Consider the following 111554-nt stretch of genomic DNA (forward strand, 5'->3'; position numbering starts at 1 on the left):
CGAGCTGCCCTATGTGTTCCGCACGCGGGCGCTGGGGGAGAGCAAGCTCGATTATGTGGTGGCGATGGAATATCTCATCGCGCTCTACGATCGGATGTTCGGCCGGGTGGTGCCGGTGCGCTTCGTGATGTTCTCGGGCATCGGCGCGCTGGGCGCAGGCGTGCATTTCCTGGTGCTCGGCGTGCTGTTCCGCGGCCTGGCTTGGCCCTTTGTCGGGGCCACCATCCTCGCCACCGCGGCGGCGATGACGTTCAACTTCTTCCTCAACAACGCGCTCACCTATCGCGAGCAGCGGCTGCAGGGCGCGGGGCCGCTGCTGGCCGGCTGGTTCTCCTTCTGCCTGGTGTGCAGCGTGGGCGCGGCGGCGAATGTCGGGGTGGCGGCGTTCCTGCACAATGTCCAGCATGGCGACTGGCGCTTCGCGGCGCTGGCCGGCATCGCCGTCGCCGCCGTGTGGAACTTCGCCCTGTCCTCCCGCTTCGTCTGGGGACGGTACTGAACCGACGGGTCAGCGCCAGCTGCCGATCCACATCCAATGGGTGAAGCCCTGGCTGTCCGCCAGCGGGGCGGCCGAGAGGATCGGATAGAAATAGCCGAACACCAGCAGCGAGAGCGCGGCGAACCATTCTTCCCAACCGCGATTCCGGCCCCGGTCGAAATGCTGGAAGGCGATGGGCAGCGCCATGCACAGGAAGATGCTGCTCGGATGATAGTAATAATAGAAGCCGATCGACTTGGGGATCACGACATAGATCGCCAGCGATGCGGTCCATAGCAGCGCCACTGCCAGCGGCCGGATCGCCTTGTCCCGGAACCACGCCCAATAGCAGGCGGCTACCGCGACCAGCCCGCCCCACATGATCAGCGGGTTGCCGATCAGCAGCACGCCGCGCTGGGCGCCGCGATCCCATTCGTAGAAATACCAGATCGGCCGCAGCATCAGCGGCCAGCTCCACCAGCTCGACTGATAGGTGTGGTGCGGCAGGATCTGGGTCTGCATCTGCCACATGTGCAGCTGCTGGGCGAACAGGCCGGAGAGCGAGGTCAGCGGATCGGTGGTGTAGAAGAAGGCCGGCGCGAAGGTGACGAAATAGGTGGCCACGCTGACCACGCCCATCGCCAGGATCGCCGGGATCGCGGGCAGGCCGGGCCAGTGCGGCTGGTCCCTGCCCGAGAGCGCGGAGAGCAGCGGCCGCTTCGCCAGGCGCGCGTCGCGGGCGCGAATGACGAGGAAAGCCAGGGCGGCAAGCACGATATAGGGCACCCCCGCCCATTTGACTGCGGTGGTGAGCCCGAGCAGCACGCTCCCCGCGATCCAGCGCTGCCAGCTGGCGCCCCTGCCGGGGGCCTTCATCGCCCAGAGGAACGCCACCAGCGCCCAGATCAGGAAGGCGCCGAGGAATATGTCGAGCATGCCGGTGCGTGCCTGGACATAGACGGTCTGGTTGAGCGTGGTGAGCACCGCGCCGACCAGCGCGGTGCGCATGTTGCCGGCGAGCAGCCAGAGGAATGCGAAGACGCCGAGCACCGTGGCGGTGCCTGCCAGAGTCGAGGCGATGCGCCAGCCGAACGGATTGTCGCCGAACAGCGCCATGCCCGCCGCGATCAGCTCCTTGCCGAGCATCGGGTGCTCGACGTTGCGCGGGCCCGACAGGTCGAGCAGCGCCTGGGCGGCGGGCAGATAGTGGACCTCGTCGAACATGATCACGCTCGGCTGGTCGAGATGGACCAGGAACAGCGCCTGCACGGCGATGGCGAGGAGCAGGGCGACGAGCCAGGGGCGGTCCTGCAGGGCCTTGAGGCGATCGAGCATGGCGCGTTGATTAGCCGAGCGTTTGGTGGCCGTCATGCTGAACTTGGTTTCCGGATCCGCGGAGCGACGAAGCAGGACTTGTCGGCGCCCAAGTGACGAGCGGTGTTGACGCCCCGTCCCCTCAGCCGCAAAGCATCTCGCACTATGAAGCGTCGTACCGGCCAAGACCGCAGCGTAACCCGCAACTGGAAACCCGCCACCCAGGCCGTGCGCGGGGGCACCGCGCGTTCCGAATGGGGCGAGACGAGCGAGGCGATGTTCCTCACGTCCGGCTATGCCTATGATTGCGCGGGCGACGCCGCCGCGCGCTTCGCGGGCGAGCAGCAGGGCATGACCTATTCGCGCCTGCAGAACCCGACGGTGGAGATGCTCGAGGAGCGGATCGCCCTGCTCGAAGGCGCCGAGGCCTGCCGCACCATGTCGTCGGGCATGGCGGCGATGACGGCGGCGATCCTGTGCCAGGTGAGCGCGGGCGACCATATCGTCCAGGGCCGCGCCGCCTTCGGTTCCTGCCGCTGGCTGACCGACAGCCTGCTCCCGCGCTTCGGCGTGGAGACGACGGTGATCGACGCGCGCGATCCGCAGCAGTTCGCGGACGCGGTGCGCCCGAACACCAAGGTCTTCTTCTTCGAGACGCCGGCCAACCCGACGATGGACGTGGTCGACCTGGAAGCGGTGTGCGGCATTGCCCGGAAGCACGGCATCACCAGCGTGGTCGACAATGCCTTCGCCACGCCCGCGCTCCAGCGCCCGCTCGAATTCGGCGCGGACGTGGTGGCCTATTCGGCGACCAAGATGATGGACGGGCAGGGCCGCGTGCTCGCCGGCGCGGTCGCCGGCTCCGCCGCCTTCATCAACGACGTGCTGCTGCCCTTCACCCGCAACACCGGGCCGACCTTGTCGCCGTTCAACGCCTGGGTGGTGCTCAAGGGGCTGGAGACGCTCGACCTGCGTATCCGCCGGCAGAGCGAGAATGCGCTGAAGGTGGGCAGCTTCCTCGAGCAGCGGGTGCCCCGGATCAACTTCCCGGCGCTGCCGAGCCACCCGCAGCACAATCTGTTCAACCGCCAGATGGACGCGGCCGGCCCGATCTTCTCGTTCGAGGTCGATGGCGGCCGTGCACAGGCGCACGCGCTGCTCGATGCGCTCGAGCTGGTCGACATCTCGAACAATATCGGTGATTCGCGCTCGCTGATGACGCATCCGGCCTCCACCACCCATTCGAGCGTGGCCGAGGAGAAGCGCTTGGAGATGGGCGTGACCGAGGGCATGCTGCGGCTCAATGTCGGGCTGGAGGATTCCGAGGACGTGATCGCCGATCTGGACCAGGCGCTGAGGGCCGCCGGCTTGTGATGGACGCATTGTTCACCGATGCGGCGGAAACGCGCGGGATCACCGTGCGCGTGTCGGTGAGCTATCTGCCCGAGCAGAGCGAGCCCGATCGCGGCCGCTGGTTCTGGGCCTATCACATCCGCATCGAGAATAGCGGGCCGATGACGGTGCAGCTGCTGACGCGGCACTGGATCATCACCGACGGCCGGGGCGCGCGCCACACGGTGGAAGGCGAAGGCGTGGTCGGCGAGCAGCCGATGATCGCGCCGGGGGCGAGCTTCGACTATGTCTCGGGCTGCCCGCTGAGCACGCCGATGGGGAACATGCAGGGCAGCTATCACATGATCGGAGAGGACGGCTCGGCGTTCGACGTCGCCATCCCCAAATTCGCACTCACGGCGCCGGCGGTGGCGGAATGAAGCGGACGCATCTTCCCCTCAACGGCCTGCGCGTGCTCGACGCGGCGGCGCGGCATTTGAGCTTCACCCGCGCGGCGGACGAGCTGGCGGTGACGCCGGCGGCGGTCGGCCAGCAGATTCGCGCGCTCGAGGACACGCTGGGCGTCGTCCTGTTCCGCCGTACCACTAAGGGGCTGGAGCTGACGCCGGAGGCCGAGGCGGGGCTGGCGGCGCTGCGGGCGGGCTTCCTCCAGTTCGAGGAAAGCGTGCGCGCGATGCAGGCGGGGCAATCGTCCAAGTCGCTGACCATCGCCGCGCCGCGCGACCTGACCGCGAAATGGCTGATGCCGCGCCTGGCCGAGATCGCGCGCGAGGACAGCGACCTGCGCTTCATGCTCGTCCCCGCGGACGAGGCGATCGACTTCACCGAAGCCAATCTCGATCTCGCGATCCGCTGGGGCGAAGGGCCCGGCGAGCATGAGGGCGAGGCGCTGGAGAGCGACGGGATGGTCACGGTCGAGCGGCCGGGCGGCAGCATCGACGTGCGCATCTCGTGGCCCGGTTGCATGGCCGAGGATGCCGGCTCGCTGGTGCGGGTCGCCGATGCCGGGCTTGCGCTCGACGCGGCGGCCGAGGGGCTGGGCCGTGCCACCGTGCCCGAGCTGCTGGCCCGTAGCGACATCGAATCGGGCCGGGTCGTCGTCGTCGGCGAGCCTAAGAGTTCGAAGCTCGGCTATTGGCTGGTCGCGCCCTTGCCCCAGTGGCGGCAGAAGAAGGTGAAGACGCTGGTCGACGCGCTGGCGGCGTGAGCGCGCTCCGATCGCGGGCCGATGCGCATCGGCCTTCATCGGTGCGGCGAAGCCGGATAAGGAGGCGCAAAACCGCAGGAGCGAACACCCATGCCGCAAAGCCCTTGGAGCCATAGCCGCAGCGCCGGCATTGCCGACGACATCGATTTCGAGATCAAGGGACAGGAGCTTCAGTTCGTCGAGATCGAGCTCGATCCGGGCGAGAGCGCGGTGGCGGAGGCGGGCGCGCTGGTGTGGAAGGACGCCGCGGTGGGGATGACCACCGTGTTCGGCGACGGCAGCGGCGGGCAGGGCGGCGGCTTCATGGGCGCGCTGCTCGGCGCCGGCAAGCGGCTGGTCACCGGCGAGAGCCTGTTCACCACCGTCTTCACCCATAACGGTTCGGGCAAGGCGCGCGTCGCCTTCGCGGCGCCGGTGCCGGGCGCGATCGTGCCGCTGAAGCTCGATTCGGTCGGCGGCACGCTGATCTGCCAGAAGGACGCGTTCCTCTGTGCGGCCAAGGGCGTGTCGATGGGCATCGCGTTTCAGCGGCGGATCATGACCGGCCTGTTCGGCGGCGAGGGTTTCATCATGCAGAAGCTCGACGGCGATGGCTGGGTGTTCGTCCAGTTCGGCGGCATGGTCGTCGAGCGCGAGCTGGCGGCGGACGAGGAGCTCCACGTCGACACTGGCTGCGTCGCCGCCTTCACCCCTTCGGTGGAGTTCGACCTGGTCGGCGCCGGCGGGGTGCGCAGCGCGATCTTCGGCGGCGAGGGCTTGTTCTTCGCGCGGTTGCGCGGCCCGGGCAAGGTCTGGATCCAGTCGCTGCCCTTTTCCCGCCTAGCCGGGCGGATGATGGCGGCGGCGAGCAGCCATGGCGGGCAGAATCGCGGCGAAGGCTCGGTGCTGGGCGGGCTTGGCGACCTGATCGGAGGCAATCGTTGAGCCGGCCGATCCCCGATCTGCGCGATCCCGAGCAGCGCAGCGCCTATCGTCGCGAGCTGATGCAGGTGGCCAAGGGGCCGCGCCGCCTGGGCGTGGCGCTGGCGGTGATCGGGTCGGCGCTGATCCTGATCAACGCCTATTGGACGCCGATTCCGAACCTCGTCACGCTGGCGGCCATCGTCACGGGCTTCGCGTTGATGCTGATGGGGATCGGCATGCGCACCAAATATCACAAGCGGCGGATGCGCGGAGAGATTTAGGGTCCGGGGCAACCGGCATCTAGCTGCAGCAGCTCCCCGGCGAAGGGCGGGCCCCAGTATCGGGGCGGCTGTTTGGGCGGTCGAACCTCTCGAACGACGTGGCAACTGGGCCCCGGCCTTCGCCGGGGGTCAGCTTCCGCAAATTCGTCGCTTGACGTGCCATTAGCTAAGGCGCGGTCAGCTCCGCCGCCTTGCCGATCAGCGAGGCGAAGCGGCTCTCGTCGACGGCCTTCTGCATATCGTTCCAGCTGCCCGTGACGACGTACCAGTCGCCGTTCCGCGCCTGGAGCAGCAGGGTCATGTTCATCACGCCGGGTTCCGATCCGCCCTTGTAGCCGATCCATTGCCACTTGCCGCGCACATCGGGGCTGACGCCCGGATTGGTGGACAGGATCCTGCGTGCGTCGGTGCCGGCCATGCCCTCGGTGTTCCGCCGCAGCCAGTCCATCACCCGGACCAGATCGTTCGGGGTCTCGAACCATTCGAGCGTGTCGATGCGGTTGGGGATCTTCCGGGTGAAGCTGGTCGCGTCGATCAGGATCGGCGGGATGCCGGCTACTTCCCCTTCAAGCAGCTTGCGGCGCCCGGCCTCGTCCAGCGCCAGATAGCGGTCGCCCAGTCCGGCGACGCCCTTCAGCCGGAAGACGTCGAGCGTACCCAGAAAGGGCCGATTGCGCGCCGGATCGGCGATGCCGAGCACCGGCATCATCGCCTCGACCTTCGCGCGGCCGAGATGCTGGAGCAGGATGTCGGTCGCGCTGTTGTCGCTGATCGAGATCATCTGGGTGGCGAGCTCGCGCAGGGTCACCTGCGTGCCCTTGGGCTTCATGGTGTAGCCGCCACCGGGCAGCATGCCGCCGTCGAGCGTGACGAGATCGTCCCATTTGCGCTCGCCGGCATTGGTGGCGCGGACCAGCTCGGCGAGGATCACCAGCTTGAACGCCGATCCGATCGCATAGGGCTTGTCGGCATTGCGGCCGGCGAGCGGCTGCGGCGCACCGCTGCCCAGTTTCGCGATCGCATAGCCGACATCGCCGGGCAGGGTGGCAAGGGCGCTTTCGACTTGCGGCAGCGTCTTCTCGGCACTCTCGAATCCGCGGACGAGCAGCCCGCCCACCCGGTGCGGCGGCGCCGGGTCGGCCACGAGGAGGACGTTCGCCACCGCTTTCTCATACTGGACGCGGATATTGGCCCGCCACGGCGTCTCCTGCGTCACGCCGAGGATCGCGAGCGGCTTGCCATTGGCGGCGATCAGCTGCGCGGTGACGCTCTGGAGCATCGCCTGCGGCACTTTCTCCTGGAAGGCGGGCGTGAAATAGCCGGCATAGTCCCCGCCTCCGTTCAGGATCGCGATAAGCTCCCCGAGCCGCAGGGTGAAGGCGGGGTCGGCCCGAACCGGCTGCGGCGGCGCAGTCTGCGCGGAAGCGGGTGCGGCGAGCAGGAAAGCGGCGAGAAGCGGGAGCAGGCGCATCATTGCCTCGGCGGCTGTGGACGCGCTGCTTCTACGCGAGGTAAATCATGATATCAAGATTATTGCTGCACATTTCCCGCTCGGTCATCCCCGCGAAGGCGGGATGACGCGGGAGGGGAGCGCGAACCCTTTCAGGCGTCGATCACTTCCTCGTCGAGCCGTGCCGCGTTCTCCTGGATAAAGGCGAAACGATGGGCGGGATTGTTGCCCATGAGGCGATCCACCAGATCCTTCACCCCGGCACGCTCCTCATATTCCTGGGGCAGGGTGATGCGCAGCAGGCCCCGGGTCGCCGGGTCCATCGTGGTTTCCTTGAGCTGGTTCGGGTTCATTTCCCCCAGGCCCTTGAAGCGGCTGACCTCCACCTTCTTGCCCTTGAACGCCGTCGCCTCGATCTCGAGCCGGTGCGCGTCGTCGCGCGCATAGAGCGACTTGGAGCCCACCGTCAGGCGATAGAGCGGCGGCTGGGCGAGATAGAGATGCCCCTGGCGGACCAGGTCGGGCATCTCCTGGAAGAAGAAGGTCATCAGCAGCGTGGCGATATGGGCGCCGTCCACGTCCGCGTCGGTCATGATGATGATGCGCTCGTAGCGCAGGTTGCTGGGGTCGCAATCCTTGCGGGTGCCGCAGCCCATGGCGAGGATCAGGTCGGCGATCTCCTGGTTGGCCAGGATCTTCGCCGAGGTGGCGGAGGCGACGTTCAGGATCTTGCCGCGGATCGGCAGGATCGCCTGGGTCTTGCGGTCGCGCGCCTGCTTGGCGGAACCGCCGGCCGAATCGCCTTCGACGATGAACAGCTCGGTGCCCGCCGGATCGTCGGCCGAGCAATCGGTGAGCTTGCCGGGCAGGCGGAGCTTGCGCGCGCTGGTCGCGGTCTTGCGCTTGACCTCGCGTTCCTGCTTGCGGCGCAGGCGGTCGTCCATCCGCTCGAGCACATAGCCGAGCAGCGCCTTGCCGCGGTCCATATTGTCGGCGAGGAAATGGTCGAAATGGTCGCGCACCGCCTTTTCGACCAGGCCGGCGGCCTCGGGCGAGGTCAGCCGGTCCTTGGTCTGCGACTGGAATTGCGGATCGCGGATGAAGACCGACAACATCAGCTCGGAACCGGTCATCACGTCGTCCGCGGTGATGTCCTTGGCCTTCTTGTTGCCGATCAGTTCGCCAAAGGCACGGATGCCCTTGGTCAACGCGGCGCGCAGGCCCGCCTCATGGGTGCCGCCATCGGGCGTCGGGATGGTGTTGCAGTACCAGCTGTACGACCCGTCGGACCATAGCGGCCAGGCGACTGCCCATTCGACGCGGCCGTTATGCTCGCCCGGGAAATCCTGGCGCCCGGCGAAGAAATCGGCGGTGGCGCATTCGCGGGCGCCGAGCTGCTCCTTCAAATGGTCGGCCAGGCCGCCGGGGAACTGGAACACGGCTTCGGGCGGCGTCTCGTCGCCGATCAGCTCGGCGTCGCACTTCCAGCGGATCTCGACGCCGGCGAACAGATAGGCCTTGGAACGGACCAGCTTGTAGAGCCGGCCCGGCTTGAACAGCATCTCGCCGAAGATCTCGGTATCAGGTACGAAGCTGACGGAAGTGCCGCGCCGGTTGGGCGTGCCGCCGACATGCTCGAGCGGCCCCAGCGTCTTCCCCTGGCTGAAGCGCTGGCGATAGAGCTGCTTGTCGCGCGCGACCTCCACGGTGGTGTCGATCGACAGCGCGTTGACCACCGAGATGCCGACGCCGTGCAGGCCGCCGCTGGTGGCATAGGCCTTGCCGGAGAATTTGCCGCCCGAGTGGAGCATCGAGAGAATCACCTCGAGCGCCGACTTGTCGGGGAATTTCGGATGCGGATCGATCGGCATGCCGCGGCCATTGTCGACGATGGTGATGCGGTTGCCGGCCTCGAGCGTGACTTCGATGCGGTTGGCATGGCCGGCCACCGCCTCGTCCATCGCATTGTCGAGGATCTCGGCGGCGAGATGGTGCAGCGCGCGTTCGTCGGTGCCGCCGATATACATGCCCGGGCGGCGCCGTACCGGCTCCAGCCCTTCGAGGACTTCGATCGAGGAGGCGTCATAGGTGCCGGAGGGCACGCCCGGCGCGGCAAACAGGTCTTCAGCGGCCATGGAGAACGTATAGGGGGTGCGGGGTGAGGGGCGCAAGGGATGGAGCCGTCCAATTCCTCCTCCGGCTTGCCGGGGAGGAATTTGGGAATCACGCCGCCTTGAGCTGGGCGATGAACTTGTCGGTCGCCGCTTCCAGCGCCACTGCCGCCTCGGAAAGCCCGGTCGCGGCGCTGGAGACCCGGTCGGACAGCGCCTCGGTGTCGCTTGCCACGGTGGCGACGGCGCCGATCCGCTCGGCCATGCGGGTGGCGCCCATGGCCGTGTCGTGGGCAGTCGCTTCGATCATGCCCGCGGCCTGGCGCTGCCCGTCGACTTCGCTGCGGATCGCCTCCGCGGCCGCGGCAACCTCGGCGACGGTGGCGGCGATCTCGTCGAGCGCGCCGTGCGCCAGGGTGGCGCCGCCCTGGACGGTGCCGGCGAGGGTGCGAATCTCCTCGGTGGCGGAGCCGGTCTGGTTGGCGAGTGCCTTCACTTCGTGCGCAACCACCGCGAAGCCGCGGCCGATATCTCCGGCACGCGCCGCTTCGATCGTGGCGTTCAGCGCCAGCAGGTTGGTCCGGGCGGCGATCTCCTGGATCGATTCGGCGAAGCGGGTGATGGTGTTCGCGCGCTCGGCCAGTGCGCGCACCGCATTCTCGCCCGAACGCGAGACGCCGCGCGCCGCGCCGCTCAGATTCGCCTGCTGGTCGACGCTGGTGGCGATCGCCACGATCGAGGCGGTGAGCTGGCGCACGCCGCTGGCGAGCCCGCCCGCGGTGTCCGAAGCCTGGCTGGCGATATGCGCGGTCGCGGCGAGCTCCACGCTCGCCGTATGGGCCAGCGAATTGAGCGCATGGGCCGAGCGATCGAGGTCGCTCGCGGCCCGGGTGACGTCGCGCACGGTCTCGGCGACCGAGTCCTGAAAGGCGGTGGCGAGCGCCAGCATCTCGCGGCGGCGCTCGGCGGTCGCGTCGCGCTCGCTCGCTTCGCGGCGCGCGCGCTCGGCGCGCTCGCGCGATTCGGCGGCGCGCATCGCGGTGAGCGCCGCCTCGGCATCGTCGCGCCGCGCGGTGGCATCCGCGGCGAAGCGGTCGCTCTGGGCGCGGGCATCGGCCTGCGCCTCGATCAGGCGGACGAGCTGGGTGGTGAGATAGGCGAGCACCGCGAATTCGAGCAGCACCGCCACGGCATGGAAGACGACGCGTCCGAAGTTGCCGCCGCCCTCGAACACCCAGGCAGGCACCGCGAGCTGGAAGACGATGTGATGGACCGCGATCATCGCGCAGGCGAGCGCGATCGGCCGCCAGTCGTAGAGCAGCGTCAGGCCCGAGAGCGCGACGAAGAAATACATGTGCGAGTCCATCTGCCAGGGATGGCCGGTCAGCGCATAGACGGCGAGCGCGGGCTGGATCGCGGCGAGCGTGCCGACGATCAGCCGCGCGGCGGCATCGTAGCGGCGGCGCAGCGCGACGATCGTCGGGACGATGTTCGCCGCGGCACCCAGCAAAAGGGTCATCCACTCGCGCTGGCTGCCGAGCAGCAGGCCGAGCAGGAAGACCACGCCGACAGTCGCCCAGCTCGCCACGACCAGCGTCCGGACGCCGCGGCGCCGAAGGCGATCGATCTCGTTCATGCGGCCGCGCCTCCGCACAGGGCCGGCGGCGCCGCGAGGATCAGGATTGCCCGGCCCCGGAGCGCCGAGGCGATGGCGGGATGCGTGCCCGTGACGACGAAGCTGCCCGGCAGCGGCCCGTCGCCGAGCAGTTGCGCGCCGCTGTCGATTGCCTGGGCGAGCATGTGGTCCGCCGCACCCGGCAGCATGGGCACGAGCAGCATCCGCCCCTGGCTGGGAGGCCAGAAGGCTGCGCAGGCCACTGCCAGCCCGGCGAGCACGAGCTGCGCGGGCAGGGCGTGACGGGCGAGGATTGATCCGAAACGGTTCATTCCGCGCGTCTAGCGGGGATTAGGTTAGAAACACGTAAACCACAGTATTTGCGCAGATTACGATATTCGTCGCGCGTCTCCGATGGCCCTTGGCCCGGACCGGCGATGCATGCCGATCCAGATCACCGCCTCGGTCGCGATGCCGACGCCGACGTCGAGGACGCGCTGGAGGAGGCCGCCCCGCAGATGCGCCGCCGATCGATCGTGATGCTCCTGCTCCTCCTCGACGATGTCCAGGAGGATGGCGACCGCGGCGGGATCGCTGGATCCGAGCGCCGCGATCTGCGCGGCCATGTGGCGCAGCACGACTCGTTCGATCGCAACCGTGGTGGCGGCGATCGCGTGGCAGCCGAGCAGGCCCGTAATGGTGCCGAGCAGGGTGCCCAGCGCCGCGCACAGGGCATAGCTGGGGCAGCGCGCTTGTCCGCGGCGGGCGAGTTCGGCGGCGAACAGCGCGCGGTGGCGCATCTCGTGCGCGATGAACGCCTCGATCTCGGCCAGCAGGCCCGGCGCGGTCCAGCGGGCGAGCCGTCGCTGCGCCCGATAGACGCATACCGCGCCGTGCTCGCCGGCATGGTCGACGCGCAGCACGCGGTCACCCAGCGTCTCGCCAGGTGCCAGGCGTGCCGCGATCGGCATCGATGATTAGCGGACGCGCGGGCCGCCAAAGGGCAGGGGCGGCGGCGGACGGCGATCGCGGCGGGGCAGCTGCGCCTGATAGGCATGGCCGCAATGCTCGACGCAATAGGGGAAGCCCGGGTTCACCTTGTCGCCGCAGAAATGGAAGTCCGGCTCGCCCGGATGGCCGATCGGCCATTTGCAGATCTTGTCGTTGAGATCGAGCAGGCTCGTCTTGCCCGCGATCGCCTCGGACGGCTTGGCGGGGACAAGCCGGCGCGGCGGGGCCGGCGAGATCGGCGGGGTCTGCTCGCCGGGGTTCTGGCGGACGAAGCCACCCGGGCCGACCGAACGGAGCACCGGTCCGTCGGAAGCGGGCTTGGGCTCGGCCGGAGCGGAGGGCGTGGCGGCCGGCGCGGCGGCGCGCGGAGCCGGCGACTCGGCGGGAGTGGCGGTGGCGGCCGGCGTCGGGCGCGGCGCGGGCGCCGGCTTGGGCTCGGCCGCGGCCTTGGGCTCGTTGGGCTTCACGGGGGACGGACGCGCGGGCAGGCCCAGGCGGTGCGCCTTGCCGATCACGGCATTGCGGCTCACCCCGCCCAGCTCCTCGGCGATCTGGGTCGCGGTCAGCCCGCTGTCCCACATCTTCTTCAGCGTATCGATCCGCTCTTCGGTCCAGCTCAAAACTTCTCTTCCTTCACCTTGCAGGCGGCCCGCGCAGCGGTTACGCGAACGCGCGATGAGCAGCCAGCCTGAATTCGGTCAACAGCTCCCCGAGCCCGGCGTTCCGGTGATCCGCAACGTCAACTGGGGAGGTTTGCGCACCCTCTATATCAAGGAGGTGCGCCGTTTCTTCAAGGTGCAGCTCCAGACGGTATGGGCACCGGCGGTCACGACGCTGCTGTTTCTGGTGATCTTCACCGTCGCGCTGGGCGGCGGCGGGCGGATGGTGACGCTCCAGCACCGCGAGATTCACTTCGCCGAATTCATTGCGCCCGGCCTGATCGTGATGGGCATGCTGCAGAACGCCTTCGCCAATGCCAGCTTCTCGCTGCTGGTCGGCAAGATCCAGGGCACGATCGTCGACTATCTCATGCCCCCGCTCTCGACCACCGAGGTGCTCGCGGCCTTGTGCGGCGGTGCGGTGACGCGCGCCTTCTGCGTGGGCGGCACGGTGTGGCTGGCGATGGCGATCTGGGGCGTGAACCTGTGGCCGCAGCATCTCTGGGCGGTGCTGTGGTTCGGTTTCCTCGGCTCGCTCTTCCTCGCGCTGATGGGCGTGCTGACGTCGATCTGGGCGGAGAAGTTCGATCATGCCGCGGCGGTGACCAATTTCGTCGTCGCGCCGCTCGCCCTGCTCTCGGGCACCTTCTATTCGGTCGAGCGGCTGGCCCCGACCTTCCAGGCGATCAGCCACGCCAACCCGTTCTTCTACATCATCTCGGGCTTCCGCTACGGCTTCCTCGGAGTCGCCGATTCGCCGATCCTGGTCGGCAGCCTGGTGATCCTGGGGCTCGACGTGCTGCTGGGCTTCGTCTGCTACACGCTGCTGCGGCGTGGATGGAAGATCAAGAACTAGGCCGATTCCAGGTCGATAGCGTGGGCGCATGCGCCTCGCCGAAACGATTATTGCCTCTCCGGCTGGAGGCTCGTAAACACCCGCCTCGGGCGGTCCCGACAGGCCGCCCTTTTGCGTTTCTGGAGTCTCGTTTCGAGCTTTTCACGAAGGAGTATGTTCCCATGACCATCACCCCGCTCATGCCCGTCTATCCGCGGTGCGCTGTGCGGCCGGTGCGAGGCGAGGGCGTGTATCTCTATGGCGAGCGCGGCGAGCAGTATCTGGACTTCGCCGCGGGCATCGCGGTCAACGCGCTCGGCCATGGCCATCCCCACCTGACCAAGGTGCTGCAGGACCAGGTCGCCACGCTGATGCACGTGTCGAACCTCTATGGCAGCCCCCAGGGCGAGGCGCTGGCCCAGCGGATCGTCGACAACAGCTTCGCCGACACGGTGTTCTTCACCAATTCGGGCGTCGAGGCGATCGAGTGCGCGATCAAGACCGCCCGCCGCTATCACTATGTCAGCGGCAACCCCCAGCGCCACAAGCTGATCACCTTCAAGAACGCCTTTCACGGCCGTTCGATCGGCGCGATCTCGGCGACCGACCAGCCCAAGATGCGCGACGGCTTCGAGCCGCTGCTGCCGGGCTTCGACTATGTGAAGTTCAACGACCTCGAAGGCGCGCTGGCGAAGATCGACGACGAGACGGCGGGCTTCCTGGTCGAGACGGTGCAGGGCGAGGGCGGCATGACCGCGGGCACGCCCGAGTTCATCCAGGGCCTGCGCAAGGCGTGCGACGAGCATGGCCTGCTGCTCATCCTCGACGAGATCCAGTGCGGCTATGGCCGCACCGGCAAGATGTGGGCCTATGAGCATTACGGCATCACTCCGGACATCATGACCGCCGCCAAGGGCATCGGTGGCGGCTTCCCGCTCGGCGCCTGCCTGGCGACCGAGGAAGCGGCCAAGGGCATGGTGATCGGCACGCACGGCTCCACCTATGGCGGCAATCCGCTGGCCATGGCGGCGGGGCAGGCGGTGCTCGACGTGATGCTCGAGCCGGGCTTCCTCGATCACGTTACCAAGATGGGCGAGCGCCTCCGCCAGGCCTTCGAGCAGATGATCCCCAACCATGATCATTTGTTCGAGGAGATCCGCGGCAAGGGGCTGATGCTGGGCATCAAGATGAAGGAGCCGGCGGTGAGCCGCGACTTCGTGGCGCACCTGCGCGACAATCACGGGCTGCTGACTGTCGCGGCGGGCGAGAACGTGTTCCGCGTGCTGCCGCCGCTGGTGATCGACGAGGATCACATCGCCGAATGCATCGAGCGCCTCAGCGAGGGCGCCCGCAGCTTCGCGCCGCCGAGCGGTGGCTGAAACCAAGATCCTCCCCGGGACGGGGAGGGGGACCATGCCGAAGGCATGGCGGAGGGGGAGCGCCCCAAGCGATTCGCTGGTGGAGGGCCCCCTCCACCACCGCTTCGCGGCGGTCCCCCTCCCCGTGTCGGGGAGGATTTAAGATGCGCCACTTCCTTGATCTGTCCGACGCCGGCGCCGCCGGCATCCAGGCGATGCTCGACGATGCCATTGCCCGCAAGCAAGCCCGTGCCGGCTGGCCGAAGGGGAAGGTGGACGCCGATGCTCCGCTCGCCGGTCGCGTGCTGGCGATGGTGTTCGAGAAGAACTCCACGCGCACGCGGGTTTCGTTCGACATGGCGATCCGCCAGCTCGGCGGCACGTCGATCGTGATGGACGCGGGCTCGATGCAGCTCGGCCGCGGCGAGAGCATTGCCGATACCGCGCGCATCCTCTCGGGCTATGTCGACGCGATCATGATCCGCACCGACGATCACCAGAAGGTGGTCGACATGGCGCGATATGCCAGCGTGCCGGTGATCAACGGCCTTACCGACGCTTCGCACCCCTGCCAGATCATGGCGGACCTGGAGACGATCCTCGAGGCCGGCTTCGCGCTGCCGGGGCTGAAGGTCGCCTGGCTGGGCGACGGCAACAATGTCCTCGCCTCGATCATGGAGGCCGGCGGGCTGATGGGCTTCGATGTCGTCGCGGCCTGCCCCCAGGGCTATCAGCCGAGCGACGCGGACGTGGCGCGCGGCAAGGGCCGGGCGAAAGTGGTCGGCACGCCGCAGGAAGCGGTGGAGGGCGCCGACATCGTCGTCACCGATACCTGGATCTCGATGGGCCAGGCGCATGCCGAGACCAAGCTCGCCGCGATGATGCCCTTCCAGGTGACCGAGGCGCTGATGGGCGTCGCCAAGCCGGGCGCCAGGTTCCTCCACTGCCTGCCCGCGCATCGCGGCGAGGAAGTGGTCGACGAAGTGATCGACGGGCCGCAGTCGCTGATCTGGCAGGAGGCGGAAAATCGCCTCCACGCGCAGAAAGCTGTGCTACGGTGGTGCTTCGGGCAGATCTAGGAGGCGTGCCTTGCCGTCGGTTCGCATCGCAGCGTTGGTTGCCTTGGGCCTCGCGGTGCTGCTCTGGGTGCTCTGGCTCGTGCCTCGTGAAGCCGACTATGCCGATCGGTTGACCTGCCTGGCCGCGCTGTTCGTTGCCGCCGCGAACTCGGCAATGGTTGCCCATCTCGGGCGCATCCGCCGTGCAGAGTTGTCCGGTTCGGCGCTCTGGCTCGTGATGATCGGGGTCGGCATAGCGATCGCGCTCGGAAGCTTCGAAGACTGGGCCGGGCTTGTGCTTCCGAGTGACGGCAGCCTCACCGGCGCCCTTGCGGCCATCGCGGTGGCGCGTTGGATCGCCGTGGCACTCTTCCTTGCCGGCTTGTCCGCGCTGGCCGCGGGATGGGTGCTCTGGTTCGCATCGCGGCTCGCCGGGCGCGCTCGCGCGGCCTGAGTTGTCTCGGGCCCGCAAGGCCCTACATAGCGGGCAACTTCCGACAAACTGTGCCACAAGCGGCAACCCGGCTTCGGCCGGGCAGCGAGGAATTTCGACGTGACCAACACTGCCCCCACCACCGATCTCGATCGCGTGATCGGCTTCACCATTCCTGGCCGCCACACCCGTGGCCGCGTTGCGCGGCTGGGGCCGGTGCTCGACGAGATCCTGTCGGCCCATGCCTATCCCGAGCAGATCGAGCGGCTGCTGGCCGAGGCGCTGACGCTCACTGCCTTGCTCGGCTCCACGCTCAAGCAGGCCGAAGGGCAGATGACGCTCCAGGCGCAGACGCAGGGCGGCATCGTCAGCCTGCTGGTGTGCGACTACAAGAATGGCGAGCTGCGCGGCTATGTGCAGTTCGATGCCCTGCGCCTGTCGCAGCTCGGCAAGAACCCGTCGCTGTTCGCGCTGTTCCATAAGGGCCATCTGGCGATCACTTTCGACCAGGCGACCACCAAGGAGCGCTACCAGGGCATCGTGCCGCTCGACGCCGGCTCGCTGGCCGAGGCGGCGCAGAGCTATTTCCTCCAGTCGGAGCAGATCCCCAGCCTGGTGCGGCTGGGCGCGCGGCGCGACAGGGAAACCGGCAAGTGGATCGGCGGCGGCCTGTTCCTCCAGCATCTGCCGGAGGGCGAGGCGGGGCGCGAGCGGCTGCATGTGCGGCTCGACCATCCCGAATGGCAGCATGTCGAGGCGCTGGGCTCGACCATGGGCGTCGACGAGCTGGCCGATGCGGCAATCCCGCTCGAATCGCTGGTCTGGCGGCTGTTCAACGAAGAGGAAGAGGTGCGCGTTCTCAGCGGTGCGGATCTCGCGCGCGGCTGTCGGTGCGACCCCGGCTACATCACCGGGGTGCTTGCCAAGTTCCCGGAAGAGGAGCGGGCGGCGATGGCGGACGAAGCGGGGGTGATCGCCGTCGATTGCGTCTTTTGCTCGAAAAAATTCCCGGTGAAGCTCGCCGATTTCGTTCCGCCACCGTTGTAATCCGGCGGACTCGCGCCATATCGGCTGCAAAGGGCGCGGGCTCTCGAGCTCGCGACGGGAGGACGTTGCGCATGTTGTTCAAGCGTCTGGTGTGTGCGGCATTTGCCGGCGCATCGCTGTTTATCGTGGGCGATGGGCCGGCTGCGGCCCATCGTTCCTCCACCCAGGCAGTGCTTTCGCAGATCGAGCGCGGCCAATGGCTGCTCAAGGAGCGGCGCGGCGGCGAGCGCAAGGTCTGCTTCGCCGGGCCGAACAGCTTCATCCAGCTCGCCCATGGCACGGCATCCTGCGAGCAGTTCGTGGTCGCCCAGGACCAGCATGCGGCGACGGTGCGCTATACCTGCACCGGGCATGGCCAGGGCCGCACCACGATCACGGTGGAGACGCCGCGGCTGGTGCGGATCGAGACCCAGGGCGTGCTCGACGGCTCGCCGTTCGAGCAGGAATATGAGGCGCGCCGGGCCGGTGCCTGCGGCTGAACGGGATTTAACCCTTATTTCACTGCTGCCGGGCTATATTGCACCTCGCTCCTAGTGAGCACTTTCCTCTCTGGCATGGGTTATCCCAAGAAACTGGGCCGCTTACGGGCGGCCCATTTTGCGCTTGGCGACGCGTTTTGCCTCGCGGCGAAATCCGGAGTAGGGCGCGCCGATGACAGACAGCGTTGCAATTGTACTGGTTTCCGGCGGACTCGATTCGATGATCTCGGCCGCGCTTGCGCGCGAGGCGGGGTATCGGCTGTACGCGCTCTCCTTCGACTATAACCAGCGCCACCAGATCGAACTCGCCGCCGCCCGCCGCATCGCCGCGACGCTGGGCGCGGAACGCCATATCGTGATGCCGATGGACCTGCGCGCATTCGGCGGATCGGCGCTCACCGCCGATATCGACGTGCCCAAGGACGGTGTGGGCGACGATATCCCCGTCACCTATGTGCCGGCGCGCAACACCATCTTCCTCAGCCTCGCGCTCGGCTGGGCCGAGGCCTCGGGCGCGCGCGACATCTATATCGGCGTCAATGCGCTCGATTATTCGGGCTATCCGGATTGCCGCCCGGAGTTCATCGAAGGCTTCGAGAAGCTGGCGGAGCTGGCGACCAAGGCCGGGGTGGAAGGCGCGCCCTTCCGCATCCGCGCGCCGCTCCAGCACATGACCAAGGCGGATATCGCGCGCGAAGGCACGCGGCTCGGGCTCGACATGGGCCTCAGCTGGTCGTGCTACGATCCGGCGCCGGGCGGGCTGCATTGCGGCTTGTGCGACAGCTGCCGGCTGCGGGCGAAGGGCTTCGAGGAAGCCGGCATCCCCGACCCGACCCGGTACGCGACCCATCCATAGGGGGCCGGGGCCATGACCTATAGCGTCAAGGAAATGTTCCTCACCCTTCAGGGCGAAGGCGTGAATGCCGGCGCGCGGGCGGTGTTCGTGCGCTTCGCCGGGTGCAATCTGTGGACCGGGCGCGAGGCCGACCGGGCCGGCGCGGTCTGCCGGTTCTGCGACACCGATTTCGTCGGCACCGACGGGCTGGGTGGCGGCAAGTTCGCTGATGCCGCTGCGCTGGCCGACGCGGTGGCCGGGCATTGGGGCGAGGGGGCGGAGGCGCGCTTCGCCGTGCTCACCGGCGGCGAGCCGATGCTCCAGGTGGACGATGCGCTGGTCGATGCGCTCCACGGCCGCGGCTTCCGCATCGCGATCGAGAGCAACGGCACCCTGCCGGTGCATCCGGGAATCGACTGGGTGTGCATCAGCCCCAAGGCGGGCAGCGAAGTCGTCCAGCGCGCCGGCGACGAGCTCAAGCTGGTCTGGCCGCAGCCCGGCACCGATGTCGAGATGCTCGAGGGCTGGGATTTCGCCAACTTCCTCATCCAGCCGATGGACAGCGCGGCAGCGCAGGAGAATATCGAGGCCGCGATCGCCTTCGCGATGGACCGGCCGAAATGGCGGCTGACGCTCCAGACGCACAAGATGCTGGGGCTGCGCTAGGAGCGGCCTCGCTCGCCCAGCTGGGAGGGCGCGCGAACGCGGCGCGCCAGGCGGGGCGGTAGCCGAAAACGGAAAAGGCCGGGCATCGGGCCCGGCCTTTTCAAACGCGCCCCTGGCCCCTCCCTTTCAGGAGGGGGAGGCACCCGAACTCAATCGATCAGCAGCGGGCCGCACTTCTTGACCTGATACTGGCCCTTCTTCCAGCACTTGTCGTTGCCGAAGGGCGGCATCTTCACGCCGTACATGCCGGTGACGATATAGCCCGACGGACGATATTGCTCGCCCCAGGGCCCCAGGCTGGCACGGAGTTCCTTGATCCGGTCCTGTGCCAGGTCGCCGAACTTGCCCGGCTTCACGAAGACGGCATCATGGCCGATTGCGGCCGCCGTCTGGCAGAAAGAAAGCTGCCCCTGAACAGTCGAGAAGCCCGAGTAGATGCGGGTGCCGTACTTGTCGAGCTCTAGCTGGCCCTGCTTCTTGTTCTTGTATGCTCGTTCAAAATATTTCTCGAGCACAGCGTAGGAATCACGCAGTTCGATCGCGTGATCCTTGATCAGCGAATTGTAGTTGTCGACCGACAACAGCGTGGGCTCGAACTGGCACTGGAGCGCCGCGACGTTGAGCGCGGCGCGCAGGTTCCAGGCGAGCGCGGCGCGCAGCTCGGCGGCGGTGGCGCCCGGCAGCGCCGGGCCGGTCATGCCCGGCTCGGCGCCGGTGACTCGCCCGCTCTCGAGATTGGCGGGCTTGAGGAAGAATTGCGCCGAAGCCGGCGCGGATCCGAACAGGCCGATCCCCCCGGCCAGCATAAGTGCGATACGCGATGCGAACATGCTGCCTCGAAAACTACCAGTTGACCCCGTGCGCACGGGTTACGGCGTTCCGAGTCCGGGTTGAAGCCCTTTTTTACCATCCGGGCCGTGCCATGCCGGCATTTCATCGCAAATCGGCAAGCGAAAAGGGCCGCCCGGTCGCCCGGACGGCCCTTTCTTCAAACACCCTACCGGGCGCGCGATCAGTGCGCGTTGGTGGTGTTGGTCTCGACGGTGGTGGCGTTCTCGACCACGGCGCCGTTCTCGGTGGCGGCGGCGTCGATGTTGGTCACCATGGTGTCGGTGGTCACGTTCTCGGTCGGAACGACTTCGGTGGTGTTGGTCACGTTGGTCGACTCGTTGCTGGTGCACGCCGAGGCCAGGAGGGCCGCGCCGGCGATCATCGAGCCCGCAACGATCTTCGAAATGACTGCACGCATGTAGAAAGCTCCCTAGATAATGGATTTGGATTACGGTTACGCCGTTTAATACCCAAACCGGAGTGGACATTAGACGGTTCGGGCAAACCCCTCAAGACTCGATTTGACCTGCGCTCAGGTGAGAGCGTCCAAAAATGGCAAAAATGTGGCATGGAGCGCCGAATCGAATTGCCGGGATGTTACCGGCTTGCCGAGCGCGGCTGCGCTGGTGACGGGGAACTCGGCGATGCCGCACGGGACGATTCCGCCGAAATCGCTCAGGTTCGGCGAGAGATTCACTGCGAAGCCATGCATGGTCACCCATTGCCGGATGCGTACGCCGATCGCGCCGATCTTGGCTTCCCGGCCGGTCTGGTCGAGCGTCCAGATGCCGATCCGCCCCTCGGCGCGGAACGCTTCGATCCCCAGCTCGCCCAGCGCGGCGATCACCCAGCCTTCCACGGCATGGACATAGCCGCGCACGTCGCGCTTCCGCCGGCGCAGGTCGAGCATCAGATAGCCGATACGCTGGCCGGGCCCATGATAGGTATAGCGGCCGCCGCGCCCGGTGCGGAACACGGGGAAGCGCGGGTCGATCAGCTCGCCCGCATCGGTGGCGCTGGTGCCGGCGGTGTAGACGCTCGGATGCTCGAGCAGCCAGATGCGTTCGGGCGCGGTGCCGGCGGTCAGCGCCGCGACATGCGCCTCCATCTCGGCCAGCGCGGCGCCATATTCGATCGGCTCCGGCGCGACCCGCCATTCGATATCCTGGTCCATCGGCATGCGAATTGCGCATCCGAAAGCGATTGCGCAAGCATTGGCAACATAATGCGCGCCCGCTAACACCGGTTGGAGGGAGGACATCGGGCGCATGGCGAAGATGGGCACCGTCTGGGATCGGACGGCGGAGTTTCTGAGCGACAATCTGGGCGCGATCCTGCCCGTGGCGCTGCTCGCCTTCTTCGTGCCGGCCTCGATCGAGGGCAGCTTCCAGGCGGCCAAGACCGGGGGGAGCCCCGGGCTGGTGCTGTCGCTCTACCTTGTCCAGCTCGCCTTCGGCATCCTCTCGCTCTGGGGCTCGCTCACCATCTCGGCGATGGCGCTCGACATGGCGAGCGTGCGCGGCGCCGGCGTGATCGGGCGGGACCGGCTGCTGCCGGCGCTCGCGGTCTCGGTGCTGCTGTTCGCGGTGATGTTCGTGCTGGTGCTGCCGATCCCGCTGGCGCTGCAGCTGAACGGCTACGACCTGATGGAGATCGCGCGCGGCGCCAATGTCGGGCTCGGCCCGCAGATCGCCGGCGGCATCGCGCTCTACGGGCTGGTGCTGGTCGCATTGCTCCTGTGGGTCGGCGCGCGGCTGTTCGTCACCAATCCGGTGATCGTGCGCGAGAAGCGGATGTTCTCCGCGCTTCGCCAGTCGTGGAAGCTCACCCGTGGCATGACCTGGCGAATCATCGGCGTGATCCTGCTCTTCGCGCTCGTCTCCTGGGTTTCCATGCTCGCCGCCAACATGGTGTTCGGCAGCATCTTCGCGCTCGTCACCGGCGGCCCGGCCGAGGGGATCACGCTGGCCGGCGTGCTCACTTCGATCGTGGTCGCCGCGGTGCAGACCGGCTTCACCGTGCTGGTGCCCGCCTTCACCGCCAAGCTCTATCTCGCTCTGGCGGCCGATGCCGGGCTGCGCGAAGGCGCGTTCCGGGCATGAGCCTTACCAGCCGCGGCATCCTCGCCGATGCCGTCACCCTGTGGCGCGCCGAGCGCGAACTCCTCGTGGCGCTGGCGGGCATGTTCTTCGTCGTGCCGATGCTGGGTGCGGCGCTGCTCCTTGCGGGCCTCGCGCTGCCGGCCACCGAGGATCCCGAGAAGCTGCGCCAGGCGCTGACGGCCTTCTATACCGCCAACCTGCCGGCGATCCTGGCGATCAACATCGCCATCGATTTCGGCACCTTCGCGATATTCAACCTCTATCTCCAGGGCGGCGGGCGCACGCTCGGCGAAGTGCTGCTGATCACGCTGAAGCGCTTTGCCGCCTTCTTCGTGCTCAACCTGATCGCCGGGCTGCTCTTTTCCTTCGGCCTTTCGCTGTTCGTGATCCCCGGCCTGTTCGTGGTGGCGCGGACCTGGCTGGCGGGGCCCGCCCTGGCCGCCGATCCGGCCGCGGGCGTGCTGGGCGCCTTTCGCGAGGGATGGCGGCGCAGCGCCGGCCTCACGGGCTTCGCGCTGCTGGGCCTGGCATCGATGACGATGTTCCTGGCGTTCGGGCTGGTGATCCTCACCGGCGGGATATTGGGGACCATCGCCGCGCTCATTGGCGGCGCGCAGGCGGTTGCGCCCGTCTCCTATCTCGTCACCGCGCTGCTCGGCGGCGGCGCCTGGGTCGCGCTCGCGTTGATCCGCATCGCCGCCTATCGGCTGGCCGGGGCGCCCAGGCAGGGGATCTGAGGCGCGGCGCCGGGCGCCAGCACGCCCGCCAGCCGCGGATCGGCGAACGTCTCCACCGTGCGCTTGTAGGGCACGAAGCCATGCTTGCGGTAGAAGCCGAGCGCGCCCGGATGGTCGAGCGTGCAGGTGTGCACCCAGACGCGCGTCACGTCCGGCGTCCAGGCGAGCGTCAGTGCCTGCGCCATCAGCCAGCCGCCATGCCCCTTGCCCGCCAGCTCGGGCACCAGCCCGACAAAGCCCAGCTCGCAAGTCGCCTCGGTGCGGAAATCGAGCTCGAGCATGCCGACTTCGATCCCCGCGCGATCGACCACCGCGAAGACATGGACCCCGGGGTCGTGGAGGATCGCGGCCAGGCGCTCCGCGTCCATCACGAGCCGCGAGAACCAGAGCCAGGGCTCGCCGACGCGCCGGAACAGCGCGCGATACTTGGCCGGATCGGGCGTGGGCCAGCGCACCAGCCGCAGCGGCGAATCGGGCAGGGGCCGGGGCCGCGGGCGGGCCAGCATCTCGAGCGCGGTGACGATGGTGGCGACCTGGTCGTCGGCGACGGGAATCAGGCCCATGCTCAGCTCCACGCCGCCATCGGGGGCAGGCTCATCAGGATCGCGTCGATATTGCCGCCGGTCTTCAGCCCGAACAGGGTGCCCCGGTCGTAGATCAGGTTGAACTCGGCATAGCGGCCGCGCCATTCGAGCTGCTGCCGGCGTTCGGCCTCGCCAAAGGGCAGGCCCATCCGCCGCCGCACGATGCGGGGATAGACGTCCAGGAACGTCCGGCCGACATCCTGGGTGAAGGCGAAGTCCGCCTCCCAGTCCTTCTCCAGATGGTCGTAGAAGATCCCGCCCACGCCGCGATGCGCCTTGCGGTGCGGGATGTAGAAATATTCGTCCGCCCATTTCTTGAAGCGCGGATAATGTTCGGGATCGTGCGCATCGCAGGCGGCCGCGAGCGCGGCGTGGAATTCGCCGGTATCCTCTGCATAGGGGATGGGCGGGTTCAGGTCCGCCCCGCCGCCGAACCAGCGCCTGGTGGTGGTGAGGAAGCGCGTGTTCATATGCACTGCGGGCACGTGCGGATTGGCCATGTGCGCGACCAGGCTGATGCCGGTGGCGAAGAATTTGGGGTCGTCGCCGGCGCCGTGGATCGACTTGGCGAATTCCCCCTCGAACGTGCCGCCGACGGTGGAGACGTTGACGCCCACCTTCTCGAACACCTTGCCCTTCATCACGCCGCGCACGCCGCCGCCGCCGGGCTCGCCCGAGGGATCGGTGCGATCCCAGGGGATATATTCGAAGCGCGCGTCCGATCCGGCTTCCGCCTCGATCGCCTCGAATGCGGTGCAGATCGATGTGCGCAGGCTCTCGAACCAGGTGCGGGCGCGCTGCTGCTGTTCGTCGAGTCGGTTCATTCGGGATAGCCCTGGGTCTGGCGGAGCGCCTCGGAGAGCGCGATGCCCGCCGATACGGCGAGGTTCAGCGAGCGCAACCCCGCCCGGATCGGGATGCGCACGGCAAGATCGGCGCGGGCGTGGACGTGATCGGGAGCGCCGCGGCTCTCCGATCCGAACAGCAAGGTGTCGCCCGGCTGGAAGCGGGCGATGTCCAGCCGCTCGGCGCCGCGGGTGGTGAACAGCACCAGCCGGCCGGTCAGCCCGGCGGCGAAGGCATCGAAATCGACATGGCGGATCACATCGGCCTGGCCGCCATAGTCCATCGCGGCGCGGCGCAGCGCCGCATCGTTCCAGGCGAATCCCATCGGTTCGATCAGATCCACGGGTGCGCCGAAACAGGCGCCGAGGCGCAGCACGGCACCCACATTGCCGGCGATATCGGGCTCGAACAGGGCTAGTCGCATGGTGTCGCTCCTAGCGTCCCCGCGCCCGGCGCAGCAAGTCGTTCAAAATCCCTGTTGCCGAAGCGCTTGGGCGCCGTCTATCAGGCCAGCTGGCTTAGCCGGGAGACACCGGTGGGCCGCGAGGGGGGCCTTAGCGCCCGTGTCTGCGTCACGTCCTACCCGCGCGTCCGCCGCGGCAAGTTCGAAGTGCAAGGGGTAAACATGGCAATTGAAGGCGATCTCGCCGGTCTCGAAAATCCCCGCCGCCGCGATTATCTGCAATATGCCGCCGTTTCGGTGGCGGCTGTGGGTGCGGGCGTCGTGGTGCTGCCGCTCGTCAATTCGATGAACCCGTCGGCCGATGTGCTCGCACAGTCCACCACCGAGGTGGACGTGTCGAAGATCGAACCGGGCCAGGCGATCAAGACGAGCTTCCGCAAGCAGCCGCTGTTCGTGCGCAACCTGACGCCGAAGGAGATCGCCGAGGCGGACGCGGTGCCGCTCTCCAGCCTGCGCGATCCGCAGACGCTCGAGCAGCGCACGGCGAAGGGCCATACCAACTGGCTGATCACGCTGGGCGTCTGCACCCATCTCGGCTGCGTGCCGCTGGGCGCGGGCGAGGGCGAGAATCGCGGGCCGTTCGGCGGCTATTTCTGCCCCTGCCACGGCTCGGCCTATGATACCGCCGGCCGCATCCGCCAGGGGCCGGCGCCGAAGAACCTCGAGGTTCCGAAATATAATTTCACGTCCGACTCTGTCGTCGTGGTTGGGTGAGGATAGAGCGCGATGAGCTTTCCCTGGGCCAAGCATTATGAGCCGAAGCATCCGCTGATGCAGTGGGTGGACTCGCGTCTGCCCCTGCCGCGCTTCGTCTACAACGCCGTCGGCGCCGGTTATCCGGTGCCGCGCAACCTCAATTACTGGTGGAATTTCGGCGTGCTCGCCGGAGTGGCGCTGGTCTGCCAGCTGATCACCGGCATCGTGCTGGCGATGCACTTCCATTCGTCGGCCGCGGGCGCCTTCGATTCGGTGAATGTCGGCATCATGCGCGACGTGAACGCGGGCTGGTTCCTGCGCTTCGCCCACGCCAACGGCGCCTCGATGTTCTTCGTGGTGATCTATATCCACATGTTCCGCGGCCTCTATTACGGGTCGTACAAGGCGCCGCGCGAGATGGTGTGGCTGCTCGGCGTGGTGATCTTCCTGCTGCTGATGGCCACCGCCTTCATGGGCTATGTGCTCCCCTGGGGACAGATGAGCTTCTGGGGGGCGCAGGTGATCACCGGCTTCTTCTCGGCGATCCCGGTGGTCGGCGACTGGGTGCGCATCTGGCTGCTCGGCGGCTATGCGCCGGATGATGCGGCGCTGAACCGCTTCTTCTCGCTGCACTATCTGCTGCCCTTCGTGATCGCGGGCGCCGTGATCCTCCACATCTGGGCGCTGCACATCCCGGGTTCGTCGAACCCGACGGGCGTCGAGGTGAAGGGCGAGCAGGACACCGTGCCGTTCCATCCCTATTACACCGCGAAGGACGGCCTGGGCGTGGTGGTCTTCCTGATCGCCTTCTCGGCGCTGATCTTCTTCGCGCCGGACCTGCTGGGCCATCCGGACAACTACATCCCGGCCAACCCGCTCTCCACCCCGGCGCACATCGTCCCCGAATGGTATTTCTGGCCGTTCTACGCGATCCTGCGCGCCTTCACCGCGGACTTCATCCTGCCGGCGAAGCTGTGGGGCGTGCTGGCGATGTTCGGGTCGATCCTGCTCCTGTTCTTCCTGCCCTGGCTCGACAAGTCGCCGGTGCGCTCGGGCAGCTATCGCCCGATGTACCGGATCGCCTTCTGGGTGCTCGTGGCGGACGTGCTGGTGCTCGGCTATTGCGGCGGCTCGCCGGCAGAGCCGCTCTATGTGATCGTCAGCCAGATCGCGGCAGCCTATTATTTCGCGCACTTCCTGATCGTCGTGCCGATCATCTCGCACCTGGAAACGCCGAAGCCGCTGCCGGGCTCGATCACCGAGGCCGTGCTGGCCAAGACCGGCGCGTAAGGGGGACTGGGAACAATGACTTCGCTGTTCATCAAATCGATCAAGTTCCTGGTCGGCGGTGCTTTCATCCTCGTGCTGGCGATCGCGCTCTTCGGCTCGGTCAAGGGCGTGATCTACGAGCCGCCGGCGGAAACCGCCGAGCACATGATGCACAAGCATCCGGAGCCGCTGAAGCTCGCCTCGGACGGGCTGCTCGGCAAGTTCGACCGGCGGCAGCTGCAGCGCGGCTTCCTCGTCTACAAGGATGTCTGCTCGACCTGCCACTCGCTCAACCTGGTCTCGTTCCGCAATCTGAAGGACCTCGGCTATACCGATGCCGAGGTGAAGAAGATCGCCAAGGACTGGGGCACCAAGCAGCCGGTGTTCGACGAGAAGGGCGGGACCTGGGGCGAGCGCGACAATGTGCCGTCGGATCGCTTCCCCAAGGTCTATTATCCCGGCACCGGCACGCCGCCGGACCTGAGCCTGATCACCAAGGCGCGGCATAACGGCGCGGCCTATGTCCACTCGCTGCTGACCGGCTATAACGAGAAGCCGTCGGCGGAGGCGCTGAAGCACTTCCCGGAATTCGCCAAGACGCCCGACGGGATGCACTTCAACCCCTATTTCGCGAACCTCAACATCGCGATGCCGCCGCCGCTCACCCAGGACGGCCAGGTCAATTATTCGGACGGCACCCGTGCGACGATCCCGCAGATGTCGGAAGACGTGGCGGCGTTCCTGGTCTGGACGGCGGAACCCACGCTCGAGACGCGCCATGCGGCGGGCCTCGCCGTGCTGGGCTTCCTGATCTTCGCGGCGTTCCTGACCTATGGCGCCTATCGCTCGGTATGGGCGGGCGTTAAGCACTGATCCGCTTCGGCGGCAGTATTGGCCGTATCGAATCCCGCCCCGGCACCGCCAGGGCGGGATTCCTGTTTCGAGGGCTTCGATGGCTGAGAATGACGACATCCGGCAGCGCATCCGGACGATTCCCGACTTCCCCAAGCCGGGCATCATGTTCCGCGACATCACCACGCTGCTGCTCGATGCCGAGGGGCTGCGGCTCGCCGTCGAGCGGATGGCTGCGGCGGTGGACGGGCCCGTCGATCTCGTCGCCGGGATCGAGGCGCGCGGTTTCCTGTTCGGCGCGGCGCTGGCGGTGAAGCTCGGCGCGGGCATGCTGCTGGTCCGCAAGGACGGCAAGCTGCCGGGCGCGACGATCGCCGAGGATTATGCCCTGGAATATGGCACCGACCGGATCGCCATCCATGCCGACGCGCTGGCGCCGGGCGCCCGGGTGCTGCTGGTCGACGACCTGATCGCCACCGGCGGCACTGCCCGCGCCGCGGTGCGGCTGCTGCGCAAGGCCGGCGCGCACGTCACCCAGGCCTCGTTCGTGGTCGACCTGCCCGAGCTGGGCGGCGCGGATGCGCTGCGCGGCGACGGGATCGGAGTGCATGCGCTGGTGGCGTTCGACGGGCATTGAAGGGATGATGACGGGCGCGGAACCATCCGTCCCGCCGGTCATTTAGCTCGATACGGGGGCGCGAACGTGCGATCCCGCCTCCGTGCCGCGTCTCCCGCCAGGAGACCGGACATGCGCTTCGTCCTAAAATCCATGGTTTTCGCCGCCGGCATCGCCGGGGCGGCCGCGCTTGGCGGCTGCGTCGACGACGGTTACGGCTATGGCGGCCGCGTTGCGGTCGGCTATGATGCCGCCTGGGGCGATCCCTATTGGGGCTGGTACGGCGACTATTATTATCCCGGCACCGGCTATTACGTCTATGATCGCGCCCGGGTCCGCCACCCCTGGAACGACGTGCAGCGCGGCTATTGGGAGAATCGCCGCACCAACTGGCGCGGCAACCCGCATTGGCGGAACAACTGGCATGATTTCCGCGGGCCTGGCGGCGGCCACCGGCGGCGCTGAGCGGCGGCCCTAGCCGGCTGCCGGGCGCCGCCGCATCAGCGCCAGCGCGATGAAGCGCAGCACCGGTTCGCCATGCTGGTTGTAGGTGGTCGTCTGCGTCCGCATGCTGCCCATGTCGGGCCGGCTGCGCGAGGGCTTCACTTCGAGGATCTCGCTCTCGCAGCGGAGCACGTCGCCCGGATGGACGGGCTTGAGCCAGCGCAGCTCGTCCACGCCGGCGGCGCCCAGGCTGGCCTGGGGATGCACCGCCATCTCGGCGACGAACATCGACATGGTCATCGCGCAGGTGTGCCAGCCGCTGGCCGCGAGCCGGCCGAAATGCGTCTCGGCGGCGGCTTCGTCGGAGAGGTGGAAGGGCTGCGGGTCATATCGGCGCGCAAAGTCGAGCACTTCCTCGCGCGTGACCTCGTAACGGCCGAAGCTCCGCTTCGTGCCAACTTGCATGTCGTCCAGATAGAGCATGGGATCAGTTTCGGATGAAAACTCATCCATGGCAAGTCTTCTCTATTCGCCATCCCCGTCTTCTCTGCGCGTCATCCCCGCGAGGGCGGGGATGACGGGGTGAGCGGATTACTTGACCAGCGCGTCCCGGAACGGCGCGTCGGTGCCGTCCACCCCGGCCTTGGGCGGCAGGCCGATCAGGTCGCGCAGCAGCGGATAGACGTCGACATTGGTGAAGGCCGGCAGCGTCGCCGGGCGGAAGGCCGGGCCGTTGGCGATGAACAGCGCGGTCATTTCCGGGGACATGTTGTCGAAGCCGTGCGTGCCGTCGATCCGGTCGGGGTCGATATCCTTCTCGCCGATCTGCCAGCCGGTTTCCGCCAGGCAGAAGATCGGGGGGATCCGCGGATTGGTGCCATAGTGGAAGCGCGCCGGAATCTCCGCCTTGCGCCAGCACTCGAAATGCGCGTGCTTGCCGAGCAGTGCCTTTTCCACTGCCGCCTCGCGCCCCGGAGTGGGGATCAGGCTCAGATAGGGGCCGGATTCGACCAGATGATAGTCCTTGGCCTCGAGGAACTTGCCGATCGAGATGGCGCGCTTGCCGCTGGTCTGCGCCATGCCGTGATCGGCGACGATGACCAGGTTGGCGGGCTGGCCGAGCTCCGCCAGTCCGTCGAGCAGCCGGCCGATCGTCCGGTCGATGTCCGCCACCGCATCGGTGGTGCGCGCATCGTCCGGGCCATACATATGGCCGGCATTGTCGATCGTGTCGAAATAGACGGTCAGGAATTTCGGCCGAGTCGCGGCGGGGCGGCGCAGCCAGTCGATCACCGCGTCGACGCGCTGCTTTCCGGGGATCGCCTGGTTGAACTGCGCCCAGTCGCTCGGGCGCGTGCCCCCCTGGATCTGATAGGGCCATTTGTCCGCCTTCGCGCCGCCGATCGCCACGTTCGCGCCGGGCCAGAATTCGGTCGCGGTGCGGATGCCCGCCTTCTCGGCATCGACCCAGATCGGCGCCGCCGCGTTCCACCAGAACGGGTCGTCGCTCATCATGGTGAAGACTTCCTTCGGCCGGGCCGCGTCCTCCATCTTGTTGGCCGTGATGCCGTGATGGTCGGGATAGAGGCCGGTCACCAGCGTCCAGTGATTGGGGAAGGTCTTGGACGGGAAGCTCGGGTGCATCGGCGCGGTGACGCCGCCCGCGGCGAGGCGCGAGAGATTGGGCGTCACGCCGCGCGTCAGATAATCGGCGCGGAAGCCGTCGATCGAGACCAGGATCGTCACGGGCGGGCGCTGCTCCGCCACGGCCGGTGCGGGCGCCGCGGCGGGCGGCGGCGCGGCGACCGGCGCGGTCGCGCAAGCCTGGAGAATGGCGGCCAGTGCCGCGGCGGCGATCTTCGAATACCAGCGCATGCGGCCCCCTGACAGCGAAATGTTGCGGGGGTAAGTCGTTACATGCCGGCGCCCGGCCGGGCAAACCATGCCTGGCCGGGCGCCGTCCCGCCCTGGGGGTGGCGGGTCTCCCGTGCCTACATCGCCATGCCGCCGGGCCCGGCGATCATCCACAGCGCCATGCCGATCATGAACAGATTCTCGGTCAGCGAGACGAAGCCCAGCGGCACGTTGCTGCTGCCGCCAACACAGGCGCATTTGAGCGTGCGCCGATCGACATAGACTGCCTTGAACACCGAGACCGCGCCGATCGTGCCGATGGTCAGGCCCAGCGGCGCGGCGAACCAGGGGAGGGCGCCCGCGGCCATCAGCACGCCCGCCAGCCCCTCCAGGAACGGATAGGCATAGGCATAGGGCACCCAGCGCCGCGCGAGCAGATCATAGTTGAGGAACATCGACGAGAATTTCTCGACGTCCTGCAGCTTGAGCATCGCGAGCACGCACATGCTGAAGCTCACGAACCATTCGGCCGCGCGCACGGTGAAGGGCGAACCGGTCGCCGCGAAGCTCGCCGCCATCGCCATCGCCGCCGTCATGGCGAACAGCGCGATCACCGGGCGATAGCTGGTCGCACCCGGCGCGGCGACCCTGCCGCCGAAGAAGCGGGTCAGGTCGTCATTGCCGCCGATCCGCTTGCCGTCGATGAAGGTCTGCGGCGTGGTCTGCACGCTGTGCTCCCACTTGAACGCGTCGGTTGCCTCCCGCGTCGTCAGCCAATGATCGTCCACCGTGTAGCCGTGCCGCTCGAGCTGCCATTTGGACTTGATGCCATAGGGGCAGACATGATCGGGCATCACCATGCGATAGAGCGTCGCGCGCTTTGCGTTTCCAGTCATGCGCGCCATATAGGGTCCGTACCATGGTACGGAGTCAAGGCGATATGCTGACGATCGGAAAATTGGCGGAGGCGGGCGGCGTCGGCGTCGAGACGATCCGCTATTACCAGCGCCGCGGGCTGCTGGCGGAGCCCGAGCGCGGCTATCATGGCGGGGTGCGGCGCTATGGCGCGCAGGACGTGCGCCGGCTGCGCTTCATCCGCTCGGCCCAGGCGGCGGGCTTCACGCTCGAGCAAATCGGCGAGCTGCTCGCGCTCGACGCGCGCGACGACCGTCCCCGCGCCCGCGCCCTGGCCCGCGAGCAGATCCTGGTGCTCGACCGCAGGATCGCCGAGCTTGCCGCCGCCCGCGATGCGCTTGCCAGGCTGGCGCGCGAATGCGGCGGGGGCGGCGCCGGGCCATGCCCCATCCTCACGGCGTTCGAGGGATAAACCCGCCGTTCATTTCGCGCGCGCCACGATGCCGCGAATCGGGGAGGGGCGGATGCGGATTCTGTTCGGGCTGATCATGGCGTTGGGGCTGGCGGGGGCCGTGCCCGCATCGGCGAAGGAGGCGCTTGCCCTCACGCCGGGCACCGAGACCGCGGGAGATGGCCGCCCGGTCCGCTACGAGATCGGCGCGATCGACGTTCCCGAGAACCGGGCGAAGTCCGACAGCCGGCGCATCACGGTGGGCGTGCTGCGGATCAAGGCGGCGAAGCCGAACGGCCAGCCGCCGATCTTCCTGCTCGTCGGCGGCCCCGGCGTCACCATGCTCGATACGATCGGCGATCAGAGCCCGGCCGCCAGGCGCCGCCTGGGGACCTGGCTCGACTATAGCGCGACCAACGACCTCGTGATCGTCGAGCAGCGCGGCTACACGCTGCGCGGCGACATGCTGGAGCTGCGCTATCCGGCGATGCCGCTCGACCGCCCCTCGACGGTCGAGGACGATGTCGCGGTGATGCGCCGGCTGGCCCGCGAGGCCGCCGCCGCCAATCCGGGGCACGACCTGGCCGGCTATACGATCGCCGAATGCGCGGACGATGTCGACGCGGTCCGCCGGGCGCTCGGCTATCCGAAGATCGGGCTGATGGGCGCCAGCTTCGGCTCGCAATGGAGCTTCGCGGTGCTGAAGCGCCATCCCGGCACGGTGGCGCGCGCGCTGATCGCCTCGGCCGAGCCGCTGAACAACGGCTATGACATGCCCGGCCATGTCTTCGCCGTCCTCCAGCGCGTCGCGTTCGAAGCGGAGCAGGATCCGGCGCTGCGGCCCTTCCTCCCCCAGGGCGGGCTGATCGCGGCGGCGCGTGCGGTGCGCGATCGCTTCGCCAGGGGGCCGATCACCGTCGACCTGCCCGAGGGCAAGGTCGTGATCGGGCTCGGCGACTATCAGCAGGCGTTGTTCGCCAAGGTGATCAACGCCGCGCGGTGGCCGGCCTTCGTCATCGATCTCCATCTGGGCCGCTACCAGGCCTGGGCGCGCGAAGTGGCCGATGGGCGCAAGGCCGGCACCCAGTCGCTGATCGGCCCACTGATCGACACCGCCACCGGCGTCACCGCGGCGCGGCTGGCGCAGCTCGAAAGCGATCCCGCGCTCGACATGCTCGGCCGCTGGAACTTCGCGACCTACACGGCCTCGGCCGGGCTGTGGCCCACCGCGGACCTGGGCGACGGCTTCCGCCTGCCGGTGCGCGACGAGACGCCGATCCTGTTCGTCCAGGGCGATTGGGACGCGAACACGCCGATGGAGAATCTGCTCGATCTGCTGCCCTGGTTCCCCAATGCCCGCGCGCTGATCGTCCATCGCGGGCAGCACAACGGCCCGCTGCCGCTGCTGCGCGACCATCCCGATCTCGCCGCCGCGGTGCTGCGCTTCCTGCGCGAAGGGGAGATGGCGAGGTTGCCCAGCCGGGTCGAGGCGGCGCCGGTTCGCTTCGCGCTGCCGTCGACCGGCGGCTGAACCGGCACAGGCGCAGTGCTTGGTCCGATTCGCGCGGCGTTCAGCCGCGAACCGGCGGCCGGTTCATTCGGGGTTCAGTCACCGCTCCGTTTCCGGGGCGAAACGAAGTTGCGGGGGGAAGGCGATATGCGGGGCGGAATCTGGGGCATGGCGGCGGCGCTGGCATGCGCGGCGCCGATGACGGCACAGGCGCAGACAGCGCAGCTCGCCGGGCGCTGGATCGTCACCGTCGACTATTTCGGCACGCCGACGATCTGGACGCTCGACCTCGCGCAGGACGGCAACCGGATCAGCGGCGACCTGACCGGCGACGTGCTCACCGGCACGGTGAAGGGCAACGAGATCCGCTTCCTCGCCAAGGACAAGGTGGGCGGATCGGAGGATGTGACTGCCCGGCTCGCGAACGGGCGGATCGCCGGCGAGATGATCCTGATCGACGGCGCGGAGCAGGCGCGCATGCCGCATCGCCTCAGCTTCACCGCCAAGCGCGCGCCGCAGCCGAGCGGCGGGCCGCCGCGCCGGCATGAATTCGTCCCCGAGCGCTTCTATCGCGAGTTCTCGGCGTTCAACCCGCCGGTGCTGCACGTCAATCCGGGCGACACGATCCACACCGCGACGATCGACGCCGCCGGCATCGACGCCAAGGGCGTGCGCCGCGCCGCGCCCGGCAATCCGCAGACCGGGCCCTTCTATATCGACGGCGCCATGCCCGGCGACACGCTGGTCGTGCGCATCCGCCGGCTCCGGCTCAACCGCGACACGGCGATCAGCACCAACGGCATGACCGAGCGCGGGCAGGATGCGCGCACCGCGGTGCGCATGGCCGGGCTGGGCAAGCCGGTCACCTGGCGGCTCGACCGCGACAAGGGCATCGCCATGCCCGAGGCGCCGGGCGATGCGCTGAAGGGCTATTGGGTGCCGGTCAAGCCGATGCTCGGTGGCATCGGCGTGGCGGCCGATCCCAGTTTGGCTGCGCCGGGATCGGGCGATGTCGGCCGGTTCGGCGGCAACATGGACTTCAACGAGATGGGCGAGGGGACGACCGTCTATTTCCCCGTCGCCGTGCCGGGTGCGCTGCTCTATTTCGGCGACGGCCATGCGCTGCAGGGCGATGGGGAGACCACCGGCGACGCGCTGGAGACTTCGATGGACGTCGAAGTCGAAGTCGATCTGGTCCGCGGCAAGCGCGCCGGCCAGGTGCGTATCGAGACGCCGACCCATATCGTCGCGATCGGCCTGGACGGCTCGCTCGACGCGTCGTTCCGCAGCGCCTCTTCGAGCATGTTCGCCTGGCTCGCCGCGGACTATGGCCTTGCCCCGGCCGACATCGCGCAGATCTTCGGCACCGCCGCCGAATATCGAGTGAGCGCGGTGCCGGGCCGCGCCGCGGGGATGGTGCTCAAGATCCCCAAGGCGCGCCTTGCCACGCTGCCGGGAGCGCCGAAGCCGTGAGGCCGGGCGGCCTCAGCTGTGCAGGAAGTGCATCACGTCGCCGTCCTTGACGACATAGGCCTTGCCCTCGGCGCGCAGCTTGCCCGCCTCGCGCGCCCGCGCCTCGCCGCCCAGCGCGACATAATCCTCGTACGCGATCGTCTCGGCGCGGATGAAGCCCTTCTCGAAGTCGCTGTGGATCACGCCCGCCGCCTCGGGCGCGCTGGCGCCGGCATGCACGGTCCAGGCGCGCGCCTCCTTGGGGCCGACGGTGAAGAAGGTCAGCAGGTGGAGCAGCTTGTAGCCGGCGCGGATCACGCGGGCGAGGCCGGTCTCCTCCAGCCCCAGCTCGGCCAGGAACTCGCCGCGATCCTCCGCCGGCATGGTCGCGATCTCGGCCTCGATCGCCGCCGAGACGACCACCGCCTCGGCGCCTTCGGCCCCGGCCTTCTCGAACACGCGCGCCGAGAAGGCGTTGCCGTTCGCCGCATCCTCCTCGTTGACGTTGCACACATAGAGGACGGGCTTGGACGTGAGCAGCTGCGCCTGGCGGAAGATGCGCTCCTCGTCCACGTCCTTGGGCTGGGTCAGCCGCGCGGGCTTGCCGTCGCGCAGCAGGTCGAGCGCCTGGCCGAGCACGCTGGCCGCCGCCTTGGCCTCCTTGTCGCCCTGCGCCGCCTTCTTCTGGAAATTGGGCACGCGCTTCTCGAGGCTCTCAAGGTCCGAGAGCATCAGCTCGGTCTCCACCGTCTCCGCGTCGGCGATCGGGTCGACCTTGTTGTCGACATGCTGGATGTCGTCATTCTCGAAGCAGCGCAGCACATGCACGATCGCATCCACTTCGCGGATATTGCCCAGGAACTGGTTGCCCAGGCCCTCGCCCTTGCTGGCGCCGCGCACCAGCCCGGCGATGTCGACGAAGCCGAGCTGCGTCTCGATGATCTTGGCCGAGCCCGCGATCCCGGCGAGCTTGTCCAGCCGCGGGTCGGGCACGGCGACGTTGCCGACGTTCGGCTCGATCGTGCAGAACGGATAGTTCGCCGCCTGCGCCGCCGCCGTCTCGGTCAGCGCGTTGAAGAGCGTGGACTTGCCGACGTTCGGAAGCCCGACGATGCCGCAGCGGAAACCCATGTGAAGCCTGTTCCAATGTATTGGGAAAGGCGCCCCGATAGAGGCAATGCGCCGCTTTTGCCAGCGCGTTGACCGGGGCCGGCGCGTCGACTTGGGCCATCGCGTTGACTTGGGGAGGCCGCATGGCAGAGTGCCGCGATAAAAGAGGGGAGAGAAGCAATGATCCGTATCGGGAATCTCGCCATGGCCGGCCTCGCGCTCGCACTAGGCCTTTCCGCCTGCGACGACAGTGCCGCCAACAAGAAGGCGAACGAGGAAGCGGCCGCGCGTGCCGCCGATGCCGAGAAGGCGCAGAAGCTCAAGGACAGCGTCGAGCATAATTTCGACTGCCTCGCCGCGCTGCGCTGGCAGAAGGCCGCGATCGCCGCCGTCGCCGGCGACGCCAAGCTGTATGAGGATTTCTATCGCGAGAAGCTCGAAGCCTCGCTCGGCGACCAGACCTTGCCCGCGGGCGAGGACGGCGCCCCGGCGCTCTCGCGCGCGACGATCCAGCAATATGCCGACTGGGCCTATCCGAAGACGGTCGAGGCCAAGTTCCGCGCGGGCAAGGATGCCAATGGCGACGGCAAGGTCTCCGACCTGGAGCGCAGCGGCCGCGGGTTCAACATGGTCGGCCAGTGCGTTCAGTTCGCCGCCGAGATGGGCAAGGGCCCGCTGGCGGGGAAGGACAAGGTGGCGCGCATGTTCAAGATCGAGGCGCTCCGCAAGTCGCTGAAGGACAAGGAGGCCTGATCGGCACCGCGACCGCGCGTGGCGCCTGGGCGACGAGCGGTTGCGGGTTGGCATGCGCGGCTCCGTCCCCGCGGGGGAGGCAGGTGGGGCCGCGATGCGCGGTTTCGCCTTTCCAGGCCCTCAAAACGCCGCATTGGAGCCGGATTAGCCGGTCCGTCCGGCTTGACTGGGGGCCGTTCATCTGGGGTACAGGGGTGAGCCCTTTCGGTGCCCGCGTGTTTTTGAGGAGCAGGGAATGATTCGCCGTCACATGTTCATGAGCGCGCTCGCCGCGACGGTTGCGCTGTCGGGCTGCGGTGGCGGCAAGGGCGGCGCCACGCCGACTCCGACTGCGAGCCCCACGCCGACGCCGACGCCGTCGCCGACCTATGCCGCCTTCCCGCTCGCCGCGGCGGCCGAATTCAACACCTATAGCGCCGCGATCAGCTATACCGGCGATCCGGCGACCAGCGCAGTGACGCTCGGCGCCGCCAGCACCGAGACGCTGTCGACCCGCGTGCGCCTCGCCACCGATTCGGCGATCAATACCGGCACCTATGTGATGCGCGAGAACACCGAGGAATCGCGCTTCTGCGTGCCGACCGGTCAGACCTGCACCTCGACCCTGGTCACGCCCTCGGCGGCGGCCAATCCCGAGTTCGTCTTCCGCACCAACGATGCGACCACCGCGGGCAAGTTCGCCCAGGTCGAGTATCTGAACAACGTGATCCCGACGACGATCACCAGCGATGCCGGGCTGGCCCTCACCCGGGTGAGCTATGCCAATTGGTGGCGCGGCGATTCGACCGCGGGCCAGAAGCGCCTGGCCTATACCGCCTGGGGCTATTCGACGGCGCTGTCCGACATGCCGACCACCGGCACGGTCACCTATACCAACCGGATCACCGGCCGCCTGGTCAGCACAAGCGGCACCACCACCACGATCAACCAGGTCACCGGCACGGTGACGGTGAACGTGAACTTCGCCACCGGCGTGGTGGACATGGCCTTCACGCTCAGCACGATCCCGGCGGGCGGCGGCGCGCAGGTGGCCTATGCCAACTTCACCGCGCAGGGTGCCATCCCGGTCGGCCAGAACCAGTGGACCGGCAGCTTCACCAATGCGAGCCCGCTCTCGGGCACGCTGGCCGGTGGCTTCTTCGGTTCGCAGGGCGAGCAGATCGGCGTGGTCTTCTCGGCCTCGGGCACGCTCGGTGGCGCCCAGCAGCGCCTGATCGGCGTGGTCATCGGCAAGAAATAGGCGCTTTGCTCAGGATCGATGCTTTCGCGGCGCCGCTTCCCCCGGGGGAGGCGGCGCCGTCTGCTTGCGGGATCGACGCGCATCGCCCCCTGCCGCCAGGGGCCCTGCCCGATCACGGCCGTTGCCAGTATCGAGCACGGACCCTAGCTTGACCGGGTGGATCTCTCCGAGCTGATCGCGCCGCTGGCGCCCGAGCAATTCCTTGGCGAATATTGGGGCCGCAAGCCGGTCCATATTCCCGCGCCCGCGGGGACGAACCGCCAGGCGGTGATCGGCTGGGCGCGGCTCAACGCGCTGCTCGGCGTGCGGACCCATTGGGGCGCCGAGCACATCAAGCTGCTGCTCAACAGCGCGCCGGTCTCGCCCGATTTCTACATGGACCCGGTGCCCGGTCGCGGCGGCGTCCGCCGGCTCGCCAATCCTGCCAAGGTCGAGATGTTCCTCGCCATGGGCGCCAGCCTGGTCGCCGATGCGGTGGAGGAAGTGGCACCCGAGATCCGCCGCCTCACCGACGCGCTGGCGCGGCAGTTCGCGGCACGCGCGGAGGCGAACCTCTATTGCTCGTTCCAGGGCATCCAGGCCTTCGCCTCGCATTGCGACCTGCACGAAGTGTTCGCGATCCACTGCGTCGGCGAGAAGCGCTGGCGCATCTACGCGAACCGCGCCGAGAATCCGATTGCGCCGCTGCAGGGCGACGATGCCCAGGCACGGATCGACGCCGCCAAGGGCCCCGTGCTGATGGACGTCACGTTGCGGCCCGGCGACGTGCTCTATATCCCGCGCGGCTATTTTCACGACGCGCTGGCGAGCTCCGCCGAATCGCTCCACCTGACCATCGGCATCACCCCGCATTCGGGCAAGCTGCTGTTCGAGCTGCTGGAGGAGATGGCGCTCCGCGAGCCGGCCTTCCGCGCCTATCTCGCCGACGCGCGCGAGGGGGGAGGCGCGGCGCTTGCCGATCAGCTCGCGGCACTGGGCGAACGCCTGGCCGAACTGGCGCGCAGCCGGGCGCTGCACGAGGAAGTGGCGGTCCGCCAGCGGCGGCTCGCCGCGCCGGGCCGGGCGCTGGCACTGCCCGAGCGGCCGCTGCTCGACTTCTATGCGCGCACCGATCGTGCCGGCACGGTCGCCTGGCTCGAGACGGGCGCGGTGCTGCGAGCCGGCGGCGGCGAGCAGCCGCTCGGCCCCGTCGCCGATGCGGCGGAATATGTGCTCGATCGTCCGGCGGTGAGCGCGCAGGAGGTGCGGGCCCGCTTTGCCCATCATCCGGCGGACGAGGTGGATGCGCTGCTCGCGCTGCTCATCCGGCTGGGGTTGGTTCAGCCCTATCGGCCGGCGCTCTAGGCTGGGAAGGACCGGGCGTTCAGCCCGAATGTCGAGACAGCCTAGAACCAGCCCGCTTCCTTCAGCGTCGGCGCATAGGTGCGGCTGACGGGCGTCACGAGGCCGCCGACAAGGCGGATTTCGCCCGCGCCGCGCCGCCAGCGCACATCCTCCACGGCATCGGCGGCCACCCACCAGGAGCGATGGACGCGCCAGCCATGGGCCCGCGCCAGCTCGTTCAGCGCATCGGCGAAACGCAGGGTGATCAGTTCCTCGCCGGCGTCGGTATGGACTTTCAGATAGTGATCATGCGCCTCGATCGCGATCAGCCGGGCCCCACGCCGTTTCGCCGAGAGCCGCCGCCTGAAGCCGGCCTCGGCCTCGGGCAGCGGCGGGGCGACGATGGTCCGCGTCTCGATCCGCCCGGGCAAGCGCCGCCAGACCAGGGTGCGGACCACCAGGACGGCCAGCAGGATGGGCCATACCTGCCAGAGCAGCCGCTGGTAGCTTCGCCAATCGAAGGGCCCGCCGATGAGGCCGTGCTCGGTAGTCAGCACCAGCAGCGACACGAGCGGCGTCATCAGCACCGAGACCACCGCTATCCTTCGCCAGTCCCGCGCCATGCGCCGGCGCAGCAGATCGTCCGCCACCACGCCGATCAGCCCGCCGCCGACCATGCAGATCATCCAATAGACATAGCGCCCCACAACGGGCAGGCGCTCCGAGGCGAACGGGCCCAGGAACCCCATCAACAGGCCGAACGCCACCAGCATGGCGATGTCGATCGCCCATCGCCGCGCCGCTCGCTCTTCCCGCCCCATCGCCCAACCGTCCATGCGGCTCCGTTCGCGCAATCCTCGCACCATTCGCGAAGCAGGGCCTAGCGAGCCGCCGCCCTACCGGCAACGAGGTTCGGCGAGACCGCCAATGGAGACCCCTGCTTGACCACCACCGCCGCAACCTTGCCATCCGGGCCCGCGCCCTGGTCCGTCCGCATCGCCTGGATGATCCTGGCCATTCTCTGCCTGGGGATCGCCGTCTATTCCGCGCACTATCTGCTGCATCCCCCACGCAGGCCGGCCGAGGCGCTGCACAACCCGCAAGGGGTTCCATGGCTCTTCGTGCATGTCGCCGGCGCGGTTGTCGCGCTCGTGCTGGGTTCGTTCCAATTTCTGCCTGCCCTGCGCCGGGGCGCGATTCCGCCGCACCGATGGATCGGCCGGCTCTATGTCATGGGATGCCTGGTCGGGGGTGCGGCGGGGCTGATCCTGGCGTCCGGATCCTCGGCGGGCCCGATCGCCTCGACGGGCTTCGGCAGCCTCGCCATCGCCTGGATCGCCGTGACTCTCCTTGGTTGGCGTGCGGTTCTGCAGGGCCGCTTCGCCGTGCATCGCCGCTGGATGATCCGCTCCTGGGCGCTCACCCTCGCGGCGGTCACGCTGCGGCTCTATCTGCCGCTGGTCATGGTCCTGGATCTGCCGTTCCTGCCCTGGTACCGGGCCATCTCGTTCCTGGCCTGGGTTCCGAACCTTGTCGTGGCGGAGCTCTGGCTGCGACGCGCGGGGGGCCGGCCCGGTTCATGATGTCGCCGCCCGGGCTTTCCATTGTTCCCGCCATTCCCGACCGTCATCCGCGGCGAAGGCGGGGTTTCAGGGGCTTGTTCGGATTCTCGACCTCAGTCCTGCAGCCGCAGCGCCACGTCGCTCATGAACCGGGCATCGTCGCCCGCCGCCAGCCAGGGCGCCTCCGCGGCGATCGCACCGAGCATGTCGGCCAGCGGCTCGATCTCGCTCTTGGCATAATTGCCCAGCACATAGCCGTGCACCCGGTCCTTGTGCCCGGGATGGCCGATGCCGATCCGCACGCGGCGGAAATCGGGGCCGATATGCTTGTCGGTCGAGCGCAGGCCGTTATGCCCCGCGGTGCCGCCGCCGATCTTCACCTTCACCTTCATCGGCACCAGGTCGAGCTCGTCGTGGAAGAGGGTCACGTCGGCGGGGGCGAGCTTGTAGAAGTCCATCGCCGCGCGCACCGCGCGTCCGCTCTCGTTCATGAACGTGCCAGGCTTGAGCAGCAGCACCTTCTGGTTGCCCACCCGGCCTTCGCGCACCCAGCCCTGGAACTGCTTCTTCTCCGCCGAGAAGCCATAGGTCTCGGCGATGGCGTCCACCGCCATGAAGCCCACATTGTGCCGGTGCATCGCATATTGCGGGCCCGGATTGCCCAGGCCGACCCAGAGCTGCATCGCATGTTCCTGAAAACGAAAATCGCCCCCGCACCTAGGATGCGGAGGCGATTTTTTGAACCCGCAAGTTCGGAGGCGGGATTACTCGCCTTCGCCCTCGGCCGCAGCCTCGGTCTGGGTCGTGTCGCCTTCGCTCGACTTGAGCGCCGACGGGGCAACCACGGTCGCGATGGTGAAGTCGCGGTCGGTGATCGCCGGGGTCGCGCCCTTGGGCAGGGTCACCGCCGAGATGTGCAGCGAGTCGCCGACCTCGAGGCCCTTGAGCGAGATCTTGATCTCGTCGGGGATCTCGGCCGCGTCGACCACCAGCTCCAGCTCGTGGCGGACGACGTTCAGCACGCCGCCGCGCTTGATGCCGGGGGCCGCTTCCTCGTCGGTGAAGACGATCGGCACGTTCACGTGCACGGTCGCGTGCTCGCTGATGCGCAGGAAGTCGGCATGGACCGGACGATCGGAGACGGGGTCGAACGCCACGTCCTTGGGCAGGGTGCGCTCGCCGCCGATCATCACGACCGAGTTGAAGAAGTGCCCGGTCATGAGCAGCTTCGTCAGTTCACGCTCGGAGACGTGGATGCTCTTGGGATCCTGCTTGTTGCCGTAGATAACGGCGGGGACGCGGCCTTCACGACGAAGCGAACGGGAGGCTCCCTTGCCAACCTGCTCGCGCGCCTCGGCCGACAGCGTAAGCGTATCGCTCATGTGTCGTTCCAATTCGCTAGTGTTGTATCAATGCAACCGGCCAGGCCTCCAGGGATGACCCTGGCACGGAAGGCGCGCGCATAGCGGGGCAAGGGAAGAAAAGCAAGGCGGGGATACCCCCTCTCCCCACAGGCGGAGAGAGGGAGAATCGCTCACGCCAGTTCCGGCAGCACCGCTTCGAGCTTCTCGAAGCTCTGGCTCCAGCCTTCCTTCATGCCCGCCAGCGCCGGCAGCAGTTCCTCGCTCGCCTGCAGCACCACCGTGGTCATGTGCATGCGCGTGCCGCCTTCGGGCGCGTCGGTGAAGGCCATGGTGGTGCGGTGCTCGATGCCCCAGCTGCCGTCCGCGCCCTGGAAGGCGCGCAGGACCATGACCAGGCGATCCGGACGGTCCACCACTTCATATTCGCCGTGCACTTCGTTGGTGCCGTACGGCTCGGGCCCGCGCATATCGAGGCGGATGCTGCCGCCCGGCCGCGCGTCGCTCTCGGCGAAGGGCACGTCGAAATGATGCGGCCCCCACCAGCGGGCGAGATGCTCGGCCTTGGTCATGCAGTCGAACACCAGTTCGCGCGGGGCCGCGAAGATGCGGTCGATCGTCACTTCATAGCCGACACCGATTTCGGTCGTGGTCATTTGCTCTCTCCATTGCGTTGCAGTTCAGCGAGATACGCGTCGAGGTCGTCGAACTTGGCGTCCCAGAAGCGGCGATATTCGGCGAGCCAGTCGCTCGCCGCCTTGAGCGCGGCGGGCTCGAGCCGGGCCGGGCGCTGCTGGGCGACCCGGCTGCGCGAGATCAGGCCCGCATGCTCGAGCACCTTCAGGTGCTTGGTCACCGCCGGGCCGCTCATCGCAAAGGGCTGGGCGAGCTCGCCCACCGAAGCCTCGCCCAGCGCCAGCCGCGCCAGGATCGCGCGGCGGGTGGGGTCGGCCAGGGCGGCAAAGGTGTTGCTCAGTCTGTCCATATCTAACTCATCAGTTATCTAACCAATCAGTTATATTAAGCTCCGGGCGATGTCAATCCGGCGGCGACCCGGTCGCCTTTGGTGTCCGTCAGGGGCGGACGCGCTCCACCTTGAGGCCGCGCCTGGCCAGCTCGGCCTGCACGCTGGCCTCGCCCGCCAGATGCCCGGCGCCCACGGCGACGAACACGGTGCCGGGCCGCGCCATCCGCCGCTGGATCCAGTCGGCCCAGTTGCGGTTGCGGCGGACGAGCAGCGCCTCGGTCACTTCGGGGGCGCTGGCCATGTCCTCGTTGACCAGCTTCGCCAGCCCGTCGGCATCGCCCTGGCGCCAGGCGGCGACCGCCCGGTCGATCCTGCTGCCGGCCTGGGGCAGGTCGTCGATCGTCTCGATCAGCAGCTTGCGCTGGGCGGGCAGGGGCAGGGCATCGAAATAGCCGAGCTGCTGGCGCGCGGTCTCCAGTCCCTCGATCTTCTTGCCCCCGGCCCTGGCGGCATCGGTGAGCACCCGTTCGGCGCCCTGCTTGTCGTCATAGCCGAGCTGGCGGAGCGGCATCACCGAGAGCAGGGTCGCGGCCAGCCAGGGCTCGGCGCGGTCGAGCGAATCGGGGGCCATGCCATATTCGGGCAGGGCCGCGCGCATCCGCGCCGCCTCTGCCGGGGGGAGCTGCTCGGGCAGGGGCGGGCCGCCCTGCGCGGTGCCGAGCTCGGCGACGATCTTCTGCATCTCGGCATCGGGCGGCATCACCAGCTCGAGCACCAGCGTGTCGGACTTGTCGAACGCCTGCTTCACCCCGCCCTGGAACCAGGCGATGCCGGGCTTGAGCACATGGACGGTGCCGAACAGATAGATGGTGGTATCGTCGTCCTTGACCACCCAGAGCGCGGGCCGGGCCTGCTCGGCCGGGGCGGGCGGCTGCTGCCCGCAGCCCCAGACGGCCAGTGCCAGCAATGCGGGGAGCAGGCGGCGGATCGTGCGGCTTCCGGTCATCGCCAACCGGTAGCCCCGAACCGCGTGCCGATCCAGCGCCGCCGCGGTGCGGCATTGACCGGCAGGAGGGGAGGCGCCAAAGCGCGAGGCTATGGCAGAGCCTCTCAGCTTCCAGCGCATGATCCTCACGCTCCACGACTATTGGGCGGAGAAGGGCTGCGTGATCCTCCAGCCCTATGACATGCGCATGGGCGCGGGCACCTTCCATCCGGCGACGACGCTGCGCGCCCTCGGCCCCGAGCCGTGGAACGCCGCCTTCGTCCAGCCCTGCCGCCGCCCGACCGACGGCCGCTATGGCGAGAATCCGAACCGGCTCCAGCACTACTACCAGTATCAGGTGATCCTGAAGCCGAGCCCGCCCGACCTGCAGAACCTGTATCTCGGCTCGCTGGCGGCGATCGGCATCGACTTCACCCGCCACGACATCCGCTTCGTCGAGGACGATTGGGAATCGCCCACGCTCGGCGCCTGGGGCCTGGGCTGGGAGGTCTGGTGCGACGGCATGGAAGTCACCCAGTTCACCTATTTCCAGCAGATGGGCGGCTTCGACTGCAAGCCCGTCGCCGGCGAGCTCACCTATGGGCTCGAGCGGCTGGCGATGTACATCCAGAACAAGGACAGCGTCTACGACCTCGCCTTCAACGAGGCGGGCGTGACCTATGGCGACGTGTTTCTCGAGAACGAGAAGCAGATGTCCAAGTATAATTTCGAAGTCGCCGACACCGAGATGCTGTTCGACGGCTTCCGCAAGGCGGTGGCCGAGTGCGAGAATTGCCTGGCCAACAACGTGCCCATCGCCGCCTATGAGCAGGCGATCGAGGCCAGCCACCTGTTCAACCTGCTCCAGGCCCGCGGCGTGATCTCCGTCGCCGAGCGCCAGGCCTATATCGGCCGCGTGCGCGACCTGGCCAAGGGCAGTTGCGAAGCCTGGATCCAGCACATGACGCCCGCCTGGAATGCCAAGTATCCGGAGTGGACGGTATGAGCGCCCCTGTTGCCGGCACGCCGAACACGGGTGCCGTGGAAGACTTTCTGCTCGAACTCCGCTCGGAAGAGATTCCGGCGCGCATGCAGGAAAAGGCGCGCGCCGATCTGGCCGCGCTGTTCGAGGCGCGGCTGAAGGCGCTCAACCTGCCGTTCTCCGCAATCGAGAGCTACGCGACGCCGCGCCGCCTGGCGCTGATCGTCCGCGGCGTCGCCGAGATGACCGCGGCGGCCAGCGAGGAGCGCAAGGGGCCCCGCGCGGATGCGCCGGCCCAGGCGATCGAGGGTTTCCTGCGCTCGACCGGCCTCAGCCGCGACCAGCTCGTCGAGCGCGACGACGGCAAGGGCGGCAAGCTGCTGTTCGCCGTGATCGACCGGCCCGGCATCGCCGCCGGTTCGGTGCTCGCCAGCGCGATCACCCATGTGCTCACCGCCTTCCCCTGGCCCAAGTCGATGCGCTGGGGCGCCGCGTCGGAATCGACCGAGAGCCTGCGCTGGGTGCGCCCGCTCCAGGGCATCATCGCGCTGCTCGGCGACAGGCTGGTGCCGGTGGAGATCGCCGGAGTGAAGAGCGCCTCGGTCACCGTCGGCCATCGCTTCCACCATCCGGGCGGGATCACCATCGGCTCGGCCGCCGACTATATCGAGAAGCTGCGCGCCTGCCATGTGATCGTCGACGGCGCCGAGCGCCGCAACATCATCGCGCTGGGCGCCAAGATGGCGGCGCAGAAGGCGGGCCTGACGCTGATCGAGGACGAAGGGCTGCTCTACGAGAATGCCGGCCTCACCGAATGGCCGATGCCGCTGCTCGGCCGCTTCGATCCGGCGTTCCTCGACGTGCCGCCCGAAGTGATCCAGCTCACCGCGCGGGTGAACCAGAAATATTTCGTCTGCCGCGACGGCGCGGGCAAGCTCGCCAACGCCTTCGTCTGCGTGGCGAACATCGACGCGGCGGACGGCGGCGCGAAGATCGTCGAGGGCAACCAGAAGGTGCTCGCGGCGCGCCTCTCCGATGCGCGCTTCTTCTATGAGACCGATCTCAAGACCCGGCTCGAGGCGCTGACGCCCAAGCTCGGCAAGATCGTCTTCCACGAGAAGCTGGGCACGGTGGCGGACAAGGTCGACCGCGTCGCCAGGCTGGCGCGCTGGCTGGCGGAAGAGGGGGTGGTCAAGGCCGATCCGGACCAGGCCGAGCGCGCCGCGCGGCTCGCCAAGGCCGATCTCGTCACCGGCATGGTCGGCGAGTTCCCCGAGCTCCAGGGCCTGATGGGCGGCTATTACGCCGCCGCCCAGGGCGAGCCGGCGGCAGTCGCCGAGGCGATCCGCGATCACTACAAGCCGGTCGGGCAGGGGGATGACGTGCCGACTGCGCCGGTGACGGTGGCGGTGTCGCTGGCGGACAAGCTCGACAGCATCACGGCATTCTTCGGCGTCGATTTGAAGCCCAGCGGCTCCAAGGATCCCTTCGCGCTCCGCCGCTCGGCGCTGGGCGTGATCGCGTTGATCCTGGACAACGGCCTGCGCTTCCCGCTCGCCAAGTCGGTCAACCAGGATGTGCTCGATTTCTTCGCCGACCGCCTCAAGGTCCAGCAGAAGGAAGCCGGCGTCCGGCACGACCTGATCGACGCGGTATTCGCCCTGGGCGGCGAGGACGATCTCGTCCGGCTGCTCGCCCGGGTGAAGGCGCTCCAGGCGTTCGTCCTGTCGGAAGAGGGCCGGAACCTGCTCGCCGGCTACAAGCGCGCCGCCAATATCCTCAAGAAGGAGAATTGGGTCCCCGGCGAAGTCGCGGATACCGGCATCTATGAAGCCGAGCCCGCCGAGTCCGCGCTGATCGCGGCGCTCGACGCTGCCGAGCCCAAGGCCGAAGCGGCGATCGCGGCGGAGGATTTCGAAGGCGCGATGGCGGCCCTCGCCTCGCTCCGCGCGCCGATCGACCGCTTCTTCGACGACGTCACCGTCAACGATCCCGACGCGCAGAAGCGCAATGCGCGCCTGGCCCTGCTCGCCCGCATCCGCGATGCGGTGAACAACGTCGCCGATTTCTCCAGGATCGAGGGATGAGCGCGGCGGGGCAGGGGCTTCCGGTTTCGCCGGGGCTCTTCGCCGCGCTGTTCCTGCTGGTCTTCCCCTTCTTCTGGCTCGCGATCATTGCCCTGATCGCGAACCTGGGGTGGCGCAAGGTTGCCCGCGCCTATCCCGCCACTTCCGATCCGCCCTATTCCGCGCGGCGCTGGCGCTTCGTGTCGCTCAACATCGGCGGATCGCTGCGCTCGCCCAACTATGGCTCCGCGGTCGAGGGCTGGACTTCGGAATCGGGCTTCTGGCTGCGCCCCTTCCTGCTCTTCCGTCCCTTTCACCCGACGATCTACGTGCCCTGGGCACAAATGCACTCGGTCGAGCGCGAGCGCAGGCTGGTGGGCGAGCGGGTTCGGGTGAAGCTCGCGGGCGAAGTGCCGGACCTGTTGTTCGTCGGCGCGCTCGGCCGCGCGCTCCTGGAGCGCCAGCAGGACAAGACGGGATCGACAAGAGGCTGATGGCCCCAGGGATTCATGCTGGGTAACCGGTGTCTTCGAAACTTGTCCCCAACCCAAGCAAATCTTGCGATATGACAACGTAGTCAGCGGGTTTCCCCCTGTTCGCACCTGCGGTAGGCGGCCCCAACGAACGAAGGGCTTTGCATGACGCAATATGTGTACCGCTTCGGCGGGAATGTGTCGGACGGGGGCAAGGGTGACAAGAACCTGCTCGGCGGCAAGGGCGCCAATCTCGACGGCATGGCCTCGATCGGCCTGCCGGTGCCTCCCGGCTTCACGATCAGCACGCCGATGTGCGCGGTCTATTACGATCAGGGCGAGGCCTTTCCTGAAAGCGTGAAGGCCGAAGTCGCGAACGGCATCGCCCATATCGAGGGCGTCACCGGCAAGAAGTTCGGCGACGCATCCGATCCGCTGCTCGTCTCGGTCCGTTCCGGCGCGCGCGTGTCGATGCCGGGCATGATGGACACGGTGCTGAACCTCGGCCTCAACGATGCCACGGTCGAGGGCCTGGCGGCCACCAGCGGCGATGCGCGTTTCGCCTGGGACAGCTATCGCCGCTTCATCCAGATGTATTCCGACGTGGTGCTCGGGCTCGATCATGGCCGCTTCGAGGAAGCGCTGGAGATCGCCAAGGAGGATCGCGGCTATAATCTCGACACCGAGCTTTCGGCCGCGGACTGGCAGGCGCTGGTCGCCGCGTACAAGGCGCTGGTGCAGGAGCTGTGGGGCAAGCCCTTCCCGCAGGACGTGCACGACCAGCTCTGGGGCGCGATCGGCGCGGTGTTCGGCTCGTGGCAGTCCGAGCGCGCCAAGGTCTATCGCCGGCTGAACGACATTCCCGGCGACTGGGGCACGGCAGTCAACGTCCAGGCGATGGTGTTCGGCAACATGGGCGACACCTCGGCGACGGGCGTGGCCTTCACCCGCGATCCGTCGACCGGCGAGAACGCCTATTATGGCGAGTTCCTGATCAATGCCCAGGGCGAGGACGTCGTCGCCGGCATCCGCACCCCGCAATATCTGACCCGGGCCGCCCGCGAAAAGGCCGGCGCCAGGCCCGCCTCGATGGAAGAGGCGATGCCCGAAGTCTATGCCCAGCTCGCGGCCGTCTTCGAGACGCTCGAGAAGCATTATCGCGACATGCAGGACATCGAGTTCACCGTCGAGCGCGGCAAGCTGTGGATGCTCCAGACCCGCTCGGGCAAGCGCACCGCCAAGGCGGCGCTCAAGATCGCGGTCGACATGGCGAGCGAGGGGCTGATCACGCAGGAAGAGGCGATCCTGCGCGTCGATCCGGCGGCGCTCGACCAGCTGCTCCACCCGACGCTCGATCCGGCGGCGCCGCGCGACGTGCTCACCAAGGGCCTGCCCGCCTCGCCGGGCGCGGCTTCGGGCAAGGTCGTGTTCGACGCCGATACCGCCGAGAAATGGGCGGCAGCGAACGAGGCGGTGATCCTCGTCCGCGTCGAGACCAGCCCCGAGGATATTCACGGCATGCACGCGGCACGCGGCATCCTCACGGCGCGGGGCGGCATGACCAGCCACGCGGCGGTGGTGGCGCGCGGCATGGGCCGTCCCTGCGTCTCCGGCGCTGGCACGCTGGCGATCAACGCGCGCGAGAAGCTGTTCCGGGTCGGCACCCGCGAGGTGCGCGAGGGCGATCTCGTCACCATCGACGGCGCGACCGGCGAAGTGATGCTGGGCGCCGTGCCCACCGTACAGCCCGAGCTGGCCGGCGATTTCGGCACGCTGATGGTCTGGGCCGATGCCAAGCGCCGGCTGAAGGTGCGCACCAATGCCGAGACGCCGCTCGATTGCCGCACCGCGCGCGATTTCGGCGCCGAGGGCATCGGCCTGTGCCGTACCGAGCACATGTTCTTCGAACAGTCGCGCATCACTGCGGTGCGCGAGATGATCCTCGCCGCCGACGAGGCGGGGCGCCGCGCCGCGCTCGACAAGCTGCTGCCCGAGCAGCGCAGCGATTTCGTCGAGATCTTCGAAGTGATGGCGGGGCTGCCCTGCACGATCCGCCTGCTCGATCCGCCGCTCCACGAGTTCCTGCCGCACGAGGAAGCCGAGTTCGCCGAAGTGGCGGCGGCGGCCGGCCTCGATGTCGAGACGCTCAAGCGCCGCGCGGCCGAGCTGCACGAGTTCAACCCGATGCTTGGCCATCGCGGCTGCCGCCTGGGCGTGACCTATCCCGAGATCTACGAGATGCAGGCGCGCGCGATCTTCGAGGCGGCGTGCATCGTCGCCGAGAATAGCGGCGAGGCGCCGATTCCGGAGGTGATGATCCCGCTGGTCGCCACAAGGCGCGAGCTGGAGCTGATGAAGAATGTGGTCGACAAGGCCGCGCGCGACGTGTTCGCCGAGCAGGACCGCACGATCGACTATCTGGTCGGCACGATGATCGAGCTGCCGCGCGCGGCGCTGCGTGCGGGCGAGATCGCGGAAGTCGGCGCCTTCTTCTCCTTCGGCACCAACGACCTGACCCAGACCACGCTCGGCGTCTCGCGCGACGATGCGGCCAAGTTCCTCACCACTTATGTGGAGAAGGGCATCTACGCCAAGGATCCGTTCGTGAGCCTCGATGTCGAGGGCGTGGGCGAGCTGATCGCGATCGCCGCCGAGCGCGGCCGCGCGACTCGCCCGGACATCAAGCTGGGCATCTGCGGCGAGCATGGCGGCGATCCGGCCAGCATCGCGTTCTGCGAGGAGACCCGGCTCGATTACGTCTCGGCTTCGCCCTATCGCGTGCCGATCGCCCGGCTGGCGGCGGCGCAGGCGGCGCTGCGCAAGGGGTGATCCCGCTCGCGCTGCTGCTGGTCCAGGCGGATCCGGCGGAATCGCTCCGGCAGGAACTGCGCTCGGCACGCAGCGCGACCGCGGTGCTCCAGCGCCGCTGTGGCGAGCCGATCCGCGCCGTGGTGGATCGGGCCGGGCGGAAGCCGCCCACGCCCGAGCAGCGCGCGCATCTTGCGGTCGGTCCGGCCGAGCCGGTGACCTATCGCAGCGTCGTGCTCAAATGCGGCGGCCTGTCGCTGTCCATCGCCGAGAACTGGTATGTGCCCGCGCGGCTCACGCCCGAGATGAACGCGGCGCTGGCCGGCGATACTCCGTTCGGGGCCGTAATCCGCCCGCTCGCCCCCAGCCGGCGCACGCTCGGCATCGCGACGCAAGGCGAGGACGCCATGGTCGCGCCCTATGTCCTGCGCCAGCGCGCGCTGGTGATCGGCGGCGACGGCCGGCCGCTCGCCGAAGTGGTGGAGAACTACACGCCGGAGCTGATCGGGCTGCCGGTGCGCAAGCCCTGACGCCCCGGGCCCGTCATCCCCGCGCAGGCGGGAATTACGGAAACGAATATGAGACCACGGCCTAGCCGAACTTCTCCGCATGCTCGCGCTCGTTGCCGGCGCGCAACAGGGCGGCCTGCTCGCGCCAGCCCTGCCCGGCGATCGTGCCGGGCGCCACCTCCAGCCGCTGTTCCAGTGCGGCCTCGTCATCGGGCGCCATCTTCTCGATCTCGCGATAGGTCTTGATGCCCAGCTCGTTGAGCCGCTTCTCGCGCGCTTCGTCGATGCCCTTGATCCGCGCGAGATTGTCCCGGCCCCAGCCGAACCAGCCGCGCCAGCCGGCACCGGGCGCATCCTCCACCACGGGAGCGGGCACCGGCGCCTGCCTGCGTATCGTCGCCAACTCGGCCTGGAGCGCGCGGATGCGCTCCTCTGCCTCGTCGCGATAGCGGGCATGTTCGAGTTCCTCGTCCTGGTAGCGCTCGCGCCACTTCGCGCCGCCGGAGCGGCTGGCAAGGCCGATGAACCAGCCGCCGACCAGAGTCAGCCCCAGCGCGGCGAACTGAGTCGCGGTCTCGAACGGAAGCGCCATCGTCCGCGATCCTAGTGCGCGTGCTCGGGATGCGAGGGCTCGGCCTCTGCCGCCGGCACGTCATGCACCGGCTCGGCGGGCGCGGGGGCCACCGGCGCCGGCTCGGCGGGCGCCGCTTCGACATGCGCCGCTTCCACGGGAGCGGCCTCGGCATGCACAGGCTCCGGCGCGGGTTCGGCATGTGCCTCCGCCGCATGGGTGACGGCGGCTCCGGCGACCGCGCCAATGGCTGCCGCCGCGGCCATGGTGGCGGTCGAATGGCCCTCGGGCTCGGCGGCGGGGGCCGGAGCGGGAACGGGAGCGGGCGGGGCGGCCTTCAGCCGGGCATTCTCGGCCTCGAGATCGCGGATGCGGCGGGCGGCATCGCGCAGGTCGCTCTCGGCCCGGTCGCGATAGCCGGCATTCTCGGTCTCCGCTTCCTCGAGTCGTTCGCGCCATTTGCGGCCGCCGCCATGGCTGGCGAGCCCCAGGAACCAGCCGGCGATCAGCGTAAGGCCCAAGCCCGCGACCTGCGTGATCGTCTGGAACGGCAAATCATGCATCGAGTCGACCTCCCCTTAGTCTGGCGGGAAGCTATCCCGCCCGGGAAGGCCGCGCCACCGGAAAGGTTAGGGGCCCTTCGAGATCAGCGCATCGTTGATCGAGCAGGCCGCGGGCCCCAGGATCACGACGAACAGCACCGGCAGGATGAACAGGATCAGCGGCACGGTCATGATCGCGGGCAGGCGCGCGGCCTTTTCCTCGGCGCGCATCATGCGTTCGTTGCGGAATTCGGCCGAGAGCACGCGCAGCGCCGAGGCGAGCGGCGTGCCGTATTTCTCGGTCTGGATCATGGTGGTGACCACGCCGCGGATCGAATCGAGGTCGATGCGCTCCGCCAGATTCTCGAAGGCCTGGCGGCGATCGGTGAGGAAGCCCAGCTCGATCGCGGTGAGCTGGAATTCCTCGCCCAGCTCGGGATAGGCCTTGCCCAGCTCCTTGGCGACGCGGTGGAAGGCGGCGTCGACGGTGAGTCCCGCTTCGGCACAGATCACCAGCAGATCGAGCGCGTCGGGCAGGCCCTTGCGGATCGCCGCGCTGCGCTTCTGGATCTTGTTCTTGAGATAGAGATCCGGGAACTTGTAGGCGAGGATGAAGCTGCCGGCGACCAGGCCATAGGCCTTGATCGGGCTCCAGTCGGCGAACATGCTCGTGCCGTAGACGAGGTAGAGCACCGGCCCGCCGATCACGATCGGCAGCACCAGCCGGCCGAAGATCACCGCCACCGCGAATTCCTTGCGGCGGATGCCCGCCTGGAGCAGCTTGGTCTGCGCCTGCTTGACCTGGCTGTCCTGCAGCACCTTCATCGAGGAGAGCAGCGAGCGGATGCGGTCGGTGGTCTCGTTCTTCTGGACCAGCTTGGCGCGGCGCTTCGACGTGGAGGCGGTGATGCCCGCCTTCAGCTGCTCGCGGCGCTCGTTGAGCGACTTCACGCGCTTCGCCATCGGATCGCGCACCGTGGTGGCGGCATAGATCGCCAGCAGCACCGCGAAGGCGGCGACGGCCGACAGGATCGTCGCCACCCAGATGACGTCGACGCCGAGCAGCGTGGGTCCGGAGGGAGGAGGGTTCATGCCGCTAGATCTCGAAATTGACCATCTTGGCCATGATGAAGGCGCCGATGCCCATCCAGAGCAGGCCGCCGCCGCCGGCGATCATCAGGCGCTGGTCCGCGAAGAAATTGGCCATGTAGTTGTTGTTGATGAACCAGACGAGCGCGAAGACGATGAAGGGCAGCGCGCCGACGATCAGCGCCGATGCCTTGGATTCCGACGACATCGCCTTGATCTTCAGCTTCATCTGCGCGCGCTTGCGCAGCACGTCGGCCAGGTTGGCCAGCGTCTCGGCCAGGTTGCCGCCGGTCTCGCGCTGGATCTGGATGGTGATGGTGAAGAACTGGAATTCGGGCGTGCCGAGCCGGTCCGCGGTTTCCTGCAGCGCGGTGTCGAGCGACTTGCCGATCTTCATCTTGTCGCTCACCGCGCGGAATTCCTCGCCGACCGGGCCGTCGACTTCCTGGCCGACCACGCCGATCGTCTCGGTGATCGGCAGGCCCGAGCGCAGGCCGCGCACCAGCAGTTCGATCGCATCGGGGAACTTGGCGGTGAACCGGGCGACGCGGCGCTTGATGAAGAAGCCGACCACGAAATGCGGCAGGCCGACGCCCAGGACCAGGCCGACGCCCAGCCCCAGCAGGATCGGCAGGCCCTGGAGCATGATCAACACGGCGGGCGCCAGCGTGAGCCCGGCGCTGACCATCATGTACTGGCCGAGCGTCCAGGGCTTCCCCGTCATGCTGAGCCGCTTCTGGAGCAGCGCCGGATTGGGGAGGAAGCGCGCGGCGGTGACGTCCATCCGCGTGGCGCGGGCGGCGGCGACGCGGCGCATCTGCGCTTCCATCGCATTGGCGCCGACGGCGCTCACCACATGGCGTTCGCGCATCGACTTGACGCGGCGCGCGCCCGCCCGCTCGGCCGAGGGCCCCGAAAAGGCGAGCACCATCAGCGCGAGCACCACGAAGGTGCCTCCAGCGAGCATCAATACCGGCAGCATGTCCACGCCGCACCAACTCCGCTTGCGTAACCCTTGCGCAGACTAGCCGCGCAATGGTTACTTCTTTGCCTTTGCCGGCATCTTCGCCTTGAACTTGTCGAGCAGCGAGCCGCCACCCTTGGGCTTGTCGCCCTTGCCCTTCGCCTTGCTCGGACCAGCTTCGTCCGCGCCCGAATCGGCGATGCCGGCGATGCGCTGGGCGAGGTCGGCGAGCGGGGCGATGCCCTTGTTGCCCTTGCCCACTTCGGCGAGCGGCTTGCCCAGCTTGGCCGATTGCGAGGCGAGCTTGGCATCGAAGGGCAGCATGAAATCGATCTTGCGCTCGATCGAGCCCTCGAAGTCCTTGCGGCTGATCTCGAGCACTGCCGCCTGCTGGATCTTGTTGGCGACCACGATCACCTGGGTCTGCGGCGCGTTCGACTTGAACCAGCTCAGGATGCGGATCGCATCGCGCGCGGAAGCCAGGGTCAGCTCGGTCGCCAGCACGGCCACCTGCACATCGGTGATCAGGTGCGGATGGTTGACCAGCATCGAGCGCGGCAGGTCGACGATCGTGCACTCGAATGCGGTGCGGATCTCTTCCTGCAGCTGATAGAAGGCCGCGCCGTCGGTCATGATCGGCGAGTGGATCGGCGCTTCGGCGCTGAGCACCGCAAGGCGGTCCGAAGCGCGGACCATCGCGCGCTCGATGAACAGCCCGTCGATGCGGCTTGGATTCTCGATCGCGTCGGTCAGGCCGCGGCCGGGCTCGAGGTCGAGCGCGAGCGCGCCGGTGCCGAAATGCACGTCCAGGTCGAGCAGCGCCGTGCTGCGGCCCAGGCGCTCGCCCATCAGCCAGGCAAGCGAGGTGGCGAGCGTGGAAGCGCCGGCGCCGCCGCGCGTGCCGATCACCGCGACTGCGCAATGCGGCCGATCAGTGCCGGTCTCGGCCAGCTTGGGTGCGTTGAGCGCGGTCTGCGCCTGGGCGAAGGCGTCGCGCAGCGCATCTGGATTCAGCGGCTTGAGCAGATAGTCGTGGATGCCGCTCGCGACGAGGTCGCGATACAGGCGCACGTCGTTCACCTGGCCCGACGCGATCACGATCGTGCCAGGCTCGCAGACTTCGGCGAGTGCGTTGATGTCGTTGAGCGGATCGCCGCTCTCGGAGAGGTCGACGAACAGGATGTTCGGGCTCGCCGAGACCGACAGGGTCTGGACCGCGTTGCGCAGGCCGCCCTTGTTGACCTTCTCCGGCGACCAGCCGAGCTCGACGGCGATCGGGCGCAGAATCTCCGCCGTCGTCTCGTCGCAGACGAACGCAACGAACGGATCGCGATGCCCGGTGCGGGCGGGATTGAAAGGCGCGTTCACTTGGGGCTCCCCGAACCGGCGTCGACCTTGCCGCCGCTGCCCGAAGGCACCGCCGCGCGCAGCGCGCCGATGGCCTTGGATGCGGTGATCGGATCGGCCGTGGGCGACCCCGCGGCGCCGCGGACGAGATCGGCCGGATCCGCGATCATCGCGGCGAGATTGCTGTTGGTCGCACAGCCATAGTTGGAGCTGGTGCTCGCCTCGAACGTATATTCCGCGGGGCGCGAATTGTCGGGGCAGCCCGGCACATTGGCGGTCATCCGGGTAACGACCACCCGGATGGTGCCCGGCGCGATCTGGCCGGTGGTAACGGGCGCGCGATCGGCGAGGATCAGGCCGTAGCGGCCGGCCTCGGCGGCGATTTCCGGGCGGCCGGTGGTGCCGGCGGCGCCGTCGTCGATCGCGACGCGATCGCCATAGCGCAGGCTCATCGCCGACATCCAGCCGGCCAGGCGCTGGCTTTCGCCCGGCGCCAGCGAATAGCCGGTCGTCTGCAGGTCGAGCACATAGTCGCTGCGCTGGACGATCGGCTGATGGACCGATTCCACGCCGCCATTATAGGTGCCGCAGCCGGCGAGCAGCAGCGCCGGGACGAGCAGGGGAGTGAAGCGCGGAAGCACGGGCGATCTCCTCGTCAGTCGCATCGGGTCAGAAGCCGAAGCCGGGGGCCGCGGAGCCGCCCTTCTTCTGCTTGCGGTTGGGTTGCGGGGCGGGCGCCATCTGAGCGGGCGCGGTCGCCTGGCCGGCCGGGGCAGGCGAATAGGCGCCCACCGAAGGCTGGCCGTCCGCCGGCGCCATGCTCGGCTTGGGGCGCTCGCCATTCTTGTCGCGGCTGGAGAGCGCGCCCATGAAGACGCGGTCGAAATCGTTCGGCGCCTTGTAGCCGTCGGTCGGCAGGACGATCTGATTGGCGTTGACCGGCTTCACCAGATAGGGGGTGATCACGATCACCAGCTCGGTCTCCTGGCGCTGGAAGGCGTTGGAGCGGAACAGCGCGCCCAGGATCGGCACGTCGCCCAGGCCCGGCGTCTTGGTGATCGAATTGTTCTGCGAATTCTGCAGCAGTCCGCCCACCACCATGCTTTCGCCCGAGCCGAGCTCGACCGTGGTCTCGCTGCGGCGCGTGCTGAGCGCGGGGATGGTGACGCCGTTCAGCTGCACCGCGCCGGCCGAAGTCAGCTGCGACACTTCGGGGCGTACGCGCAGCGAGATGCGGCCATCGGCCAGCACCGTCGGCGTGAAGGCCAGGCTGATGCCGTACTGCTTGTATTCCACCGTGGTGGTGCCCAGGCCCTGCGCGACCGGGATCGGGATCTCGCCGCCGGCGAGGAAGTTCGCCGTCTCGCCCGAAAGCGCGGTGAGGTTCGGATTGGCGAGCGTGGTCACCTGGCCGATCGTCTCGCCGAGATCGATGGCCGAAAGCACGTCGAGGCCGAACAGCTTGCCCGCCAGGCCCATGGTGGCGTTGTCGGAGCCGCGGGTGATGTCGGCCAGGCCGCTGGCGCGCGGATTGACGAACCTGCCCGTGGAGGGATCATAGGCGCCGGTGATGGTGACGCCGTTCTGCGTCATCGTCGCGGTCGGATATTTGGCGAGGTCCGCCGCCGAGAACGAGCCCGGGCTGCGGCCCTGGGCCAGGCCGAACTGGAAGCCCCCGGTCGAGTCCTTAGTGCTGAAATTAACGCCAATGTTCTTGACGAAGCTGCGGCTCACTTCGGCGAACTTCACCTGCAGCTGCACCTGCAGCGGCGTGGCGGTCCGCAGACGGTTGATCACCGCGATCTTGACCTGCGCATTGGGGTCGTTGACGTTGACGCCAGGGTTGAGCAGCCCGGTTACCAGGCGCTGCGCCTGTTCGCTGTCCTGCGGCGATTTCACCGTGCCGTTGAGCACCGCGATCTGGCCGACCGTGGTCACCTGGACGTCCGCATCGGGCATCGCCACCTTCACCATGCGGTCGATCGAAGTGATGTTCTGCGCCACGCGGACATTGGTGGAGAAGACCACCGCGCCCGAGGCGCTGGTCGCGAACACCGTCGCCTCGCCGAACTCCTTGCCGAACAGATGGATCTGGCGCGGATTGTTCACATAGATGTCGGCGACGGACGGATTGGAAGTCCAGACGTTGGCGACGGTGGCGGGAAGGGTGATCAACTCGCCCTGGCCGGTCGAGAGCAGGATCTCGCCGCTCGGCCGCTGCGTGCCCGGCGGCAGGTTGGCGACGCCCACATTGGTGCGGGCCGGCGCATTGGTGCGGGCCGGCGCATTGGTGCGTGCCGGGTGGGGCCGCTTTGACTTGGCGGTCTGGGCGAAGCCGGTCGCCGGCGTGCCGACCAGCGCGGTCGACACGATCGCGGCGAGCGAGCGCTTCAGGAGAAGCTTGCGAGTCATTTCAGTTCTTGCCCCCCAGAGCAACGGCGGTCTCGGCATTGCCGCGAACGACGGTCACGACCGGGCCGCGCGGAGTCGCGGCGCCGGGAAAGCTTTGGCCGGGCGCGGGCGTAGCGCCGGGGGCACCGGCCGTGCCCATGTCGTGCGGCTTGGTCGGCACGGTGCTGCGCTGGAAGCGCGACACGTCGGCGCCGGTGGCGAAGGTGGTCGCGCCGTCCTGCGGTGTGCGCGCCACCTTGGCGATCATTTCCTTTTCCTTCTTCGGGTCGCTCGGCACCTCGACGTCGCCGTTCGCGATCGCGTCCTCGAGCTCGCCCTGATTGTCGGCGATCGAGCGCAGCGAGAGCGAGAGCGTGCCGATGGTCTGCGCCACCGCGATCTTCTCGGCGATCTTGGGCGTCGCCTCGACCGTGACGGTCGAATAGGTGTTGACGATCGTGTTGCCCTTGTCGTCGGTCTGCTTGTCGGTCTTCTGGTCGGTGGCGAGCACGCGCAGGTTGCGCAGCACCGTCTCGGACGCCTTGAGCGCCGGACCGTCGCCGCCGCCGCTCACCGACTGGGTGAGGATCAGGTCGATGCGATCGCCCGGGAAGACGAAGCCCGCAACCGCGCTCTGGGTCGAGACGGGCACGGTCACCGCGCGCATGCCGGCGCCGAGCGCGGCCGCCAGGAAGCCGCGGTCGCCGGGCTTCACCAGCGCGCCCTGGGTCACCGGCTGGCCGGCGGGAATCGGGAAGCGCACCACGGTGCCGACCAGCTTGGCCGGGTCCGATTCGCTGCGCACATAATAGGCGCCCTCGACCAGTTCCTTGGGCCAGGGGCGGAATTCGAGCGACTGGGCATCCAGGATGGTGCCCACCGGCAGCTCGCGCTTGGCGACGAGCACTTCGGTGGTGTTCTGCGGCTGGACGGCCGCGGGCACGGCGCCGGCCTGGGGCGCGGGCGCGCCGCTCATCAGGTTGCGCGCCATGAACGCGGTGATGGCCGCCACGACGAGCGCGCCGACGAGCAGGATCAGCTTGCGTGCATCCATTTCGCTATTCCCAAGCCTTCTCAAAAGCGCCGGCGTATGTGGTTGCGCCAGCGTTAATTATTCACCCGAACTGGTTAAAAATCGGTTCGCGAAGAACCAGCAGCGCGGCGATCGCGATGGCGACGCCATAGGGGATCTCCAGCGGCCCCCCCGCGTCGCGGCGCAACCGCTTCTCGATCACCATGAGGAGCGTGAGCCCGCCGCCGATCAGCGACATGAGCACGAGCATCCACACCAGCGGCTGCACCGGCAGCCACAGCGCAAGCGCTCCGATCATCTTCACGTCGCCGCCGCCCATCTGCCCCAGCGCGAACGCGCCGAGGAAGAAGGCGAAGACGAGCGCGGCAACGCCGGCCTGCATCGCCACGTCCGGCCACAGCGCCAGTCCGTTCGCCCACCACCAGAGCGGCGCCAGCAATGCGATGGCGGCATTCTTCCAGTTGGCGATCTCGCGTGTGCGCGCATCCTGGATGCCCGCCGAGACGAGCAGCAGCGCAAGTGCTACGAGCAGCAAAGTGACGTACACATCCCCCATGTCGCCAAAGTCCTAGACGGGACGGCTTATCAAAACGTAACCAAGCCCCATGCGTGAAAACCCGGATATCCGCCGCACCATCCCCGCCGGGGCCAAGGTCCATCATTGGACGGCTCCCGACGGCTGGCAGCTGCGCGCCTTCGCCTGGCCCGCCGAGGCCGCCACGCCGCGCGGATCGATCCTGTTCCAGGGCGGCCGGGGCGACATCTTCGAGAAGTATCTCGAGGCCTTCCACCATTGGCACGACCAGGGCTGGACGATCACGTCGTTCGACTGGCGGGGCCAGGGCGGCTCGGGCCGGCTCACCGCCGCGGCCAATTGCGGCGATATCGACAGCTTCGACAGCTTCATCGCCGACCTGCGCGCCTTCTATGCGGACTGGGAGGCGGCGACGCCCGGCCCGCATGTGGTGATGGGCCATTCGATGGGCGGCCACCTGGTGCTGCGCGGGCTGGTCGAAGGGGCGATCCGCCCCGATGCCGCGGTGATCGTCGCGCCGATGCTGGGCGTGAAGAGCGCGCTGGGCCCCTTTGCCGAGCGGGCCGCGCGCATCCTGGGCGGCGTGGGGGACAGCACCCGGCCGGCCTGGAAGAGCAACGAGAAGCCCTACACCACCGAGACCCGCGCCAACCTGCTCACCCATGATCCCGATCGCTATGCCGACGAGATCTGGTGGCAGCAGCACGATCCCGCGATCGTGACCGGCCCGCCGAGCTGGCGCTGGCTGATCCAGGCATTCAAGTCGATGCGCGAGCTGGCGGGCAATCCGAAGCTTCGGAAGATGCCGGTGCCGGTGCTCGCCCTGGTCGCCAAGGCGGATGGGCTCGTCGATGCGAAGGCGGCGCTCCGGATCGTGCCGAAGCTCCCCGACGCCCGCATCGTCAGCTTCGGCAAGGAAAGCGCGCACGAGATCCTGCGCGAGGAAGACCGGGTCCGCAACCGCGCGATCGGCGAGATCGACCTCTTCCTCGCCGCCCGCGCCCAGCGGCGCTGATGGCCCATGACATAGCGATCGTGGGTGCCGGCATCGCCGGTGCCAGCCTCGCGGCCGAACTCGCGCCCCATGTGCGCGTGCTGCTGCTCGAGGCCGAGGAGCGCGCCGGCTATCATGCCACGGGCCGTTCGGCCGCCTTCTGGTCCGAAAGCTATGGCGGGCCCGCCGTCCAGCCGCTCACCACTGCATCGGGCCCGATGCTCGGAAAGTATCTGGAGCCGATGGGCTCCGTCCATATCGGCAGGGCGGACGAGGCCGGGGCGATCGCGGCGTTCCTCGCCGAGTTCGAGGGCACGGGGGTGGCGCTGCGCCCGGTCGATCCGCGGGCGATGATCCCGGGCCTGCGCCCCGAATGGACGCTCGGCGTGCTCGAGCCGAGCTGCGAATATATCGATGTCGGCGGCCTGCACGGCGACATGCTCGCCGCGGCGAAGCGGGCGGGGGCGGAATTGCGGACGCATGCCGGGCTCCTTTCCGCGCGGCGCGAGGGCGGCGCATGGAAGCTTGAGACCCGGGCCGGCGCCTTCGAGGCTGCCGTTCTCGTCAATGCCGCCGGCGCCTGGGCCGATCCGGTGGCGGAGATGGCCGGTGCGCGACCGCTCGGCATTCGGCCCTATCGCCGCACGATCATGCAGCTGAAGACCGATCCGGCGCCTGCACCCGGCAGCCCGATGGTCGCGCATATCGGCGGCAGCTTCTACTGGAAGCCGGAGGCGGGCGGGCGGATCTGGCTGAGCCCGCACGACGAGATCGCGACGCCGCCCTGCGATGCGCAGCCGGAGGATATCGACGTGGCCACGGCGATCGACCGGTTCGAGCATGTCGTCGACTGGCGGGTGGACAGGCTCGAGCACAAATGGGCCGGCCTCAGGACCTTCGCGCCCGATCGCCTGCCGGTCTATGGCTTCGACATGGATGTGCCGGGATTCTTCTGGTGCGCCGGCCAGGGCGGCTTCGGCATCCAGACCGCGCCGGCCGCCGCCAGGCTCGCTTCGGCGCTGCTGCTCGGCGGCGCACCCGATCCCGCGGTCGCGGCTATTGACCCGGACCCCTATTCGCCTGCACGTTTCGGCAGCTAACCTGGGTTAGCCGTTCTAGTTCGGGAGAAAGCCAATGGCACACAAGTTCGTGATCGAGCAGAACAAGGCCGGCGAGTATGTCGCGAAGTTCAAGTATAACAGCGAAATTATCTTCTGGACCGAAGGCTATTCCAGCAAGGCGAACGCGAAGAACGCGATCGAATCGATCCTGAAGAACGGCCCGGGCGCGCCGGTCGAAGAAGGCTGATCTATCCGATTCAGACATAGATCGCGTTGAGAGGGTGTTCCATGGCATGATAATGCCATGGGCGCGCGGATAGGCTCGTCTGAAGTAGATATGGTTATTCGCGCCAATTCTTCGCAAAAGAAAACGGCGTCGCATCCACTCTTTCAGAGAAAGATGCGCCATGTTCGAAATAGATAAGCTTCTCGAAAACCGCATTGTCGATGCGGCGTTCCTCGAGAGCCACATCAAGCTGTGGTTCCGGAGGACGCGAATCCTGATCGTCGTCGATGGCGGCATCCGGATCACGCCCGCTGCCGATCCGACCGATCTGGACGACGCCAACCTGTTCGGTCTCAGTATGGCGATCGCGCATCTGCGCAGCTTCTCGGCCGGCTTCGCGTCCTTCTCGGTCACGCTCGCGACGCGCAACGGCGTGGCCGCGACCAGCGATTCGCCCGGACCCGCCGAGTTCAAATATACCGGCTTCCGCTTCGATCAGGGCGGCCCCGGCGACCCGGTGCTGAACCACTATGACCAGGTCTGGTGCTTCGGTCTGCAGCCCGGCAACGGGCCGGACAACGACCCCAACAGCCTCAACCCGTCGATCGATTCGGTCTTCGCGATGGCGAAGTACAACCCCGCCAGCGATGCCGAGCTCGCGGCGCTGACGCGCTGGATGAACGAGCGGCAGGGCGGGCTGTTTGCCACGGGCGATCATCACACGCTCGGCGCCTCGATGTGCTCGCGCATCCCGCGCGTGAACACGATGCGGCGGTGGACGGTCGCGCAGGGCACCACCACGGTGGAACTCCCGACCCGCTTTGATACGAACCAGCCCGCCACGCCGCAGGAAGCTTCCGGTCAGGCGACGATCCTCTTCGACAACCAGAGCGACGCCACGCCCCAGCCGGTGCATTGGGTGCCCGAGTACAGTTCGGGGGGATGGCTGTTCAAGCGCCAGGCGCCGCACCCGATCTTCTGCCACCCCAGCCATGGCCCGATCGACGTCTTCCCCGACCATCCGCACGAAGGCTCGTGCTACGAGCCGACCGAGCAGAGCTGGCTCGAGAACCAGGCCAATGCCGAATATGCGTTCGGCGGCTATTCGGGGAAACATTATCCTACCGTCAACGGCAAGCGCCCGCTGCCCAAGGTGATCGCGCGCGGCAACACGCTGGCCAGCCCGCCGCTCAAGCCGGCCAAGGGCAAGCAGGACTTCCGCACGATTCCGCTCGTTTCCGTCTATGACGGGCAGCAGATCGACCTCGGCCGTGTCGTCGTCGATTCGACCTGGCACCATTGGCTCGACATCAACCTGGTGGGCATGCAGGCGGCGCCGGACAAGGTGCCGTTCGAGAAGGTCATGCGCTATTTCGTCAATGTCGGCATCTGGCTGGCTTCGCCGGCCTGGCGCAACGCGATGACGCTCGGCTATCTCAAGCTCCAGCAGTTCGGCTATTTCGGGCAGCAGGAATATCATCCGCTCGCCGATTCCGTGTCGCTCGGCCTTGCCGCGCAGACTCTGCTCGGCCGCGCGCTCGGCCCGTGCTGGGTCTGGCATTTCAATCGCGACGCGTTGCGCCTGGTCGCGATCGAGCTGGATCCGATCCCCAGGCCGGGTCCCTGGCCTTGCCTTACCTGCCCGCCGGAAGAGTTCATCGACGCCGTGGTGCTCGGCGAGCTGGTCAAGCAAGTCTATGCCGACATGCCGGAGGCGCAGCACCAGCTCGCCGAGACCGGCCGGATCGCAGCGACGCGCGGCCTGGCGGAGGATCCGGGCGATCTCGTCAGGCGCGCGGCCGGTGAAGCGACACTGACGATCACCCGCGCCTGGCAGCAGGATCTCGAGCATTCGGAGCGCCACATGGCACCCTTTGCGCGCGTGGCCGAGGCGCAGGCCAGGATCGGATCGAAGTCCCGTCCGGAAGGGGCCTGAGCAAGGTGCGGCGCCTCGTCCAGCGGGATGGGGCGCCGTGCCCTGGGCATGCCTGGCAGGCCGGATGCGGCAGCCGCTCGCCTTCTCCCGCGCCCCGGCCAGCCAGGGGCACCGTCACGGGAGGGCGAAACCTGCCCCCATAGCGTCAACTTCGTACCCTTCCGCGCCGCGAGGCGATCCCGGCGGGCCTGCAGCGGCTCACCAGTTGAACATCGTCCCGTCCTCGAGCCGGTTCACTGGCAGATAGGCGCGCTTATACTCGTATTTCGCGGCGAGGGCCTCGTCGATGTCCACGCCAAGGCCCGGCTTGTCGCCCGGATGCATCAGGCCCCGCTCGAAGCGGTAGGCATGGGGGAAGACCGCGTCCGTCTCTTCCGAATGGCGCATATATTCCTGGATGCCGAAATTGGGGATCGACAGGCCGAAATGCAGCGCCGCCGCCATGCACACCGGCGAAAGGTCGGTCGCGCCATGGCAGCCGGTGCGCACCTGATAGAGATCGGCGAGCGCCGCCACCCGCCGCAGATGGGTGATGCCGCCGGCATGCACCACGGTCGCGCGGATATAGTCGATCAGCTGCTCCTCGATCAGCTGCTTGGCGTCCCAGATCGAATTGAAGATCTCGCCCACCGCCAGCGGCGTGGTGGTGTGCTGGCGGATCAGCCGGAAGGCCGCCTGGTTCTCGGCGGGCGTCGCGTCCTCCAGCCAGAACAGGCGATAGGGCTCCAGGTCCTTGCCGAGCCGCCCGGCCTCGATCGGCGTGAGGCGGTGGTGGACGTCGTGCAGCAGATGGATGTCCCAGCCCAGCGCGTCGCGCGCCTTCTGGAACAGCTCGGGCACGAAGCGCATGTACTTCGCCGTGCTCCACTGCGATTCCTCGGGCAGCGATCCCTTGGCCGGCTCGTAATAGAAGCGCTCGCCCGACACGCCATAGGTCGTCGCCATGCCCGGCACGCCGGACTGGAGGCGCACGGCGCGATAGCCTTGCTCCAGATATTCCTGCGCGCGCTCGATCGTCTCCGCGATATCGCTACCATTGGCATGGCCATAGACCATGCATCCTTCGCGGGCGGCGCCGCCCAGCAGCTGGTAGACGGGCATGCCCGCCAGCTTGCCCTTGATGTCCCACAAGGCCATGTCGACCGCCGCGATCGCGGTCATCGTCACCGGGCCGCGCCGCCAATAGGCGCCCTTGTAGAGATACTGCCAGATGTCTTCGATGCTATGGGCATCTCGGCCGACAAGGCACGGAATCACATGGTCCGCGAGGTAGCTCGCCACTGCCAGTTCGCGCCCGTTCAGCGTCGCATCGCCAAGGCCGTAGACGCCCTCGTCGGTCTCGATCTTCAGCGTGACGAAGTTGCGGCCGGGGCGCGTCACGATGACGCGGGCGGCAGTGATACGTGGCAAAACGAAACCCCCTGGAAGTGGTCAGGCCAATATCCACTTGTATGACCTATCGTGTCAACCTACGAGGTAGTGTAACAATGAGGGTGCGATGAAGATTACCGGCAACAAGCTCTACCAGCGGGTGGCCGCTTCGATCACCGAGGCGATCGAGGCCGGCCGATGGTCGCCCGGCAGCCGGCTGCCCGGCGAGCGCGACCTGGCCGAAGAGTATAAGGTCAGCCGGCCGACGATCCGCGAAGCGATGATCGCGCTCGAGATGAAGGGCTGGATCGAAGCGCGGCACGGCTCGGGCCTCTATGTCACGCGCCGCGACCATGGCAGCGGCGAGCGTGCCGATGCGCTCAATTTCGACGTTGGCGCCTTCGACCTGACCGAGGCGCGCATCCTGTTCGAAGGCGAGGCGGTGGCGCTTGCCGCGGTCTCGATCACCGACGAACAGATCGAGGAACTCGAAGCCATATTGCACGACATGGGGGCGGACGATTCGGACGAGCCCGCCGTGATGGATGCCGATCACCGTTTCCACCTCGCCATCGCCAATGCCACCGGCAACGCCGCGATCCGCAGCGTGGTCGAGTATCTGTGGGAACTGCGCACCAAGTCGCCGCTGGCCGCCAACATGTTCGCGCGCGCCAAGCGTGGCGGCATCACGCCGCGCGTGGAGGAGCATCGCCCGATCCTCGATTCGCTCAAGGCACGCGATCCGCATGCCGCGCGCAATGCGATGCGCCGCCACTTGCGCGGCGTAGTCGACGACCTGCTCGAGGCCACCGAGCTCGAAGCGATGGAGCGCGCCCGCAGCGAGATTGACGCGCGCCGGAACAGCGTGGCCCAGCGGCTCAGGATCGGATCGGCCTGAGGTTCGCGCCTTCGGCCCCTTCTCGTCATCGCCGTCCTTTCGCGCCATCCCCGCGCAGGCGGGGTTCGGAGTGCGGAGGGCTGCTCCCTTGCCCCGGATTCCCCGCCGGTGCGGGCATGGCGGAAATCGGGGCAATGCTTTCCGTGACGCAGTGGCTTGACACCGATTACCGTGAGATGGAAATTGGCCTGACCAAAAGGAGAGGCCAATTGAAGAATCGTTCGCGTGCACTGCTCGGTGCCGCCTGTCTCGCGGCGTTCGCAAGCCCGGCCGCGGTCGCGCAGCAAGCCGCGCCCGCGCCGCATGGCCCCGTCTATGTCGCGGCGCCGCCGATGGACGCGACGATCGAGGAGCGGCTGATGCCGCAGCTTGAGAGCCTGCTCCACCAGCTGCTGCGCGAGAAGCGCGACATGCGGCTGGACGGCGTGCCGGTGTTCGACAGCGGCGACAAGTTCCTGCCCGGCAAGATCGCCTCGGGCCTGCACTATCTCCTGCTCGATACCCCCCGCGGCGACCCGCGCCTTGCCGGATATCTCGCCGGCTATCGCGAGATCGCCGACCTTACCGTCGCCGATCCCAACGACAGCTGGGGCATCTATTACTATGTCTCCGCCCTCCATGCGCTGAAACAGGCCGGGCTGCTGGAGGAAGCGGTGCGCCCCGAAACGCTGGCGCGCCTCCGCCAGCGTCTCGACTGGCGCAGCTTCGTCGATGCGCGGTCGCTCGACCTGCTGCACGGGCTGCCGAACAATTACTACGGCGTCGCCTTCAGCGTCGCGCGGCTGCGCTACCTGCTCGGCTGGGAGGACGAGACGGCGTCCAGGGCGCTGCTCAAGCGGATGCTCGCGCATTACCGCACCTATTCGGGCAGATATGGCTTTGCCGACGAGACGGACGGGCATGGCCGCTTCGATCGCTATTCGGTGCTGTTGATCGGCGAGATCGCCCAGCGCTTCATCGAGACCGGCATGGCGCCCACGCCGGACGTGAAGGCGTGGCTGCGCAAGTCCGCCGAACTGATGCTGGCGCGCGCGACGCTCACCGGCGAGGGCTGGGAATATGGCCGCAGCATCGGCGCCTATGGCGAGACGGCGTTCCTCGAAGTGCTCACCGCCGCAGCGAAGCTGGGGGTGCTCGCGCCGCGCGAGCGCGACATGGCCTATGCGCTCTCCAGCCGGATCGCCGCGCGCTATGCCGATTTCTGGCTGAACCCGGCCACAGGCTCGGTGAACCTGTGGGACGATGGCCGGCGTACCGACGGCTATCGCGGCAAGCATCGGATCCTGGGCGAGAATCTGAGCCTGGCGCGCCAGTATATCTACACCAACGCGCTGTGGAACGCGCTGGGCTACAAGCGCGCCGCGCCGTCGCCCGGCTATGCGGCCTGGCTGGAGACGCTGCCCGCCGCCCGCTTCACCTGGTTCGCGCGCGGCGCGCAGGATCGCGCGCTGCTCACGCTGCGCGATCGTGGCCACGTCATCGGCCTGCCGATCATCAACGGCGCCGAGGACCAGCACATGCACAATCCCTATTTCCCGATCCCGTTCGCGGGCGGGATGCTCCAGGGATCGGCGGATGCGAGCTTCCCCCAGCTCACCCCGCGCTTCGCGCTCGCCGACGGCAGCGTGCTGATGCCGCTTGCCTGGTTCCGCGACGTGACCTGGCAGCGCCGGGGCGATCGCACGATCGTCGGCTGGCGGCAGGACGCGATGGACCGGATGGGCGGCAACGCGCCCGCCCCCGACAAGCGGATCGCCGTGAGCACCCGCTACGAGTTCGCGCCGGGCAGGATCACGCGCACCGACGTCTATCGCGCGGCCGCGCCCGTCGATCTTTCCGAAGTCGCGCTCGAATTCGCCAGCTTCTCGGGCGATCCGCGCAGCGCCGGGCCCGGCGCCGTGAGGTTCGGGGCGGGCGAGGTGACCGGCTTCTCCGCTACCGGCTATGACGGCTGCACGGTCGGCCCGGCCACGGGCAAGGAATATCGCGCACCCACCGGCGCCTTCGCCTCGCTGGTCCGCTGCACGCTGGCGGGCAGGCGCCTCGCCGCGCCGCTCACGCTGACCTGGTCGCTCAGCTACAAGTGACAGGCGTTACGATCCCGGGCCGCCCGCGCTGGCCAATTGGGTTGACACCGGTGCCAAATTGGCCTTACCACGCCACCAGACCCGAAAACGGGCGTAATAACTGACGGGGAGATTCCATGCCTGGGACTGTTTTTTCCGCTTTCGGACGCAACTCGCTGCGCCTGGCGTTGCTGGCATCCGCCTGTGCGGCGATGCCCGCCTATGCGCAGACCGCCGAGACCGCGCCCGATCCCGCCCCGGCGGACAGCGCGGCGCCCCAGGATGCGGAGCAGGCCATCATCGTCACCGGCGCGCGCGCCGAGCAGCGCAGCTCGATCGACGTGAAGCGCAATGCCGATGTCATACTCGACGGCATCGTCAATGACGAGATCGGCGCCCTGCCGGACAATAGCGTGGGCGACACGCTGGAGCGTATCACCGGCGTCTCGGCCGATCGCTTCAAGGGCAATGCCAACGAGCTCTCGGTGCGCGGCCTTGGCCCGACGCTCAGCTTCTCCACCTTCAACGGCCGCGAAGTGTCGACCGCGGGCCAGGACCGCTCCGTCGCCTTCCAGCAATTCCCGTCGGAGCTGGTCAACGGCGTCATCGTCTACAAGACCCAGCGGGCCGACTTCCTCGAAGGCGGTATCGGCGGCGTGATCGAGCTGCGCTCGATGCGCCCGCTCGACTATGGCAAGTCGCGCTTCCAGGCGGAGATCCGCGGCTCGTATCTGCCCAAGGACGACGCGATCATCGGCCGCGACGGCCTGGGCTATCGCGCCAATGCCAGCCTGGTGAAGCAGTTCCGCACCGGCATCGGCGAGATCGGCATCGCGATCGGCTATCAGCGCCAGGACGTCGCTGCGCCGGAAGACTATTACAACGGCAATTCGAACTTCGTGCCGTGCAACACCTCGGCCAGCAACGGCACGCTGATCTCGACCAGTTCGGCCGCGAACAACGCCGCCGGCGCCGCAGTGAACTGCCAGGTCGGCGCCGCGCCGCGCGCCGGCATCGGCGAGACGATCGGCACCCCCTATTACGCCACCCAGTCGCGCAACTTCCGCCAGCAGACCACGCGCGAGTTGCGCAACGCCGTGATCGGAGCGCTGCAATGGCGCCCGGCCCCCAATCTCGACATCTCGCTCGACGGCCAATGGTCGAAGCGCGAATCCACCGAGAACCGCAACATCCTGTCGATCGCGGAGGCGCTGCGCGGCATCAAGCCGATCCTTATCGGCGACGGCACCAATGGGTTCAGCAAGGGCGCGCTGATCAAGTACAGCGGCAATTCGAACATCGAGAACCAGCTCGAGCTGCGCGAGCGCGACGAGACCTACAAGGGCGGTGGCGCCACCGTTACCTGGAAGCCGGGCAACTTCATCATCACCGCCGATGGCAGCTTCTCCGACTCGCATCGCACCGAGACGCAGAAGGCGACCCGCATGCGCTCCACCGCGCGCGTCGGCTATGAGCTGGACTATTCGGAGAGCCCGATCGTCCCGCGCGTCACCTTCTTCAATTTCGACGTGAACAATCCGGCGAGCTTCGCCGCCAACACCGCCACCTCGGTCTATGCCCGCCAGCGCTTCGTCACCGATCGCAAGGACGATATCTGGGCCGGCCGCCTCGACGCGGAATACCGGTTCGCCAATGACGGCTTCATCAAGTCGATCAAGGCGGGCGGCCGCTATTCGGAGCACCAGCGCACGCTGGACAACAACCGCAACACCGACCTGAACACGATCGTGCCCTATGGCAGCTTCACCAACGTGGCGCAGATCATCGGCAGCGCCAACGCCAATTGCCGCCGCAGCTTCCCGACCAGCGAATATTTCCCGACGACCAACACCAACCTCTCGAGCTGGGCGACCTTCGACAATCAGTGCCTGTTCAAGACCTTCACCGGCCAGGATTCGCTGGCACTGCCGGCCGACAGCCGCGACCCCAGCGACATCGACGTCACCGAGAAGATCCGGGCCGCCTATGCGATGGCCAGCTTCGGCGGCGACCTGGGCAGCACGCCGTTCAGCGGCAATATCGGCCTGCGCTATGTGAAGACCAGCATCACCTCGGTCGGCTTCCGCCTGCCGTTCAAGGTGACGATCGACACCGCGTCGGACAATTACACCGTTGCCGCCGATCCCAGCGGCACGATCCAGACCGACACGCTCAAGGGCGACTATGAATATTGGCTGCCCAGCCTGAACCTGGCCTTCGACCTGTCGAGCAAGATCAAGCTGCGCGCCGCCGGCTATCGCGCCCTGTCGCGCTCGCCGATCGAGAGCTTCGGCGCGGGCATCAACCTCAACCCGACTTCGGGCTCGGGCGGCGCGTCGAGCGTCACCTTCAACCCGACCAGCGGCAACCCCAACCTGAAGCCGATGCGCGCCTGGAACGCGGATCTGAGCCTGGAATTCTATCCGAGCCGCGACACGCTCTTCTCGATCGCCGGCTATTACAAGTGGCTGCGCGGATCGGTGATCTCGCGTTCGGCGGGCATCCCGACGACGATCTCGGTCACCACTCAGGTGGATAACGGCGCGCCGACCCAGCAGACCTACAACGTCAACCTGATCGCGCCGGCCAACGATCCCGAGATGCGCCGCCTCTACGGCTTCGAGTTCACCGGCAGCCATGCCTTCACCTGGCTGCCCGGCATCCTCAGCGGCTTCGGCATCAACGGCTCGGTCAACATCGCCCTGGCGAATTTCCAGTATCCGGATACCTCGGCACTGGCGACCTATCTCGATCCCGAGAATCTGATCGGCCTTTCCAAATATGTCGCCAACGGCACGGTCTATTGGGAGCGCAAGGGCTTCTCGCTGCGCGCGATGTATCGCTACCGTTCGCATTACTACAAGCCGAACGGCGGCACGAACCGCGGCGTGCAGGATGCGGGCTATCTGAACCTTTCGGCCCAGTATGACGTGACCAGGAACGTCCAGCTCAAGCTGCAGGCGCTCAACGTCACCAATACCAGGGACGTGTTCTACAAGGGCGGCTACGATTCGATCGCCGAAGTGAGCGAGAGCGGGCCGCAATATTATTTCGGCGTCCGGATCCGCTACTGAGCACGCGAAAGGAACCTCCGATGCGCCGCAGTGCCTCTCTTCTCCTCGTCCTGGCTGCGGCGCTCGCGCCGCAGGCTGCCTCCCATGCCGGGATCGCCTCCCCTGGCCTAAATACCCAGCAGCCGGTCTGCGCCGGCGCGGAAGGATATTCCGCGTCGTTCGGCGGACGCAGGACCTTTTTCTTGGCGCCGGACGCGATGATGCGGCTCAAGGCCGCGATCCAGACCGATCCGGCGGTGAAGGCGGCCTATGACGCGCTGATCGCGCGGGCCGAGGCGGCGATGAAGCGGCCGCTCTACACGGTGGTCGACAAGCGCACGATCCCGCCGTCGCGCGATCGGCACGACTATATCAGCCTCGCACCCTATTGGTGGCCGGATCCCAGCAAGCCGGGCGGCGTGCCCTATATGCGCAAGGACGGCGAGATCAATCCGGACCGCAACACCGACAAGTTCGACGTCACCGATCTGGAGGGCATGAGCTCGGACGTCGAGACGCTGAGCCTCGCTTATTATTTCTCCGACAATCCGCGCTATGCCGGGCGCGCCGCGAGCCTGGTGCGCACCTGGTTCCTCAACCCGGAAACGCGGATGAACCCCAATATGAACTATGCCCAGGCCGTGCCCGGGCGCGAGGAGGGCCGTGCCGAGGGCGTGCTCGACACCTCGCGGCTCGAGCGGGTGGTCGACGGCATCGGGCTGATCGGCCCCTCGGCCAGGCTCACCGCCGAGGAGCAGAAGGGCCTGGAGAAGTGGTTCTCCGACTATCTCGACTGGATGCAGACGAGCAGGAACGGCAAGGCGGAGAATGCCGCCAAGAACAATCACGGCATGTGGTTCGACGCGCAGACCTCGCAGTTCGCCCTGTTCGCGCGGCGGCCCGAAATGGCCAAGGCGGTGGCCGAGGCCTTTGGCAAGAAGCGCATCTCGCCGCAGATCACGGCCGAGGGCAAGATGCCGCTGGAGCTCGCCCGCACGCGCAGCCTCCATTACTCGATCTATGCGCTGTTCGCCGCCTATGACGTCGCCGACATGGCCAAATGCGTGGGCGTGGATGTGTGGAACTATGCCGATGGCGCCAAGAGCCTGAAGGGCGCCACCGATTTCCTGAAACCCTATTATCGCAAGGTCGATGCCTGGCCGATGCCCGAGCTGCGCCCCGATGCCGGCGAGCTCGACGAGCTGATGCGGCGCGCGCGCGGGGCCTGGGGGGATGGCTATCCGCTCGCGCCGGAGACCGAGTTGAAGCGCTATTTCGGTGCGGCGCCGGCGGCGGGCGAGGGGAAGAATCCGGGCTGAGCGGCTGTTCCCTCGGGCTTGCCGCGGGGGAGGGGCGTCATCTTCGATCGAGGCGGAATCTCGGACGGGAGAGAGGTCCTCTTCCAGGCTGAGAACCCAGGCAGGCCTTTGCGATTCCTTCCGCCCTCCCCGCCTGCGCGGGGAGGGCGGATACGAATATGAGTCCCCGACCCGGGCCCTTGCCGGGGAACCGCCCGGCCTCGGCGCCGCCTATTTCGCCGGGCAGGTCTTCTGGGCCGTGCTCACCACGAAGGGCTGGCGGGCGAGCTCGGCCGCGGTATCGTCCAGCCATTTCCGGAACTCGCGCTCGGTCTTCGGCGCGCCCGGCTCTTCCACCCAGGCCGCACCGAACGCGTAGCGAAGGTTCCGCGGATCGCAGAACTGCACATAGAGCGACTTGCCGTCGCTTCCCGTCGCCGCCGCCTCGTCGGCGGGGTAGAACAGGGCGATGCCCAGATCGTCCCCGGCCAGGCTCTGCCTGCCCCAGGTGGCGAAATAGCGCCACTTGCCGCGCTTCGGGCTCTCGATCTTCGTCACCCCGTCATGCAGCGTCAGCCCGGCGACCATCGTCGGCACGTTGCCGCCCACCCGTGCCTCGACATTGGTGAGGCGCGAGCCCGCGAAGATCCGATAGGTGGTCGAGAGATCCGCCGGGCCGCCATCGCCCGGGAAGCCGGTATTGGTCACCAGCACCGTCGCCGCGCGATCGGTGTTGAACACCCGCGCGCCGACCTTCGCCTTGCCGAGCTGGGTCGCCGCGCCGCCGCGCAGCACGCCGATCCCGCCCATGCCCAGCGACTGGTCGACCTGGAAGATGTCCTGCCCCCAGGGCGCCATCGAATGATAGTCGTCCTTGCCCATGCCGATCGTGGGCAGGATGTTTCCGGGCAGCTTCTTGCCATAGATGTCGGGCACGTTGCGCTCGTCGAGGTACAGGCGATAGGCGATCCTGTCGCTTTCCCAGCCCGGGCCCTCCATCGCGATCAGCCCGTCATGGATCTTGTGGTCCGCGGGCACGTCGATCCGGTCGACCAGCTTGTAGCTGCCATCGGCCTGGCGGACGTTGAGCGTCGCCAGCGGCGCGGGCGGGGCGCTGTCCTGCCCGGCCGCGACCAGCAGCGGGGCGGCGAGCAACCAGAGGGCGTGCTTCATGCTTCTTCCTTACCTCGTCAGATCATAGACCGCGGCGCCGGCGAGCAGATAGGCGCCGGTGCCGTAGAATTGCGCATCCTCGGCCTTCACCACATCGGGCCGGTCGCTCACTTGCTGTACCCAGCCCAGCATGCCGTTCGGCTGAACGGCGTGCTCGAGCGCGGCCCAGCCCTTGGTCACGGCCGGGAGATAGGTCTTGCGATCGAGCAGGCCGGCCTTGATGCCCCAGGCCATGCCATGGACGTAGAAGCCGGTGCCGCTCGATTCGTCCTGGGAGCGGTCGGGATCGGCGAGCAGCGAGGGCGGCCAATAGCCGTTGCCGCGCTGGAGCGTCACCAGCTTCGCCGCCATCTCCTTGAACAGCTTGATGTAATAGGGCCGGCGCGGATCCTTGGCCGGGATTTCGGGGATCATCCGGGCGAGGCCGGAGAACACCCAGCCATTGCCGCGGCTCCAGAACAGCTTCTCGCCGTGCGCGCCGCGCTGGTCGAAGAAGCGGCTGTCGCGGAAATAGAGATGCGCGCCCTTGTCGAACAGATAGTCGGTGGTCGCGCGATATTCCTTGTCGGCGAAGCTGGCGTAGCGGCCGTCCCTGGTGTCCTTGCTCAGCGCCCAGAGCGTCGGCGGCGCCATGAACAGCGCGTCGCACCAGCACCAGCGCGTGGTGCAGCCCGGGTCGCCGGCGCCGGGCTCGGGCGCGACGAACTGGAGGTCGTTGGTCTTGGGGGCGGCGAGGATCCGATCGAAGCTCGCGCGCATCGGGGCGAGTGCGGCGGCGCCGGCGCCCTTGCGCGCGGCCCAGATCCAGGCGGCGCCGATGATGTGGTCGTCGGCATGGTAGAGCCGGTCGCCGAGCTTCCAGCCCTCCTCGCGGCCCTTGGAGAAGATCGCGTCCTTGTAGCGCACGCTGCTCGAACGGTCGGCGAGATGGGTGAGCGCCACCCAGAAGGTCGCCTGCTGCCAGTCGCGCGCGCGCTTGGTGCTGGGGCGGGCGGCAGGCATGTAGCTCAGGTCGTCGAGATGCGTCAGCTGCCAGTCGGCGACGCGCTCCATCGACGCCATCAGCTGCATGCGGCTCGGCAGGGCGGGCGCGGCGGCCGGCGCCACGGGGCGGGCCATGCCGCTCGGGCTGGCGGCGAGCGCGGCTCCGGCAAGGAGGGCGGCGGCGAGCTTCAGTTTCATCTTGTCTCCTCTCTGCTACCGCTGTCACCGCGATATGCCCGGACGATGTTTGCCCGCTGTGTCCAAGTCAAGTGGTAAGGCCAATCTGTCGTGCGGGCCGGGCGGGTTTGCCTCGTCGCGCCGGGGTGACGCTACGGCATCCGCCGGTTCCTCGAAGTCCGCGGATTTCGGGGATTTTAGTCGCTTCGAAACCCGATAGGCCCTATGATGCGGGAATATGTCAGGCACCGCGCTTCCCTATGAGTTTCCGATCGACGTCGCGCAGGACGATATCGACTTCATGGGGCATGTGAACAACGCTTCCTATCTGAAGTGGGTCCAGGAGGCGGTGATCAGCCACTGGCAGGCGCTGGCGCCGGTCGAGGCGGTGGCCGAGCATCTCTGGGTCGCGCTCAAGCACGAGATCACCTATCGCAAGCCCGCGTTCCTCGAGGACGATGTCGTCGCGACCGTGCTGCTCGAGAAGGTGCAGGGCGCCCGGGCCTTTTACGAGACGGTGATCCGCCGCGGCGGCGAGGTGCTGGCCGAGGTCAAGTCGAGCTGGTGCTGCCTTGATGCCGAGACGCTTCGCCCCGCGCGGCTGGCGCGCGAAGTGATCGACCGCTTCTTCGTCAAGGCCGAGGATTGACGGCGAGGATCCGTTAACCTCTCGCTGCGAGAGGAGCCGGATGTACCGCGTGACCTTTCGCAAGGAATTGAATCTGCTCGATATCGAGTGGCTCGCGATGTTCGAGCCCGATCGGGTGGGCGACTATGCCCGCAAGCTGCGCGACCAGTTCGACGCCGAGGGTTTCGTGCCCGGCTATCTCCTGCGCATGGACATGCGTCGCAGCGGGGTGCAGGCCCAGGAGGCGGTGCGCGCCTTTCGCCGCCACTTCGCCGGCTTTCCCCAGGCGAGCCGCATCGCCGTCGTCACCGAAAGCGCGATCGCGCGGATGCAGGTGCGCCGCGAGATGACCCAGCCCTATCTGCGCATCTTCGAACGGGCCGAGAGCGCGCTCACCTGGCTGCTGCGCCGCTGAGACGCCGAACGCCGGGCTTCCGAAGAAGCCCGGCGCCGGGGGAGTGGAGGGGAGGCGGGTCTACTTCGCGCCTTTCGCCGCTTCCTCGATCACTGCGGCGACCGCGGCCGGCTTCGAGACATAGACCGCATGGCTGCCCGCGACTTCGCTGACATGGGCCCCGGCCCGCGCGGCCATCTGGCGCTGCGCCGCCGGCGGGATCATATGGTCGTCGCTGGCGACCAGGTACCAGCTCGGCTTCACGCGCCAGGCCGGGCTGGTGACTGCACCGCCCAGGGCGTCCACGCCCCAGGGGACCTGCGAGTCCGCCATGAACCGGGCGACCTCGGGCTTCACATCGGCGGCGAATGCGGCGGCGAACTTCGCCTTGTCGAGGAACAGATAGCCGTCCTGGGGCGGCAGGATCGGCGGCACCGGGGCGCCGGGGGCCGGGTTGGCGATCAGCGACGAGACCGACTCGCCCTTGTCCGGGGCGAAGGCGGCGATGTAGACCACGCCGGCGACCTTGGGATCGGTGCCCGCTTCGGAGACGACGACGCCGCCATAGCTGTGGCCGACCAGGATCACCCGGCCGCTGGCGGCGGCGATCGCGCGCTTGGTCACCGCGACGTCGTCGGCAAGCGAGTTGGTCGGGTTCTGGACGATGGTGACGTCATAGCCGTCCTTCTTCAGGATCTTGTACACGTCCATCCAGCCGGAGCCGTCGACGAACCCGCCATGCACGAGCACGACCGACTTGACGGGGGCGGCGGCCCTTTCCTGGGCCGAGGCGGGGGCCGTGCCGAGGGCGAGGGTGGCAGCGGCGGCGAGCAGCATCTTGGACTTGGTCATCTGAGGTCTCCTTTCAAAAGTTTCCGCGACATTATTTATCGCGATAATCATTAACTGCGCCCGTTTGGTCCTCTTGTCCAGAGGAAATTTATCGCGATATGTATTTTCGTCGTAAGTTCATGATTCGGAAGCGAGGAATTTTGTGGCCAAGACCCCTGGCGAGCCATTGCCGCTCGATGCGCAGCTCTGTTTCTCGCTCTATTCCACTTCGATCGCGATCAACCGGCTCTACAAGCCGATGCTCGATTCGCTGGGCGTGACCTATCCGCAATATCTGGTGCTGAGCACGCTGTGGGAACGCGACGGCCAGACCATCTCGGCGATCGCCGACCGGCTGGCGCTCGATCCGAGCACGATAACTCCGCTCATGAAGCGGCTGGAGGCTGCGGGTTTCGTCGCGCGCAGGCGCAACCCGAAGGACGAGCGCCAGGTGCGGGTGTTCCTGAACGCCCCGGGCAAGGCACTGCGGAGCCGCGCTTCGTGCCTCACCGATGCATTGCTTGCCAATTCGGGGCTGAGCGTGCCCCAGATGGTCGCGCTCAACGATCAGGTCCTGCAGCTGCGTGCGGCGCTGACAGGGGGCAATGCGGGCTAGGCGCCTTTCGCCAGCCGGCTCCGCAAGGTTGGCGCAACCTTCCCCGGCAATCCGTTCGGTCGATCCGGCGGATGGTGATCCATGTATGAAGTTGCGTCTTGCTGACTCCCCGGCGCCCGGCGCCGTCGTTCCGATCGCGCGCTTCGCGGCTGCCTGACCCTTCCTTGCGAGGGGCTTCCGATATGTGCCGTGCCGACGTGATCGAGATACTGCTCATCGACGATGATGTTCAGCTGGGCGCCCTGATGGGCGACTATCTGCTTCCCCAGGGCTTTCGGGTGACGGCCAGCGCGACGGGGGAGGAGGGCGTCGATCTCGCCTTGTCCGGCAGGTTCGCCCTCGTGCTCCTCGACGTGATGCTGCCCGGGATCGATGGCATCGAAGTGCTCCGCCGCGTCCGGGCCCGCAGCACCGTGGCCGTCGTGATGCTGACTGCGCGAGGCGATGACGATGTCGAGCGGGTCATCGGTCTCGAGCTGGGCGCCGACGACTATCTGGCGAAGCCCTGCTTCCCGCGCGAACTCCTCGCCCGTCTTCGCGCCGTGTTGCGCCGCACCCGCGACCTGCCGGCCCAGCCCATGATTTCGGCCGGCCGGCTGCGCCTCGACAAGGCGCGCCGCACCACGTCGTGGGGCGACCAGCAGGTCGCCCTGACCGTGACCGAATTCAATCTGCTCGAATTGCTGATGCACGGCGGCGACACGGTTTCCACCAGGGATGCGCTGTGCCTGGCGGCACTGGGGCGCTCCCGCCACCCTTATGACCGGAGCATCGACGTCCATGTGAGCAACCTGCGATTGAAGCTCGATCGCGCGACCGGCCGCAACATCGGCATCGAGACGGTCCGGGGCGTCGGATATCGGTTGCGGATGGAGGGATAGCGCGGCGGTTGCTGCCGCCGGATCCCGCGGCGCAATGCTGATGCAAGGTTCCCCGCCCAACCGGATGCGGAGCCGCCGGAAGAGGCGGTTCCTGTGAGACCGGAGGGAAAATTCGATGAAGCGTATCTGTGTACTGATCGGCGTCTTGGCGGCAATCCCCGGGACCGCCTTCGCGCAATCGGGAGGCGATGCGACGTTTGGCGGCGTCAAGGTCGGCGTTTCGATCGACTATCGCTGGCATGATGGCGACTATTCGCTGCCGCGGATCGCTTCGCGCATCGACCAGAGCAAGGGCGGCATCGGCTATCGCGGCCATGTCGGCTATGATGCGCAGCTCGGCGACCTGCTGGTGATCGGTGCCGAGGCCGGGATCGGCAGGGGCGGCAAGACCCTGACCGCCGCGAGCCCCACGGGCGACTATGCGTTGAAGCCGGGCTGGACCTGGGACGCCTCCGGCCGCGCGGGCATCCTGCCGGCGCCGAATGTCCTGCTGTACGGCCGCGCCGGCTATAGCTGGCTGCGCGTGCGCGAAACGACCGATTTCCGGGCGACCAATCTCAAGGATCTCCGCACCAGCGGGACCGAGAAGGGCTTTCTGTGGGGGGCCGGCATCGAGGCCGGGATCTCGCCGGGAATGTATGCACGCGCGGAATATAGTCGTGCGAATTATCGGGATGGGCTGACAGCCTCGAATGTCCGACTGGGTCTATCGGTCGGCTTCTAACTTGCCCCGAGGGCGGACGGAGGAGAGACCGTCCGTTCTCAACCCGAGGACGGGCGGTCTTGTCGGCCGTCCGTCCTCACCCCGTCTGGCGCTTGGCGCCTGGGGGCTTCGATGGCAAACCGGCGCATCGCCGGCGGACCAGGCAGCGGCAGGAAGAGGCGTAGTGCGTATATTGCTGGTCGAGGACGAAGCCGAGTTGGCGAGCGCGATGCGGACGGTCCTGGAACGCGAAGGCTATGTCGTCGATCATGTCGCTGGCCTCGCCGACCTGCGCGAAGCGGCGCGGCTCGCCAACAGCGATGTCGTCCTGCTCGATCGCGCGTTGCCCGACGGGGACGGCGTCGAGGCGATCGCGGAACTCAGGCAATGGATTCCCGGCGTTCCGGTGATCGTGATAACCGCCCGCGCCGAGGTCGAGGATCGCGTCTCGGGCCTGGATCTCGGCGCCGACGATTATCTTGCCAAGCCGTTCGCGATGGAGGAACTCCTTGCCCGCATCCGCGCGATCCGGCGGCGGCCGGCCGCGTTGCCGCTCAACGAAGTGCAGGTGGGCGAACTGGTCTACGACATGGCGCATGACGAGGCGCTGGTACGCGGCGAGCGGCTCGATCTGCCGCGTCGTGAATTGCGGGTGCTCGCCGCGCTGATGCGGCGGCGGGGGCGAACGGTGCTGCGCACCGCGCTCGAGGATGCCGTCTACGGCTTCGACGACGAGATCCAGTCGAACACGCTCGATTCGCACATCTCGCGCCTGCGCCGGCGGCTTTCGGAAGCCGATGCGGAGGTTCAGATCCATACCATCCGCGGCGTCGGCTATCTGCTGCGCCATTGCCCATGAGCGCGTCGCGGCCGGTGCCGCTCAAGCGTCAGCTCGTCGTCCGGCTGCTCGCCTTCCAGATCTCGATCCTGCTGGTCTTCAGCGCGGCGTTCGTAGCCTATCTCATCCGCGCCGACGACGGCGGCGCGCTGATCGATTCCAACTTCGCCGAAGTGGCGGTGCGGGCGATCCGGCGCGACGCCGACGGCCAGCTTCGCCTGGTGAAGACACGGGACCTCGAGGCCTTGCGGGCGAGCACGCCGGACATGTGGTTCGTGGCGCGGAGCGATCGCGGGGAACTGATCGCGTTCGGCAAGATGCCCGCGCTCTACCGGCCGATCGCGCACAATCTCGATCGCATCACCTTCGCCGATATCCGGGACACGTCTCCGCCGTTTCGCGACATCGCCGTGGTGCGTCGCGCGTCCGGGCCCGCCGGCGCGTTCACCGTGCTCGGCAAGGGTGGGCTGTTCAGCATGACCTTCGTCGTGCTCTTCCTGTCGAACCTGATGATGATCCCCGTGCTCAGCCTGTTGGCGGTGATCACGATCGTCGTCACGCCGCTGATCATCCGGCGCGCCTTTCGCCGCCTTTCCATCGCCGCCAGGCAAGCGGGGCGGATAGACATTGATCGGCGGGGCACCAGGCTGTCGCCGGAGGGGCTTCCGGCGGAAGTCGTGCCGCTGATCGAGTCGATGAACGGCGCGCTCTGCCGGCTCGACGAAGGCTATGACCGGCAGCAGCGCTTCATCGTCGATGCGGCGCACGAACTGCGCACGCCCATTGCGATATTGCAGGCCAAGATCGAGGCTTCGGCCGATGTCCCCCTGGTCTCGCGGCTGCAGCGCGACGTCGCCCGCCTGGCGACGCTGGCCGAACAACTGCTCGATCTGCAACGGCTGGAACGCTTCGCTCCCCTTCGCGAGGGAGTGGACCTGGGCCAGATCGCGCGCGGCGTCGCCGCCGATATCGCGCCGCTGGTGATCACCGGGGGCGGCGATCTGGAGGTTGCCGATCTGGGCGGCAGGCCGGTGCGGGGGGATCCCGCCGCTATCGAGCGCATGCTGGCGAATCTAATCCAGAACGCAGTCGATCATGGCGGACGGAACGTGATCCTGCGCGTCCAGGGGGAGGCCATTGAAGTTGAGGACGATGGCCCGGGCATTCCCGTCGAGGAGCGTGACCGGGTGTTCGACCCCTTCCACAGGCTGCGCGCGCGCGAAACCGGCTCCGGCCTGGGCCTCAATCTCATCCGCCAGGTCATGACGCTGCATGGCGGCACGGCCCATGCGCTGGAAGCGCCGGCCGGCGGCACGATCATGCGGCTCGAATTCGTCGAGAGCACGCAAGGTTGACGCAAGCTTCGGACGGAAGACCCGGAGGCGAGTGATCGAGCTTCCGGAGATTGCGCATGCCGTTTCGTTTCTTCGTCCCTGCCCCGCGGCAGGCCGCGCATGGGGCCGGCTGGCTGGCATTGGCGATGGCGCTGCAAGGATGCTCGGCGGACATCATGCGCGGCTATATCGGCCGCCCGCCCGAGGCGGTCATGGCGCGCTATGGCCCACCGGTAGACGTGCGCGATCTTCCCGACGGGCGCCGCGCCTATCAGTGGATGGAAGTCGAGACGACCACCAGCGGCGGCGCCGAGACGACCACGTACGAGCGGGGACGGCGGCGAACCGAATATTCGCCGACGACCACCGAGCAGAAGCGCTGCTTCTATACCTTCTATGCCAACCGGACCTCCCGAGGCTGGCGGATCGACAGCTACCTGAACCCCGAGCTCGGCTGCTGACCCGGCCCGCGCCAGACTGACGCAATGTCGATCGGCTTTACTCGACCCGCGCCCGGCAAGGGTGCGTGTCGAGGAGTGAATGCCATGGTGGCGAGACTTGGCCGAACGGCCCTGATGTTTGGCGCGGCCGCCTATCTGGCGGCTGCCATGCCCGCCGCCGGGCTGCCGGCAGGTGCGCAGGAAGAGCGCCGCGGCGACTGGCAGGGCGATGGCGGTTGGGACCGGCCGCGTTGCGACTGGCGCGAGGGGCGCGACCGGATCCGGTGCGAACGGGATCAGGGGCGGTGGGAACGCGAGCGCGAGGATCGCTGGCGGCGCGAGGCGGAACGCAAGCGGCGCGACGATGCCCGGGCCAAGGGCGTGGTCACCGGCGTCATCGGAACCGCGCTGGTCGGTGGGCTGATCGTCGCGCTTGCCAGCGACAGCAAGAAGAAAAAGGCTCGCGAGCGCCAGCGTTACTGCATCGAACGCTATGGCAATTACGACGAGCGCAGCGACACATATCGCGATCGCGACGGCCGCAGCTACCCCTGCACGTGACACCGACGAGACGGAGGCTGCAATGCCCTTCCTGATTCTGGCCGCGGCGCTGAGCGCGGCTGCCGGCCCCGTGGATTGCGCCGGCTATTATTACTTCGCCGATGGCCGCAGGATCGAGACGGTCACCCTGGATGCGCAAGGATCGGTCAAGAACCGCAAGCTGATGACCGTGCGCGCGGGGCAGGTCACACCGCGATCGGCCACGGCCCAGCTCACCACCCGCAGCCTCGACACCCGGGAGCCCGCCACCACCAGCGAGGCGCGCTGCGAAAATGGCGACCTGCTGCTCGACCTCACCGGCAGCCTGCCCAGCCAGAAGGAGGCTCTGTCGTCGCGCCGCCCCATCCTGCTCCGCTACCCCGGCGACATGCGGGTGGGCGACGCGCTCGAATCGCGGGTGGACTTCGATCTGGACGGAGAGACCAGGGGCAAGGCCATGAAGGTCAGGTTCAGCCTCGCGGATCGCCGGGTGCGTGCGTCCGAGGCGGTCGACACGCCGCAGGGACGCAAGCAGGCGTTCGTCATTCGCTCGACGCTCAACGTGTCCTTCCGCGTCATCGGCATCGCGATCCCGATGCGGTACGAGCTTGTGGAGTTCTTCGTGCCCGGGCTGGGCGTGATGCGCACCGAGGCCGAGGAGAAGGGCAGGACGGTCGAGCGGTCCACGGTTCGCTTCCTGAATTGAACCGCGACGACGCCGGCGCAATGTTCACGCAATCCTGGTTCCGGACGGCGGTGCCGGCCGGCGCGCGCGGGAATGGATGACGATGAAGGGGGTGCATCGATGAAGACGGGCCTGTGGTACCTGCCGCGCCGGGGAGGCGGCGCAGTGGCGGCGATACTGCTGCTGGTCGGGGCGCATCCGGCGCTGGCCCAGGCGCAGGCGGAAGCCGCCGTGCCGGCCGCCGAGCGCCGAGTGGCGATCACCTTCGATGACCTGCCCTATGTCCATGCATCGGCGCAGGGGGAAGCCGGCGGGAATCGCGCGGCGGCCGACGCCAATCGCGCCATCGTGGCGGCGCTGAAGCGGCAGCGCGTGCCCGCGACCGGCTTCGTCACGGAGCAGCATGTGCGTGCGCTGGGCGACGTGGGCCCCGCATTGCTCCGCGAGTGGAACCAGGGCCTGCTGGAACTCGGCAACCACGGTGCCAGCCATGCCGACAGCAACGGCCTGGACATCGACGGCATCGGCCGCGAAGTGATTGGCGGCGAGGCGACGATCCGGCCGATGGTCGAGGCGGCGGGCCGCAAGCTCCGGTTCTTCCGATTCCCCTATAATCATGTCGGCGACACGGCGGAGAAGCGGCAGGCCGCGGAAGCGCTGCTGGCACGCCATGGCTACCGGCTGGCGGCGGCGACGATCGACACGTCCGACTATGTGTTCGACCAGGCCTATGAGCGCGCGCTCAAGGGCGCGGACGACTGGATGCGCCGGCGGATCGAGGAAGCCTATCTCGCGCACAGCCGGACGCAGATCGCCTATTATGCCGCGCTCGATCGCGCCGCGCTGGGATATGAACCGCCCGCGATCCTGCTGCTGCACCTGAACCGGCTGAACGCGGCGACCATGGACCGGCTGTTGCGCCTGATCCGCCAGCAGAACTATCGCTTCGTCTCGCTGGACGAGGCGCAGTCGGACCCCGCCTATCGGGAAGCGCCGCGGATCGCGACGAAATATGGCCCGATGTGGGGGTATCGCTGGGCGAAGGAGCGCCAGGTGAAGGTCGATGGCAGCAAGGAGCAGGAGCCGCCCGAATGGGTGGCGCGCTACGCGGAGGGCAAGTGACGGTTCAAGATGCACGATCGAGCCAGGCCGGTTCGCTCCATACCGCCCGGCTGACGCTGCGGCCGGCGCGCGCCGAAGACCTGGCCGCGCTGCATGCGATACTGAGCGATCCCGTGGCGACGGCCTATTGGTCGCATCCGCCCCATTCCGGCATCGGCGAGTCGGAGGAATGGCTGGCGGCGATGCTCGCCATCCAGCCCGGCGAGGGCGAGGACTTCATCGTCGAGCATGAAGGCGCGGTGATCGGCAAGGCCGGCTTCTATCGTTTCCCCGAGATCGGGCTGATCCTGCACCCGCGAAGCTGGGGCCGCGGTTTCGCGACCGAGGCGCTCGGCGCGGTGCTGGCGCACGGATTCGAGGTCCACGGACTGCCGGCCGTGACGGCCGATGTCGATCCGCGCAACGCCGCGTGCCTGCGCTTGCTGGACCGGCTCGGATTCCGCGAGACCGGCCGGCGCGAGCGGAGCCTGCTCGTCGGCGCGGAATGGTGCGACAGCGTCGACCTGCTGCTGGAACGCGACGCATTCTTCGTGGTGCAGCGGCTGGCCTGATGCTTCGCATGCTGCTGTCCGGATTGCTGCTGCTGACGGCCGGCTGCACCGCGACCACCTCCCTGGCGCAGCACCGCGACGCCGCTGCGGCCTATCTCCGCGCTACCGGTGCGCCGGGCGTGGTGATCGGCTGGAGCGAGGGCGATGGCCATCCGCGCGTCGCCGCGGCAGGCACCGCCAGCCTTGCTACCGGCGCGCCGGTCGACCGGCGCACGATCTTCCACATGGCCTCGGTGACCAAGCCGCTGGTCGCCGCGGCGATCCTGCAGCTCGCCGAGCGGGGGCGCCTCGATCTGGATGCGTCGCCGACCCGCTATCTGCCCTATTTCCGTCTGGCCGATCCCCGCTTCGCGCGGGTTACGATCCGGCAGATGCTCAATCACACGTCGGGGCTGCCCGATGTCGAGGATTATGAATGGGAGCACCCGCAGACCTCCGACGCGGCGCTCGAGCGCTGGGTGCGCGGCCTGGCCGGGCTGAAGCTGGTGAACGATCCCGGGGCGGCGGTGCAGTACAGCAACCTTGCCTATGACGTGCTCGGCGATGTCGTCGCCAAGGCAAGCGGCATGCCGTTCGAGCGTTATGTGCGCCGGCACGTGCTGGCGCCGCTCGGCATGCGGCACAGCACGCTGCTGCTCTCCGAAGTCGATCGCCGCCACCTCGCGGCGCCGCACATGCCGGAAGGCGGGCAGGTGCGGGTGAGCGCGGTCTTCCCCTATAACCGTGTGCATGCGGGCAGCTCGACGCTCTATGCGGATGCGCCCGACATGCTGCGCTGGGCGCGCCATTGGGCGGCGGCCCCGGGAAGGGGAGGGCCGCGGCTGCTCTCGGATGCCGGCATCGCGGCGATGTTGCGGCCCAGCGCCGCCATCGACCGGGCCGACCGGGCGCAGTGGCGGCCGGCGATCGGCCTGGGCTGGTTCCTGCTGACGGTCGAGGGCCGTGCCATCGCCTTTCACATGGGGCAGGATGTGGGGTTCACCACCGGGATGATGGTCGAGCCGGGAACCGGCCGGGCCGTGGTGGCGATGAGCAACATCGCCACGGAAGAGGCCGGCGAGCGGATGTTCGACTTGTGCCTGACGACGATGGCCGCGATGCAGGCGCCGCCGCCGGCCACACGGTCCGGCCCCTATTCCGGAAGATGAGGCGCAGCATATGAAGCATTGGATGGCCAGGCGCATGATCCCCGCGCTTGCGATTGCCGGTCTTGCCGCCCAGCCCGTGGCGGCAAGGGACGTGACTCCGGCCGCGGCCAAGCTCGATGCCGCGATGGAGCGGTGGATGCCGGATATCGTGCGGGCGGAGAAGATCGGGGGCATCGGCATCGCAGTGATCCGCGACGGCCGCCTGATCTGGTCGGGCCATTATGGCGAGCAGGCGCCGGGCGTGCCGACCAGCGCGGGCACGGCGTTCAACACCGCGTCGATCGCCAAGACGGTGACGGCGGAGACGCTGCTCGCGCTGGCGGCGGCGCGCCGGATCGATCTGGACGAGCCGATCGCCGGCTATGTTCGCTCGCCCGGCCTCGACGGCGATCCGCGCTACAAGCTGCTCACCACCCGCATACTGCTCTCGCATCGCTCGGGCCTGCGCAACTGGGCGGACGACTATCCCGACGGCAGGCTCGCCTTCGACTGGGAACCCGGCACGCGCTATCGCTATTCGGGCGCCGGGATCGAGCTCGCCGCCCGCTACGCCCAGGCGAGGACCGGCATGACCTTGCGGGCGCTCGCCGCGGAAACCGTGCTGCGCCCCTGGGGCATCGCGCATATGGCGGTGGGCGAGCTGCCGGACTGGACCGCGGGACGCCTGGCGCTGCCCATGGGCGCGGACGGCCGGTTCCTCGATCTCGCATCGCTGTATCCGGGGCTTCGGGAAGGGACGGGGCTTGGGGCCGCCTATGACCTGATCGCGACGACCGGCGCCTATGGCGCGTTCCTCGAGCGCCTGATCGCCGCATCGCGGCCGGGATCGTGGCCGGAATCGGGGACGCGCGATATCCGCGAGAAGATCGTGACCCCGCTCGCCGGCGACGCGCGCTATGGTTGCGAACCCCGTTTCACCCGGCGCTGCCCGGATCGCTATGGCTATGCCTTTGGGTGGCAGGTGCAGCGCTATGGCCGCCACACCGTGCTCCAGCATACGGGCAATGACGAGGGCGAAACCGATCTCGTCTATTTCTCGCCCGATCGGCGCACCGGTGCGGCGATCTTCGTCAACGGCGCGAACGGATGGGTGCCGATCGTCCGCGCCCTCGAGATCATCGGCGACGAGCCGGAACTCGCTGGCTATTATCGCGGACTGGTCGAGAAGCTGCTGCAACGGCGCCTCGAAGCCTTGCCCCGGAAGGCCGGTGCCGGCCGCGGTTCACCCGGCTGACGGCGGCGCCGGATAGAGCGCGTTCCCGGAACCCGTCGCGCCATCTCGCCGGCATGAGGGCGAGGTGACGGGCGATGCTGCGCGCCCATGCGAAGCCATCGTCGACCGATGTCTTTTCAGAAAATTTACGCTTTGCTTTCGAAGTGCTTACGCACAGCGGACGGATCGTGCGCCATAGTTGCCCATCGGCAGGCCCAAAGGGCCGCGGACTTGAAAAAGGGGTAACTTCGTGCACTTCAGGAACACATTGCGCGCCACGGCCGCGCTTTCGGTGCTTGTGCTCGCCACCGTCCAGGCGCCGGTCGCCCTGGCGCAGGATCGAACCGACGCCGGCCGGCCCGGCACCCAGGCCAATCCCGGCGAAGCGCCAACGGTGGAGAGCGGGGACCAGATCGTCGTCACCGGCTCGCTGATCCGGCGCACCGACACGGAAACGCCGTCGCCGGTCACCGTGCTCTCGGCCGAGACGCTCGAGCAGCGCGGCCTCAACACCGTCACCGAGGCGGTGCAGCGCCTGTCGGCCGGCAATGCCGGCACGATCACCCAGGGCTGGAACGCGAGCGCCAATTTCGCGGCGGGTGCCAGCGCGATCTCGCTGCGCGGCCTCACCGTGCAGGCGACGCTGACGCTGTTCGACGGCCTGCGCATGGCGCCCTATCCGCTCGCGGACGACGGCCAGCGCAACTTCGTCGACATGAATACCATCCCCAACGCGATCATCGAGCGCATCGACGTGCTGAAGGACGGCGCTTCCTCCACCTATGGCGCGGATGCCGTCGCGGGCGTGATCAACGTGATCACGAAGAAGGAGATCAAGGGCCTGCACGCCAATGTCTCGGCCGGCATCTCGCAGCGCGGCGACGCGGGCGAGCAACGCGCCGACCTGACCTGGGGCTATGGCGACCTCAACGACCAGGGCTTCAACTTCTACATCGGCGGCGAGTATTTGAAGCAAAATCCGCTCTGGGCGCGAGACCGCGGCTATCCGTTCAACACGACGGACTGGAGCCGCATCTGCAATGCCGGCGGCGCCTGCATGAAGAACAATAACTGGAACGGCATCAATGTCGACGGTTCGGTGAACGGCATGATCGCCACGCCCAATGTCGCGCTGGTTCGCCCGGTGACGACTCCCGGCGCGGCGATCGGTGCGGGGCGTTTTGCCTATCTCAACAATTCGGTCGATTGCGGGCGGGCCACGCGCCGCCAGTTGACCGCCGCCCAGATCGCGAAGCTGGCCACGGCCCCCGCGAACGGCATCGTCTGCGAAGGCAATCCGACGGACTATGCGATGCTGCTGCCGGACGTGGAGCGCTTCGGCGTGTCGAGCCGCTTCACCGCCAATATCGGTGACTCGCACCAGTTCTACGCACAGGCGAACTATTACAAGACATCCACCCACGCGACGTCCACACCGAAGCAGTTCAACTATTTCATGCCGGACCCCACCACCGTGGGGAATTATTATGTGATCATGCCGGTCTATGTCTGCGCGAGCGGCGTCGGCACGCCCAACGGGCTGAACACCGGCTGCACCGCCGCCAACGGCACGCTCAACCCGCAGAACCCCTATGCCGCCGCCGGCCAGACCGCGCAGGTCCTGTTCCGCTCGGATCGTCCGCGCGCCGACGACACGATCTCCCGTACGCTGCGCGGCACGATCGGGCTGTCCGGCCAGATTGCCGGCTTCGACTATTCGGCGAGCTTCGTCGCCGCCAATTCGAAGCTCACCCGCACCCAGATCAACTATCTGATCCCCCAGCGGATCATGGACGTGCTGGCCCGCGGCACGTTCAACTTCACCAATCCGTCCGCGAACCCGCAGAGCGTCTGGGACTATATCGCGCCGGAAAGGAGCACGGTCTCGAACTCGGACCTGTGGCAGGCCACGGCGAACCTGTCGCGGCACGTCATCGACCTGCCGGGCGGCGGCGTGGATGCGGCGGGCGGCCTTTCCTATCGCTATGAATCGATCATCGCGCCCAGCGCCAATCCGGGCAACGATGCCCATCCCTGGGAGCGCTATTACGACATCAACGCAGTCGGCACCTCGGGCAGCCGCAAGGTCTTCTCGGCCTTTGGCGAAGTCCAGGCGAGCGCGCTGGACAAGATCGAGCTGAACCTCTCGGGCCGCTACGACTCCTATTCGACCGGGCAGAAGAACTTCTCGCCCAAGGTCGGCGCCAAGTTCACGCCGATCCGTGCCCTTGCGGTGCGCGGCACCTGGTCGAAGGGCTTCCGCATTCCGAGCTTCAACGAGGCCTTCGGCCTGCCGACCACCGGCTTCGTCACGCGCGGCGGCGGCACCTTCTGCCAGACCTATGCGGCGTTCTGCGCCGCGCATGGCAACAACGCCTATGTGACCCAGCAATTCTCCCTGGGCCTGACCAATGTGGGCAATCCCGCGCTGCGTCCGGAGAAGTCGGAGAGCATCACCGCCGGCCTGATCTTCGAGCCGATCCGCGGCCTCAGCTTCACGCTCGATTTCTGGCGGATCAAGGTCAAGGACCAGATCGTCGGCGTGAACAACACGGCGCCGGTGCTCGACGCCTATTATCGCAACAACGGCGTGGTGAACATTCCGGGCTTCACTGTCCGCCCCGGTCCGGTGGATCCGGCCAATCCGAACGCGCTGCCGCATATCGGGACCATCCAGGCGTCCTATACCAATGCCAACAACCAGGTCGTTCAGGGTATCGATGCCGGCTTCAACGCGAACCTGAAGCTGGCCGAGGGCGTGCGCTGGATCAGCGCGTTCGAGGCATCGTATCTCGACAAGAACCATCTCACGCTGGTCGATCCGATCACCGGCGAGGCGCAGCCGCCGCAGCGCTACGAGGGCACGCTCAGCCCCTGCAACAACACGTCGTGCTCGGGTTCGCCGCGCTGGCGGGCCAGCTGGCAGAACACGCTCAAGCTCGGCGACACCAGCGTGACGGCGACGGCCTACTACACGGCCGGCTATCACGTCTCGCAGGTCGATATGGGCGCGACGCCGTTCGACTGCGCGAGTGCCGTGGAGCATGGCGCGGCGACTTATGGCGACGGCACGCCGGTGCAGTGCCGCTCGAAGGACATCTGGAACGTCGACCTGACGATCCAGCACCGGATCAACGACAATTTCGCGCTGTCGCTGAACGTGCTCAACCTGCTCGACACCAAGCCGCCCTTCGATCCGAACGCCGCCTACAGCATCTTCGGCTACAACCCGGCCTGGGCCGGTCCCAACATCATGGGCCGCTATTTCCGCGTCGGGGCGAAGGTGGACTTCTGATCCAGTCGAACGAGCCCCGAGGCGATGGCCGATTGCAACTTCGTGCAGCGTCTCTTTGATCCTGAGGCGGCCCTCGCGGGTCGCCTCCTTTGTATAAACTAATTGATTCATGAATGAATATTGACAGGCCGGCCTTGGTCATGCTGTGTCTTCGCATGCGGCGCGGAGACCGCGTGGGAGAGAAGGCGTGCCATTCGTTCGGAGCAACGGCGCAAGCATCCATTGGGAAGCGGAGGGCAGCGGCACGCCGGTGCTGCTGATCATGGGCCATCTCTACAGTTCGCGGATGTGGTATCCGATGCTGCCGGCGCTGACGCGGAACCACCGCGCGATCTGGTTCGACAATCGCGGCACCGGCGAGAGCGACACCACGCCCGGCGTCACCATCGCGCAGTTCGCCGCCGATGCGCTGGCGGTGCTGGAGGCGGCCGGCGAGACGGGCGCGCATGTCTATGGCGTCTCGATGGGCGGCGGCATCGCGGCCGAGTTCGCGATGGCATATCCCGAGCGCACCCGCTCGGTGACGCTCGGCTGCACCATGCTCAAGACCGAGCAGACCGAGATCAAGGGCGCCCAGAAGCTGATCTACCGCCTGCCGCGCTGGCTGGTCCGCGCGATGTTCAAGCGGGCCAAGCCGGAGGCCTATGGCAGCGCCGCCCCGCGCGACGCGGCGCTGCACGATATCGGCGTGCTCTCCAGGGACCGCTTCACCATGGCCGGCGTGCGCGCCCAGGCCCAGGCGATCGCGGCCTATGCCACCACGCGCGAACGGGCGCAGGCGCGGCTGACCATGCCGGTGCTCGTGCTGCACGGCGACGAGGACAAGGCCGTGCCGGTGGAGAAGGGGCGCGCGCTGCACGCGATGCTGCCCGACAGCAGATATGTCGAGTTCAAGGGCGCCGGGCACAATTATCTCGTCGCGAACAACGAAGCGTCGACCAGCGCTTTCCTCGACTTCATCGACGGCGTCGATGCCGCCGGGGGCGCCGCATGATGCCGCGCGCGTGCATCGCCGGCGTCGGCATGATCCCCTTCGCCAAGCCCGGCCGCAGCGAGGATTGGGACGTGATGGCCGAGCAGGCGATCCGCCTGGCGCTCGCCGATGCGGGGATCGAATATCGGCAGGTCCAGCAGGCCTATGCCGGCTATGTCTATGCCGATTCCACCGCCGGCCAGTCGGCGCTCTACCGAGTGGGCTGCACCGGCATCCCGGTCGTCAACGTCAACAACAACTGCTCCACCGGATCGACGGCGCTGTTCCTGGCGCGCCAGGCGATCGAGAGCGGCGTCGCCGAGTGCGTGCTGGCCTTCGGCTTCGAACAGATGCTGCCGGGCGCGCTCGGGGCGGTGTTCACGGATCGCAAGCGCTCGCTCGACCATCATCTGAGCCGCCAGGAAGCGCTGCTCGGCCGGGACGAGGGCGCGCCGCTGGTCGCGCAGCAGTTCGGCGGCGCGGGCCTCGATTATCAGAGCCGGTACGGCGCGCCCGACGAGGTGTTCGGCATGATCGCGGTGAAGGCCCGCGCGCATGCGGCGCACAACCCGCTGGCGCTGTTCCGCGATCCGCTGACGCTCGACGAAGTGATGGCCTCCGCGCATCTCCATGGGCCGCTCACTCGCTTCCAGGCCTGCCCGCCTACGTGCGGCGCGGCGGCGGCGGTGCTCGTATCGCCGGCCTTTGCGGCGAGGCACGGGCTGGACGCGGGCGTGGAGATCGTTGCCCAGGCGATGACCACCGACTATGCCGAGACCTTCGCGACCGGATCGATGATGAGCGTCGTCGGCTATGAGATGACGCGCGAGGCGGCGCGCATGACCTATGACCAGGCCGGCATCGGGCCCGACGACATCCAGGCGATCGAGCTGCACGACTGCTTCACCGCCAACGAACTGATCAGCTACGAGGCGCTCGGCCTGTGCGCGGAAGGCGGGGCGGAGGCCTATATTCGCGACGGCGGCAACAGCTATGGCGGGCGCCACGTGACCAACCCCTCGGGCGGGTTGCTGTCGAAGGGCCATCCGCTCGGCGCCACCGGCCTCGCCCAATGCCATGAGCTGGTCCAGCAGCTGCGCGGCACGGCGGACCGGCGCCAGGTCGAAGGCATGCGCTTCGGGCTGCAGCACAATCTCGGCCTGGGCGGCGCCTGCGTGGTGACGCTCTACGGCCGCGCGTGATGCGCGCGCTCGAAGGCAAGGTCGCGATCGTCACGGGATCGGGGCGGGGGATCGGGCGGGCAGTCGCGCTGAAGCTGGCGTCGCAGGGCGCGGCGGTGGTGGCCAACGATCTCGACGCGGCGCCCGCGCTGGCGGTGATCGAGGAGATCCGCGCCGCCGGCGGGCGGGCGATCGCCTGCAACGGCAGCGTCACCGCGCCCGATTTCGGGGAGCGCATCGTCCAGGCCGCGCTCGACGGGCTTGGCGGGCTCGACATCATCGTCAACAATGCCGGCTACACGCGCGACGGCGTGATCCACAAGCAGAGCGACGAGCAGTTCCAGGCGATGCTCGACGTGCACGTCACCGCGCCGTTCCGCATCCTGCGCGCCGCCGCCGAGCCGTGGCGGGCCATGGCCAAGGCGGAAGCGGCGGAGGGGCGCGAAGTGATCCGCAAGGTGGTCAACATCTCGTCGATCTCGGGCGTCAACGGCAATGCCGGCCAGGTCAACTATGCCTCGGCCAAGTCCGCCGTGATCGGCATGACCAGGACGCTCGCCAAGGAATGGGGCCGCCTGAAGGTCTGCGTGAACTGCGTCGCCTTCGGCTTCATCGAGACGCGGCTGAACTTGCCCATCGATCACCCCGATGCCGGGGCGGAGATCGAGGGCCGGCAGCTCCGGTTCGGCGTGCCCGCCGGCTTCCGCGACACCGTGACCGCGCAGATCCCGCTCGGCCGCCCCGGCACGCCCGAGGAAGCGGCGGGCGGCGTCTATTTCTTCTGTGCGCCCGAAAGCGACTATGTCAGTGGGCAGACCCTGCTCGTCGCCGGCGGGCTGGGAAACTGATGGGAGCAAGGGCATGACCGGAACGCGCCACCTCGTCGATCCGGAGCTGCTCGACCTTCTCGAGCTCTGGCCGGCGGTTACGCTGGACGAGAGCCTGTTGCCGCTGGTGCGCGCGCCGGGGCGGATACCGCTGGGCGAAGTCGAGAATCCCGAGCGTGTCGACAAGCGCGCGCTGACCGCGCCCGGTCGCGACGGCGCTCCCGACGTGCCGATGCTGCTCTATCGGCCCGCGGGGAGCGCGGGCACGGTGCTGCCGTGCATCTATCACATCCATGGCGGCGGCTATGTCGGCGGCGCGGCCGTCACGCTCGAACCGGTCCACCGGCACATGGTCGAAATACTGGGCTGTGCGCTGGTCAGCGTCGATTACCGGCTTGCGCCCGAGACGCCGTTCCCGGGGCCGCTCGAGGATTGCTATGCCGGCCTCGCCTGGCTCCATGCGCATGCGGCCGAGCTCGAGATCGATCCGGCGCGGATCGGCATTCGTGGCGAGAGCGCCGGCGGCGGGCTGGCCGCCGCACTGGCGCTGCTCGTCCGCGATCGCGGCGATTTCACCATTGCCTTCCAGCAGCTCATCTATCCGATGCTCGACGACCGGACCTGCACGGCCGAGCCCAATCCCCATGCCGGCGAGTTCATCTGGAATTCGGGCAGCAATCGCTTCGGCTGGCGCAGCTATCTGGGGACCGAGCCGGGCGGGGAGGGCATCCCGCCCTATGCCGCCGCGGCGCGTGCGGAGGACCTTGCCGGCCTGCCGCCGGCCTTTCTCTCCTCGGGCACGCTCGATCTCTTCATCGACGAGGACCTGGCCTATGCCGCGCGCCTGATCCGGGCGGGCGTGCCCACCGAGCTGCACGTCTATCCGGGCGGCTTCCACGGCTTCAACGTCCACAAGACGGCGGGCGTGTCGGTCCGCTCCAACCGCGATGCCGATGACTGGCTGAAGCGGCATTTGAAGGGCGGCTAGGCTCGAGCCCAACCTGTTCCCCTGTTCGCCGTCCCCGCCCTCGCGGGGACGGCGAACAGGGGTAGGCGGGGCCTGGCCGGGCATCAGGCCTCCGCCGGGATCATCTTCGCGTTCGGATCGCGCGCGACTTGCTGGGGTGCGTTGCGCATCGCGATCCAGAAGCCGGCCAGCGACATCGCACCGGTCACCACGCCCATGATCGCCACCGCTTCGCCCAGGCCCCATTTGCCCGTGCTGAAGGTCGAGAGCCAGACGACGAGCGGCGGGGCGACGCCCGCGCCTACCATCGTGCCGGCAATCTTCATGCCTGCCAGCGTCACGGCGCGGTCCTCGTTCGGGATCAGCACCGCGATCGCCGCCGAGGAGACCAGGTTGACGATCGTCCCGCCCACCAGCAGCGCGAACAGCGTCCAGGCAAAGCCGGTGACGGTCGGCATGATCGAAAAGGCGCCTGCCGGAATGGTCAGCGCCGTTGCGATCGCAGCGGGCAGCAGGATGGCGCCACGCATCTTGAGCTTGCCCGCCGCGTCCGCGGCGAAGCCGCCGATGATCGATCCGATGATGCCCGATCCCAGGATCACGGCACCCACCCAGCCGCCGAACGAACCGGGCGCCTGGCCATATTGGCGGATGAGCAGCGATCCCATCCAGATCGCCGCTGCGCCCTCGGCCATGCCGCCGGTCAACTGCCCGGCGAGCAGCGGGCCCAGGAACTTGCGACGCCGCCAGAAGGCGTCCATCGCCAGGCGCAGCGAAACGCTGGTCTGCTCCACTTCGTAGCGCGGCGGCTCCTTGATGAGGAAGAGCGGCAGCACCGCGAGCGCCGCGCCGACGCCCACCAGCAGATGGACTTCGCGCCACGGCGTCATGCCGAGCAGGCCGGCACCCGGATGGCTGGTCAGATAGCCGAACAGCGAGCCGCCGATCGCAAACGCCGCGGCCGCGCCGGCCCAGGCGCCGATCGACACCAGCAGCATCGAGCGTCCGCGCCGATCGGGCATGCAGACATCGGCGAGGAGGGAGATCAGCACCGGGAACGCCGTGCCCGCGCCGATCCCGGCGATCAGCCGCGCGGCGAACAGCCCGGCGAAGTTCGGGGCGAAGGCGGTGCCGATCGTGCCGATCGCCCAGAAGGAGGCGAGAATGATCAGCAGGCGCGTGCGCGTGCTGTGATCCACCAGCCAGGCGATCGGCAACGACAGCAGCGCGATCGGGATCGCGGTCGCCCCGCCCGCGAGCAGGCCGATGTCGAGATCGGTGAGGTGCAACTCGGCCTTCACCGCTTCCTGCAAGGGGCTGAGCAGCCCGCCCACGGTCAGCGCGGAGAACAGCGTGAGCGTCAGCAGCCAGATGACGCCCCATTTGGTCGGGCGGATCGCGGCCGAGGGCGGCGCGGAAGGTGAGGCTTCGGCCGCATCGGCCGCGTCGGTCGGTTGGAGCACGATCGTTCCTTTGGTCGGCGATCGGCTGCCGGGCGACGCGCGCCGCCCGGCAGCGCGTCGGTCAGAGGTTGAAGAAATGGTCCCAGATATAGGGGGCGACGTCGATCGGCGCCTTGTCGGGATTGCTGCCCAGCTCGGTATAGCCGTTGTAGAGGACGTGCCCGCCATTCGCGATCGACACCAGCCCGGTGCGCACGCCGCCGTTGCAGTTGCGATATTCCTCGAACCGCGAACCGGCGTAATGCGATCCGTCGGGAAGCTGCTCGCGATACAGGTCGTCGCTGCAGCCCAGGATCCGCTTCCAGGCGGCGAGGCTGGCGCGCGCGCCCTGCACGCCCAGCGGAATGCCGGCCAGGTCGTTGGGCAGCCCCAGCGGCGCGGTGTTGCCGTCATAGCTGATCGTCGTGTCGGCGGTGCCGGCGATTTCCCACATGCCGATCGGCCGGGCCGGGCTGCACGTCTCGCGGTTGAGCGGATAGGAGACCGAGACCGCGGCGCGGATCAGGTCCGCCGCTTCGCAGGCCATGCGCTGCGCCATCCCGCCGCCGTTCGAGATGCCGGTCACGAACACGCGGTCGCCGTCGATATTGGCATAGGCCTTCATCGCGGCGATGATCGCGCGGTTGAAGCTGACGTCGTCGATGTTGAGCGCGTCGCCCAGGAAACAGCAGCCATAGGCGTTCCACGACAGGCTCACGCCGTTCGGCCACACGGCGATGAAGCCGCGCCTGTCGGATTCGGCGAGCTGGCCGGACCATTGCCGCTCGTTGCTCGCGTCCTTGCTGAAGCCGTGGAAGTCGAGCAGCAGCGGCACCGCCGTCCGGCCGGTATAGCTGGCGGGAACATGCACCAGGTAGTTGCGCAGCAGCCCCTTGTGCAGCGTCGTGATCGAATAGTCCCCGGGCGTGAAGCAGATGCCCGTGCAGGGCGTCGCTGCCGCGGGACTGGCGAAGCATGCGGTGGCGAATGCCAGAAGCAGCGCGGCCCAAGACAGCCGGAAACGCGAAAGACGTGCCTTCATTGCAGTTTCTCCTCTCCTGTTGGTTCTGTTCTTCCTTCCGTCGCCCGGCTCAGCGCGGGGGCGGTGGCGGTAGCGGCTTCAGGCCGCCATCGTCCTCGAGCTCGGCGGGAAGCGGGGGATCGGTGAAGTCCTTGCGCACCTGCATCTTCGCGGGCGGCGCCTGTGCCGGCGCGGTCGGCGCCGCGTTCGGCAGCCGCTCGATGTGATCTGCGGTGCGCAGCCCGGCGATTGGCGTGGCGGCGGGCGAGGGCGTGGCCGCCACGCTTGGCGCCGGCACGATCACTGCGCCCTCCTTCGGCTCGCTCCGGTCGCAGCCGGCGAGTGCGAGCATCAGCAGCCAGGGCATGGCGCTTCGGCGCGCGGCGAGGCGCGGTCGTCCAGCCTTCATCGGCACTCTCCCATCGGCGCCGTGTTTCCGGCGCTCGCAGGGCTGCATATCAGTGTGCAAACAAATTCACTAGAAAATAAATGAAGATTGACAGGGGATCGGAGCCGGTGCCATCCAAGGGGAGAGAAAAAGACACAGGTTTTGGAGAGCGTTGGCATGCATGAGGGGCAGCTCCGGGCGGGGGGTGCGCGGGAACTGGAGCAGTTGCAGCCCTATGAGCTGACGCTCGACAAGTTCCTCGCGCACGCCGCCAAATGGCATCCGCAGGGGCAGGTGGTCACCGGCGGCGGGGTTGGCGGCCCGGTTGCGCGGATCGACTATGCGGCGTTGCGGGAGCGCAGCACCTTGCTCTCGGGCGCCTTCGCCGCGCTCGGCATCGCGCGGGGCGACCGCATCGCCACGCTCGCCTGGAACAGCCAGGGCCATATGGAATGCTGGTATGCGGCGTTCGGCATGGGGGTGAGCTGCCACACGCTCAACCCGCGCCTGGGCGTCGCCCAGCTTGCCGACATGGTGCGCCAGGCGGGCGACCGGCTGCTCGCCGCCAGCCCCGACCAGGGCGCGGTGGTCGAGGAACTGGTGCGGCTGTGCCCGGGCATCGTGCAGGTGCTGATCCTGGACGAGCCCGGTGCCGATTTCCCGCTGCCCGATTGCGGCGCGGTGCCGGTACGGACACTGCAGGAGTTGCTCGCCGAGCACGGCAAGGCGCTGGACTGGGGCGGCTTTTCCGAGCGCGAGGAAGCGGGCCTCTGCTTCACCTCGGGCACGACCGGCGCGCCCAAGGGCGTGCCCTACAGCCATCGCTGCAACTATCTGGTCACGCTCTCGCTGCTGCAGAGCGATGTGATGGGAATCAATGCGGGCGATTCGATCCTCGCCGCCGTGCCGATGTTCCACGCCAATGGCTGGGGCCTGCCCTTCGCCGCGCCGGCTTCGGGCGCGCGGCTGGTGTTCTCGGGTTGTCACAATGACGGCGCGAGCCTGGCCGCGCTGATCCGCAGCGAGGGCGTCACGCTGGCGGTGGGCGTGCCGACCGTGTGGCTCGGGCTGATCGAGCATCTCGAGCAGACCGGCACCGCGCTGCCCACGCTCCGGCGCGTGTTGCTCGGCGGCTCGGGCGTGCCCCAGGCGCTGATCGACCGGATCGAGTCGCGCCTCGGCGTCCGCGTCCAGACCAGCTGGGGCATGACCGAGCTCGCACCGCTCGGCACCGTGACTCCGCCGGGCAATGCCGGCCGGGCCAGCATCGCCGGCCGCCCGCCGCTGGGCGTCGACCTGCGGCTGGTCGATGCCGAGGGCGGCGAGCTTGCGGCCCAGCGCGGCGTGGAGGGGCATCTCCAGGTCCGCGGATCGGGCACCGTCCATTGCTATTTCGGCCAGGAGACTCCGGCGACCGACGCCCAGGGCTGGTTCGACACCGGCGATCTCGCGACGATCGACGCCGAGGGCAATCTCGCGATCACCGGCCGTGCCAAGGACCTGATCAAGTCGGGCGGCGAATGGATCAACCCGGGCGAGATCGAAGCGATCGTCGGCGGCCTGCCGGGGGTATCGCTGGTCGCGGTGATCGGGCGGGCGCATGCCAAATGGACCGAGCGCCCGGTGCTGGTGATCGAAGCGGAGGGGCAGGGCGCGACCGATGCGGAGATCCGCGCCGCGCTCGACGGCGCTGTCCCGCGCTGGTGGATGCCCGATGCGATCGAGCGCGTGGAGCGCATGCCCCTCGCAATGACCGGCAAGATCGACAAGCAGGCGCTGCGCCGCCGCTTCGGGACGGATCCCGCCGCGGCTGCCTGATTATGATATTGATTTATGAATCAATGAATGTTCAACTTGATTCGTGAGTCAGTAAGTTGAGTCGCAACGCCACCTCGCAAAGGGGGGCGCTCTTGGGAGGATAGCATGAAGGCCTTTTGCTGGCTGACGGTTTCTGCCGTCGCATTGATGAGCGCGGGCGCCGCGCAGGCGCAGACCGCCGCCACCACCACCACCGATCCCGCGCCGGCCGCCCAGGTGGATGCGCCCGTCGACCATTCGAACGAGATCGTCGTCACCGCCGAGCGCCGCTCGACCAGCCTGCAGCGCACCGGCGTCGCCGCCACCGTGCTGACCGGCGACGACCTGGTGAAGAAGAGCGTCAACGGCGTGGAGCAGCTCCAGTTTGCCACGCCCTCGCTCACCGTCAACACCACCGGCCAGGGCAACGCGTTCAACATTCGCGGCATCGGCAAGACCGAGCAGACCAGCGCCATCGGCGTCGGCGTCGTCACCTATCGCGACGGCGTCGCCACGCTGCCGGGCTATTTCCAGTCCGAGCCCTATTACGACATCGCCAGCGTCGAGGTGCTGCGCGGCCCGCAGGGCACGTTCGCGGGCGGCAATGCCACTGGCGGCGCGGTGTTCATCACCGAAGTGAACCCGTCGACCGACATGGTGAAGGGCTATGCGCTTGCCCAGTACGGCAATTACAACGACATCAAGCTCCAGGGCGCAGTCAACCTGCCGGCGAGCGATACGCTGGCATTCCGCTTCGCCGGCAACATGGAACGGCGCGACACCTTCTACAATGTGAGCGGCCCTTGGACCGGCAACCCCGGCAACCGTCGCGACTATAGCGGTCGCGCCAGCATGCTCTGGCAGCCCAGCGCGAACTTCCGCGTGCTGCTGAAGGGCGACTATAACAACATCGAATATGGCGGCCTGCCCGCCGGCCCGGCGACCGCCACCGGCGATCCGCTCAACGTCGCCAACAACACCTATCTGAACGGGCGCGACGAGTTCGGCCGCATCGTGCTCAACATGGCCTATACCACCGATGGCGGCGTGACCCTGCGCTCGATCAGCGGCTATCAGCGCGGCACCACCCAGATCGACTATGATTCGGACGGCACCGCCAACGCGCCCAGCCTGGCCGCGCCGCAGACCGCGTTCCACGACAAGATCAGCGAGGAGATCTGGTCGCAGGAATTCAACATCGTCTCGCCCGACACCGGCCCCTTCACCTGGGTGCTCGGCGGCTATTGGCAGAGCGACAAGATCATCATTCCCAAGGGCGGCTATTTCAGCGACGTGACGCCCAACCTGTTCCCGGTGCTGATCGACGTGGCGATCGAAGGCACCAATCCCAAGTCCGCGCTCGCTGCGTTCGGCCAGGTCGGCTACGAGCTGACCAAGGGATTGCAGCTCACCGTCGGCGCGCGCTGGTCGCGCACCACGTCGCGCAACGACGCGGTGTCGACCACGCCCCAATATCCGCCGCTCCAGCTCGCCCAGCACGACTTCACTGCCGACAAGAAGCTGAACGGCAAGGTGGCGCTCAACTGGACGGTCGATGCCAGCAACTTCCTCTATGCCTTTGTCGCGACGGGCAGCAAGGCGGGCGGGCTCAACGGCCCGAACCTGGTCGGCGCGCCGCCCCGCGCCTTCGCTGCCGAGGATGTGACCGACTACGAGATCGGCTGGAAGGGCACCTTCATGGGCGGCCGCCTGCGCACGCAGCTCGGCGGCTATTACAACGAGTACAAGGGCTTCCAGGTCAACATCGTCGATCCGACGACGCCCAGCATCTCGTCGATCTACAATGTGCCCGGCAAGACCAAGCTCTATGGCGTCGAATTCTCGGCCCAGGGCAATTTCGATGCCTTCTCGTTCGACCTGTCGGGCTCGGTCTCGAATTCGGAGCTCGGCAACTTCCATGCCGCCGATTCCCGGCTCGGCGCCGCGCCCGCCGTCTGCAACCCGGCGACCGGCCCGACCACGGCGCGTTGCCTCGACCTGACCGGCAACGAGCAGGCCTATGCGCCGAAGTTCACGCTGAGCGCCGGTGCGCAATATGCCATCGCGCTGGGCGGCGACGCGACGCTGACCCCGCGGGTCGACTATGCGCATATCGGCGCGGTGTGGGGCACGCTGTTCCAGAACGTCGCCCGCGGCGACCGGATCGGCGCCCGCGACATCGTCAACGCGCAATTGACGCTCGCGACCGGCCCCTGGTCGATCGCCGCCTATTCGACCAACCTGACCAACGCGCATTATGTCGCGGCGATCAACGGCAATCGCCGCCTCGCCGGCGCGCCGCGCCAATATGGCCTGCGCGTCAGCCGCACCTTCTGATCCCGTGCCCGCGGGCCGGCGCTGGCCGGTCCGCGGGGCGGCATTTGCATCCGGGACCAAGATAGACAAAAGCCATGGATCAGGCGGGCCTTTCTTCTTCGGCAATTGCTGGCGGCAGGGGCGCGTCGATCGATGGAGCGACAATGACCGAAGCCAAGCCCAAGCGGCGCACCAAGGCGCAGCAGCGCGCCGAGACGCTGGAAGTGATCCTCGACGCGGCGGAATATCTCTTCTCGCAGCGCGGGCTCTATGGCGTGACGCTGAAGGACGTGGCGCAGCAGGCGGACGTCCACACCTCGCTCCTCCATTATTATTTCGACGACAAGAAGGCGATGTTCGACGCCGTCTTCGCCCGCCGCGCCCATGTGACGGCGGACAAGCGCATGGCGGCGCTCGATCGCTATGCCGGCGAATGCCGCGGCAAGCCGACGGTGGAGGGGGCGCTGCGCGCGTTCCTCGACACCGATCTCGATCTTTACATCCAGGGCGGCGAGGGCTGGCGCAACTTCGCCGGCCTGGGCGCCCAGGTGGCGATGGCGCCGGTCTGGGGCGCCAAGCTGTTCGACGAGCATTTCGATCCGGTCGTGCTCAAGCTGATCGGGCTGCTCAAGCAGGCGCTGCCGGAATGCCCGGAAGAGGATATCTTCTGGGGCTATCATTTCGTCACCGGCGCGCTGGTGATGACCCTGGCCCGCACCGGCCGCATCGACCAACTGTCCCAGGGGCTGTGCAAGTCCGAGGATTTTCCCGCGGTGAAGGCGCGCATGGCGCGCTTCCTGGCGTTCGGCTTCGAAGGCATTTGCCGCGACCGTGCCGAGGCCCGGGCGGCGGCGGCCGGCTGACCCCATGGGGCTCCCCGTTCGCGCCCGTTGTCGCCGAGCGAGGATGGCGGCGCCGACGCATGCGGATGTTCTTGTGAGGTGAATATGGAGGCGTCCGCCGCCCCGATCGGCGCGCCTCCGAAACTGAAGAGGGCTGGATCATGAGCGAATTCGTCAGTGCCTGGCGGATACGGGATTTTGCGCCCGGCGAAGGCGGGCCCGCCGGCGCCGCGCACGGGCAGGGCGCGGGCTGGATCCCCGCCGATGCGCCCGGCGACACCTATCGCGCGCTGATCGAGGCGGGCCGGCTCGCCGATCCCTATGCCGGGCGGAACGAGGCGGCCGCGGCCTGGGTGCGCGACCGCGAATGGTGGTGGCATGCGCGGATCGAGATCGGCGGCGATGACGCGCTGGTGTTCGAAGGTCTCGACACCTTCGCCGACATCCATCTGGACGGAGTGCCGATCGGCAGCGCCGACAACATGTTCCGCAGCTGGCGCTTCGACCTGTCCGGGCACGCGCCCGGCGCGCACGATCTCGCCATCCGCTTCCACCCCACCGCCGCGAAGGTCGCCGGCGCGCCGCTGCCCGTCTGGCCGGTCTTCACCGATCGGATCAGCCGCTCGCGCCGCACGCTGATGCGCAAGGCGCAGTTCGGCTGGGGCTGGGACTGGGGCCCCGACCTGCCGACCATCGGCATCTGGAAGCCGGTGCGGATCGAGCCCCGGCGCGCGGCGACGCTCCGCAGCCTGAACTTCACGACGCGCTCGATCGCGGGGGCAGCGGAAGTCACGGTCGATCTCGATCTCTCCGGGCCTGTCGACATCGCCGTCGAACTGCTCGACCCCGCTGGCATTTCCGTCGCCCGCGCGTCCCGGCACGGTTCGGGCCCGGTCGCGATGACGGTGCCCGACCCCCAACTCTGGTGGACTGCCGAGCTGGGCGCACAGCCGCTCTACATGCTGGTCGCGACCATCGACGGGCAGGCGATCCGCCACCGCGTCGGCATCCGCACCATCGCGATCGACCAGTCGCCTGATCCCGACGAGCCGGGCACCAGCTTCTTCCGCTTCGTGCTCAACGGCGTTCCGATCTTCGCCAAGGGCGCCAACTGGGTGCCCGCGAGTTCCTTCGTCGGCGCGATCCCGGATGCCAGTTATCGCGACCTGCTCGAGCGCGCGGTCGGCGCCAACATGAACATGATCCGCGTCTGGGGCGGCGGCATCTACGAGCACGACATCTTCTATGCGGAGTGCGATCGGCTCGGCCTGCTGGTGTGGCAGGACTTCATGTTCGCCTGCGCCCCCTATCCGGACGACGATCCCGCCTTTGTCGAGAATGTCCGTGCCGAAGTGGTCGAGCAGGTGTCGCGCCTGCGCCATCATGCCTGCCTGGCGCTCTGGTGCGGCAACAACGAGAATCAGGGCATCCAGTTCTTCGCCGACCACGCCGCCGGCACCGCCACGCCGCTGGCCGGGCTGAAATTCTACGACGAACTGATTCCCGGCATTCTCGCCGATCTCGATCCCGCCACGCCCTATTGGCCGAGCAGCCCCTGGGGCGGCCCGAGCCCCAATTCCATGCGCGGCGGCGACGTCCACAACTGGACGGTGTGGCACGGCATCCCGCTGGTGCCGGACGCCGATGCGATGGGCAGCAACGACAGCTCGCCCGAAGGCGTCGCCTTCACGCGCTATGCCGAGGACATGGCCCGCTTCGTCAGCGAGTTCGGCATCCAGGGCGCGCCCGATATCGGCACGCTCGAGCGCTGGATGGCGCCCGAGGACCTGGTGCTGGGCAGCCAGGGGTTTCTCGATCGGATCAAGGACGTGGCCGACAAGGCGAGCGCGATGATGGTGCCGGTCACCGGCCTGCCGGCGACGCTTGCCGATTATGTCGATTTCACCATGCTCACCCAGGCCGAGGGGCTGAAGTTCGGCATCGAGCATTATCGCCGCCGCAAGCCGCATTGTTCGGGCGCGCTGATCTGGCAGCACAATGATTGCTGGCCCTGCGTCAGCTGGAGCCTGATCGACCATGACGGCGTCGCCAAATCGGCATGGTACGCCACCCGCCGCGCCTTCGCGCCGGTGCTGGCGTCGTTCCGGCTGGACGGCGAGGCCGCGGAGCTGTGGATCACCAATGACGGGCTCGCGCCGGTCCGCGACACCGCCGTCATCGCGCTGGCGCGGCTGGCCGGCGGCGCCGAGCGGGAGGAGCGGGTGCCGTTCGAAGCGGCGGCGAATGGCAGCGCCTGTATCTGGCGGGGCCCTGCCGCGCATTCCGTGGCGCATGCCCTGACGGTGCGCAGTGCCGGCGGGGCATTCCCCGCGAACCGGACGCTCCTTGCGCCGGTGAAGGATCTGGCGCTGGCGCCCGATCCCGGGCTGCGGGTGCGCTGCGAGCCGATGGGCGCCGGGCTGCGCATCGGCATCGCGGCGGAACGCTATGCGCTCGCCGTCCGGCTCCGCTCGGACGATCCGGCGCTGCGCTTCAGCGACAATCATTTCGACCTGGCGGGGGGCGAGGAGCGCATCGTCACGATCACGCGTGCCGGCGGCGGCGAGATACGCTCCGAAGCGATCCGGGTCTCCAGCTGGAACGGGCGCAACTGATGGAGCGGGTTGCCCCGGAGCAGGTCGGCCTCGCCGCCGGCGGGCTCGATGCCGTCGATGCCGCGATACAGGCGCGGATCGATGCGGGCGTGGTCGCCGGCGCGGTCACGCTCACGCTGCGCCATGGCCGGATCGCGCGCATCCGCAGCCTGGGCCTGGACGACATCGAAGCCGGCACGCCGCTCGCCGAGGACGCGATCTTCCGCATCTTCTCGATGACCAAGCCGATCACCGCCACGGCGATGATGATCCTGCACGACCAGGGCTTGTGGCGGCCTGAGGATCCCATCGCGCGCCACCTCCCCGAACTGGCCGACCTCCAGGTGCTGGCGGGAGAGGATGGCCGCGTCGCGCCCGATCATCCGCCGACCATGGCCGAACTGATGACGCACCGTGCCGGCTTCGCCTATGGCCTGCCGCTCGGCGAGCCGAAGGACCGGATCGAGGCGCTGTACCGGCAGGCGCGCATCCTCGGCGCCGCGGATCTGGACGAGATGGTCGCCCGGCTGGCGACGGTGCCGCTCGCGCACCAGCCCGGGACCTTGTGGCGCTACAGCCTGTCGATGGACGTGCAGGGGGCGATCGTCGAGCGGCTGAGCGGCCAGCGCCTGGCCGACTTCATGCGCACGCGCATCTTCGAGCCGCTGGGCATGGTCGATACCGGCTTCTTCGTGCCGCCGGAGCGGCGCCATCGCCTCGCCAGCCTCTATTTCAAGCCGCTGGACGGACCGCTGGAGAAGCTCGCGGTCAATCCGATGCGCCCGGATCCGGAGCGCGAGCCCGGCCTCGCCATGGGGGGTGCCGGGCTCTATTCGACGGCGCTCGACTATGCCCGCTATGCGCAGATGCTGCTGAACGGCGGAACGCTGGCGGGGCGCCGGATCGTCAGTGCCGCGGGCGTGCGCGCGCAGATGACCAACCGCCTGCCCGACGCGCTGCTCGAGACGCGCTTCGTCGCCGGGCACCAGAAGTTCCGGCCCGGCTTCGGCTATGGCTATAACGGCGTGGTCTTCACCGATCCCGCCCTTGCCGGGGTGCCGGTGGGGCGCGGCACCTATCATTGGGACGGCGCCGCGGGCACCTGGTTCTGGGTCGACCCCGAGAACGATCTCGCGTTCGTGGGGATGATACAGCTCCTGTCCTATGCGGCGCCGCCGCTGCAGGAGATCACCCAGACGCTGATGGCGGGCGCGCTCGGCGCCTGAAGCGGCGGAGGCGGGGCCGCCGGCCCTTAGGCGGCGAGCGCGGCGTCGCTGGCCAGCTTGTCGGCGCGCTCGTTGTCGGGATGGCCGGCATGGCCCTTCACCCACACCCATTCCACGCGGTGCGGCTTGGCGGCGGCGAGCAGTTCCTGCCACAGGTCCGCATTCTTCACCGGCTTCTTGTCGGCGGTCTTCCAGCCGTTCTTCAGCCAGCCATGAATCCACTTGGTCAGGCCGTCCATCACGTAGCGGCTGTCGGTCGACAGGGTGACGTGGCAGGGGCGCTTGAGCGCGTTCAGCCCCTGGATCGCCGCCATCAGCTCCATGCGGTTGTTGGTGGTGTGCTTCTCGCCGCCGGAGAGTTCCTTCTCGACGCCGCCCATGCGCAGCACCACGCCCCAGCCGCCCTTGCCCGGGTTGCCCTTGCACGCGCCATCGGTGGCGATCTCGACATGTTGCAATTCCATCAGGCGAGCGTCCTTAGCCGGCTGCCGAGGGCGTTGTCATAGGTTTTCACGCGTCGCCAGAAGGCGAGGGGATCCTTGCGCGTCACCAGCGCGTCCGCGGGCGTGTTGAGCCAATCCCAGGCGCGCGACAAGGTGAAGCGGATGCAGGCGCCGGTTGCCAGCACCGGGAATTCCGCCCGCTCCAGATCGCTGAGCGGAAAGCTTTGCGCATAGCCCTGGATCAGTGCGTCGCCGACCGCCTTGTCGTGCGCGCGGCCGCTGGCGTCGAACGACCAGGCGGCATGCATCACCGCGAGATCATAGACCCGGATGTCGGTACAGGCGAAATAGAAGTCGATCAGGCCGGTGACCCGATTGCCGAGCATCAGCACATTGTCGGGGAAGAGGTCGGCATGGATCGCGCAGCGGTCCAGATAGTCGCCAGGCCATGCGGAGCGCACATCGTCGAGGGCGAAGCCGATATCGTCGTAGAGGCCGGGCTGGATCTCGTCGAGGCTGTGGCCGCAGCGCTCGAACAGCGGCAGCCAGGTGTCGAAGCCCATCGAGTTGGGCCGGTCGAGCGGGAAGTCGGCGGCGGCGGCATGCATCCTGCCCATCGCCTCGGCGGCGGCGTGCGCCTGGGCCGGTGTCGGGTGCGACACGGAGACGCCCGAGAGGAACTGGATCAGGCAGGCCGGGCGCCCCTCCAGTTCGTGGATCAGCGTGCCGGCGCGGTCGGGCACCGCGGGCGGCACCGGCAGGCCCTTGCCCGCCAGATGATCGAGCAGCGCCATGAAATAGGGCAGGTCGCCAGCAGCGACGCGCTTCTCGTAGAGCGTCAGGATGAAGCGGCTCTTCGTCGTGTCCACCAGGTAGTTGGAATTCTCCACGCCCTCGGCGATGCCCTTGGCCGAGACGAGTTCGCCGACGTCGAACCTGTCGAGGAACGCGCTCAGCGCCTCCGCCGAAACCTGCGTATAGACTGCCACATTTCCCCCTTCGTCATCCCCGCGAGCGGGGCGACCCATCTCCTGCCGGCGCCCCGCGCACAACCGCAGTTGTGCTTGGGGCGTGCATCAAGCCGCTTCCAGTCCGCGCGGCAGCTTGAAGGTGACGTTCTCGGGTACCGTTTCCACTTCGCGTTCGCTCACCTCGAAGCGCTCGGACAGTTTGTCGACGAGCTCGCGGACCAGCAGCTCGGGGGCCGAAGCGCCCGCGCTGACGCCGACCGTGCCCACGCCGGCGAACCAGTCCCAGTCCACGTCCTCCGCGCGCTGGATCAGATGCGCGGTGGTGCCCTGCCGCTCGGCGACTTCGACGAGGCGGAGCGAATTGGACGAGTTCCGGCCGCCGATGATCAGCACCAGGTCGACCGACGAGGCGATCGCCTTCACCGCGCCCTGGCGGTTGGTGGTCGCATAGCAGATGTCGTTCGGACCAGGGGCAAGGATGTCCGGGAAGCGGCGCTGGAGCACCGCCAGCGTCGCCGCCGTATCGTCCACCGAAAGCGTGGTCTGGGTGAGGAAGGCGAGGTTGGCGGGGTCGGAGACCTGCACGGCCTCGGCATCGGCCGGCGTCTCCACCAGCGTCATCGACCCCGCGGGCACCTGGCCGAAGGTGCCGATCACTTCCGGGTGGCCGGCATGGCCGATGAACAATATGTGCCGCCCGGCGGCGACCAGCCGCTCGGCCTGGCGATGGACCTTGGAGACGAGCGGGCAGGTGGCGTCGAGATATTCGAGGCCGCGCTCCTCCGCCTTGGCCGGCACCGCCTTGGGCACGCCGTGCGCGGAGAAGACCACCGGCACGTCGTCGGGCACCTGGTCGAGCTCCTCGACGAAGATCGCGCCCTTCGCCTTCAGGCTGTCGACCACATATTTGTTGTGCACGATCTCGTGGCGCACATAGACGGGGGCGCCGTACTTCTCGATCGCCAGCTCGACGATGCGAATGGCACGGTCGACGCCGGCGCAGAAGCCGCGGGGCGCTGCGATCAGCAGCTCGAGGAAGGGTTTTACAGGGTCTGCCATAGTTCCGCCTCGCACCTACGCGATTGCTTGCGCGGGCTCAACGCGGTTCCTATGCTGCGCGCCGTTTTGGACCCCATCTGGTCCCGTGTGTTTGAAAGGGTTTCCGTCTTGGTCCGCAACCTCGCCGTTTTCGCTCTGATCCCGCTCGCGCTCGGCGCATGCAGCCGTACCGGCGAAATCGATGCCAATGGCGGTGGTGCCGGCGTCACGGCGGTGCGCTCGGCTTGCCCGCACGTCGCGATTCCCGCCGGCACGGGCGACATGACCATCTTCAACCCGGCGACCAGCCGCGAGTCGAGCGCGATCGACGTCAATGCGGTGATGACCAACGTCACGTCGACCTGCGACGATGCCGGCCAGCAGGTCGTCACCACGGTCAATTTCGACGTGCTGGCGCGCCGCCAGAGCGCCGACGGCGCGCGCGACGTCAGCTTTCCCTATTTCGTGACGGTGGTGCGCGGCGGCACGTCGGTGGTCGCCAAGCGGATCAACCGCGTCACCGTGCATTTCGAACCGGGCCAGTTGCGTGCCCAGACCAGCGGCACCGCCACCACTTATGTCGACCGCAGCGCGGCGACGCTGCCGGACGAGGTCCGCAAGCGCCTCACCGAGAAGCGCAAGGCCGGCGAACAGGCGGCGGCGATGGATCCGCTGGCCGATCCCTCGATCCGCGGCGCGGTGCTCTCGGCCACGTTCGAGGCGCTGGTCGGCTTCCAGCTGACCGAGGACCAGCTGAAGTACAACGTCACGCGGTGAAGCTGCCCGAGCTGGCCTTCACCGCTACCGACTGGGCGGCGATTCCGCGCACCGAGCATCCCGGGGAAACCGGGATGGCCTGGTGGCAAAGCTTCACGGCGGGCGACCTGCGCGTGCGGATGGTGGAATATTCGCCGGGCTATCTGGCCGATCACTGGTGCGATCGCGGGCATGTGCTGCTCGTGCTCGAGGGCGAGATCGTGAGCGAGCTCAAGGACGGCCGGCATGTCCGGCTGGCTGCGGGCATGTCGTACCAGGTGTCCGATTTCGGCGACGCGGCGCATCGCTCCTCGACGACAACCGGCGCAAAGCTCTTCATCGTCGATTGACTCGAATCGAGGGTGCGGCCAAGGCTGCGCACCGTCGACAGGCACGCGCGGGAGAGTGTGGGGTTACCCACCGCCGAAGGAGCAACCGCCCCGGAATCTCTCAGGCACAAGGGACCGCGCGGGCACGACACTCTGGAAAGCGGACGCGGCCCGGCCACGTCCCACCGAAGGGGTAAGCCAGGCGACTGGCGAAAGCTCTCAGGTTCCGTGACAGAGGGGGCGATGGAACGGTGCGCGAGGATTCCGCGCCGTTTCGTCGAGTTCCTCTCGAATCCGGAGTGCCGCGATGAGCCAGCAAGTCCAGGACCAGCCCATGAGCGGCGATCCCGAAGGCGGGGACGGCACCGAGGAGCTTCGCCTGCTTCCGCTCGACCAGTGGCACCGCGCCAGGGGCGGCCGCATGGTTCCCTTCGCCGGCTACGAGATGCCCGTCCAATATGAAGGCATCATGGCCGAGCACCTCTGGGTGCGCGCGCATGCCGGGCTGTTCGACGTGAGCCATATGGGCCAGCTGACCTTCACCGGCGAAGGCGTCGAGGCTGCGCTGGAGGCGCTGATGCCCGCGGACATCCAGGCCGCGAAGCTCGCGCACCCGGTCTATTCGCTGCTGATGGCCGAGAATGGCGGCATCCTCGACGACCTGATGCTGACCCGCCTTGGCGAAGGCGAAGTCTATATGGTCGTCAACGGCGCCTGCAAATGGGACGACATCGCCCATTTCCGCGAGTTCCTGCCCGACGAGGTCGGCATGAACCACATGGAGGACCATGCCCTGCTCGCGCTCCAGGGCCCCGAGGCGGCCGCCGCGCTGGAGCGCGTGGTCCCCGGCGTCTCCGCCCTGGTCTTCATGCAGGGCGCGCCCTTCCAGTGGCAGGGCCATGACCTGTGGATCAGCCGCTCGGGCTATACCGGCGAGGACGGGTTCGAACTCTCCGTGCCCGTCGAGGGAGCCGAGGCGCTGGCCGATGCGATCACCGCCCAGCCCGAAGTGAAGCCGATCGGCCTGGGCGCCCGCGATTCGCTGCGCCTGGAGGCCGATCTGCCGCTCTATGGCCATGATCTCGACGCCGAGACCACGCCGGTGGCGGCCGCGCTCGGCTTCGCGCTCAAGAAGCGCCGCCGCGAGGAAGGCGGCTTCCCCGGCCACGCCCGCATCATGCTCGAGCGCGAGAATGGCTCGATCCTCAAGCGGGTCGGCCTCGTCGTGGAGGGGCGCCAGCCGGTCCGCGAGGGCGGTCTCGTCCTCGATGCGGACGGCAACGAAGTCGGCAAGGTCACGAGCGGCGGCTTCGCGCCGACGCTGCAGCAGCCGATCGCCATGGCCTATGTGCCGGCGGCCAGCGCCGAGCCCGGCACGAAGATCACCCTTGCCCAGCGCGGCAAGATCCATTCGGCGGAGGTCGTGAAGATGCCCTTCGTCCCCCATCGTTACGTCAGAAAGGGAGCCTGATGAGCCGCTATTTCACCGAGGACCATGAGTGGATCGACGTCGACGGCGACACCGCGACCGTCGGCATCACCGAATATGCCCAGAGCCAGCTCGGCGACATCGTGTTCGTCGAAGTGCCGGACGAGGGCAAGCAGGTGTCGAAGGGCGACGATGCCGCCGTCGTCGAGTCGGTCAAGGCTGCCTCGGACGTCTATGCGCCGGTCTCGGGCACGGTGATCGAGGGCAATGCCGAGCTCGCCGACAACCCCGCGCTGGTCAACGAGGACCCCGAGGGCGAAGGCTGGTTCTTCAAGCTCACGCTCAGCGACGCCGGCGAGCTGGAGAGCCTGATGAACGACAGCGCCTATCAGGAATACGTCTCGAAGCTGTGACCTGACTTAGCCCCTCTCCATTCGGGGGAGGGGTTGGGGGTGGGAGAGGTCTCACAGAGCCAGCGCTCGTGGATGGGGCCCACCCCAACCCCTCCCAAACGGGGAGGGGCCTTGGAGGAATTGAATGCGCTACCTGCCCCTTACCCAGCCCGATCGCGAGGCGATGCTCGGCGTCGTCGGCGCCAGGTCGATCGACGACCTCTTCGCCGACGTGCCCGCCAGCGCGGTGCTCGACGGCCCGATCGCCGGCCTGCCGATGCATGCCAGCGAGCTTGCCGTCGAACGCCACATGACCAGGCTGGCGGCGAAGAACCTGGCGGCGGGGGCGGCGCCCTTCTTCCTCGGCGCCGGCGCCTATCGCCATCACGTGCCGGCGAGCGTCGATCACATCATCCAGCGCGGCGAGTTCCTCACCGCCTACACGCCCTATCAGCCGGAAATCGCGCAGGGCACGCTGCAGATGATGTTCGAGTTCCAGTCGCAGGTCGCGCGGCTGCTCGGCTGCGACGTGGCGAATGCCTCGATGTACGACGGCTCGACCGCGTGCTGGGAAGCCATCACCATGGCGCGGCGCGTCACCAAGCGCGGCAAGGCGATCCTCTCGGGCGGCCTCCACCCGCATTATGTCTCGGTCGCCGAGACCATGGCCAAGTTCACCGGCGACCAGCTCGTCACGTCGCTGCCGACGCTGAGCCCGACCCCGGATACCGATGACCTGATCGCCCGGATCGACGACGACACCAGCTGCGTCGTGGTCCAGTATCCCGACATTCTCGGCCGCATCGCCGACCTCTCCAAGCTCGCCGAGGCCGCGCATGCGAAGAAGGCGCTGCTCGTCGCCGTCGTCACCGAGCCGGTGGCGCTGGGCGCGATCAAGGC

The 111554-nt window shown here is 68.0% G+C and carries 112 protein-coding genes and 2 riboswitches (1 of these 114 running past the window's edge); of the genes, 70 read left to right on the top strand and 42 right to left on the bottom strand.

Annotation, left to right across the window (positions count from 1 at the left end):
- On the top strand, positions 1 to 499 hold a 499-nt coding region (locus tag BGP17_RS08665), incomplete at its 5' end, for a GtrA family protein (RefSeq protein WP_286711701.1).
- A gap of 9 nt (positions 500 to 508) precedes the next feature.
- Here the strand turns inward: BGP17_RS08665 and BGP17_RS08670 are convergent.
- Positions 509 to 1813 (bottom strand): glycosyltransferase family 39 protein, encoded by a 1305-nt coding sequence (locus BGP17_RS08670; protein WP_286711702.1) that lies wholly within the window; start codon positions 1811 to 1813, stop codon positions 509 to 511.
- A gap of 144 nt (positions 1814 to 1957) precedes the next feature.
- Between BGP17_RS08670 and BGP17_RS08675 the strand changes: the two genes are divergently transcribed.
- The 5 genes from BGP17_RS08675 to BGP17_RS08695 all read left to right on the top strand — a co-directional run bounded on the left by BGP17_RS08675 (position 1958) and on the right by BGP17_RS08695 (position 5536).
- Positions 1958 to 3166, top strand: coding sequence for a trans-sulfuration enzyme family protein (locus BGP17_RS08675; protein WP_286711703.1), 1209 nt, complete (start codon positions 1958 to 1960; stop codon positions 3164 to 3166).
- The gene (gene apaG / locus BGP17_RS08680; RefSeq protein ID WP_086130998.1) at positions 3166 to 3564 is read left to right on the top strand and encodes a Co2+/Mg2+ efflux facilitator ApaG/CorD; all 399 of its coding nucleotides are present in this window, start codon (positions 3166 to 3168) and stop codon (positions 3562 to 3564) included. Before BGP17_RS08675 ends, apaG begins: the two co-directional genes overlap by 1 nt.
- Positions 3561 to 4352, top strand: a complete 792-nt coding sequence (locus BGP17_RS08685) for a LysR family transcriptional regulator (protein ID WP_167301167.1) — start codon at positions 3561 to 3563, stop codon at positions 4350 to 4352. The genes apaG and BGP17_RS08685 overlap by 4 nt, the downstream gene beginning before the upstream one ends.
- 90 nt (positions 4353 to 4442) lie before the next feature.
- Entirely contained in the window at positions 4443 to 5276 is an 834-nt protein-coding gene (locus BGP17_RS08690; RefSeq protein WP_167301166.1) for a TIGR00266 family protein, read from the top strand.
- The gene (locus BGP17_RS08695; RefSeq protein WP_167301165.1) at positions 5273 to 5536 is read left to right on the top strand and encodes a hypothetical protein; all 264 of its coding nucleotides are present in this window, start codon (positions 5273 to 5275) and stop codon (positions 5534 to 5536) included. The genes BGP17_RS08690 and BGP17_RS08695 overlap by 4 nt, the downstream gene beginning before the upstream one ends.
- 166 nt (positions 5537 to 5702) lie before the next feature.
- Here the strand turns inward: BGP17_RS08695 and BGP17_RS08700 are convergent, their stop codons facing one another.
- From BGP17_RS08700 to BGP17_RS08725, 6 genes are all read right to left on the bottom strand, one after another.
- The gene (locus tag BGP17_RS08700; protein WP_286711704.1) at positions 5703 to 7010 is read right to left on the bottom strand and encodes a serine hydrolase; all 1308 of its coding nucleotides are present in this window, start codon (positions 7008 to 7010) and stop codon (positions 5703 to 5705) included.
- Positions 7011 to 7138: 128 nt separating this feature from the next.
- A complete protein-coding gene (gene parE, locus BGP17_RS08705) occupies positions 7139 to 9121 on the bottom strand; it encodes a DNA topoisomerase IV subunit B (RefSeq protein ID WP_286711705.1) in 1983 nt (660 codons plus the stop codon).
- An 88-nt stretch (positions 9122 to 9209) separates the two neighbouring features.
- Entirely contained in the window at positions 9210 to 10733 is a 1524-nt protein-coding gene (locus BGP17_RS08710; RefSeq protein WP_286711706.1) for a methyl-accepting chemotaxis protein, read from the bottom strand.
- Complete coding sequence (locus BGP17_RS08715; RefSeq protein ID WP_286711707.1) at positions 10730 to 11044, bottom strand: hypothetical protein; 315 nt, start codon at positions 11042 to 11044, stop codon at positions 10730 to 10732. The genes BGP17_RS08710 and BGP17_RS08715 overlap by 4 nt, the downstream gene beginning before the upstream one ends.
- Before the next feature lie 57 nt (positions 11045 to 11101).
- Positions 11102 to 11683 carry a demethoxyubiquinone hydroxylase family protein gene (locus BGP17_RS08720; protein WP_167301160.1) on the bottom strand — a complete coding sequence of 194 codons (582 nt, stop codon included), beginning with the start codon at positions 11681 to 11683 and terminating at the stop codon, positions 11102 to 11104.
- A gap of 6 nt (positions 11684 to 11689) precedes the next feature.
- Positions 11690 to 12343 carry a GcrA family cell cycle regulator gene (locus BGP17_RS08725; protein WP_167301159.1) on the bottom strand — a complete coding sequence of 218 codons (654 nt, stop codon included), beginning with the start codon at positions 12341 to 12343 and terminating at the stop codon, positions 11690 to 11692.
- Between the two features lie 55 nt (positions 12344 to 12398).
- On the opposite strand from BGP17_RS08725, the gene BGP17_RS08730 reads away from it, so the two are divergent.
- From BGP17_RS08730 to queE, 8 genes are all read left to right on the top strand, one after another.
- Positions 12399 to 13238: an ABC transporter permease gene (locus tag BGP17_RS08730; protein WP_286711708.1), complete on the top strand. Its 840-nt coding sequence runs from the start codon at positions 12399 to 12401 to the stop codon at positions 13236 to 13238.
- A 161-nt stretch (positions 13239 to 13399) separates the two neighbouring features.
- A complete protein-coding gene (locus BGP17_RS08735) occupies positions 13400 to 14596 on the top strand; it encodes an aspartate aminotransferase family protein (RefSeq protein ID WP_286711709.1) in 1197 nt (398 codons plus the stop codon).
- 143 nt (positions 14597 to 14739) lie between these two features.
- A complete protein-coding gene (gene argF / locus BGP17_RS08740) occupies positions 14740 to 15654 on the top strand; it encodes an ornithine carbamoyltransferase (protein WP_286711710.1) in 915 nt (304 codons plus the stop codon).
- A 10-nt stretch (positions 15655 to 15664) separates the two neighbouring features.
- Positions 15665 to 16087: a hypothetical protein gene (locus BGP17_RS08745; RefSeq protein WP_286711711.1), complete on the top strand. Its 423-nt coding sequence runs from the start codon at positions 15665 to 15667 to the stop codon at positions 16085 to 16087.
- A 99-nt stretch (positions 16088 to 16186) separates the two neighbouring features.
- Positions 16187 to 17113 carry an Hsp33 family molecular chaperone HslO gene (locus BGP17_RS08750; protein WP_286711712.1) on the top strand — a complete coding sequence of 309 codons (927 nt, stop codon included), beginning with the start codon at positions 16187 to 16189 and terminating at the stop codon, positions 17111 to 17113.
- Between the two features lie 71 nt (positions 17114 to 17184).
- Entirely contained in the window at positions 17185 to 17592 is a 408-nt protein-coding gene (locus tag BGP17_RS08755) for a hypothetical protein (RefSeq protein WP_167301153.1), read from the top strand.
- Positions 17593 to 17764: 172 nt separating this feature from the next.
- Complete coding sequence (queC, locus tag BGP17_RS08760; RefSeq protein ID WP_167301152.1) at positions 17765 to 18448, top strand: 7-cyano-7-deazaguanine synthase QueC; 684 nt, start codon at positions 17765 to 17767, stop codon at positions 18446 to 18448.
- 12 nt (positions 18449 to 18460) lie between these two features.
- Complete coding sequence (gene queE / locus BGP17_RS08765) at positions 18461 to 19093, top strand: 7-carboxy-7-deazaguanine synthase (RefSeq protein WP_167301151.1); 633 nt, start codon at positions 18461 to 18463, stop codon at positions 19091 to 19093.
- 149 nt (positions 19094 to 19242) lie between these two features.
- Here queE and BGP17_RS08770 read toward each other — a convergent pair whose 3' ends face one another.
- The 3 genes from BGP17_RS08770 to lipB form a co-directional block, all read right to left on the bottom strand.
- The gene (locus tag BGP17_RS08770; RefSeq protein WP_286711713.1) at positions 19243 to 19923 is read right to left on the bottom strand and encodes a hypothetical protein; all 681 of its coding nucleotides are present in this window, start codon (positions 19921 to 19923) and stop codon (positions 19243 to 19245) included.
- Positions 19924 to 20105: 182 nt separating this feature from the next.
- Positions 20106 to 20342 (bottom strand): hypothetical protein, encoded by a 237-nt coding sequence (locus tag BGP17_RS08775; protein WP_167301149.1) that lies wholly within the window; start codon positions 20340 to 20342, stop codon positions 20106 to 20108.
- Positions 20343 to 20456: 114 nt separating this feature from the next.
- On the bottom strand, positions 20457 to 21098 hold the full coding sequence (gene lipB / locus BGP17_RS08780; protein ID WP_286711714.1) for a lipoyl(octanoyl) transferase LipB: 642 nt from the start codon (positions 21096 to 21098) through the stop codon (positions 20457 to 20459).
- Positions 21099 to 21192: 94 nt separating this feature from the next.
- On the opposite strand from lipB, the gene BGP17_RS08785 reads away from it, so the two are divergent.
- Together BGP17_RS08785 and BGP17_RS08790 are read left to right on the top strand one after the other, a co-directional pair.
- Positions 21193 to 22026 carry a DUF7847 domain-containing protein gene (locus tag BGP17_RS08785; protein WP_167301148.1) on the top strand — a complete coding sequence of 278 codons (834 nt, stop codon included), beginning with the start codon at positions 21193 to 21195 and terminating at the stop codon, positions 22024 to 22026.
- Positions 22023 to 22763, top strand: a complete 741-nt coding sequence (locus tag BGP17_RS08790) for a hypothetical protein (protein WP_286711715.1) — start codon at positions 22023 to 22025, stop codon at positions 22761 to 22763. The genes BGP17_RS08785 and BGP17_RS08790 overlap by 4 nt, the downstream gene beginning before the upstream one ends.
- On the opposite strand, the gene BGP17_RS08795 is transcribed toward BGP17_RS08790, so the two are convergent.
- The 3 genes from BGP17_RS08795 to BGP17_RS08805 are packed head-to-tail and all read right to left on the bottom strand — an operon-like array spanning position 22727 to position 24617.
- Positions 22727 to 23326 carry a GNAT family N-acetyltransferase gene (locus BGP17_RS08795; protein WP_286711716.1) on the bottom strand — a complete coding sequence of 200 codons (600 nt, stop codon included), beginning with the start codon at positions 23324 to 23326 and terminating at the stop codon, positions 22727 to 22729. The genes BGP17_RS08790 and BGP17_RS08795 overlap by 37 nt on opposite strands.
- 2 nt (positions 23327 to 23328) lie before the next feature.
- Complete coding sequence (gene hemF, locus BGP17_RS08800) at positions 23329 to 24171, bottom strand: oxygen-dependent coproporphyrinogen oxidase (RefSeq protein ID WP_167301145.1); 843 nt, start codon at positions 24169 to 24171, stop codon at positions 23329 to 23331.
- Complete coding sequence (locus BGP17_RS08805; protein WP_167301144.1) at positions 24168 to 24617, bottom strand: tRNA (cytidine(34)-2'-O)-methyltransferase; 450 nt, start codon at positions 24615 to 24617, stop codon at positions 24168 to 24170. Before BGP17_RS08805 ends, hemF begins: the two co-directional genes overlap by 4 nt.
- A 201-nt stretch (positions 24618 to 24818) precedes the next feature.
- Here BGP17_RS08805 and petA point away from each other — a divergent pair, with 201 nt between their 5' ends.
- From petA to BGP17_RS08830, 5 genes are all read left to right on the top strand, one after another.
- Positions 24819 to 25370: a ubiquinol-cytochrome c reductase iron-sulfur subunit gene (petA, locus tag BGP17_RS08810; RefSeq protein WP_086131025.1), complete on the top strand. Its 552-nt coding sequence runs from the start codon at positions 24819 to 24821 to the stop codon at positions 25368 to 25370.
- A 12-nt stretch (positions 25371 to 25382) separates the two neighbouring features.
- Positions 25383 to 26642 (top strand): cytochrome b, encoded by a 1260-nt coding sequence (locus BGP17_RS08815; RefSeq protein WP_167301143.1) that lies wholly within the window; start codon positions 25383 to 25385, stop codon positions 26640 to 26642.
- 15 nt (positions 26643 to 26657) lie between these two features.
- Positions 26658 to 27494, top strand: a complete 837-nt coding sequence (locus BGP17_RS08820; RefSeq protein ID WP_086131027.1) for a cytochrome c1 — start codon at positions 26658 to 26660, stop codon at positions 27492 to 27494.
- Between the two features lie 79 nt (positions 27495 to 27573).
- Positions 27574 to 28110 carry an adenine phosphoribosyltransferase gene (locus BGP17_RS08825; RefSeq protein WP_167301142.1) on the top strand — a complete coding sequence of 179 codons (537 nt, stop codon included), beginning with the start codon at positions 27574 to 27576 and terminating at the stop codon, positions 28108 to 28110.
- A 111-nt stretch (positions 28111 to 28221) separates the two neighbouring features.
- Positions 28222 to 28554, top strand: a complete 333-nt coding sequence (locus BGP17_RS08830; RefSeq protein WP_167301141.1) for a hypothetical protein — start codon at positions 28222 to 28224, stop codon at positions 28552 to 28554.
- A gap of 9 nt (positions 28555 to 28563) precedes the next feature.
- Here BGP17_RS08830 and BGP17_RS08835 read toward each other — a convergent pair whose 3' ends face one another.
- From BGP17_RS08835 to BGP17_RS08845, 3 genes are all read right to left on the bottom strand, one after another.
- Positions 28564 to 29016: a MaoC family dehydratase gene (locus tag BGP17_RS08835; protein ID WP_167301202.1), complete on the bottom strand. Its 453-nt coding sequence runs from the start codon at positions 29014 to 29016 to the stop codon at positions 28564 to 28566.
- A 108-nt stretch (positions 29017 to 29124) separates the two neighbouring features.
- Positions 29125 to 30408: an alkaline phosphatase family protein gene (locus tag BGP17_RS08840; protein ID WP_286711717.1), complete on the bottom strand. Its 1284-nt coding sequence runs from the start codon at positions 30406 to 30408 to the stop codon at positions 29125 to 29127.
- A gap of 116 nt (positions 30409 to 30524) precedes the next feature.
- Positions 30525 to 31283: a glutaredoxin family protein gene (locus BGP17_RS08845; protein ID WP_167301139.1), complete on the bottom strand. Its 759-nt coding sequence runs from the start codon at positions 31281 to 31283 to the stop codon at positions 30525 to 30527.
- Positions 31284 to 31306: 23 nt separating this feature from the next.
- Between BGP17_RS08845 and BGP17_RS08850 the strand changes: the two genes are divergently transcribed.
- The 3 genes from BGP17_RS08850 to BGP17_RS08860 all read left to right on the top strand — a co-directional run bounded on the left by BGP17_RS08850 (position 31307) and on the right by BGP17_RS08860 (position 34676).
- Positions 31307 to 31714 carry a MerR family transcriptional regulator gene (locus BGP17_RS08850; protein WP_286711718.1) on the top strand — a complete coding sequence of 136 codons (408 nt, stop codon included), beginning with the start codon at positions 31307 to 31309 and terminating at the stop codon, positions 31712 to 31714.
- Positions 31715 to 31766: 52 nt separating this feature from the next.
- The gene (locus BGP17_RS08855) at positions 31767 to 33224 is read left to right on the top strand and encodes an alpha/beta hydrolase (RefSeq protein ID WP_286711719.1); all 1458 of its coding nucleotides are present in this window, start codon (positions 31767 to 31769) and stop codon (positions 33222 to 33224) included.
- Positions 33225 to 33350: 126 nt separating this feature from the next.
- On the top strand, positions 33351 to 34676 hold the full coding sequence (locus BGP17_RS08860; RefSeq protein WP_286711720.1) for an acetamidase/formamidase family protein: 1326 nt from the start codon (positions 33351 to 33353) through the stop codon (positions 34674 to 34676).
- A 12-nt stretch (positions 34677 to 34688) separates the two neighbouring features.
- Here BGP17_RS08860 and ychF read toward each other — a convergent pair whose 3' ends face one another.
- Entirely contained in the window at positions 34689 to 35786 is a 1098-nt protein-coding gene (ychF, locus tag BGP17_RS08865; RefSeq protein ID WP_167301136.1) for a redox-regulated ATPase YchF, read from the bottom strand.
- A gap of 159 nt (positions 35787 to 35945) precedes the next feature.
- Here ychF and BGP17_RS08870 point away from each other — a divergent pair, with 159 nt between their 5' ends.
- The 3 genes from BGP17_RS08870 (at position 35946) to BGP17_RS08880 (ending at position 39102) form a co-directional block, all read left to right on the top strand.
- Complete coding sequence (locus tag BGP17_RS08870) at positions 35946 to 36518, top strand: hypothetical protein (RefSeq protein WP_286711721.1); 573 nt, start codon at positions 35946 to 35948, stop codon at positions 36516 to 36518.
- A 235-nt stretch (positions 36519 to 36753) separates the two neighbouring features.
- Entirely contained in the window at positions 36754 to 37758 is a 1005-nt protein-coding gene (locus BGP17_RS08875) for a transferrin-binding protein-like solute binding protein (protein WP_286711722.1), read from the top strand.
- Between the two features lie 156 nt (positions 37759 to 37914).
- Entirely contained in the window at positions 37915 to 39102 is a 1188-nt protein-coding gene (locus tag BGP17_RS08880; protein ID WP_286711723.1) for a JmjC domain-containing protein, read from the top strand.
- 41 nt (positions 39103 to 39143) lie between these two features.
- Here BGP17_RS08880 and BGP17_RS08885 read toward each other — a convergent pair whose 3' ends face one another.
- Positions 39144 to 39917, bottom strand: a complete 774-nt coding sequence (locus BGP17_RS08885) for a LytTR family DNA-binding domain-containing protein (RefSeq protein WP_286711724.1) — start codon at positions 39915 to 39917, stop codon at positions 39144 to 39146.
- Positions 39918 to 40022: 105 nt separating this feature from the next.
- Between BGP17_RS08885 and BGP17_RS08890 the strand changes: the two genes are divergently transcribed.
- Positions 40023 to 40664 carry a DUF2306 domain-containing protein gene (locus BGP17_RS08890; RefSeq protein ID WP_286711725.1) on the top strand — a complete coding sequence of 214 codons (642 nt, stop codon included), beginning with the start codon at positions 40023 to 40025 and terminating at the stop codon, positions 40662 to 40664.
- Between the two features lie 92 nt (positions 40665 to 40756).
- Here BGP17_RS08890 and pth read toward each other — a convergent pair whose 3' ends face one another.
- From pth to BGP17_RS08915, 5 genes are all read right to left on the bottom strand, one after another.
- Positions 40757 to 41326, bottom strand: a complete 570-nt coding sequence (gene pth, locus BGP17_RS08895; RefSeq protein WP_286711726.1) for an aminoacyl-tRNA hydrolase — start codon at positions 41324 to 41326, stop codon at positions 40757 to 40759.
- An 81-nt stretch (positions 41327 to 41407) separates the two neighbouring features.
- A complete protein-coding gene (locus tag BGP17_RS08900) occupies positions 41408 to 42025 on the bottom strand; it encodes a 50S ribosomal protein L25/general stress protein Ctc (protein ID WP_086131043.1) in 618 nt (205 codons plus the stop codon).
- A gap of 152 nt (positions 42026 to 42177) precedes the next feature.
- Positions 42178 to 42660, bottom strand: coding sequence for an SRPBCC family protein (locus tag BGP17_RS08905; protein ID WP_286711727.1), 483 nt, complete (start codon positions 42658 to 42660; stop codon positions 42178 to 42180).
- A complete protein-coding gene (locus BGP17_RS08910) occupies positions 42657 to 42989 on the bottom strand; it encodes an ArsR/SmtB family transcription factor (protein ID WP_167301130.1) in 333 nt (110 codons plus the stop codon). Before BGP17_RS08910 ends, BGP17_RS08905 begins: the two co-directional genes overlap by 4 nt.
- Before the next feature lie 88 nt (positions 42990 to 43077).
- Positions 43078 to 43977 (bottom strand): TraB/GumN family protein, encoded by a 900-nt coding sequence (locus BGP17_RS08915; RefSeq protein ID WP_286711728.1) that lies wholly within the window; start codon positions 43975 to 43977, stop codon positions 43078 to 43080.
- 118 nt (positions 43978 to 44095) lie between these two features.
- Between BGP17_RS08915 and BGP17_RS08920 the strand changes: the two genes are divergently transcribed.
- From BGP17_RS08920 to BGP17_RS08940, 5 genes are all read left to right on the top strand, one after another.
- Positions 44096 to 44962, top strand: coding sequence for a glycine--tRNA ligase subunit alpha (locus BGP17_RS08920; protein ID WP_167301198.1), 867 nt, complete (start codon positions 44096 to 44098; stop codon positions 44960 to 44962).
- Positions 44959 to 47025 (top strand): glycine--tRNA ligase subunit beta, encoded by a 2067-nt coding sequence (gene glyS, locus BGP17_RS08925; protein ID WP_286711729.1) that lies wholly within the window; start codon positions 44959 to 44961, stop codon positions 47023 to 47025. Before BGP17_RS08920 ends, glyS begins: the two co-directional genes overlap by 4 nt.
- Positions 47022 to 47498: a hypothetical protein gene (locus tag BGP17_RS08930; RefSeq protein ID WP_167301128.1), complete on the top strand. Its 477-nt coding sequence runs from the start codon at positions 47022 to 47024 to the stop codon at positions 47496 to 47498. The genes glyS and BGP17_RS08930 overlap by 4 nt, the downstream gene beginning before the upstream one ends.
- Positions 47499 to 47642: 144 nt before the next feature.
- Positions 47643 to 50306, top strand: coding sequence for a pyruvate, phosphate dikinase (gene ppdK / locus BGP17_RS08935; protein WP_286711730.1), 2664 nt, complete (start codon positions 47643 to 47645; stop codon positions 50304 to 50306).
- A complete protein-coding gene (locus BGP17_RS08940; RefSeq protein WP_167301126.1) occupies positions 50303 to 50815 on the top strand; it encodes a chorismate--pyruvate lyase family protein in 513 nt (170 codons plus the stop codon). The genes ppdK and BGP17_RS08940 overlap by 4 nt, the downstream gene beginning before the upstream one ends.
- A 61-nt stretch (positions 50816 to 50876) precedes the next feature.
- On the opposite strand, the gene BGP17_RS08945 is transcribed toward BGP17_RS08940, so the two are convergent.
- The 9 genes from BGP17_RS08945 to BGP17_RS08985 form a co-directional block, all read right to left on the bottom strand.
- On the bottom strand, positions 50877 to 51386 hold the full coding sequence (locus BGP17_RS08945) for a helix-hairpin-helix domain-containing protein (RefSeq protein ID WP_167301125.1): 510 nt from the start codon (positions 51384 to 51386) through the stop codon (positions 50877 to 50879).
- 11 nt (positions 51387 to 51397) lie between these two features.
- Positions 51398 to 51928, bottom strand: a complete 531-nt coding sequence (locus BGP17_RS08950) for a hypothetical protein (protein WP_286711731.1) — start codon at positions 51926 to 51928, stop codon at positions 51398 to 51400.
- A gap of 66 nt (positions 51929 to 51994) precedes the next feature.
- On the bottom strand, positions 51995 to 52999 hold the full coding sequence (locus BGP17_RS08955; protein ID WP_167301123.1) for a type II secretion system F family protein: 1005 nt from the start codon (positions 52997 to 52999) through the stop codon (positions 51995 to 51997).
- Between the two features lie 4 nt (positions 53000 to 53003).
- Positions 53004 to 53984 carry a type II secretion system F family protein gene (locus BGP17_RS08960; protein ID WP_286711732.1) on the bottom strand — a complete coding sequence of 327 codons (981 nt, stop codon included), beginning with the start codon at positions 53982 to 53984 and terminating at the stop codon, positions 53004 to 53006.
- A 51-nt stretch (positions 53985 to 54035) separates the two neighbouring features.
- Entirely contained in the window at positions 54036 to 55328 is a 1293-nt protein-coding gene (locus BGP17_RS08965) for a P-loop NTPase family protein (protein ID WP_286711733.1), read from the bottom strand.
- Positions 55325 to 55948: a CpaD family pilus assembly protein gene (locus BGP17_RS08970; protein WP_353681867.1), complete on the bottom strand. Its 624-nt coding sequence runs from the start codon at positions 55946 to 55948 to the stop codon at positions 55325 to 55327. Before BGP17_RS08970 ends, BGP17_RS08965 begins: the two co-directional genes overlap by 4 nt.
- Before the next feature lie 28 nt (positions 55949 to 55976).
- On the bottom strand, positions 55977 to 57719 hold the full coding sequence (locus tag BGP17_RS08975; RefSeq protein ID WP_286711735.1) for a type II and III secretion system protein family protein: 1743 nt from the start codon (positions 57717 to 57719) through the stop codon (positions 55977 to 55979).
- Position 57720: 1 nt separating this feature from the next.
- Complete coding sequence (gene cpaB / locus BGP17_RS08980) at positions 57721 to 58752, bottom strand: Flp pilus assembly protein CpaB (protein ID WP_167301118.1); 1032 nt, start codon at positions 58750 to 58752, stop codon at positions 57721 to 57723.
- 61 nt (positions 58753 to 58813) lie between these two features.
- Positions 58814 to 59287 carry an A24 family peptidase gene (locus tag BGP17_RS08985; RefSeq protein WP_286711736.1) on the bottom strand — a complete coding sequence of 158 codons (474 nt, stop codon included), beginning with the start codon at positions 59285 to 59287 and terminating at the stop codon, positions 58814 to 58816.
- A gap of 49 nt (positions 59288 to 59336) precedes the next feature.
- Between BGP17_RS08985 and BGP17_RS08990 the strand changes: the two genes are divergently transcribed.
- The 4 genes from BGP17_RS08990 to BGP17_RS09005 all read left to right on the top strand — a co-directional run bounded on the left by BGP17_RS08990 (position 59337) and on the right by BGP17_RS09005 (position 63483).
- A complete protein-coding gene (locus tag BGP17_RS08990; RefSeq protein WP_286711737.1) occupies positions 59337 to 60281 on the top strand; it encodes an alpha/beta fold hydrolase in 945 nt (314 codons plus the stop codon).
- Positions 60281 to 61360 carry an NAD(P)/FAD-dependent oxidoreductase gene (locus BGP17_RS08995; protein ID WP_286711738.1) on the top strand — a complete coding sequence of 360 codons (1080 nt, stop codon included), beginning with the start codon at positions 60281 to 60283 and terminating at the stop codon, positions 61358 to 61360. The genes BGP17_RS08990 and BGP17_RS08995 overlap by 1 nt, the downstream gene beginning before the upstream one ends.
- Before the next feature lie 34 nt (positions 61361 to 61394).
- Positions 61395 to 61568 carry a YegP family protein gene (locus tag BGP17_RS09000; RefSeq protein ID WP_286711739.1) on the top strand — a complete coding sequence of 58 codons (174 nt, stop codon included), beginning with the start codon at positions 61395 to 61397 and terminating at the stop codon, positions 61566 to 61568.
- 160 nt (positions 61569 to 61728) lie between these two features.
- Entirely contained in the window at positions 61729 to 63483 is a 1755-nt protein-coding gene (locus BGP17_RS09005) for a hypothetical protein (protein WP_286711740.1), read from the top strand.
- A 198-nt stretch (positions 63484 to 63681) separates the two neighbouring features.
- Here the strand turns inward: BGP17_RS09005 and manD are convergent, their stop codons facing one another.
- Positions 63682 to 64893, bottom strand: coding sequence for a D-mannonate dehydratase ManD (gene manD, locus BGP17_RS09010; protein ID WP_286711741.1), 1212 nt, complete (start codon positions 64891 to 64893; stop codon positions 63682 to 63684).
- An 88-nt stretch (positions 64894 to 64981) separates the two neighbouring features.
- Between manD and BGP17_RS09015 the strand changes: the two genes are divergently transcribed.
- The 4 genes from BGP17_RS09015 (at position 64982) to BGP17_RS09030 (ending at position 72190) form a co-directional block, all read left to right on the top strand.
- On the top strand, positions 64982 to 65752 hold the full coding sequence (locus BGP17_RS09015) for a FadR/GntR family transcriptional regulator (protein ID WP_167301111.1): 771 nt from the start codon (positions 64982 to 64984) through the stop codon (positions 65750 to 65752).
- Between the two features lie 209 nt (positions 65753 to 65961).
- The gene (locus BGP17_RS09020; RefSeq protein ID WP_286711742.1) at positions 65962 to 67839 is read left to right on the top strand and encodes a hypothetical protein; all 1878 of its coding nucleotides are present in this window, start codon (positions 65962 to 65964) and stop codon (positions 67837 to 67839) included.
- A gap of 116 nt (positions 67840 to 67955) precedes the next feature.
- A complete protein-coding gene (locus tag BGP17_RS09025; protein WP_286711743.1) occupies positions 67956 to 70892 on the top strand; it encodes a TonB-dependent receptor in 2937 nt (978 codons plus the stop codon).
- Between the two features lie 20 nt (positions 70893 to 70912).
- On the top strand, positions 70913 to 72190 hold the full coding sequence (locus BGP17_RS09030; protein WP_286711744.1) for an alginate lyase family protein: 1278 nt from the start codon (positions 70913 to 70915) through the stop codon (positions 72188 to 72190).
- A 210-nt stretch (positions 72191 to 72400) separates the two neighbouring features.
- On the opposite strand, the gene BGP17_RS09035 is transcribed toward BGP17_RS09030, so the two are convergent.
- Positions 72401 to 73342: a DUF4861 family protein gene (locus tag BGP17_RS09035; protein WP_167301108.1), complete on the bottom strand. Its 942-nt coding sequence runs from the start codon at positions 73340 to 73342 to the stop codon at positions 72401 to 72403.
- Positions 73343 to 73351: 9 nt separating this feature from the next.
- Positions 73352 to 74524, bottom strand: coding sequence for a glycoside hydrolase family 88/105 protein (locus BGP17_RS09040; protein WP_286711745.1), 1173 nt, complete (start codon positions 74522 to 74524; stop codon positions 73352 to 73354).
- A gap of 217 nt (positions 74525 to 74741) precedes the next feature.
- Here BGP17_RS09040 and BGP17_RS09045 point away from each other — a divergent pair, with 217 nt between their 5' ends.
- Entirely contained in the window at positions 74742 to 75152 is a 411-nt protein-coding gene (locus tag BGP17_RS09045) for an acyl-CoA thioesterase (protein ID WP_086131069.1), read from the top strand.
- Positions 75153 to 75192: 40 nt separating this feature from the next.
- The gene (locus BGP17_RS09050; protein ID WP_167301106.1) at positions 75193 to 75546 is read left to right on the top strand and encodes an STAS/SEC14 domain-containing protein; all 354 of its coding nucleotides are present in this window, start codon (positions 75193 to 75195) and stop codon (positions 75544 to 75546) included.
- 60 nt (positions 75547 to 75606) lie between these two features.
- Here BGP17_RS09050 and BGP17_RS09055 read toward each other — a convergent pair whose 3' ends face one another.
- Positions 75607 to 76377 (bottom strand): alpha/beta hydrolase, encoded by a 771-nt coding sequence (locus BGP17_RS09055; protein ID WP_167301105.1) that lies wholly within the window; start codon positions 76375 to 76377, stop codon positions 75607 to 75609.
- Between the two features lie 142 nt (positions 76378 to 76519).
- Here BGP17_RS09055 and BGP17_RS09060 point away from each other — a divergent pair, with 142 nt between their 5' ends.
- The 17 genes from BGP17_RS09060 to BGP17_RS09140 all read left to right on the top strand — a co-directional run bounded on the left by BGP17_RS09060 (position 76520) and on the right by BGP17_RS09140 (position 93691).
- Entirely contained in the window at positions 76520 to 76972 is a 453-nt protein-coding gene (locus BGP17_RS09060) for a MarR family winged helix-turn-helix transcriptional regulator (RefSeq protein WP_286711746.1), read from the top strand.
- Positions 76973 to 77154: 182 nt separating this feature from the next.
- Positions 77155 to 77853, top strand: coding sequence for a response regulator transcription factor (locus tag BGP17_RS09065; RefSeq protein ID WP_286711747.1), 699 nt, complete (start codon positions 77155 to 77157; stop codon positions 77851 to 77853).
- A 115-nt stretch (positions 77854 to 77968) separates the two neighbouring features.
- Positions 77969 to 78577 carry an outer membrane protein gene (locus BGP17_RS09070; protein ID WP_167301104.1) on the top strand — a complete coding sequence of 203 codons (609 nt, stop codon included), beginning with the start codon at positions 77969 to 77971 and terminating at the stop codon, positions 78575 to 78577.
- Between the two features lie 163 nt (positions 78578 to 78740).
- A complete protein-coding gene (locus BGP17_RS09075) occupies positions 78741 to 79415 on the top strand; it encodes a response regulator (RefSeq protein ID WP_167301103.1) in 675 nt (224 codons plus the stop codon).
- Positions 79412 to 80749, top strand: coding sequence for a sensor histidine kinase (locus BGP17_RS09080; RefSeq protein ID WP_167301102.1), 1338 nt, complete (start codon positions 79412 to 79414; stop codon positions 80747 to 80749). Before BGP17_RS09075 ends, BGP17_RS09080 begins: the two co-directional genes overlap by 4 nt.
- A gap of 56 nt (positions 80750 to 80805) precedes the next feature.
- On the top strand, positions 80806 to 81189 hold the full coding sequence (locus BGP17_RS09085) for a hypothetical protein (protein WP_167301101.1): 384 nt from the start codon (positions 80806 to 80808) through the stop codon (positions 81187 to 81189).
- Positions 81190 to 81303: 114 nt separating this feature from the next.
- A complete protein-coding gene (locus BGP17_RS09090; protein ID WP_286711748.1) occupies positions 81304 to 81729 on the top strand; it encodes a hypothetical protein in 426 nt (141 codons plus the stop codon).
- A 22-nt stretch (positions 81730 to 81751) separates the two neighbouring features.
- A complete protein-coding gene (locus tag BGP17_RS09095; RefSeq protein WP_286711749.1) occupies positions 81752 to 82414 on the top strand; it encodes a TapB family protein in 663 nt (220 codons plus the stop codon).
- Positions 82415 to 82513: 99 nt separating this feature from the next.
- Complete coding sequence (locus BGP17_RS09100; protein ID WP_286711750.1) at positions 82514 to 83515, top strand: polysaccharide deacetylase family protein; 1002 nt, start codon at positions 82514 to 82516, stop codon at positions 83513 to 83515.
- Positions 83512 to 84066: a GNAT family N-acetyltransferase gene (locus BGP17_RS09105; protein ID WP_286711751.1), complete on the top strand. Its 555-nt coding sequence runs from the start codon at positions 83512 to 83514 to the stop codon at positions 84064 to 84066. The genes BGP17_RS09100 and BGP17_RS09105 overlap by 4 nt, the downstream gene beginning before the upstream one ends.
- A complete protein-coding gene (locus BGP17_RS09110) occupies positions 84066 to 85214 on the top strand; it encodes a serine hydrolase domain-containing protein (protein ID WP_286711752.1) in 1149 nt (382 codons plus the stop codon). The genes BGP17_RS09105 and BGP17_RS09110 overlap by 1 nt, the downstream gene beginning before the upstream one ends.
- 10 nt (positions 85215 to 85224) lie before the next feature.
- Complete coding sequence (locus BGP17_RS09115; RefSeq protein WP_286711753.1) at positions 85225 to 86448, top strand: serine hydrolase domain-containing protein; 1224 nt, start codon at positions 85225 to 85227, stop codon at positions 86446 to 86448.
- A 229-nt stretch (positions 86449 to 86677) separates the two neighbouring features.
- Complete coding sequence (locus tag BGP17_RS09120) at positions 86678 to 89722, top strand: TonB-dependent receptor domain-containing protein (RefSeq protein WP_286711754.1); 3045 nt, start codon at positions 86678 to 86680, stop codon at positions 89720 to 89722.
- Between the two features lie 187 nt (positions 89723 to 89909).
- Entirely contained in the window at positions 89910 to 90716 is an 807-nt protein-coding gene (locus BGP17_RS09125; RefSeq protein ID WP_286711755.1) for an alpha/beta fold hydrolase, read from the top strand.
- Complete coding sequence (locus tag BGP17_RS09130) at positions 90713 to 91897, top strand: lipid-transfer protein (RefSeq protein WP_286711756.1); 1185 nt, start codon at positions 90713 to 90715, stop codon at positions 91895 to 91897. The genes BGP17_RS09125 and BGP17_RS09130 overlap by 4 nt, the downstream gene beginning before the upstream one ends.
- A complete protein-coding gene (locus BGP17_RS09135) occupies positions 91897 to 92724 on the top strand; it encodes an SDR family NAD(P)-dependent oxidoreductase (protein WP_286711757.1) in 828 nt (275 codons plus the stop codon). The genes BGP17_RS09130 and BGP17_RS09135 overlap by 1 nt, the downstream gene beginning before the upstream one ends.
- Before the next feature lie 13 nt (positions 92725 to 92737).
- Entirely contained in the window at positions 92738 to 93691 is a 954-nt protein-coding gene (locus BGP17_RS09140) for an alpha/beta hydrolase (protein WP_167301091.1), read from the top strand.
- An 83-nt stretch (positions 93692 to 93774) separates the two neighbouring features.
- Here BGP17_RS09140 and BGP17_RS09145 read toward each other — a convergent pair whose 3' ends face one another.
- The 3 genes from BGP17_RS09145 to BGP17_RS09155 form a co-directional block, all read right to left on the bottom strand.
- Positions 93775 to 95133, bottom strand: a complete 1359-nt coding sequence (locus BGP17_RS09145) for an MFS transporter (protein WP_286711758.1) — start codon at positions 95131 to 95133, stop codon at positions 93775 to 93777.
- A 61-nt stretch (positions 95134 to 95194) separates the two neighbouring features.
- Positions 95195 to 96154 (bottom strand): CE1 family esterase, encoded by a 960-nt coding sequence (locus BGP17_RS09150; protein ID WP_167301089.1) that lies wholly within the window; start codon positions 96152 to 96154, stop codon positions 95195 to 95197.
- A gap of 49 nt (positions 96155 to 96203) precedes the next feature.
- Positions 96204 to 96542 (bottom strand): hypothetical protein, encoded by a 339-nt coding sequence (locus BGP17_RS09155; RefSeq protein ID WP_286711759.1) that lies wholly within the window; start codon positions 96540 to 96542, stop codon positions 96204 to 96206.
- A 156-nt stretch (positions 96543 to 96698) separates the two neighbouring features.
- Between BGP17_RS09155 and BGP17_RS09160 the strand changes: the two genes are divergently transcribed.
- The 5 genes from BGP17_RS09160 (at position 96699) to BGP17_RS09180 (ending at position 105296) form a co-directional block, all read left to right on the top strand.
- Positions 96699 to 98339: an AMP-binding protein gene (locus tag BGP17_RS09160; protein WP_286711760.1), complete on the top strand. Its 1641-nt coding sequence runs from the start codon at positions 96699 to 96701 to the stop codon at positions 98337 to 98339.
- Positions 98340 to 98444: 105 nt separating this feature from the next.
- Positions 98445 to 100655 (top strand): TonB-dependent receptor, encoded by a 2211-nt coding sequence (locus BGP17_RS09165; protein ID WP_286711761.1) that lies wholly within the window; start codon positions 98445 to 98447, stop codon positions 100653 to 100655.
- A gap of 143 nt (positions 100656 to 100798) precedes the next feature.
- Entirely contained in the window at positions 100799 to 101497 is a 699-nt protein-coding gene (locus BGP17_RS09170; protein WP_137863127.1) for a TetR/AcrR family transcriptional regulator, read from the top strand.
- A gap of 140 nt (positions 101498 to 101637) precedes the next feature.
- A complete protein-coding gene (locus BGP17_RS09175) occupies positions 101638 to 104091 on the top strand; it encodes a beta-mannosidase (protein ID WP_286711762.1) in 2454 nt (817 codons plus the stop codon).
- A complete protein-coding gene (locus BGP17_RS09180) occupies positions 104091 to 105296 on the top strand; it encodes a serine hydrolase domain-containing protein (protein WP_167301084.1) in 1206 nt (401 codons plus the stop codon). Before BGP17_RS09175 ends, BGP17_RS09180 begins: the two co-directional genes overlap by 1 nt.
- A 26-nt stretch (positions 105297 to 105322) precedes the next feature.
- On the opposite strand, the gene rnhA is transcribed toward BGP17_RS09180, so the two are convergent.
- The 3 genes from rnhA to ispH all read right to left on the bottom strand — a co-directional run bounded on the left by rnhA (position 105323) and on the right by ispH (position 107769).
- Positions 105323 to 105760, bottom strand: coding sequence for a ribonuclease HI (gene rnhA, locus BGP17_RS09185; protein ID WP_167301083.1), 438 nt, complete (start codon positions 105758 to 105760; stop codon positions 105323 to 105325).
- Positions 105760 to 106728 (bottom strand): homoserine kinase, encoded by a 969-nt coding sequence (thrB, locus tag BGP17_RS09190; RefSeq protein WP_167301082.1) that lies wholly within the window; start codon positions 106726 to 106728, stop codon positions 105760 to 105762. Before thrB ends, rnhA begins: the two co-directional genes overlap by 1 nt.
- 87 nt (positions 106729 to 106815) lie before the next feature.
- A complete protein-coding gene (gene ispH, locus BGP17_RS09195) occupies positions 106816 to 107769 on the bottom strand; it encodes a 4-hydroxy-3-methylbut-2-enyl diphosphate reductase (protein WP_167301081.1) in 954 nt (317 codons plus the stop codon).
- A 108-nt stretch (positions 107770 to 107877) separates the two neighbouring features.
- Here ispH and BGP17_RS09200 point away from each other — a divergent pair, with 108 nt between their 5' ends.
- From BGP17_RS09200 to gcvPA, 5 genes are all read left to right on the top strand, one after another.
- On the top strand, positions 107878 to 108525 hold the full coding sequence (locus BGP17_RS09200) for a hypothetical protein (protein ID WP_286711763.1): 648 nt from the start codon (positions 107878 to 107880) through the stop codon (positions 108523 to 108525).
- Complete coding sequence (locus BGP17_RS09205; RefSeq protein ID WP_286711764.1) at positions 108522 to 108854, top strand: DHCW motif cupin fold protein; 333 nt, start codon at positions 108522 to 108524, stop codon at positions 108852 to 108854. Before BGP17_RS09200 ends, BGP17_RS09205 begins: the two co-directional genes overlap by 4 nt.
- Positions 108855 to 108892: 38 nt before the next feature.
- Positions 108893 to 108981, top strand: a riboswitch (glycine riboswitch).
- Position 108982: 1 nt separating this feature from the next.
- Positions 108983 to 109072: riboswitch (glycine riboswitch) on the top strand.
- Between the two features lie 95 nt (positions 109073 to 109167).
- The gene (gcvT, locus tag BGP17_RS09210) at positions 109168 to 110304 is read left to right on the top strand and encodes a glycine cleavage system aminomethyltransferase GcvT (protein ID WP_286711809.1); all 1137 of its coding nucleotides are present in this window, start codon (positions 109168 to 109170) and stop codon (positions 110302 to 110304) included.
- The gene (gcvH, locus tag BGP17_RS09215; protein WP_286711765.1) at positions 110304 to 110675 is read left to right on the top strand and encodes a glycine cleavage system protein GcvH; all 372 of its coding nucleotides are present in this window, start codon (positions 110304 to 110306) and stop codon (positions 110673 to 110675) included. Before gcvT ends, gcvH begins: the two co-directional genes overlap by 1 nt.
- A gap of 124 nt (positions 110676 to 110799) precedes the next feature.
- Positions 110800 to 111554: the 5' portion of an aminomethyl-transferring glycine dehydrogenase subunit GcvPA gene (gcvPA, locus tag BGP17_RS09220; RefSeq protein WP_286711766.1), read on the top strand. Its footprint extends 604 nt past the window's final position; only the first 755 of its 1359 coding nucleotides appear in the window; its start codon is at positions 110800 to 110802; its stop codon lies off the right edge, out of view.

It is taken from the genome of Sphingomonas sp. 67-41 (assembly GCF_001899725.1).
Classification (GTDB): Bacteria; Pseudomonadota; Alphaproteobacteria; order Sphingomonadales; family Sphingomonadaceae; genus Sphingomonas; species Sphingomonas leidyi.

Bases quoted from the DNA above. Each gene is read 5' to 3' on its own strand.
- BGP17_RS08950 (WP_286711731.1), bottom strand. From the start codon at position 51,928: ATGCATGATTTGCCGTTCCAGACGATCACGCAGGTCGCGGGCTTGGGC.
- BGP17_RS08910 (WP_167301130.1), bottom strand. From the start codon at position 42,989: ATGGACAGACTGAGCAACACCTTTGCCGCCCTGGCCGACCCCACCCGC.
- parE (WP_286711705.1), bottom strand. From the start codon at position 9,121: ATGGCCGCTGAAGACCTGTTTGCCGCGCCGGGCGTGCCCTCCGGCACC.
- BGP17_RS09140 (WP_167301091.1), top strand. From the start codon at position 92,738: ATGACCGGAACGCGCCACCTCGTCGATCCGGAGCTGCTCGACCTTCTC.
- queE (WP_167301151.1), top strand. From the start codon at position 18,461: ATGACCTATAGCGTCAAGGAAATGTTCCTCACCCTTCAGGGCGAAGGC.
- BGP17_RS09135 (WP_286711757.1), top strand. From the start codon at position 91,897: ATGCGCGCGCTCGAAGGCAAGGTCGCGATCGTCACGGGATCGGGGCGG.
- BGP17_RS09065 (WP_286711747.1), top strand. From the start codon at position 77,155: ATGTGCCGTGCCGACGTGATCGAGATACTGCTCATCGACGATGATGTT.
- BGP17_RS09170 (WP_137863127.1), top strand. From the start codon at position 100,799: ATGACCGAAGCCAAGCCCAAGCGGCGCACCAAGGCGCAGCAGCGCGCC.
- BGP17_RS08835 (WP_167301202.1), bottom strand. From the start codon at position 29,016: ATGCTCTATCTGGACGACATGCAAGTTGGCACGAAGCGGAGCTTCGGC.
- ppdK (WP_286711730.1), top strand. From the start codon at position 47,643: ATGACGCAATATGTGTACCGCTTCGGCGGGAATGTGTCGGACGGGGGC.
- BGP17_RS08735 (WP_286711709.1), top strand. From the start codon at position 13,400: ATGACCATCACCCCGCTCATGCCCGTCTATCCGCGGTGCGCTGTGCGG.
- BGP17_RS08795 (WP_286711716.1), bottom strand. From the start codon at position 23,326: ATGGGCCTGATTCCCGTCGCCGACGACCAGGTCGCCACCATCGTCACC.
- BGP17_RS08985 (WP_286711736.1), bottom strand. From the start codon at position 59,287: ATGGGGGATGTGTACGTCACTTTGCTGCTCGTAGCACTTGCGCTGCTG.
- BGP17_RS08815 (WP_167301143.1), top strand. From the start codon at position 25,383: ATGAGCTTTCCCTGGGCCAAGCATTATGAGCCGAAGCATCCGCTGATG.
- queC (WP_167301152.1), top strand. From the start codon at position 17,765: ATGACAGACAGCGTTGCAATTGTACTGGTTTCCGGCGGACTCGATTCG.
- lipB (WP_286711714.1), bottom strand. From the start codon at position 21,098: ATGGACCAGGATATCGAATGGCGGGTCGCGCCGGAGCCGATCGAATAT.
- BGP17_RS09180 (WP_167301084.1), top strand. From the start codon at position 104,091: ATGGAGCGGGTTGCCCCGGAGCAGGTCGGCCTCGCCGCCGGCGGGCTC.
- BGP17_RS09050 (WP_167301106.1), top strand. From the start codon at position 75,193: ATGTACCGCGTGACCTTTCGCAAGGAATTGAATCTGCTCGATATCGAG.
- BGP17_RS09110 (WP_286711752.1), top strand. From the start codon at position 84,066: ATGCTTCGCATGCTGCTGTCCGGATTGCTGCTGCTGACGGCCGGCTGC.
- BGP17_RS08675 (WP_286711703.1), top strand. From the start codon at position 1,958: ATGAAGCGTCGTACCGGCCAAGACCGCAGCGTAACCCGCAACTGGAAA.
- BGP17_RS08900 (WP_086131043.1), bottom strand. From the start codon at position 42,025: ATGAGCGATACGCTTACGCTGTCGGCCGAGGCGCGCGAGCAGGTTGGC.
- BGP17_RS08820 (WP_086131027.1), top strand. From the start codon at position 26,658: ATGACTTCGCTGTTCATCAAATCGATCAAGTTCCTGGTCGGCGGTGCT.
- BGP17_RS08875 (WP_286711722.1), top strand. From the start codon at position 36,754: ATGATTCGCCGTCACATGTTCATGAGCGCGCTCGCCGCGACGGTTGCG.
- BGP17_RS09150 (WP_167301089.1), bottom strand. From the start codon at position 96,154: ATGAAGGCACGTCTTTCGCGTTTCCGGCTGTCTTGGGCCGCGCTGCTT.
- BGP17_RS08720 (WP_167301160.1), bottom strand. From the start codon at position 11,683: ATGCCGATCGCGGCACGCCTGGCACCTGGCGAGACGCTGGGTGACCGC.
- BGP17_RS09175 (WP_286711762.1), top strand. From the start codon at position 101,638: ATGAGCGAATTCGTCAGTGCCTGGCGGATACGGGATTTTGCGCCCGGC.
- BGP17_RS08945 (WP_167301125.1), bottom strand. From the start codon at position 51,386: ATGGCGCTTCCGTTCGAGACCGCGACTCAGTTCGCCGCGCTGGGGCTG.
- BGP17_RS08710 (WP_286711706.1), bottom strand. From the start codon at position 10,733: ATGAACGAGATCGATCGCCTTCGGCGCCGCGGCGTCCGGACGCTGGTC.
- BGP17_RS09000 (WP_286711739.1), top strand. From the start codon at position 61,395: ATGGCACACAAGTTCGTGATCGAGCAGAACAAGGCCGGCGAGTATGTC.
- ispH (WP_167301081.1), bottom strand. From the start codon at position 107,769: ATGGCAGACCCTGTAAAACCCTTCCTCGAGCTGCTGATCGCAGCGCCC.
- BGP17_RS08885 (WP_286711724.1), bottom strand. From the start codon at position 39,917: ATGGACGGTTGGGCGATGGGGCGGGAAGAGCGAGCGGCGCGGCGATGG.
- gcvT (WP_286711809.1), top strand. From the start codon at position 109,168: ATGAGCGGCGATCCCGAAGGCGGGGACGGCACCGAGGAGCTTCGCCTG.
- BGP17_RS08920 (WP_167301198.1), top strand. From the start codon at position 44,096: ATGATCCTCACGCTCCACGACTATTGGGCGGAGAAGGGCTGCGTGATC.
- cpaB (WP_167301118.1), bottom strand. From the start codon at position 58,752: ATGGATGCACGCAAGCTGATCCTGCTCGTCGGCGCGCTCGTCGTGGCG.
- BGP17_RS08915 (WP_286711728.1), bottom strand. From the start codon at position 43,977: ATGACCGGAAGCCGCACGATCCGCCGCCTGCTCCCCGCATTGCTGGCA.
- BGP17_RS09115 (WP_286711753.1), top strand. From the start codon at position 85,225: ATGAAGCATTGGATGGCCAGGCGCATGATCCCCGCGCTTGCGATTGCC.
- BGP17_RS08825 (WP_167301142.1), top strand. From the start codon at position 27,574: ATGGCTGAGAATGACGACATCCGGCAGCGCATCCGGACGATTCCCGAC.
- BGP17_RS08855 (WP_286711719.1), top strand. From the start codon at position 31,767: ATGCGGATTCTGTTCGGGCTGATCATGGCGTTGGGGCTGGCGGGGGCC.
- BGP17_RS08870 (WP_286711721.1), top strand. From the start codon at position 35,946: ATGATCCGTATCGGGAATCTCGCCATGGCCGGCCTCGCGCTCGCACTA.
- BGP17_RS09035 (WP_167301108.1), bottom strand. From the start codon at position 73,342: ATGAAGCACGCCCTCTGGTTGCTCGCCGCCCCGCTGCTGGTCGCGGCC.
- BGP17_RS08715 (WP_286711707.1), bottom strand. From the start codon at position 11,044: ATGAACCGTTTCGGATCAATCCTCGCCCGTCACGCCCTGCCCGCGCAG.
- BGP17_RS09100 (WP_286711750.1), top strand. From the start codon at position 82,514: ATGAAGACGGGCCTGTGGTACCTGCCGCGCCGGGGAGGCGGCGCAGTG.
- BGP17_RS09085 (WP_167301101.1), top strand. From the start codon at position 80,806: ATGCCGTTTCGTTTCTTCGTCCCTGCCCCGCGGCAGGCCGCGCATGGG.
- BGP17_RS08850 (WP_286711718.1), top strand. From the start codon at position 31,307: ATGGTACGGAGTCAAGGCGATATGCTGACGATCGGAAAATTGGCGGAG.
- BGP17_RS08805 (WP_167301144.1), bottom strand. From the start codon at position 24,617: ATGCGACTAGCCCTGTTCGAGCCCGATATCGCCGGCAATGTGGGTGCC.
- BGP17_RS08690 (WP_167301166.1), top strand. From the start codon at position 4,443: ATGCCGCAAAGCCCTTGGAGCCATAGCCGCAGCGCCGGCATTGCCGAC.
- gcvH (WP_286711765.1), top strand. From the start codon at position 110,304: ATGAGCCGCTATTTCACCGAGGACCATGAGTGGATCGACGTCGACGGC.
- BGP17_RS08930 (WP_167301128.1), top strand. From the start codon at position 47,022: ATGAGCGCGGCGGGGCAGGGGCTTCCGGTTTCGCCGGGGCTCTTCGCC.
- BGP17_RS09090 (WP_286711748.1), top strand. From the start codon at position 81,304: ATGTTTGGCGCGGCCGCCTATCTGGCGGCTGCCATGCCCGCCGCCGGG.
- BGP17_RS08775 (WP_167301149.1), bottom strand. From the start codon at position 20,342: ATGCGTGCAGTCATTTCGAAGATCGTTGCGGGCTCGATGATCGCCGGC.
- BGP17_RS09155 (WP_286711759.1), bottom strand. From the start codon at position 96,542: ATGAAGGCTGGACGACCGCGCCTCGCCGCGCGCCGAAGCGCCATGCCC.
- BGP17_RS08770 (WP_286711713.1), bottom strand. From the start codon at position 19,923: ATGTTCGCATCGCGTATCGCACTTATGCTGGCCGGGGGGATCGGCCTG.
- argF (WP_286711710.1), top strand. From the start codon at position 14,740: ATGCGCCACTTCCTTGATCTGTCCGACGCCGGCGCCGCCGGCATCCAG.
- BGP17_RS09165 (WP_286711761.1), top strand. From the start codon at position 98,445: ATGAAGGCCTTTTGCTGGCTGACGGTTTCTGCCGTCGCATTGATGAGC.
- BGP17_RS09160 (WP_286711760.1), top strand. From the start codon at position 96,699: ATGCATGAGGGGCAGCTCCGGGCGGGGGGTGCGCGGGAACTGGAGCAG.
- BGP17_RS08995 (WP_286711738.1), top strand. From the start codon at position 60,281: ATGGCCCATGACATAGCGATCGTGGGTGCCGGCATCGCCGGTGCCAGC.
- BGP17_RS09015 (WP_167301111.1), top strand. From the start codon at position 64,982: ATGAAGATTACCGGCAACAAGCTCTACCAGCGGGTGGCCGCTTCGATC.
- BGP17_RS08860 (WP_286711720.1), top strand. From the start codon at position 33,351: ATGCGGGGCGGAATCTGGGGCATGGCGGCGGCGCTGGCATGCGCGGCG.
- BGP17_RS08785 (WP_167301148.1), top strand. From the start codon at position 21,193: ATGGCGAAGATGGGCACCGTCTGGGATCGGACGGCGGAGTTTCTGAGC.
- pth (WP_286711726.1), bottom strand. From the start codon at position 41,326: ATGCAGCTCTGGGTCGGCCTGGGCAATCCGGGCCCGCAATATGCGATG.
- BGP17_RS08700 (WP_286711704.1), bottom strand. From the start codon at position 7,010: ATGATGCGCCTGCTCCCGCTTCTCGCCGCTTTCCTGCTCGCCGCACCC.
- BGP17_RS08670 (WP_286711702.1), bottom strand. From the start codon at position 1,813: ATGCTCGATCGCCTCAAGGCCCTGCAGGACCGCCCCTGGCTCGTCGCC.
- BGP17_RS08990 (WP_286711737.1), top strand. From the start codon at position 59,337: ATGCGTGAAAACCCGGATATCCGCCGCACCATCCCCGCCGGGGCCAAG.
- BGP17_RS08685 (WP_167301167.1), top strand. From the start codon at position 3,561: ATGAAGCGGACGCATCTTCCCCTCAACGGCCTGCGCGTGCTCGACGCG.
- BGP17_RS08830 (WP_167301141.1), top strand. From the start codon at position 28,222: ATGCGCTTCGTCCTAAAATCCATGGTTTTCGCCGCCGGCATCGCCGGG.
- BGP17_RS09005 (WP_286711740.1), top strand. From the start codon at position 61,729: ATGTTCGAAATAGATAAGCTTCTCGAAAACCGCATTGTCGATGCGGCG.
- ychF (WP_167301136.1), bottom strand. From the start codon at position 35,786: ATGGGTTTCCGCTGCGGCATCGTCGGGCTTCCGAACGTCGGCAAGTCC.
- BGP17_RS09055 (WP_167301105.1), bottom strand. From the start codon at position 76,377: ATGACCAAGTCCAAGATGCTGCTCGCCGCCGCTGCCACCCTCGCCCTC.
- BGP17_RS08955 (WP_167301123.1), bottom strand. From the start codon at position 52,999: ATGAACCCTCCTCCCTCCGGACCCACGCTGCTCGGCGTCGACGTCATC.
- BGP17_RS09045 (WP_086131069.1), top strand. From the start codon at position 74,742: ATGTCAGGCACCGCGCTTCCCTATGAGTTTCCGATCGACGTCGCGCAG.
- BGP17_RS09095 (WP_286711749.1), top strand. From the start codon at position 81,752: ATGCCCTTCCTGATTCTGGCCGCGGCGCTGAGCGCGGCTGCCGGCCCC.
- BGP17_RS09025 (WP_286711743.1), top strand. From the start codon at position 67,956: ATGCCTGGGACTGTTTTTTCCGCTTTCGGACGCAACTCGCTGCGCCTG.
- hemF (WP_167301145.1), bottom strand. From the start codon at position 24,171: ATGAACCGACTCGACGAACAGCAGCAGCGCGCCCGCACCTGGTTCGAG.
- petA (WP_086131025.1), top strand. From the start codon at position 24,819: ATGGCAATTGAAGGCGATCTCGCCGGTCTCGAAAATCCCCGCCGCCGC.
- BGP17_RS08790 (WP_286711715.1), top strand. From the start codon at position 22,023: ATGAGCCTTACCAGCCGCGGCATCCTCGCCGATGCCGTCACCCTGTGG.
- BGP17_RS08730 (WP_286711708.1), top strand. From the start codon at position 12,399: ATGAGCAGCCAGCCTGAATTCGGTCAACAGCTCCCCGAGCCCGGCGTT.
- BGP17_RS09070 (WP_167301104.1), top strand. From the start codon at position 77,969: ATGAAGCGTATCTGTGTACTGATCGGCGTCTTGGCGGCAATCCCCGGG.
- BGP17_RS09040 (WP_286711745.1), bottom strand. From the start codon at position 74,524: ATGAAACTGAAGCTCGCCGCCGCCCTCCTTGCCGGAGCCGCGCTCGCC.
- BGP17_RS08845 (WP_167301139.1), bottom strand. From the start codon at position 31,283: ATGACTGGAAACGCAAAGCGCGCGACGCTCTATCGCATGGTGATGCCC.
- apaG (WP_086130998.1), top strand. From the start codon at position 3,166: ATGGACGCATTGTTCACCGATGCGGCGGAAACGCGCGGGATCACCGTG.
- BGP17_RS08905 (WP_286711727.1), bottom strand. From the start codon at position 42,660: ATGACCACGACCGAAATCGGTGTCGGCTATGAAGTGACGATCGACCGC.
- BGP17_RS09080 (WP_167301102.1), top strand. From the start codon at position 79,412: ATGAGCGCGTCGCGGCCGGTGCCGCTCAAGCGTCAGCTCGTCGTCCGG.
- BGP17_RS09130 (WP_286711756.1), top strand. From the start codon at position 90,713: ATGATGCCGCGCGCGTGCATCGCCGGCGTCGGCATGATCCCCTTCGCC.
- BGP17_RS08755 (WP_167301153.1), top strand. From the start codon at position 17,185: ATGTTGTTCAAGCGTCTGGTGTGTGCGGCATTTGCCGGCGCATCGCTG.
- BGP17_RS09030 (WP_286711744.1), top strand. From the start codon at position 70,913: ATGCGCCGCAGTGCCTCTCTTCTCCTCGTCCTGGCTGCGGCGCTCGCG.
- BGP17_RS08840 (WP_286711717.1), bottom strand. From the start codon at position 30,408: ATGCGCTGGTATTCGAAGATCGCCGCCGCGGCACTGGCCGCCATTCTC.
- rnhA (WP_167301083.1), bottom strand. From the start codon at position 105,760: ATGGAATTGCAACATGTCGAGATCGCCACCGATGGCGCGTGCAAGGGC.
- glyS (WP_286711729.1), top strand. From the start codon at position 44,959: ATGAGCGCCCCTGTTGCCGGCACGCCGAACACGGGTGCCGTGGAAGAC.
- BGP17_RS08975 (WP_286711735.1), bottom strand. From the start codon at position 57,719: ATGACTCGCAAGCTTCTCCTGAAGCGCTCGCTCGCCGCGATCGTGTCG.